At 51.8% G+C, this 103,463-nt stretch carries 95 protein-coding genes, 2 pseudogenes and 1 riboswitch; of the genes and pseudogenes, 84 read left to right on the top strand and 13 right to left on the bottom strand.

The genetic code is table 11. The features are described 5' to 3' along the window. Nucleotides 1-689: 689 nt before the first annotated feature. The 4 genes from ACTHRH_RS15595 to ACTHRH_RS15580 all read left to right on the top strand — a co-directional run bounded on the left by ACTHRH_RS15595 (nucleotide 690) and on the right by ACTHRH_RS15580 (nucleotide 5,811). Entirely contained in the window at nucleotides 690-1,598 is a 909-nt protein-coding gene (locus ACTHRH_RS15595; RefSeq protein ID WP_144933565.1) for a Gfo/Idh/MocA family protein, read from the top strand. A gap of 37 nt (nucleotides 1,599-1,635) precedes the next feature. Beyond that, nucleotides 1,636-3,330, top strand: a complete 1,695-nt coding sequence (locus tag ACTHRH_RS15590) for a hypothetical protein (RefSeq protein WP_379285397.1) — start codon at nucleotides 1,636-1,638, stop codon at nucleotides 3,328-3,330. 38 nt (nucleotides 3,331-3,368) lie between these two features. After that, nucleotides 3,369-4,625, top strand: a complete 1,257-nt coding sequence (locus tag ACTHRH_RS15585; protein WP_440416415.1) for a DegT/DnrJ/EryC1/StrS family aminotransferase — start codon at nucleotides 3,369-3,371, stop codon at nucleotides 4,623-4,625. Nucleotides 4,626-4,776: 151 nt separating this feature from the next. Further along, on the top strand, nucleotides 4,777-5,811 hold the full coding sequence (locus ACTHRH_RS15580; protein WP_379285395.1) for an alpha/beta hydrolase family protein: 1,035 nt from the start codon (nucleotides 4,777-4,779) through the stop codon (nucleotides 5,809-5,811). 12 nt (nucleotides 5,812-5,823) lie between these two features. Here the strand turns inward: ACTHRH_RS15580 and ACTHRH_RS15575 are convergent, their stop codons facing one another. Continuing rightward, nucleotides 5,824-7,218 (bottom strand): extracellular solute-binding protein, encoded by a 1,395-nt coding sequence (locus ACTHRH_RS15575; protein ID WP_440416413.1) that lies wholly within the window; start codon nucleotides 7,216-7,218, stop codon nucleotides 5,824-5,826. Between the two features lie 203 nt (nucleotides 7,219-7,421). On the opposite strand from ACTHRH_RS15575, the gene ACTHRH_RS15570 reads away from it, so the two are divergent. The 6 genes from ACTHRH_RS15570 to ACTHRH_RS15545 all read left to right on the top strand — a co-directional run bounded on the left by ACTHRH_RS15570 (nucleotide 7,422) and on the right by ACTHRH_RS15545 (nucleotide 13,851). Continuing rightward, nucleotides 7,422-8,621 carry a DegT/DnrJ/EryC1/StrS family aminotransferase gene (locus ACTHRH_RS15570; RefSeq protein WP_440416411.1) on the top strand — a complete coding sequence of 400 codons (1,200 nt, stop codon included), beginning with the start codon at nucleotides 7,422-7,424 and terminating at the stop codon, nucleotides 8,619-8,621. Nucleotides 8,622-8,736: 115 nt separating this feature from the next. Beyond that, nucleotides 8,737-9,600: a sugar phosphate isomerase/epimerase family protein gene (locus ACTHRH_RS15565; RefSeq protein ID WP_144933560.1), complete on the top strand. Its 864-nt coding sequence runs from the start codon at nucleotides 8,737-8,739 to the stop codon at nucleotides 9,598-9,600. Beyond that, on the top strand, nucleotides 9,597-10,631 hold the full coding sequence (locus ACTHRH_RS15560) for a Gfo/Idh/MocA family protein (RefSeq protein WP_144933559.1): 1,035 nt from the start codon (nucleotides 9,597-9,599) through the stop codon (nucleotides 10,629-10,631). Before ACTHRH_RS15565 ends, ACTHRH_RS15560 begins: the two co-directional genes overlap by 4 nt. Next, entirely contained in the window at nucleotides 10,628-11,929 is a 1,302-nt protein-coding gene (locus ACTHRH_RS15555; protein ID WP_144933558.1) for a neutral/alkaline non-lysosomal ceramidase N-terminal domain-containing protein, read from the top strand. The genes ACTHRH_RS15560 and ACTHRH_RS15555 overlap by 4 nt, the downstream gene beginning before the upstream one ends. A 157-nt stretch (nucleotides 11,930-12,086) precedes the next feature. Further along, entirely contained in the window at nucleotides 12,087-13,520 is a 1,434-nt protein-coding gene (locus ACTHRH_RS15550; RefSeq protein ID WP_440416408.1) for an extracellular solute-binding protein, read from the top strand. A 130-nt stretch (nucleotides 13,521-13,650) separates the two neighbouring features. Further along, a complete protein-coding gene (locus tag ACTHRH_RS15545) occupies nucleotides 13,651-13,851 on the top strand; it encodes a hypothetical protein (RefSeq protein WP_379285389.1) in 201 nt (66 codons plus the stop codon). A gap of 67 nt (nucleotides 13,852-13,918) precedes the next feature. Here the strand turns inward: ACTHRH_RS15545 and ACTHRH_RS15540 are convergent, their stop codons facing one another. Further along, the gene (locus ACTHRH_RS15540; protein WP_379285387.1) at nucleotides 13,919-15,667 is read right to left on the bottom strand and encodes an Rqc2 family fibronectin-binding protein; all 1,749 of its coding nucleotides are present in this window, start codon (nucleotides 15,665-15,667) and stop codon (nucleotides 13,919-13,921) included. A 765-nt stretch (nucleotides 15,668-16,432) separates the two neighbouring features. On the opposite strand from ACTHRH_RS15540, the gene ACTHRH_RS15535 reads away from it, so the two are divergent. From ACTHRH_RS15535 to spoVM, 18 genes are all read left to right on the top strand, one after another. After that, entirely contained in the window at nucleotides 16,433-19,210 is a 2,778-nt protein-coding gene (locus ACTHRH_RS15535; RefSeq protein ID WP_379285385.1) for a calcium-translocating P-type ATPase, SERCA-type, read from the top strand. Between the two features lie 435 nt (nucleotides 19,211-19,645). Further along, nucleotides 19,646-21,577, top strand: a complete 1,932-nt coding sequence (locus ACTHRH_RS15530) for a bifunctional homocysteine S-methyltransferase/methylenetetrahydrofolate reductase (protein WP_144933553.1) — start codon at nucleotides 19,646-19,648, stop codon at nucleotides 21,575-21,577. Nucleotides 21,578-21,600: 23 nt separating this feature from the next. After that, nucleotides 21,601-22,479 carry a YicC/YloC family endoribonuclease gene (locus ACTHRH_RS15525; protein WP_225312625.1) on the top strand — a complete coding sequence of 293 codons (879 nt, stop codon included), beginning with the start codon at nucleotides 21,601-21,603 and terminating at the stop codon, nucleotides 22,477-22,479. A 350-nt stretch (nucleotides 22,480-22,829) separates the two neighbouring features. Beyond that, nucleotides 22,830-23,090 (top strand): extracellular matrix/biofilm regulator RemA, encoded by a 261-nt coding sequence (gene remA / locus ACTHRH_RS15520; protein WP_023483007.1) that lies wholly within the window; start codon nucleotides 22,830-22,832, stop codon nucleotides 23,088-23,090. After that, nucleotides 23,080-23,721 carry a guanylate kinase gene (gene gmk, locus ACTHRH_RS15515; RefSeq protein WP_144933551.1) on the top strand — a complete coding sequence of 214 codons (642 nt, stop codon included), beginning with the start codon at nucleotides 23,080-23,082 and terminating at the stop codon, nucleotides 23,719-23,721. Before remA ends, gmk begins: the two co-directional genes overlap by 11 nt. Continuing rightward, nucleotides 23,722-23,931, top strand: coding sequence for a DNA-directed RNA polymerase subunit omega (gene rpoZ / locus ACTHRH_RS15510; protein ID WP_144933550.1), 210 nt, complete (start codon nucleotides 23,722-23,724; stop codon nucleotides 23,929-23,931). It begins immediately after the preceding gene. Nucleotides 23,932-24,296: 365 nt separating this feature from the next. After that, entirely contained in the window at nucleotides 24,297-25,508 is a 1,212-nt protein-coding gene (coaBC, locus tag ACTHRH_RS15505; RefSeq protein ID WP_440416418.1) for a bifunctional phosphopantothenoylcysteine decarboxylase/phosphopantothenate--cysteine ligase CoaBC, read from the top strand. After that, nucleotides 25,509-28,022, top strand: coding sequence for a primosomal protein N' (gene priA / locus ACTHRH_RS15500; protein ID WP_144933549.1), 2,514 nt, complete (start codon nucleotides 25,509-25,511; stop codon nucleotides 28,020-28,022). A 52-nt stretch (nucleotides 28,023-28,074) separates the two neighbouring features. Beyond that, nucleotides 28,075-28,551, top strand: coding sequence for a peptide deformylase (gene def / locus ACTHRH_RS15495; protein ID WP_440416402.1), 477 nt, complete (start codon nucleotides 28,075-28,077; stop codon nucleotides 28,549-28,551). 7 nt (nucleotides 28,552-28,558) lie between these two features. Then, on the top strand, nucleotides 28,559-29,506 hold the full coding sequence (fmt, locus tag ACTHRH_RS15490; RefSeq protein WP_144933547.1) for a methionyl-tRNA formyltransferase: 948 nt from the start codon (nucleotides 28,559-28,561) through the stop codon (nucleotides 29,504-29,506). A 21-nt stretch (nucleotides 29,507-29,527) separates the two neighbouring features. Then, on the top strand, nucleotides 29,528-30,904 hold the full coding sequence (gene rsmB, locus ACTHRH_RS15485; protein WP_440416400.1) for a 16S rRNA (cytosine(967)-C(5))-methyltransferase RsmB: 1,377 nt from the start codon (nucleotides 29,528-29,530) through the stop codon (nucleotides 30,902-30,904). Nucleotides 30,905-31,128: 224 nt separating this feature from the next. Continuing rightward, nucleotides 31,129-32,178 carry a 23S rRNA (adenine(2503)-C(2))-methyltransferase RlmN gene (gene rlmN, locus ACTHRH_RS15480; protein ID WP_440416398.1) on the top strand — a complete coding sequence of 350 codons (1,050 nt, stop codon included), beginning with the start codon at nucleotides 31,129-31,131 and terminating at the stop codon, nucleotides 32,176-32,178. A 6-nt stretch (nucleotides 32,179-32,184) separates the two neighbouring features. Next, entirely contained in the window at nucleotides 32,185-32,943 is a 759-nt protein-coding gene (locus ACTHRH_RS15475; protein WP_144933544.1) for a Stp1/IreP family PP2C-type Ser/Thr phosphatase, read from the top strand. 7 nt (nucleotides 32,944-32,950) lie between these two features. Further along, nucleotides 32,951-35,008 carry a Stk1 family PASTA domain-containing Ser/Thr kinase gene (gene pknB / locus ACTHRH_RS15470; protein ID WP_440416396.1) on the top strand — a complete coding sequence of 686 codons (2,058 nt, stop codon included), beginning with the start codon at nucleotides 32,951-32,953 and terminating at the stop codon, nucleotides 35,006-35,008. Nucleotides 35,009-35,010: 2 nt separating this feature from the next. After that, on the top strand, nucleotides 35,011-35,919 hold the full coding sequence (gene rsgA / locus ACTHRH_RS15465; protein ID WP_440416394.1) for a ribosome small subunit-dependent GTPase A: 909 nt from the start codon (nucleotides 35,011-35,013) through the stop codon (nucleotides 35,917-35,919). Continuing rightward, nucleotides 35,919-36,584: a ribulose-phosphate 3-epimerase gene (rpe, locus tag ACTHRH_RS15460; protein ID WP_144933541.1), complete on the top strand. Its 666-nt coding sequence runs from the start codon at nucleotides 35,919-35,921 to the stop codon at nucleotides 36,582-36,584. The genes rsgA and rpe overlap by 1 nt, the downstream gene beginning before the upstream one ends. 2 nt (nucleotides 36,585-36,586) lie before the next feature. Continuing rightward, a complete protein-coding gene (locus tag ACTHRH_RS15455) occupies nucleotides 36,587-36,859 on the top strand; it encodes a hypothetical protein (RefSeq protein ID WP_144933540.1) in 273 nt (90 codons plus the stop codon). Between the two features lie 399 nt (nucleotides 36,860-37,258). Continuing rightward, the gene (gene spoVM / locus ACTHRH_RS15450) at nucleotides 37,259-37,339 is read left to right on the top strand and encodes a stage V sporulation protein SpoVM (RefSeq protein WP_010269764.1); all 81 of its coding nucleotides are present in this window, start codon (nucleotides 37,259-37,261) and stop codon (nucleotides 37,337-37,339) included. 71 nt (nucleotides 37,340-37,410) lie between these two features. Here spoVM and rpmB read toward each other — a convergent pair whose 3' ends face one another. Continuing rightward, entirely contained in the window at nucleotides 37,411-37,599 is a 189-nt protein-coding gene (gene rpmB, locus ACTHRH_RS15445; RefSeq protein WP_144933539.1) for a 50S ribosomal protein L28, read from the bottom strand. Between the two features lie 193 nt (nucleotides 37,600-37,792). Between rpmB and ACTHRH_RS15440 the strand changes: the two genes are divergently transcribed. The 7 genes from ACTHRH_RS15440 (at nucleotide 37,793) to ilvN (ending at nucleotide 46,855) form a co-directional block, all read left to right on the top strand. After that, nucleotides 37,793-38,152: an Asp23/Gls24 family envelope stress response protein gene (locus ACTHRH_RS15440; RefSeq protein WP_144933538.1), complete on the top strand. Its 360-nt coding sequence runs from the start codon at nucleotides 37,793-37,795 to the stop codon at nucleotides 38,150-38,152. A 19-nt stretch (nucleotides 38,153-38,171) separates the two neighbouring features. Beyond that, a complete protein-coding gene (locus ACTHRH_RS15435; RefSeq protein WP_144933537.1) occupies nucleotides 38,172-39,908 on the top strand; it encodes a DAK2 domain-containing protein in 1,737 nt (578 codons plus the stop codon). Between the two features lie 37 nt (nucleotides 39,909-39,945). Beyond that, complete coding sequence (locus ACTHRH_RS15430) at nucleotides 39,946-40,803, top strand: DegV family protein (protein ID WP_379285368.1); 858 nt, start codon at nucleotides 39,946-39,948, stop codon at nucleotides 40,801-40,803. Between the two features lie 5 nt (nucleotides 40,804-40,808). Continuing rightward, the gene (gene recG, locus ACTHRH_RS15425; RefSeq protein WP_440416390.1) at nucleotides 40,809-42,860 is read left to right on the top strand and encodes an ATP-dependent DNA helicase RecG; all 2,052 of its coding nucleotides are present in this window, start codon (nucleotides 40,809-40,811) and stop codon (nucleotides 42,858-42,860) included. A gap of 334 nt (nucleotides 42,861-43,194) precedes the next feature. Next, nucleotides 43,195-43,482 carry a stage VI sporulation protein F gene (locus tag ACTHRH_RS15420; RefSeq protein WP_144933534.1) on the top strand — a complete coding sequence of 96 codons (288 nt, stop codon included), beginning with the start codon at nucleotides 43,195-43,197 and terminating at the stop codon, nucleotides 43,480-43,482. A 1,148-nt stretch (nucleotides 43,483-44,630) separates the two neighbouring features. Beyond that, nucleotides 44,631-46,376 carry a biosynthetic-type acetolactate synthase large subunit gene (gene ilvB, locus ACTHRH_RS15415; protein ID WP_144933533.1) on the top strand — a complete coding sequence of 582 codons (1,746 nt, stop codon included), beginning with the start codon at nucleotides 44,631-44,633 and terminating at the stop codon, nucleotides 46,374-46,376. Further along, nucleotides 46,373-46,855 (top strand): acetolactate synthase small subunit, encoded by a 483-nt coding sequence (gene ilvN / locus ACTHRH_RS15410; RefSeq protein ID WP_144933532.1) that lies wholly within the window; start codon nucleotides 46,373-46,375, stop codon nucleotides 46,853-46,855. The genes ilvB and ilvN overlap by 4 nt, the downstream gene beginning before the upstream one ends. A gap of 64 nt (nucleotides 46,856-46,919) precedes the next feature. Here the strand turns inward: ilvN and ACTHRH_RS15405 are convergent, their stop codons facing one another. Further along, nucleotides 46,920-47,159, bottom strand: a complete 240-nt coding sequence (locus ACTHRH_RS15405; RefSeq protein WP_144933531.1) for an indolepyruvate ferredoxin oxidoreductase subunit alpha — start codon at nucleotides 47,157-47,159, stop codon at nucleotides 46,920-46,922. Nucleotides 47,160-47,450: 291 nt separating this feature from the next. On the opposite strand from ACTHRH_RS15405, the gene ACTHRH_RS15400 reads away from it, so the two are divergent. The 6 genes from ACTHRH_RS15400 to ACTHRH_RS15375 all read left to right on the top strand — a co-directional run bounded on the left by ACTHRH_RS15400 (nucleotide 47,451) and on the right by ACTHRH_RS15375 (nucleotide 54,194). Then, nucleotides 47,451-49,169, top strand: a complete 1,719-nt coding sequence (locus ACTHRH_RS15400) for a putative bifunctional diguanylate cyclase/phosphodiesterase (RefSeq protein WP_440416387.1) — start codon at nucleotides 47,451-47,453, stop codon at nucleotides 49,167-49,169. 13 nt (nucleotides 49,170-49,182) lie between these two features. Next, a complete protein-coding gene (locus ACTHRH_RS15395) occupies nucleotides 49,183-49,422 on the top strand; it encodes a hypothetical protein (RefSeq protein ID WP_440416385.1) in 240 nt (79 codons plus the stop codon). An 83-nt stretch (nucleotides 49,423-49,505) separates the two neighbouring features. Beyond that, the gene (locus ACTHRH_RS15390) at nucleotides 49,506-50,549 is read left to right on the top strand and encodes a serine hydrolase domain-containing protein (protein WP_379285358.1); all 1,044 of its coding nucleotides are present in this window, start codon (nucleotides 49,506-49,508) and stop codon (nucleotides 50,547-50,549) included. Nucleotides 50,550-50,730: 181 nt separating this feature from the next. Then, complete coding sequence (locus tag ACTHRH_RS15385) at nucleotides 50,731-51,990, top strand: DNA polymerase IV (protein ID WP_440416382.1); 1,260 nt, start codon at nucleotides 50,731-50,733, stop codon at nucleotides 51,988-51,990. Then, nucleotides 51,987-52,457, top strand: coding sequence for a hypothetical protein (locus ACTHRH_RS15380; RefSeq protein ID WP_379285355.1), 471 nt, complete (start codon nucleotides 51,987-51,989; stop codon nucleotides 52,455-52,457). Before ACTHRH_RS15385 ends, ACTHRH_RS15380 begins: the two co-directional genes overlap by 4 nt. A 249-nt stretch (nucleotides 52,458-52,706) precedes the next feature. Next, nucleotides 52,707-54,194, top strand: coding sequence for an FAD-dependent oxidoreductase (locus ACTHRH_RS15375; protein WP_144933524.1), 1,488 nt, complete (start codon nucleotides 52,707-52,709; stop codon nucleotides 54,192-54,194). A 173-nt stretch (nucleotides 54,195-54,367) separates the two neighbouring features. Here ACTHRH_RS15375 and ACTHRH_RS15370 read toward each other — a convergent pair whose 3' ends face one another. Beyond that, complete coding sequence (locus ACTHRH_RS15370) at nucleotides 54,368-55,075, bottom strand: DNA alkylation repair protein (RefSeq protein WP_379285352.1); 708 nt, start codon at nucleotides 55,073-55,075, stop codon at nucleotides 54,368-54,370. A 221-nt stretch (nucleotides 55,076-55,296) separates the two neighbouring features. Here ACTHRH_RS15370 and ACTHRH_RS15365 point away from each other — a divergent pair, with 221 nt between their 5' ends. From ACTHRH_RS15365 to ACTHRH_RS15340, 6 genes are all read left to right on the top strand, one after another. Then, nucleotides 55,297-55,968, top strand: coding sequence for a hypothetical protein (locus ACTHRH_RS15365; RefSeq protein WP_379285350.1), 672 nt, complete (start codon nucleotides 55,297-55,299; stop codon nucleotides 55,966-55,968). Next, nucleotides 55,949-56,473 carry an accessory gene regulator ArgB-like protein gene (locus ACTHRH_RS15360; RefSeq protein ID WP_379285348.1) on the top strand — a complete coding sequence of 175 codons (525 nt, stop codon included), beginning with the start codon at nucleotides 55,949-55,951 and terminating at the stop codon, nucleotides 56,471-56,473. Before ACTHRH_RS15365 ends, ACTHRH_RS15360 begins: the two co-directional genes overlap by 20 nt. Then, nucleotides 56,470-56,595 carry a hypothetical protein gene (locus ACTHRH_RS15355; RefSeq protein WP_379285346.1) on the top strand — a complete coding sequence of 42 codons (126 nt, stop codon included), beginning with the start codon at nucleotides 56,470-56,472 and terminating at the stop codon, nucleotides 56,593-56,595. The genes ACTHRH_RS15360 and ACTHRH_RS15355 overlap by 4 nt, the downstream gene beginning before the upstream one ends. Before the next feature lie 22 nt (nucleotides 56,596-56,617). Beyond that, complete coding sequence (locus ACTHRH_RS15350) at nucleotides 56,618-56,950, top strand: LytTR family DNA-binding domain-containing protein (RefSeq protein WP_144933519.1); 333 nt, start codon at nucleotides 56,618-56,620, stop codon at nucleotides 56,948-56,950. 754 nt (nucleotides 56,951-57,704) lie between these two features. Continuing rightward, nucleotides 57,705-58,064: a hypothetical protein gene (locus tag ACTHRH_RS15345; protein WP_379285344.1), complete on the top strand. Its 360-nt coding sequence runs from the start codon at nucleotides 57,705-57,707 to the stop codon at nucleotides 58,062-58,064. 298 nt (nucleotides 58,065-58,362) lie between these two features. Further along, nucleotides 58,363-61,407 carry a YhgE/Pip family protein gene (locus ACTHRH_RS15340; RefSeq protein WP_379285342.1) on the top strand — a complete coding sequence of 1,015 codons (3,045 nt, stop codon included), beginning with the start codon at nucleotides 58,363-58,365 and terminating at the stop codon, nucleotides 61,405-61,407. A gap of 82 nt (nucleotides 61,408-61,489) precedes the next feature. Here the strand turns inward: ACTHRH_RS15340 and ACTHRH_RS15335 are convergent, their stop codons facing one another. Beyond that, a complete protein-coding gene (locus ACTHRH_RS15335; protein WP_144933252.1) occupies nucleotides 61,490-61,945 on the bottom strand; it encodes an Lrp/AsnC family transcriptional regulator in 456 nt (151 codons plus the stop codon). 162 nt (nucleotides 61,946-62,107) lie between these two features. On the opposite strand from ACTHRH_RS15335, the gene ACTHRH_RS15330 reads away from it, so the two are divergent. From ACTHRH_RS15330 to coaD, 6 genes are all read left to right on the top strand, one after another. Beyond that, a complete protein-coding gene (locus ACTHRH_RS15330; RefSeq protein ID WP_379285338.1) occupies nucleotides 62,108-62,986 on the top strand; it encodes a sulfite exporter TauE/SafE family protein in 879 nt (292 codons plus the stop codon). Then, nucleotides 62,979-63,365, top strand: a complete 387-nt coding sequence (locus tag ACTHRH_RS15325; protein ID WP_379285336.1) for a DUF1634 domain-containing protein — start codon at nucleotides 62,979-62,981, stop codon at nucleotides 63,363-63,365. The genes ACTHRH_RS15330 and ACTHRH_RS15325 overlap by 8 nt, the downstream gene beginning before the upstream one ends. A 239-nt stretch (nucleotides 63,366-63,604) precedes the next feature. Continuing rightward, nucleotides 63,605-63,946, top strand: a complete 342-nt coding sequence (locus ACTHRH_RS15320; protein WP_379285334.1) for a hypothetical protein — start codon at nucleotides 63,605-63,607, stop codon at nucleotides 63,944-63,946. Nucleotides 63,947-64,101: 155 nt separating this feature from the next. Beyond that, nucleotides 64,102-65,019 carry a class I SAM-dependent methyltransferase gene (locus ACTHRH_RS15315; protein WP_379285332.1) on the top strand — a complete coding sequence of 306 codons (918 nt, stop codon included), beginning with the start codon at nucleotides 64,102-64,104 and terminating at the stop codon, nucleotides 65,017-65,019. A gap of 273 nt (nucleotides 65,020-65,292) precedes the next feature. After that, nucleotides 65,293-65,898, top strand: coding sequence for a 16S rRNA (guanine(966)-N(2))-methyltransferase RsmD (gene rsmD, locus ACTHRH_RS15310; RefSeq protein ID WP_150959625.1), 606 nt, complete (start codon nucleotides 65,293-65,295; stop codon nucleotides 65,896-65,898). Continuing rightward, on the top strand, nucleotides 65,891-66,394 hold the full coding sequence (gene coaD / locus ACTHRH_RS15305) for a pantetheine-phosphate adenylyltransferase (protein ID WP_144933246.1): 504 nt from the start codon (nucleotides 65,891-65,893) through the stop codon (nucleotides 66,392-66,394). The genes rsmD and coaD overlap by 8 nt, the downstream gene beginning before the upstream one ends. Nucleotides 66,395-66,799: 405 nt before the next feature. On the opposite strand, the gene ACTHRH_RS15300 is transcribed toward coaD, so the two are convergent. Further along, a complete protein-coding gene (locus tag ACTHRH_RS15300) occupies nucleotides 66,800-68,050 on the bottom strand; it encodes a nucleoside recognition domain-containing protein (RefSeq protein WP_379285329.1) in 1,251 nt (416 codons plus the stop codon). Between the two features lie 97 nt (nucleotides 68,051-68,147). On the opposite strand from ACTHRH_RS15300, the gene ACTHRH_RS15295 reads away from it, so the two are divergent. Further along, nucleotides 68,148-69,338: a SepM family pheromone-processing serine protease gene (locus ACTHRH_RS15295; protein WP_440416375.1), complete on the top strand. Its 1,191-nt coding sequence runs from the start codon at nucleotides 68,148-68,150 to the stop codon at nucleotides 69,336-69,338. Here ACTHRH_RS15295 and ACTHRH_RS15290 read toward each other — a convergent pair. Further along, on the bottom strand, nucleotides 69,308-70,573 hold the full coding sequence (locus ACTHRH_RS15290) for a nucleotidyltransferase (protein WP_379285442.1): 1,266 nt from the start codon (nucleotides 70,571-70,573) through the stop codon (nucleotides 69,308-69,310). The genes ACTHRH_RS15295 and ACTHRH_RS15290 overlap by 31 nt on opposite strands. Before the next feature lie 268 nt (nucleotides 70,574-70,841). On the opposite strand from ACTHRH_RS15290, the gene ACTHRH_RS15285 reads away from it, so the two are divergent. The 16 genes from ACTHRH_RS15285 to ACTHRH_RS15210 all read left to right on the top strand — a co-directional run bounded on the left by ACTHRH_RS15285 (nucleotide 70,842) and on the right by ACTHRH_RS15210 (nucleotide 86,975). Continuing rightward, nucleotides 70,842-71,348: a YceD family protein gene (locus tag ACTHRH_RS15285; protein ID WP_379285325.1), complete on the top strand. Its 507-nt coding sequence runs from the start codon at nucleotides 70,842-70,844 to the stop codon at nucleotides 71,346-71,348. Nucleotides 71,349-71,508: 160 nt separating this feature from the next. Next, nucleotides 71,509-71,682, top strand: a complete 174-nt coding sequence (gene rpmF, locus ACTHRH_RS15280) for a 50S ribosomal protein L32 (RefSeq protein WP_144933243.1) — start codon at nucleotides 71,509-71,511, stop codon at nucleotides 71,680-71,682. A gap of 163 nt (nucleotides 71,683-71,845) precedes the next feature. After that, nucleotides 71,846-72,466, top strand: a complete 621-nt coding sequence (gene fapR, locus ACTHRH_RS15275) for a transcription factor FapR (RefSeq protein WP_255452996.1) — start codon at nucleotides 71,846-71,848, stop codon at nucleotides 72,464-72,466. Further along, nucleotides 72,450-73,439 (top strand): phosphate acyltransferase PlsX, encoded by a 990-nt coding sequence (gene plsX / locus ACTHRH_RS15270; protein ID WP_379285322.1) that lies wholly within the window; start codon nucleotides 72,450-72,452, stop codon nucleotides 73,437-73,439. The genes fapR and plsX overlap by 17 nt, the downstream gene beginning before the upstream one ends. 9 nt (nucleotides 73,440-73,448) lie before the next feature. Beyond that, on the top strand, nucleotides 73,449-74,435 hold the full coding sequence (locus ACTHRH_RS15265; protein WP_379285320.1) for a beta-ketoacyl-ACP synthase III: 987 nt from the start codon (nucleotides 73,449-73,451) through the stop codon (nucleotides 74,433-74,435). A gap of 108 nt (nucleotides 74,436-74,543) precedes the next feature. Then, on the top strand, nucleotides 74,544-75,476 hold the full coding sequence (fabD, locus tag ACTHRH_RS15260; protein WP_440416371.1) for an ACP S-malonyltransferase: 933 nt from the start codon (nucleotides 74,544-74,546) through the stop codon (nucleotides 75,474-75,476). A gap of 75 nt (nucleotides 75,477-75,551) precedes the next feature. After that, nucleotides 75,552-76,292 (top strand): 3-oxoacyl-[acyl-carrier-protein] reductase, encoded by a 741-nt coding sequence (fabG, locus tag ACTHRH_RS15255; RefSeq protein ID WP_144933239.1) that lies wholly within the window; start codon nucleotides 75,552-75,554, stop codon nucleotides 76,290-76,292. 238 nt (nucleotides 76,293-76,530) lie between these two features. Then, nucleotides 76,531-76,767: an acyl carrier protein gene (locus tag ACTHRH_RS15250; RefSeq protein WP_144933238.1), complete on the top strand. Its 237-nt coding sequence runs from the start codon at nucleotides 76,531-76,533 to the stop codon at nucleotides 76,765-76,767. A 96-nt stretch (nucleotides 76,768-76,863) separates the two neighbouring features. Next, nucleotides 76,864-78,102, top strand: a complete 1,239-nt coding sequence (fabF, locus tag ACTHRH_RS15245) for a beta-ketoacyl-ACP synthase II (RefSeq protein ID WP_379285315.1) — start codon at nucleotides 76,864-76,866, stop codon at nucleotides 78,100-78,102. A 22-nt stretch (nucleotides 78,103-78,124) separates the two neighbouring features. Next, a complete protein-coding gene (gene rnc / locus ACTHRH_RS15240) occupies nucleotides 78,125-78,823 on the top strand; it encodes a ribonuclease III (RefSeq protein ID WP_144933236.1) in 699 nt (232 codons plus the stop codon). Nucleotides 78,824-79,012: 189 nt separating this feature from the next. Continuing rightward, nucleotides 79,013-82,585 carry a chromosome segregation protein SMC gene (gene smc, locus ACTHRH_RS15235; RefSeq protein ID WP_440416368.1) on the top strand — a complete coding sequence of 1,191 codons (3,573 nt, stop codon included), beginning with the start codon at nucleotides 79,013-79,015 and terminating at the stop codon, nucleotides 82,583-82,585. 33 nt (nucleotides 82,586-82,618) lie between these two features. Next, a complete protein-coding gene (ftsY, locus tag ACTHRH_RS15230) occupies nucleotides 82,619-83,620 on the top strand; it encodes a signal recognition particle-docking protein FtsY (RefSeq protein WP_440416366.1) in 1,002 nt (333 codons plus the stop codon). A 212-nt stretch (nucleotides 83,621-83,832) separates the two neighbouring features. Beyond that, complete coding sequence (locus tag ACTHRH_RS15225; RefSeq protein ID WP_440416364.1) at nucleotides 83,833-84,198, top strand: SHOCT domain-containing protein; 366 nt, start codon at nucleotides 83,833-83,835, stop codon at nucleotides 84,196-84,198. A gap of 346 nt (nucleotides 84,199-84,544) precedes the next feature. After that, nucleotides 84,545-85,069 carry an adenylyl-sulfate kinase gene (gene cysC / locus ACTHRH_RS15220; RefSeq protein WP_379285308.1) on the top strand — a complete coding sequence of 175 codons (525 nt, stop codon included), beginning with the start codon at nucleotides 84,545-84,547 and terminating at the stop codon, nucleotides 85,067-85,069. A gap of 71 nt (nucleotides 85,070-85,140) precedes the next feature. Next, a complete protein-coding gene (locus ACTHRH_RS15215; RefSeq protein ID WP_379285306.1) occupies nucleotides 85,141-85,908 on the top strand; it encodes a hypothetical protein in 768 nt (255 codons plus the stop codon). Between the two features lie 138 nt (nucleotides 85,909-86,046). After that, nucleotides 86,047-86,214: riboswitch (cyclic di-AMP (ydaO/yuaA leader) on the top strand. Nucleotides 86,215-86,222: 8 nt separating this feature from the next. Then, a complete protein-coding gene (locus ACTHRH_RS15210) occupies nucleotides 86,223-86,975 on the top strand; it encodes a 3D domain-containing protein (RefSeq protein ID WP_440416361.1) in 753 nt (250 codons plus the stop codon). A gap of 96 nt (nucleotides 86,976-87,071) precedes the next feature. Here ACTHRH_RS15210 and ACTHRH_RS15205 read toward each other — a convergent pair whose 3' ends face one another. Next, nucleotides 87,072-88,205, bottom strand: a complete 1,134-nt coding sequence (locus ACTHRH_RS15205) for a polysaccharide deacetylase family protein (protein ID WP_440416359.1) — start codon at nucleotides 88,203-88,205, stop codon at nucleotides 87,072-87,074. A gap of 286 nt (nucleotides 88,206-88,491) precedes the next feature. Here ACTHRH_RS15205 and ACTHRH_RS15200 point away from each other — a divergent pair, with 286 nt between their 5' ends. The 12 genes from ACTHRH_RS15200 to ylqF all read left to right on the top strand — a co-directional run bounded on the left by ACTHRH_RS15200 (nucleotide 88,492) and on the right by ylqF (nucleotide 98,120). After that, nucleotides 88,492-88,842 (top strand): putative DNA-binding protein, encoded by a 351-nt coding sequence (locus ACTHRH_RS15200; RefSeq protein ID WP_440416357.1) that lies wholly within the window; start codon nucleotides 88,492-88,494, stop codon nucleotides 88,840-88,842. Between the two features lie 72 nt (nucleotides 88,843-88,914). Then, nucleotides 88,915-90,279, top strand: coding sequence for a signal recognition particle protein (gene ffh, locus ACTHRH_RS15195; protein WP_144933229.1), 1,365 nt, complete (start codon nucleotides 88,915-88,917; stop codon nucleotides 90,277-90,279). Between the two features lie 48 nt (nucleotides 90,280-90,327). Continuing rightward, nucleotides 90,328-90,600: a 30S ribosomal protein S16 gene (rpsP, locus tag ACTHRH_RS15190; RefSeq protein WP_144933227.1), complete on the top strand. Its 273-nt coding sequence runs from the start codon at nucleotides 90,328-90,330 to the stop codon at nucleotides 90,598-90,600. A 23-nt stretch (nucleotides 90,601-90,623) separates the two neighbouring features. Beyond that, complete coding sequence (locus tag ACTHRH_RS15185; RefSeq protein WP_144933225.1) at nucleotides 90,624-90,854, top strand: KH domain-containing protein; 231 nt, start codon at nucleotides 90,624-90,626, stop codon at nucleotides 90,852-90,854. An 80-nt stretch (nucleotides 90,855-90,934) separates the two neighbouring features. Beyond that, nucleotides 90,935-91,456 (top strand): ribosome maturation factor RimM, encoded by a 522-nt coding sequence (gene rimM / locus ACTHRH_RS15180; protein WP_440416354.1) that lies wholly within the window; start codon nucleotides 90,935-90,937, stop codon nucleotides 91,454-91,456. Between the two features lies 1 nt (nucleotide 91,457). Then, the gene (gene trmD, locus ACTHRH_RS15175; protein ID WP_440416352.1) at nucleotides 91,458-92,195 is read left to right on the top strand and encodes a tRNA (guanosine(37)-N1)-methyltransferase TrmD; all 738 of its coding nucleotides are present in this window, start codon (nucleotides 91,458-91,460) and stop codon (nucleotides 92,193-92,195) included. Nucleotides 92,196-92,653: 458 nt separating this feature from the next. After that, on the top strand, nucleotides 92,654-93,943 hold the full coding sequence (locus ACTHRH_RS15170; RefSeq protein ID WP_440416350.1) for an ABC transporter substrate-binding protein: 1,290 nt from the start codon (nucleotides 92,654-92,656) through the stop codon (nucleotides 93,941-93,943). A 64-nt stretch (nucleotides 93,944-94,007) separates the two neighbouring features. After that, nucleotides 94,008-94,859 (top strand): carbohydrate ABC transporter permease, encoded by an 852-nt coding sequence (locus ACTHRH_RS15165; protein ID WP_440416348.1) that lies wholly within the window; start codon nucleotides 94,008-94,010, stop codon nucleotides 94,857-94,859. A gap of 6 nt (nucleotides 94,860-94,865) precedes the next feature. Continuing rightward, nucleotides 94,866-95,711 (top strand): carbohydrate ABC transporter permease, encoded by an 846-nt coding sequence (locus ACTHRH_RS15160; protein WP_144933216.1) that lies wholly within the window; start codon nucleotides 94,866-94,868, stop codon nucleotides 95,709-95,711. 242 nt (nucleotides 95,712-95,953) lie between these two features. Further along, nucleotides 95,954-96,295 carry a 50S ribosomal protein L19 gene (gene rplS, locus ACTHRH_RS15155; RefSeq protein ID WP_144933215.1) on the top strand — a complete coding sequence of 114 codons (342 nt, stop codon included), beginning with the start codon at nucleotides 95,954-95,956 and terminating at the stop codon, nucleotides 96,293-96,295. Between the two features lie 345 nt (nucleotides 96,296-96,640). Further along, nucleotides 96,641-97,219: a signal peptidase I gene (gene lepB / locus ACTHRH_RS15150; RefSeq protein WP_379285285.1), complete on the top strand. Its 579-nt coding sequence runs from the start codon at nucleotides 96,641-96,643 to the stop codon at nucleotides 97,217-97,219. Between the two features lie 34 nt (nucleotides 97,220-97,253). Then, nucleotides 97,254-98,120: a ribosome biogenesis GTPase YlqF gene (gene ylqF, locus ACTHRH_RS15145; protein WP_440416345.1), complete on the top strand. Its 867-nt coding sequence runs from the start codon at nucleotides 97,254-97,256 to the stop codon at nucleotides 98,118-98,120. Between the two features lie 29 nt (nucleotides 98,121-98,149). Here the strand turns inward: ylqF and ACTHRH_RS15140 are convergent. The 4 genes and pseudogenes from ACTHRH_RS15140 to ACTHRH_RS15125 form a co-directional block, all read right to left on the bottom strand. Next, nucleotides 98,150-98,605, bottom strand: a pseudogene (locus tag ACTHRH_RS15140) (transposase family protein); the annotation flags it as partial. A gap of 27 nt (nucleotides 98,606-98,632) precedes the next feature. Then, a complete protein-coding gene (locus tag ACTHRH_RS15135) occupies nucleotides 98,633-99,250 on the bottom strand; it encodes an MFS transporter (protein WP_379285279.1) in 618 nt (205 codons plus the stop codon). A gap of 35 nt (nucleotides 99,251-99,285) precedes the next feature. After that, nucleotides 99,286-99,780, bottom strand: coding sequence for an MFS transporter (locus tag ACTHRH_RS15130; RefSeq protein WP_379285277.1), 495 nt, complete (start codon nucleotides 99,778-99,780; stop codon nucleotides 99,286-99,288). A gap of 1 nt (nucleotide 99,781) precedes the next feature. Continuing rightward, a complete protein-coding gene (locus ACTHRH_RS15125; protein ID WP_440416343.1) occupies nucleotides 99,782-100,321 on the bottom strand; it encodes a PadR family transcriptional regulator in 540 nt (179 codons plus the stop codon). 1,159 nt (nucleotides 100,322-101,480) lie between these two features. Here ACTHRH_RS15125 and ACTHRH_RS15120 point away from each other — a divergent pair. Then, nucleotides 101,481-102,092, top strand: coding sequence for a ribonuclease HII (locus ACTHRH_RS15120; protein WP_379285273.1), 612 nt, complete (start codon nucleotides 101,481-101,483; stop codon nucleotides 102,090-102,092). Between the two features lie 478 nt (nucleotides 102,093-102,570). Further along, nucleotides 102,571-103,463: pseudogene (locus tag ACTHRH_RS15115) on the top strand (hypothetical protein); the annotation flags it as partial.

Raw genomic sequence — 103,463 nt, 5'->3', positions numbered from 1 at the left:
TTAAACATAAAAAATATTTCTTATCCATCGTCCCGATGGATAACCCTACCAGCTTACACAAACTTCTTGACGCTACCGCGCGGTGCCTTATTCTAAAGCGATAATGCAGGTCTTTGGAGCAAATTTTGCGAAATGGCCCCATTTTGTGAAAAAGACCTGCACATTTGAGCGTCTTTCGCTCTTTTTTGGAAAAAAGGTCGGATTTTAATGCACTCTTGCTCGTCTTTGGACGTCCTTACCTTTCCGGATGCGATATGTGGATTTCCCTTGCCCATCATTTGCTCCAATGGGCAATGATGAAAGAGAAGAGCGAATGTGAGTAGAAAGTTATACTCTTCCTCGCTTTTTTTCGATAGCTTTCACGGTTTTGTAGGTTCAGGCCGCTTCAAGCAATCCGTGGCGCCGGGCTCCGCCGGTACATTCTGCAGCGTTGCCGGGAACCGAAGAAGCCGGTTTTGCAGCCAGTCCCCCCGATGGATTTATAGACGATTTTTTTGTATTGACATAGAGCGCGGTTAGGGTTATGGTTAACTCGAATACAGGTTATATACAGGATGTATGGATGCTTGCTGCGAGGATGAGAATCCTTCGAACGATTCAGGGCTGCCCCTTCAGGGACTCCTGAAAAACGGCCCCGTGTCCGAATGTATCCGATTTCAGAAAAATGATTAAAACGGGAGATGAGAGGGATGGACAACAACATTATGAAAATAGGAATGATCGGCTTGGATACTTCCCATGTGCCGGCTTTTGCAGAATTGTTAAATGATGCGAATCATGCCTATCATGTGCCTGGAGCTAAAGTAGTCGTAGCCTACCCGGGCGGATCGGAAGATTTCGAGCTCAGTATAAGCCGCGTAGAGGGATATACTGAAACTTTGCGTAATCAATACGGTGTGCAGATTGTGAATTCACCGGAAGAGGTGGCTGAATTAAGCGATGCGATTTTGCTGGAATCGGTGGATGGCCGGGTTCACAGGGAACAATTCGCCAGAATAGCGCCTTATGGAAAACCGGTTTTCATTGATAAGCCGTTCACTTTGTCTTCCCAGGATGCCGCCGAAATGTTCAAATTGGCCCGACAGCATAATATTCCGTTAATGAGCTGTTCTGCGCTGCGATATGCCGAAGGGCTTAGCGAAGTGCTAGCAGCTGAGGATAAAGGGGCGATTATCGGTATGGATGTCTATGGTCCCATGGCCATTCAGCCGACTCAGCCCGGATTGTTCTGGTATGGCATACATACGGTCGAGATGCTGTTTAGAACGCTTGGCAAAGGCTGTCTATCGGTAACGGCAACCAAGAATGAAGATCATGATCTTGTAGTAGGGGTGTGGAAGGATGGCAGAATCGCCACTCTTCGCGGGAATCGTAAAGGCAACAACCGTTTCGGCGCACTGATACATCGGGAGCAGGATACACAGTTTGTCGATGTTTATGCCCACCCGAAACCTTACTATGCCAGCATGCTGGAGCGAGTGATGAAGATGTTTGCCTCGGGAGTGCCGGATATTGATCCGGAGGAAACCGAGCAGATCATCCGGTTTATTGAAGCAGCGAATGAAAGCCGCGAAACAGGCAAAACCGTTCTTTTATAAATTAATTTGAATCCGGGGAAGAAGGAGAGCTGCTCATATGAAAATGGCAAGAGTAGGTATCCTGCTGGATAAGCAGGCCGCAGAGAGACGTTGGGCATTCGGACAGAACGTGTTTGAAGCCTATTTGGGAGAAGTGCTGTCCCATGCCGGAATTCCCTATCAATGGCTGGATGATCCGGCGACGATTGACCGGGCCGATGTGGATATTCTTCTTGTCGCTTTATGTGAAGAAGAGGAGAAGAAGGCGGCGACGCTGCTTCGGTTTGCGGAGGATGGAGGAGGCGTCATATCTTACGCCGGCCTTAACCGTTTGACGGGTAAGCTCGGATGTAAGGAACGCCGGGAGTGGTCTCCCGGATACGCACGTCTGCCTGGTGAAGGGGAAGACCTGCGGCCGCTTCGCTATCTCTATTCCAGGCCCTGGATTCTTACGAACGAGGCGGAAGGGGAAGCCTGGGGAAGTCTGCATGCCGAAAGGCCCGATGGGCCAGAAACCGCTCCGGCGCTTCTCAGGTTTAAAGCGGGCTCAGGCTTTATAGATCGGTGGTCGGTCAATATTCCCTATACAATCGTAGCGCTGCAGCAAGGGTCCGGTCCGGTATTCGAGGATGGAATTCCGGCGGAGGACGGAACCGGCAATGTGGATGAAGGAATTTTAAAAGCTGACGACAAGTGCGAAATGGATTGGGAGTATGATCGTCTCACAACGGAAACCGGGGCCCCTTATTTCGCCCATCCCTATGCCGATCTTTGGAGAGAAGTGCTGATTGGCCATTTATTGAGAAGGAGCGTCGAGATGGGGCTGACACTGCCCTTTCTGGGGTATTGGCCGGATGGCATCTCCCACGTCGCCATGATTTCTCATGACAGTGACATTAATCAGGATGAACATGCGGAAGCAACACTGGAAGTGCTGGAGGAGTGCGGCATCCGTTCAACCTGGTGTATGCTGGAGCCCGGTTACAGCAGCTCTATTTATGATCGGGTTAAAGAGGCCGGACATGAGCTTGCCTTCCATTACAATGCTCTCGATATTCAAGGGGGGCATTGGGGTGAAGAGGAATTTGACCGCCAGCTGGCCTGGCTCAAATCGGCTGCGGGGCTATCCGAAATTACATCCAACAAAAACCATTACACCCGCTTCGAGGGCTGGGGTGAGCTGTTCCGCTTCTGCGAGAAGAACGGGATTGCCGCTGAACAGACGAGAGGACCGAGCAAAAAGGGGAACATCGGCTTTTTGTTCGGAACCTGCCACCCGTACTTCCCTATTTCGTGGGCAGACGAACGAAACCGGCTGTACGATGTATTGGAGATCGGGTTTCTGACTCAAGACCTTGATCATCTAACGTTGGCGGATTCCAGCGTAGTGGTTCCGTTCCTGGAGCAGACAAAGAAGGTTCAGGGAGTGGCCCATTTCCTGTTCCACCAAATTCATATTATGCAGCAGCCCAAAGTGACCGATGCCGTGCGCAAGGTGGTTCGCGAAGCCAAGAGCAGGGGATTTGTCTTCTGGACCTGTAAGGAAATTAACGATTGGGAGCGGGCAAGGAGAAAGGTGTCTATCCGCGGAGTGAACGACCGGGGCGAAGTTATAGCGGACGGTGAAGCCTTGGACCGGCTGGTTGTCTGGATTCCCGTGACGGGTGAGGCGGAGACCGGCGCCGTGATCGAGAGCAAGTTTGGGGTTCCCTGCATGAAGCAGGTTCTGTCCCGATCCTGTGCATCCCGGTAAGGGCAAACTGATTGAACCTTGTAAAGGAGAATGACAAAATGAGCGATAAAGTGGCTACACGTGACAAACTTGCGGTATTGGGCGGAACTCCCGTAAAGACGACTCCCTTCGGAACGGGTAAGAGGTTCGGCTTGGAGGAAGTCAAGGAACTGATTGAGGCTATGGAGCAGAATACGCTTTTTTACCATTTCGGCAATAAAGTGAAGCAATTTCTCCATGATTTTAATGAATTGTATGGGGTCAAATACAGCGTAGCCGCATCCTCCGGAACGGCAGCCATTCATGTGGCTCTGGGAGCGGCTGGCGTAACGGTTGGCGATGAGGTGATTACCAGCCCGATTACCGACCAGGGAACGCTAATCGGCATTTTGTATCAGAACGCGATTCCGGTATTTGCCGACCTGGACCCGCATACCTATAACATGACTCCGGAGTCGATCGAAGCGCGGATTACGGAGCGCACCAAGGCGATTGTCGTCGTTCATCTTGCCGGTAACCCTTGTGATATGGATCCGATCATGGCTGTTGCCCGCAAGCATGGAATCAAGGTGATTGAGGATTGCGCACAGAGCTATATGTGCCGTTATAAAGGACGGCTGGCCGGAACCATCGGGGATTACGGCTGCTTCAGCACGAATGATTTCAAGCATATTTCCACCGGGGACGGAGGAATCGTGACGGTCAACTCGGGAGAGGAAGAGGATTATTACGTCACTCATGCTTTTGCGGATAAAAATTATAATCGTTTCGGAAATCTGTTTAACCGGGACCTCGCTTATCTGGCCCCTAACTACCGGATGACCGAGCTTCAGGGTGCTGTTGGAATTGCCCAGCTTAAGAAGCTGGAGTGGATTTGTAACAAGCGCAAGGAGTATGGCGACCGGATTACGGCCGGAATTCAAGGACTCCCGGGAATTTCCCCGCATCGTATAACCGAAGGCGGAGAATCCAGTTACTGGTTCTATATGCTTCGAATTAAGGAAGAGGAATTGACCTGTACTCGTGAAGAGTTCTGTGAGGCTCTGAAAGCCGAAGGAATTCCCAATACACCGGGCTATATTAAAACGGTTGTGTACCTGCAGAGCTTGTTCCAGGAACGGCATGCCTATCCGGGAAGCCATTATCCGTTTGACTTAACCGGAATAACGTATGAAAAGGGGCTGTGTCCGACAGCGGAACAGATTCTGGATACCGCCGTCCGGTTGAGCGTGGATGAATTCTATACCGATCAGGATGTGGAGGACATCATTGCGGGGATCCGCAAGGTCGCCCTTCATTATCAAAAAAGCAATTAGCGGTGATCCCCAACACTTGGGTTAAGCCTTCAGGTCCTCCTGGAGGCTTTTCCTATAAAAGAGAATTCTCATCCGGGAAACAGAAGTCCGGAACGGCACCTTTTCTTGTCATCTAGACGATCGCATAGCCTATTTACAAGGGGGATTTATTTTGAAGCATGGATACGAGCTTTCCGAATTGAATTCATCCGGCATTCCACATTTGCTGGATCAGATCGAGACGGCGGAACAATGGCAGCAGAAGCGCAGCCAAATTTATACCCGCTGGATGGAGGTGGTCGGAGGCCTGCCGAACAGAGAGGGCTTAGAGTATGAAATACGGTCCGAAAGTAAGGAGCCGGATCATATCCGGCTGCATCTTACCTATCGGACGGCAGATGGCGACCGGGTGCCGGCCTATCTGCTAATTCCGGGTCATCAGTCTTCTCCCAGCCCCGGCGCACGATATCCCGCCGTGTTAGCCCTGCATCCCACTGCGCCGGAAGGCAAGGACGATGTAGCGACCTTGAGCGGCAGGGAGGGAAGACGCTACGGGCTGGAGCTGGTTTCGCGGGGATACGTAGTTCTTGCGCCCGATACAATTACAGCAGGGGAACGGATCTATGCCGGAAGCCAGGCTTATCAAACAGCGCCATTCTATGAGCGGCATAACGAGTGGAGCGCGGTGGGCAAAATGATGCTGGACCATCAATATGGCCTGGATTTACTGACATCATTGGAATTCGTGGATGGGGAACGCATCGGGGCTATCGGCCATTCGCTCGGAGGCTACAATGCCTTTTTTCTCGCCGGGGTCGATAGACGGGTGAAGGCGGTCGTCAGCAGCTGCGGCTTCAGTACGTTCACCGGGGACGAGGAGACGCATCGCTGGGGACGGAGGGACTGGTTCTCCCACCTGCCGGTCATATCCGATGAGGTGGAGCGGGGCCAAGTGCCATTTGAATTTCACGAAATTGCCGCATTGGCCGCCCCGGTGCCGTTCTTCAATTGGAGTGCCCAGCAGGACCGAATCTTCCCTCACTGGAAGCCGATCCTGGAGGCGATGGGCGAGCTGGATCAGCTCTATACTTGGCTGGGGGCGAAGGAGCGGTTTGTCTCGTTAATGGGGAATTCCGGACATGATTTCCCGGACGAAATCCGCCTGCTGGCTTACCGCTTTCTGGACCGGTGGCTGCGGCAGAGCTAGTCTGCTGCAGCCCTACAGCTCGTGATCCCGGGTTTTGATCATTTCATACAGCCTTGCCGCGAAAGAGGAGGCGGATTCCATTCCCGCCCAGAACATCTCCATTTCGGCTTCGAGCTCTTCAATCAGGTTATAATCCGCGAACAGCTCGTGCAAAAAGTATGAGTGATTGATTTGGTCACCGGTCATATTCAAAGATTCCAGATAGGACTTGTCCCACAGCTTGCGATTAACCGGCTCGAAGACCGATAGAAATCCGGTGCTGCGGCCTACTTGCTCTTGAAGCTCGGCTGAATAAACGGTTTTCAAAAATTCGACGGCAAGCTCCTTGTCTCCGGCATCCGCCGGAATAAGCAGGGAGTTGGACACCAGAAGCGTAGACTTGCATTCTCCGAACGGCAGCGGTGCGACCAACGGCTCGAACGGGAGCGGAAGACTGCGCAGCCCGGCCAGTTCAATCGAGGTGGCCAGAATCATTGCCGCTTTCTGCATGGCGAAAGCCTCGGAATTCAACAGCCGGGAAAACTGGTACAGTGAAGCGGAACGGTTGCGGAACAGGATATCGTGCAGAAATTGGAGTGTCCGCAGGAGCCCTTCCTTAGTGGTTTCCTCGTTGAAGAATACCCCGTTTTGCATGGCAATGACCGGCCAACGGCTTATGGAGGAAGACAAAGAGAAGCCGTACTGATCGACAATTCCGTCTCCATCGGTATCCAGCGTCAGTTGTCGGGCTGTCCGCATGAAGTCTTCCCGGATCCAGTTCGCGGTGGGTGCGGGAACGCCGTAACGCTCGAACAATTGCGGGTTGTAGGCCAAATAAACCGTTGAGAAAGTGACGGGCGCGGCCGTCAGCCTGTCTCCCGTGCGGAACGCTTCAATCAGCTTCGGATAAATGGACGGCAGGCTGTCCTTCAGCACATCGCTCAGATCAAGGACCAGCTCCGGGTTTTCCAGCTCCGCCAATTGCCGGTTGGTGACAAAAAACAGATCGGGCTTCATTCCCAGCTCGCTGCTGGCACGAACCGACTCCCAGAAATCGGGGGTGGGGAAGTTCAACAGCTTGACTTCCACATTCGGGTAGCGTCTCTTGAATTCTTCTAGGACATAGGGCATGCAGTGCTCAATATAATGGGAAGGGGATGTGGCTAAAATTCGCAGAACCTTCTGCTTGCTCTCAGGAATTTTCAAGTCGGGCGCCACTATCGTACCCTGGCCGACGCGTTTGATAACCAGCCCTTCCTTGGCGAGCTGCTCCAGCGATTTGCGCACGGAAGTGCGGCTCATTCCGTAATATTTGCACAGCTCGTTCTCGGACATCAGATATTGTCCGGGTTTAATGAAGCCCGACCAAATCTGCTCCCGTAAAATATTGGCTAACTGCGAATAAAGAAATTCATTTTCTCTCCTCATCGCTCTGATCTTCCTTCTATTATAGAAATGGGTTTGGCTTCATTATAGCATGAGATGACATACAGGTTGGATAAGTTGATCATTTGGAGAAATGTTAGAAACGTTTCGACAAAAATACTGGAAATATGGATGTTATTGTGCTTTAATGTAGTTACATGTATCATACCTATATCTTATTATAATTCCTGAAGAGAGGGATTGGAATGGAAAAATTAGCGATCGATGGAGGAACTCCGGTCAGAACCAAGCCGTTTGCCGAATGGCCTATTTATGGCGAGCTGGAACAGCAGCTGCTGCTGGAGGTGCTTCACTCGGGCAAATGGGGGGGCACCGGCCGTATCAAGCTTCCCGAGCTGGAAGAGAAATTCGCGGCTTATCATGATGCCAAGCATGCGGTTACGGTAGTCAACGGAACCGTAGCGATAACCGTGGCGCTGCAGACGGCCGGGGTGCAGCCGGGAGATGAGGTCATCATGCCGCCGTACACTTTTATTGCAACCGCTTCCTCTGCATTGATGTTCGGAGCTATCCCGGTGTTTGTCGATGTCGATCCGGAGACCTTGCTGCTGGATCCCGATAAGGTGGAAACGGCGATTACGGACAAGACGAAAGCAATTATCGCGGTTCATATTGCAGGAGCTCCGGCGAACATGACCCGGCTGAAGGAGATCGCGCACAAGCATCGGTTGAAGCTGATCGAGGACGCTGCTCAGGCGGTGGGAGCGCGATGGGAAAATGTCGGGGTAGGAGCGATCGGCGATTTGGGAACCTTCAGTTTCCAATCCAGTAAAAATATCAATTCGGGCGAAGGCGGTATTATTCTGACCAATAGCGAGGAGCTTGCGGATATGGCCTGGTCCCTCTCTAATGTGGGGCGGGTTCGCGATGGCGCCTGGTATCAGCATGAGCATATCGGCTGGAACTTGCGGATGACCGAATTTCAGGCTGCGATCTTGCTGGGCCAGATGACGCGATTGGATGAACAAATTGCCCTCCGCGAGAAAAATGCCGCCCTGCTTACGGAGCTGCTTCAGGACATCGAAGGTGTGGAAGTGTTCAAGAGAGACCCGAGGATCACTACCCACGCGCATCATCTGTATATGTTCAAAATCGCTTCCGGCTTGACCGACCGCATCTCCAAAGAGGATGTGATCGCCAAGCTTAATGCGGAAGGAATTCCGGTAGCTGCCGGCTATGTTCCTTTAAACAAAAATAAAGCGGTGCTGGCGGAAATTGAAAAGTGGACCGGAGAGCGGCGCGAGTTCTCATGCCCGGTCAGCGAGAAAGCCAGCGAGAAGGAAGTGCTGTGGATAGTTCAGAATATGCTTCTCGGTGACGAACAGGATATTCAGGACATTGCCCATGGCGTCCGGAAGGTAATGCAGTCCTGCCTGTCTGTTTAGTCTTTATATGGCAAGGCGCTGACGGTCATGGTACTATTTGGTTAGAACAACGTGCGACTCTATACGATAGGTCACAGATACGATTTCTGGTCGCCGAGAATAAGGAGTGAGAGCAATGGTATTGAACCGTTTGGGAGTATTGACGGACGAAGTGTCGGCTAATTTCACCGAAGCTCTGGATTGGATAGCGGAGCAGAAGCTGGTTCATGTGGAGGTCCGGATGGTTGACGGGAAGAACGTTTCCCAATTGTCGGACGAGCAAGTGGCTACAGTTAAAGAGGAAGTGGAGAAACGCGGACTGTTCGTATCTGCGATCGCCTCTCCCCTTTTCAAATGTGCTCTGGACCCGGCCCGGCCCGTGGCATCCGGAGACACTTTCGGACAGCAGGAGGAAACAGTGGAGGCCCATTTCGCCAAGCTGGATCGGGCGATCGAGATTTGCCGGCTGCTGGGTACCGATAAAATCCGTATCTTCTCTTTCTGGCGGGAGGAGGAGCCTGCCCGTTACGAGCTGGAAATCGTAGACCACCTGCGCAAAGCGGCGGAAACTGCCGGCAAGGCAGGCATTATGCTGCTGCTGGAGAACGAACCGGCATGTAACGGAGGATTTGCCAGCGAGGTTGGAAGCATCGTGGCCAAGGTTAATTCCCCCAGCTTGAAGGTGCTATGGGATCCGGGGAATGAGGAATACGGCGGAAGGCCATCTTTCCCGGAAGGCTATAATGCGGTCAAGGACGGGCTTGCGCATGTTCATTTGAAGGATGCCTATATCACTCCGGAAGGCCAATCGAAGTGTGTTCCCATCGGATCGGGGAAGGTTCCTTTCCTGGAGCAGTTCCGTGCTCTGCAGCGGGATGGCTACGACGGGTTGTTTACTATCGAAACACACTATGTTCCCGAGGGAGGCACGGCCAAGGACGGCACGGCGATGACATTGGCAGCGCTTAAGAAGCTCTTGAAGGAGGCGGGTATCGATTGAAACGCTGGGGATTCGGACTGATCGGCTGCGGAAGTGTCGCCGATTTTCACATGAATGCCATACGCGAGATCGAACAAGCTGAACTGATTGCTATTTCGGATCGTAAGGAGCATCGGGCCAAGGAAGTGGCGGAGCGGGAAGGCTGCGATTGGACAACCGATTACAGACAGCTCCTCGATCATCCGGGGGTAGACATAGTCTGCTTGACGACAAGCAGCGGAACCCATGCATCCATCGGTAAGGAAGTGCTGATGGCGGGCAAGCATCTGATCGTGGAGAAGCCGATCGCGATGACGAGTCAACAGGCCGAAGAACTGGTCCGGCTGGCGGAGGACAAGGGGTTAATATTGTCAGTCATTTCCCAGAGGCGGTTCGAGCCTCAGCATCAATGGGTGAAGCAGGTAGTGGCCGAAGGGAAACTCGGTAAACTGCTCCTGGTACAAATTACGGCCCCTTATTACCGGACTCAGGAATATTACGATTCGGCGGATTGGCGGGGAACGATCTCGGAGGACGGCGGAGCGCTGATGAACCAAGGAATTCATTCCATAGACCTGATGCTTTGGATGGCGGGTGAAGTCAGCTCGGTCTACGGCCAGATAGCTACCCAGACGCACCGAATGGAAGCGGAAGACATGGGTCTCGCCATCATCAAATTCGCGAACGGGGCGTTCGGCACCATTATGGCATCCACCAGCATCAAACCTGGATTTCAGCCTGCCTTATCGTTGTACGGCGATCGGGGCTCGATCCAAATCGAAGGAACGTCCATCAAGCATTGGACCGTAGAAGGGGTGGATCAGCCGTCGGAGATAACGGAATCCGGCTCCGGCGGAGGGGTAGCCGATCCGAAAAGCATTTCGAACTTATACCATCGATTACAATTGACCGATGTCATTGAAGCGCTTGAGACGGGCCGCGAGGTGGCCGTTCCCGGGAAGGACGGCTTAAGAGCTGTGGAGCTGGTGGAAGCCATCTACAAATCCTCCCGGCTGGGCAAAGAAATTACCCGGGACAAGGACTGGATATGACCGGGAAGCTTCTGCTGGGAACAGCCAAGACGGACATCACTCCGCCCCATCCGGTTCCGCTATCCGGCTTTGCCCACCGTCAAGGGAACTTTGACGGTATTGCGCGGCGTTTATACCTGAGAGTTTGGGCTTTCCGTCAGACAGACGGGGAAGGCCGGCAGCGTCAATCCCTACTGGTCCAGGCCGATCTGATTTGGTGGGGTACGGAACGGATGGACGCGCTTTACCGCAAGCTGAAAGAACGCTGGGGGCTCGAACGCGAAGAGGTCATTCTTCATGCAAGTCATACCCATGGAGGGCCGCAAACGACCCGGCTCTTTGTTCCGGCGTTAGGTCCAATGGATTCGGACTATGTGGAATGGATGGAGGAGCAGTTGCTGGCTGGAATCGGGCAGGCCTATGCCGGCCTGGAGCCCGTTACGGCGGCAAAGGGCAGCGGAGCTTGCCGAATCGGGATCAATCGGCGTAAAGAAGTGGACGGCAGGATAGTTATGGCTCCCAATCCGCAAGGGCCTATCGATCCGGAGGTAACCGTAATCCGTTATACGACCGAGGACAATAAGGTTAAAGGCGTCATGTTCCACTATACTTGCCATTCAACGACAACAGGAGATAACCGGGTGACTTCCGAATTTCCGGGAGCCGCTATGGAAAATATCGAGAGAGAATTGGAGGACGGCGCCATAGCCTCCTTCCTGCAGGGCTGCTGCGGGGACATCCGTCCCGCACTGATCGAGGAAGACAGGTTCTACAGGGGAACCGAGGAGGATATAGGCAGGCTCGGCCGGCAGCTTAGCGATGAAGTCTTCCGGGTACTCGGAAGACCTATGAACCCGCTTAAGCAATATAGCCTTGCGAGCTTCGCCCATATCGTAGAACTACCGTTCAGGCGGCTGCCGGATGCCGAAGAACTGGCGGCCAAAGCGGCGGAGGGCGGAGTCTGGGGCGATTGGAGCCGGCTGCTCAGGGAGCATCCCGGACGGAATCAGCCGACAATCCCGCTATCGCTCCAGATTGTCAGGATCGCAGACGGACTTTCCTTCCTGACGATGAACGGGGAGATCGTTGTTGAATATGGTTTATTCATTAAGCAATTTTCCTCCGGGACAGTACTCCCTCTGGCCTACTGCAATGGAATGATCGGTTACATTCCAACAGCCATCCAGGTCGAAGAGGGAGGCTATGAGGGTGGGGAGTCCGCCGTTTATTTCGGATTGCCCTCCGCCTTCCACCCTTGCGTGGAGGGGCGGATCAAGGAAGCGGCAGCTAGTCTTGTCAACAAAGTGAAATATGTATAGAATAGAATATACGGATAATTCTGACGTGATCATAAACAGGGGGACGTGCAAATCCGCACTTCCTCCTGTTTTTACGATATTAAAGATATATACATAACCAAGAAGGTACGGTTTGACCTGCGAGCTGATTAGTAAGTTGAAATAGGAGCGGTTCATATTGCTACGAAGAAGAAATCTGTTTCAAGAGCGCTACGCCAAATTTGAAAACGAGCTGCGGAATGAGATCTTGACCGGATCGATCCCGCCGGGCGAATTCATTCTGCCTGAAAATACGCTAAGCCAGAAATACGGTCTAAGCAGGGTTTCCGTGCGAAAAGTACTGGCTGCTTTAGTGGAAGAGGGGCTAATCGAAAAAATTGCGGGCAAGGGGAACCGCGTCAAGCCGCCGTCGGATCAGGTGGAGCGAACCGTTATTCATTTATACTGGTTTTCCGGCTCTTACGAGATTCCGATTATCGAGCATTTGATCCGGCAATACGAATCCCTTCACCCTTTCATCCGAGTGGAGCTGACATTGCTGCCCCAATCGGAGTATACCTCCTCCCTTGTTCAAATGATTGACAAAGGCTTTCCCGTCGATTTGTTCGTTGTCTCCGACTTCCATTTCCGGCAGTTCCATCAACTTAATCGAACCGATTTGCTGGATCCTTATTTGCCGGAATCGCTTGATCCCGGGAGGGACAGCTATCCGATTCTGTTCGATATGTTCAAGGACGGCGGCGAGCAGAAGGTCGTTCCGCTGTTTTTCTCACCGGTCGTGCTCGCATACAACCAGAGAATGTTTGAAGAGGCCGGCCTCGATCCGCGGCAGGCCGTTGAAAGCTGGGATTCATTTCTGGAGACGGCCAAGCGCTGTACGCAAGATCTGAATTACGACGGTAAAACCGATCGATTCGGCTTCTGCTTCTCCACCAGCGCGAACCGTTGGCCGATTTTCATGCTGCAGAATGGCGGGAGCATCATGAAACCGGACCGGAGCCGTTCGGTCTTCTCTTCTCCTGCTACGGTGGAGGCGCTGAAATTTTGTGTGGATTTGATGTACAAGCACCATGTATCTCCCGTCTATCTGCACGGAAGCCGGAATAGCGCGGAGCATTTATTTCTGATGGACCGGGTCGCGATGGTGCTGACTACCTACTATTATATGAATGAGTTTCGTCAATCGGACTTTACGTGGAATGTTCTGCCGGTTCCGGCTGGAGGGAGGAAGGTTTCTCTGCTGCTCGGAAGCGGCGTAGGGATTAACCGGCACAGCGCCAACCCGACTTTGGTCCGCCGTTTTGTTGATTTCCTGGCATCCAAGGAGGCACAGACGACCGCCAAGCAGATGGGCTGTACGATTCCGATGCTGAGATCGGTGGCGGAGGACGACCAGTGGTTGACTGACGGGATTCATCCCCGGAATTATAACGTGTTCAGGGAAGTCCTTCCATACTCGGTCCCGATGAGCTCCTTGAACTTAAGTCAGCAAGAGATGGACGCCATCTGGCAAGATTTGAATTTGCTGTGGGCCAATATGGAATCGCCCGAGCAAGCGACCAAGCGAATAGAGCAATGGCTTAACGATCAACTGGAGAAGAAAACAATATAGCAGCGCTGGCCATGTGCCGGCGTTTTTTCATTTGACAGGGTTCATTCCATTGGGATACTGGATGTTTTAACAGCAAAATGCAAACATTAACGGACGGAAGCAGCAATTCAAAAACAAGGAGGGAAAAAGGATGCTCAGACAATACTTTACGGAGCTGGCCCTGAGAGAAGGAGAAACATTAAGCGATGGGCTTCAGCAGCTTGTCAATCAGGCGGAGGAGGAGCTGGGGTCGGAATATGTGGAAGTGGTTCAGGTTGTCAAGCATGATTCTGTCCACTATACCATTATCCTAAATTTGGATCTGGAGGAGACGGATTCCGAAGAAGAGTAACTGCCGGCATCCCCGGCCGGCCTTCAAGACGCCATGCTTGAAGGTCGGCGGGTTACCCTGTGCAGGCTTAGGGCTGCTGCCCGCTGGGAAGCTGCTTAATGAGAGCTTCATCCGGCGTAACAAACAAGGTCTTCTGCTGTTCATAAATGACAAAGCCCGGCTTGGCACCGTTCGGCTTACGGACATGCCGGATGAGTGTATAATCGACAGGTACCTGACTCGATTCCCTTGCCTGGCTGTAATAAGCAGCCAGCATTGCGGCTTCATGCAGCGTCGCCTCCCCGAAGGATTGTCCCCGGATGACGACGTGCGAACCGGGAATATCTTTCGTATGCAGCCATGTATCCGATGAATGCGCCAAGCGGTTGGTCAAATATTCGTTCTGAGTATTATTTTTGCCAACATAAATCGGTACGCCTTCGCTGGACAGGAATGAAGTCAGCACCGGCTTGCCGTTTTTTTTCTTCTTGCGGGCTTTGCGGGCGCGATCCCGAATGTAGCCTTGCTCCATGAGCTCCTCGCGGATTTCATCGATATCGGACAATCCGGCGTTATCCAGCTGCTGCAGCAAAGAGTCCAGATAGCGGATTTCCTCTCGGGTCCCGGCAATCTGTTCCTGGACGACCGTCAGGCTGTTCTTCATCTTCGTGTATCTTCTAAAATATTTCTGGGCATTCTCCGAAGGGGTAAGCATCGGATCGAGCTCGATGGTGACCGTGCCTTGCTCTTCGTCGTAATAGTTGACAACCTCGACCTTTTTGTCCCCTTTTTGAAACAGGTGCATGGAGGCCGTCAGCAGTTCTCCGAGAATCCGGTACCGGTCGGCCTCTTTAGCCTCCTCCAGCGTCTCCCGGAGCTTATCCAGCTTTTTGACGTTTTTCGTTTTTTCATTCTGCAGAAACCGTAATAAATCGGAAGCTCTCTGACGGACGTTATCCCGCTCCGCCTTGCTGCCATAGAAGCTCTCCAGGCATTGGCTGATGGAGCTGAATGTCTGCCGTTCCCCTTGAATATGAGTGAGCCGGGTGGCCGAGAAAAACAGCTTGCCGCTGGAATCCTCCGTTACGATGGAAGGCTCGTACTCATTCTTCTCAAAGCTCCTCATCAAGGAGTGGAACTCCGCCCACAGCGACTCGCCATCGAGACGGCTGCCTGCGCGGTAGACTATCTCTTTCGCCAGAAGCGGGCTGAGCCCACTATACGAACGGACCAGCAACTGCTCGGGCTTGTCAGTCTGCTCCTCTCCGTTAGCTTCCATCCGCTCCATGTTAAGGCGAAAGGAGGCTTCATTTTCCCTCAACGGGTTCGCTTTGTTCTGTGCGGGAGGGGCCGTATATTTGCTGCCGGGCAGGACAACCCGGTAACTGCTTATGGCCGGCGTGACATGATGGATGCCGTCCAGAATGACTTCAGCCGCCGAATCGAGCAGAATAATGTTGCTGTGGCGGCCCATGAGCTCCACCAGAATCGTTTTGGAGCTCAAATCTCCTAACTCGTTCCGATGCTTGATTTGGATGCGGATCACTCTTTCCAGATCGTCCTGAGTGATCGATTCGACCGTTCCGTTCTCGCAGTATTTGCGCATCAGCATGCAGAACATCGGGGCCTCCATCGGATTCGTAAATGGGGCCTCCGTCAGATGTACCCGGGGATAGGTCGGGTTGGCGGACAGCAGCAATTTATAATTATTGCCGTGCGACCGGATATGCAGCAGGATGTCATGTGCGGAAGGCTGATGGATTTTCCCGATCCGGCCTCCGACGCAGGCTTGCAGCTCGTGAACGATCGCGCGGACGACGATTCCGTCTAATGCCATAATTTATCACTCCATTAATATGTCGGACTGCACCTCTAATGATGCCACACTTATGCCCCCGAAGGAAAGGCCGGGAATCATTATATTGTTTTTGCCCCGGGCTTGCAAATTAAGATTACCTCTAATTGCTGCCAGACATTATATGCGGGAGCCCCGAATTTAAAAGCCTGCAATTCTGCTGGAATTTTGCAGGGTTTTGTACATTTCACTGCCACTGCCACTGAAAAGCCTGCAAATCTGCATGCTTTTGGCTGGTTAGCTCCATGTCCGCCGCAATGCCTGTAAAAATACATCTTTTTTCTCGTTCCAGGGGTGATTGGGTGATTTGAGACCGAAATTGATGTATTATCGCAGGCTTTTCTCACGAGTGGTATGAATCGACTCAAAATGGATGCATAATCGCAGGAATTCGTTTAATCGCGTCTAAACCTTCCTCTAAACGCGGTCGCTCTTCTTGCTTTGCTTCGGTAGGTTTATAAAGTACTTTGCGGGAGCCCCGTAAAAATCCCCCACAAAGTGACGCATGGCCTTCGAAGCGTATTCCGGGTACTTTGCGGGGAGCCCTGTAAAATCCCCCACAAAGTGACGCATGGCCTTCGAAGCGTATTCCGGGTACTTTGCGGGGAGCCCCGGAACTTATAAATTCTTACTAAGAAAGGACAAACAGGGATATTTTGCAGCTCGTCTGAATAGATTTACTCTAGAAGTCTGTCCGAGAGGATCTAGGAAGCTTTGCCAGGGCAAAACAGTAGGAGGGAAATTCGGATGAGTCAGAAAAAATGGTACCAGATGTCCGTGGACGAAACGCTGCAGCTGCTGGAGACCGATAGCGGGCAAGGGCTGACACAAGCCGAGGCGGAAAAACGCCGTGCGGCGGTCGGGGATAACGTATTGGCGGAAGGGAAGAAAATATCGCCGGTGACGTTATTCTTAAACCAGTTCAAAGATTTCATGGTTCTTGTGCTTATGGGGGCGACGCTAATCTCCGGATTGCTGGGGGAATACCTGGATGCCATCACGATCATTGCCATTATTTTGATGAATGGTGTGCTGGGGTTCATTCAGGAGTTCAGAGCGGAACGGTCCCTTCAGGCATTGAAGGAGCTTTCGGCGCCGACGGCCAAAGTCATCCGGGATGGAAACCTGCTGCATCTGGCGGCGGTTGAATTGGTTCCGGGCGACATTGTTCTGCTGGAAAGCGGTGACCGGGTTCCGGCCGATGTCCGTTGGCTGGCCGCCAATGGATTATATGTGGAAGAGTCGGCCTTGACAGGAGAATCCGTTCCGGTCAGCAAAATGGAGGAACGGCTCGTTGGCGAGGAGCTTCCGGTAGGGGATCAGCGTAATCTTGGCTTTAAGGGGACGCTTATTACCCGAGGCACGGCCAGGGGAGTCGTCATCCGGACCGGGATGGAGACCGAAATGGGCAAAATTGCCGACCTGATTCAGAATACAGAGGAGATGCAGACCCCTCTGCAGTATCGTCTGGAGCAGCTGGGGAAAATCCTTATTCTCGTCGCCCTTGGCTTGACCGTTATGGTGGTCGTTGCCGGGTTGACCCATGGCCAGCCTGCCTACGGAATGTTCCTGGCGGGAGTTACGCTCGCGGTGGCGGCAATTCCCGAAGGCCTGCCAGCCATAGTGACGATAGCGCTCGCTATGGGAGTGCAGAGGATGATCAAGCGCAAAGCGATCGTACGCAAGCTGCCCTCTGTAGAAACGTTGGGCTGCGCCTCGGTGATTTGCTCGGACAAAACAGGGACGCTAACCCAAAACAAGATGACCGTCACGCACATTTGGCTTGGCGGGCGGCTGCTGGAGGTGACCGGAGAGGGCTACGAGCCCAAGGGGGAAATCGTCTATGAGGGCAAGAAGCTGGATGCGGCCCGGGAACCGATGCTCGACCGCTTTCTTAAAGTGGCTGCCTACTGTAATAATGCCAGGCTGGTAGAGATTCGCCCGCAGGAAAGCAAGGGCAAAAAAGCGAAAGGCGAGGAAGCCGCCACTTGGAATATTAACGGGGATCCCACCGAAGGAGCGCTGGTTGTCCTGAGTGCCAAGGCCGGAATACTAAACTCGTCTGAGCCCGGGGAGACGGAGCGGATTAAGGAATTTCCCTTCGACTCCGAACGCAAACGGATGTCCGTCGTGGTCAGCGATTCAGGCGGCCGGGTGATCTACACCAAGGGTGCCCCGGATATGCTGATAGAGCGATGCAATTATGTGTTATGGGACAACAAGGTCATCCCGTTCACCAATACGATGAAGCAGAAGGTGCTTGCCGCCAACGAAGGAATGGCCAAGTCTGCGCTGCGGGTGCTGGGAATGGCATACCGGGAGCTTAAGTCCGCGGATTCTTGCCAGAGCGAAGAGGATGCCGAGAAGAATCTTGTTTTTATCGGGTTGGCGGGAATGATCGATCCGCCGCGCAAAGAAGTGCGTGAAGCGATTCATAAATGCAAGAAAGCCGGCATACGCACGGTAATGATTACGGGAGATCATCAAACGACGGCGGAGGCGATCGCCAAGCAATTGGGAATGCTTCCGGCCAACGGACTCGTTGTCAACGGGGCGCAGCTCAGCTCTATGTCGGACCAGCAGCTTGATAAGAGTGTGGAGCAGATCTACGTTTATGCAAGGGTATCTCCGGAGCATAAGCTGCGGATTGTCAAAGCGCTGCAGAAGAAAGGTCATGTCGTGGCCATGACCGGAGATGGCGTCAACGATGCCCCGGCCATCAAGGCGGCCGATATCGGCATATCCATGGGCATTACCGGCACGGATGTCTCCAAAGAAGCCTCTGCTCTTATTCTCAGCGACGACAATTTCGCCACCATCGTCGCCGCCATTGAAGAGGGACGGGGAATTTATGAGAATATCCGGAAATTTATCCGCTATTTGCTTGCATCTAATGTAGGGGAAATTTTGACGATGTTCCTGGCGATGATGGCAGGGCTGCCGCTGCCGCTCGTGCCGATCCAAATCTTGTGGGTCAATCTGGTTACGGATGGGCTCCCGGCTATGGCGCTCGGCGTCGATCAGGCCGAGAAGGATTTGATGCAGCAGAAGCCCCGTCCGGCCAGAGAAAATATATTTGCACGCCGGCTGGGATGGAAAATCATCAGCCGCGGAGTATTGATCGGTCTGTGTACGCTTGCGGCCTTCTGGCTGACGCTTCGCCAGAATCCCGGTGATCCCGGTCATCTGATGAAAGCGCAGACCGTTACATTTGCCACGCTGGTGATGGCTCAGCTCATTCATGTATTCGACTGCCGCAGCTCCCGCTCAATCTTTCATCGCAATCCGCTGCAGAACAAGTACCTGGTGCTGTCGGTCCTATCCTCCATCGTGCTGCTGCTCGGAGTCGTGTATATTGAAGCACTCCAGCCAATTTTCAAAACGGTCAGCCTGAACTTCGCCGATTGGGTGCTCGTGCTGATTATGGCCTCCATACCTACCTTCCTGATGGGACTCGGCAGCATTATGTCCGGTCGTTCCAATAAGAAGGGAGCGCGTTACACCTCGAGACCGATTACGAGATAATTACTTCACGGGAAGGCGCGGCAACGTTAGGATCGCGGGCAGGAAACGGGCAGAAGCGGCAATAACCGCTTTAATGCCGGGAGATCCATTCTTTTAGGCAGAAAAGGCTATGCATTCCCGATCTTTTACGATATGATAGTGGCACAACTATAAATTTCGGTGAATAACACGGTATCCAGCGGGATTTAGTCTTAATATTGAAGTAGTCAAGCCGGCCGGTCCGGCGGATAGCAGTCCCCGGTTGTCCGGACTGCAAGCCGCCGGTCCGTTCTGTTGTTTTGGCAGTGCCTTATCGGAGGGAGAACTTTGCACATAGACTGCTATAATCCGATGGAGCCGCCTCCATCGAGTTCCCCGATATCGGCTTCGCTATAATGAGTTCAATGCAGATAGAGAGAAACTGCTGGATAAGATGCATAATGGGTGGGATGAGGAATGAGGCCGAATTTAAAACAGGCTCTTCAGGAGCAGATCATAACCGGCGATGGGGCTATGGGGACATATCTGTATCAGCTTGGGTTTCCCATTGGTGTCTCCTACGAGGAGTTCAACCTGACCAAGCCGGAGGTTATTAAGGATGTGCACCGCAAGTATTACGAGGCCGGTGCCCGTTTGATAGAGACGAATACTTTCTCCGCGAATAGGGAAAATTTGTCTAAATACGGTTTGGAGCAAGAAGTGTCGGCGATCAACCGGGCAGGGGTTGCTCTGGCACGCCAGGCCGCCGGGACAGACGCATATGTCGTAGGGGCTGTCGGCCCGGTACGGGGAGGCAAGCGCAAAAGCCTGACCCGCGAGCAAATCGAAGCGGACCTTGTTGAACAATTGGAAGCTTTGCTGGAGGAAAATGTCGACGGCATTCTGCTCGAAACCTTCTACGAGTTGGAAGAAATCTTGCTGGCCCTGCAGTGGATTCGCCGCGCGAGCCAGATTCCGGTTATTTGTCAATTCGCCACCGAAGGCGGAGGCGTAACGAAGGACGGCGTACCTCTGCAAGAGGCCTTCGTCAAACTCAAGGAAGCCGGAGCCGATGTGGTCGGATTCAATTGCCACAGCGGGCCTATGGGCATTCTCCGCGCGCTGGATAAGCTGCGGCCGATAGAAGGACTGCCGTTCTCGGTGTTCCCCAATGCCGGATTGCCCGGGCTTGTGGACGGGCAGTTCACATACACCGCCACTCCGCAATATCTGGCCGACACAGCGCTCCGCTTCGCGGACCGCGGCGCGCGCATCATCGGAGGTTGCTGCGGCACGACTCCGGACCATATTGCCGCGATCGCCCAAGCGCTGGACGGTTACCGGCTGGGCCGGAACCAGGATGGAGCGTTGGAGACCGAAGGCACAGGGGCACGGCCTGAAGCGGTCGGGTTGAAGGTGGAGGCCAAGCCGGCAGCAGATCGGCTGAATCCGTCCGTCAGCGCAGGAGAACCGGGAGGGACGGAACCGACGATCGTCGATCTTGTTCGCGAGCGGCATACGATCATTGTGGAGCTGGATCCGCCCAGAGGACTGTCCATTGACAAATTTATGGAAGGAGCGGCGGCGCTTGCGGAAGCGGGGGTCGATTCGATCACGATGGCCGATAACTCGCTGGCCATGACCCGGATGAGCAACCTGTCTACCGGGTATTTGGTCAAGGAGAAGCTGGGCATCCGGCCGCTTGTTCATATAGCTTGCCGGGACCGCAACTCTATCGGAATGCAATCTCATTTGATGGGTCTGCATGCCATGGGGATGGATCATATTCTCTGTCTGACCGGCGATCCGGCCAAATTCGGGGACCTGCCGGGCTCAAGCTCCGTCTATGATCTCAATTCGTTCGGATTGATCCGGATGGCGAAGCAATTGAATGAAGGAATAGCCTACTCCGGCAAGGCTCTCAAGCATAAATCCAATTTCGTCATCGGCGCCGCATTCGACCCGAATGTGAAATATATCGAGAGAGCCGTGGCGCGGATGGAGAAGAAAATCGAGGCCGGAGCCGACTATTTCATGACGCAGCCGGTATATGAGCCCGAGATGATAGAAAGACTGTATGAAGCGACGAAGCACATCCGCGTTCCGATCTTTATCGGAATTATGCCGCTCGTCAGCGGAAGGAATGCCGAGTTTCTGCATAACGAGGTGCCGGGAATCCGGATTTCCGACGAGGTAAGGCAGCGGATGAAGGGGCTGGAACGGGAAGAAGGAAGAAGAGAAGGGGTCGAAATAGCCAAGGAGCTTATCGATACAGCGTTAAAGTATTTTAAAGGATTTTACTTCATGACGCCGATGCTTTACTATGAAATGACCGCGGAGCTGACAAGGTACGTCTGGAGCAAGACCAATCGTTCTCACCCCCTTGTACCGGCAAGTAAAATCAATTAAAATATGGTATGGATGTGATGCAGATGCTGCGCAGTATGACCGGATTCGGACAAGCTTTGCGTCAGGCGGGCGGGTACGGAATCCAGTTGGAGCTCAAGTCCGTCAACCATCGTTTTCTGGAAACTGTAGTCCGTATTCCCCGGCAGTGGAGCTATATGGAAGAGCGCTTGAAGAAGCTGATTCAGGGGAAGATTACTCGCGGCCGGCTGGAATTGTCCATTCTTATGGAGCGGGATTCCGCATCCGTTCAGAAGGCGGAGATCAACTGGCCTCTTGCAGATGCCTATTTGGCCGCATCGCGGCAATTGGCGGACAAATATTCGCTGGATGGGAAGCTCGCGATCCAGGACCTGCTGTCCATTCCCGATCTGCTGGCTTTCAAGGAAGACGCCGACGAAATTCATCTGGTCGAGGAGGCCATGACGGATGCTCTTCAGGAAGCGCTGGAGCAGCTTGCTGCTATGAGAGAAACAGAAGGGGCTCATTTGCATGCGGATATTAAAGAGCGATTACTGAGCTTAAGAAGACGGGTTGCGCTTCTTGAGGAATTGGCGCCTGCAGTCGTTGACGATTATCATCGCAAGTTAAAGCAGCGACTGAGCACTTTATTAGAGGATCGTTCGATAGATGAACAAAGATTGGCTTTGGAAGTGGCATTAATCGCGGATAAAGCCGATATTATGGAAGAAATCACCAGATTGAAGAGTCATTTCGATCATTTCGATCGTATAGGAGAAGGGTCGGAACCTGCCGGCCGCAAGCTGGATTTCTTACTGCAGGAAATGAACAGGGAAGCCAATACGATTGGCTCCAAAGCGAATTCGGCGGAAATTGCCGCACTCGTTGTAGAAATGAAGGCGGAAATGGAGAAAATCCGCGAGCAGGTTCAGAATTTAGAATAGAGATATGCTGCTTGTCACACTCGTTTAAATAGATATCCGGAAGGCATAGCGCTTATGGCGATTAGCATAATTGAAAAGCCGGCTCCCCCGGCAGAGGGAATAGCTTTATAAGAGGGTTATCATTGCCGGGTTTACTTGAAATATAAGAAAATATAAGTTTCACCTTATACCTGTTCTTATAATTCATCGGTAAACGCGCCTGTCCAAAGGACGGCGATAGCCGTTTATCCTTGCGGCGCAGGGGGCACGAACCGCTTTTTCAACGGTTGATATGCTTTGTTTTCTTGTTGACGAACCCAGACAGACGTTTGAGAAGGCGATGTCAGGGCAAAACTTTTGGGAGGAACAGAATGGCTATTAAACTTATTAATATCGGGTTCGGCAATATTGTTTCCGCCAACCGGATCATATCGATCGTCAGTCCGGAATCTGCACCCATTAAAAGAATAATACAGGAGGCGCGGGACCGTCATATGCTGATAGACGCTACTTATGGAAGGCGTACCCGGGCAGTTATTATTACGGATAGCGATCACGTCATCTTGTCTGCAGTTCAGCCGGAAACGGTGGCCCACCGACTCTCCAACAAGGAAGATGATCATGACGAATAAGGAATGTCAGTGGGGAGGCGAAGAAAGAGGGATTCTCATTGTTCTTTCCGGACCTTCCGGGGTAGGGAAGGGGACGGTTTGCTCTGCTCTTCGCTCCATGTCCAAAGACCTCGTTTATTCAGTTTCCGCTACCACGAGGCTTCCTCGGGAAGGCGAAATCGACGGGGTCAATTACTTTTTTAAGACCCGGGAGCAATTTCTGTCCATGATTGATAATGAGGAGCTTCTGGAGTGGGCGGAATATGTGGGCAATTATTATGGAACGCCTAAAGCATTTGTAGAACAGACTTTGGCATCCGGCAAAGATATCATTCTGGAGATTGAGGTGCAGGGAGCGCTTAAGGTGAAAGAGAAGTTCCCGGAAGGCGTCTTTATCTTCCTGCTTCCTCCTTCGATAGACGAACTGCAGAACCGCATTACAAACCGGGGCACCGAATCGGAGGAGACGATCCGTAAGCGGATGACGGCGGCAGTGGAGGAGATCAGCTTATCCGAGCATTATGATTACATCATTGTCAACGATAAGGTCGAAGCGGCCTGCAACCGTATCCGCTCAATTATGGTCGCCGAACACTGCAAGAAAGAGCGGTATCTTCCCAAAATAAAAAAATGGATCGAAGAGGTGCTGTAAATGCTATATCCATCTATCGATAAGCTGTTAACCAAAGTAGACAGTAAATATTCCCTGGTGGTGGCCGCGGCCAAGCGGGCCAGAATGCTGAGGGAGGGGGCCGTCTCGGAGCTGGAGAATCCCAAATCACACAAGCCGGTAGGAGTCGCCCTGGAAGAATTATATGCCGATTATATTTATTACGAGAAACTAGATCATAAGAACGAATAACGGCATCTTCTGCCTGCAATGCTTGAACAACCCTTCGAGGTTGTTATTTTTTTCTGCAAGCATGGGTGTGAGGTCGAAATTCTATAGAGTGACGGAGCTTAGAGGATGGTTTAAACGCCAACCCCGGTAGGGTGCGGACAGAATATGCTTCGGAGGCGGCACGTCACTTTTTGGGTGCTTATTTTAAAAAATTATAAGTTTCGCCATATACCTGTTCTTAAATTTCATCGGTAAACGCGCCTGTCCAAAGGACGGCGACGGCCGTTTATCCTTGCTGCCTGGAATGCCTAGATAATGTTTATGACGAAGGAAGCTTGTCTGGTTTGCCGGATTATAATGGACGTGGAGAAAGGATGAGAAGCATGATTTTGAAAGGGAAATCGATTCTGCTGGGCGTAAGCGGCGGGATTGCTGTCTACAAAGCGGTATCGCTGTGCAGCAAGCTCGCGCAGGCTGGGGCCGATGTCAGAGTGATCATGACCGAATCGGCTGTGAAGTTTGTAGCGCCGTTAACGTTTCAGACTCTTTCCAGGCATCATGTCATGACGGATACGTTCGAGGAGAAGGACCCGTCCGTTGTTTCCCATATCGATTTGGCCGATCATGCGGATTTGGTCGTTATCGCTCCCGCTACGGCCAATATATTAGCCAAGATGGCACTGGGCATCGGGGACGATATGTTAAGCACGACACTGTTGGCTACGACGGCCCCCATTCTTGCCGCCCCCGCGATGAATGTACATATGTACGAGCACCCGGCGGTGCTTAACAATATGGAAACCCTTCGAGAACGGGGGGTACGCTTTATCGAGCCCGGAGAAGGCCAGTTAGCATGCGGCTATGTGGGCAAAGGCCGTTTGGCGGAGCCGGAGCAGATTTATGAAGCGATCGTTGCTATGCTGCAGCCGGATCTTCCCCTGCAGGGCAAGAAGGTGCTGGTGACGGCCGGCGGGACAGTGGAGAGGCTGGATCCGGTTCGTTACCTGTCGAACGATTCCTCCGGCAAGATGGGCTATGCTGTTGCCGAAGAGGCCCGGGGGATGGGGGCGGAGGTCGTTCTGATCAGCGCACCTTCCTCTCTGCCCAGACCGGAAGGAGTGGAGTTCGTTCCGGTTGTTTCCGCATTGGATATGCTATCGGCTGTTATGGAAAGGCTGAATGACGTCGATATTGTTATCAAGGCGGCCGCTGTGGCCGATTATCGTCCGGCTGAAGCCTCCCCCGTCAAGATCAAGAAGAAAGACGAGGAAATGACCATCCGGCTGGTCAAAAATCCGGATATTCTGCAACAAATCGGAGAGCGGAAAACCAAGCAGTACGTCATCGGCTTCGCCGCGGAAACGAATGATCTGGAGGCGAACGGTCTGGACAAGCTGCGTCGCAAAAACTGCGATTTGATGGTGGCCAACGATGTCACTCTCGAAGGAGCCGGCTTCGGTACGGATACGAACATCGTTACTCTGCTGGACAAGGACGGGAATGTGGAGCGGCTGCCGATTCTGTCCAAGCGCGAGGTCGCCCGGCATCTGCTGAAGCTCGCGGCGGAACGCCTCCCATCTGCGGGAGGGAAGCGTTAAATGTATGCCAAGGTTATTGTCGATGTGCCCTCCCGGCAGACGAACCGCCCTTATGACTATTTCGTTCCCCCTGCGCTGATTCCGTGGGTGGAAGTAGGCAGCAGGGTAGGTGTTCCATTCGGCAATCGCACGGTTCAGGGCTTTGTCGTCGACTTGACGAAACGGCCCGACGTGGCCGCCGGCAAACTGAAGGATATTGCGGGTGTTCTGGATGCCCACCCTCCGCTGACTCCGGAGCTGGTGGAGCTGGGGCGCTGGATCAGCCGCACCTATCTATGCCATGAAATTACCGCGCTGCAAGCGATGATTCCGGGTGCACTGAAAGCGAAATACGAGCGGCTGGTACGGCTGGAACCGTATGAGGAGTCGGAGCTGGCTTTTCTTGTTCCACGGCAGCTCGAGTTGATCCGGTATTTGGAAGCGAAGGGCAGTGTGCCGCTGGATGACCTCATCCAACGCTATCCGGGAGAGGGAGAATGGATCAAGGAGCAGATACGCAAAGGCCGGTTCAGCGAGACGAATTCGATTCGCGACCGGGTCGGCCGGAAGAAGCTGCTTACAGTATATCCTCCCGAACCGCCGGAGCTGCTGGAGCAGTATGCGGGAGAGCTTCCGGCCAGGGCGGCCCGGCAGAAGGATGTGCTCGACTATCTGCGAAGCAACCCGCATCCGGTGCCGCTCGCGGAATTGACCAAGAAGCTCGGGGTCGGGGCCGGCACGGTCAAAGGATTGGCGGATAAAGGCTGGATCTCGATCCGGGAGGTGGAAGTATTCCGCGACCCCTATGCGGACAGGGACTTCCGGCGGACGGCCCCGCTGCCTCTCACACCGGAACAGGAGAAGGTGTTCGGCTCGATCTCGCGTTCCCTGACGAACTCTGTTCACCGGGTATTTCTGCTGCATGGGGTTACCGGAAGCGGCAAGACGGAAGTCTATTTGCAGTCCATTCAGCAGTGCCTTGACCTCGGCAGGGAAGCCATCGTGCTCGTTCCGGAGATTTCTCTGACTCCCCAGATGGTGGAGAGGTTCAAGGGAAGGTTTGGCGATCAGGTGGCCGTTCTGCACAGCCGTCTGTCACAAGGAGAAAGATATGATGAGTGGCGCAAAATTACGCTTGGTCAAGTGAAGGTGGCCATCGGTGCGCGCTCTGCGGTTTTTGCCCCTTTCACCAGACTTGGCTTGATCATTCTCGATGAGGAGCACGAATCGAGCTATAAGCAGGAAGACAGTCCCAAGTATCATGCACGGGAAGTGGCCATTCGTAGGGCCCGTTATTTCGGTGCGGCGGTGGTGCTGGGTTCCGCCACCCCTTCGCTCGAGAGCTATGCGAGAGCGGCGGAAGAGAAGCCGGATCATCCGGATGCGGATGAGGAAGCCCTGGCGGCCAGCCGCAAGTATCGTCTGCTGGTCATGAAGGACCGGGTGGAAGGACGCCCCCTGCCTCCGGTGCATATTGTAGATATGAGAAGCGAACTCAAGGACGGCAATCGTTCCATGTTCAGCCGGCCGTTATACAACGCTATCGAACAGCGGCTGCAGCGCAAGGAACAGACGGTTCTGCTGCTTAACCGCAGAGGTTATTCCACTTTCGTCATGTGCCGCACTTGCGGATATACGCTAAGCTGCCCTCATTGCGATATTTCATTGACCTATCACCAAAGCTCGCAGGCGGTTCGCTGCCATTACTGCGGCTATGCCGAGAGGCAGGCCCAAGTTTGCCCTAATTGCGCAAGCGAGCATATCCGTTACTTCGGGACCGGAACCCAGCGGGTGGAGGAAGAGCTCGCCAAGCTGTTCCCTGGAATCCGCGTCATCCGGATGGATATTGATACGACCAGCGAGAAGGGAGCCCATGAGAAATGGCTGACCCAATTTGCCAACCAGCAGGCGGATGTCCTACTGGGCACGCAGATGGTAGCCAAAGGCCTTGACTTCCCCAACGTGACATTGGTAGGAGTGATTGCGGCGGATACGATGCTCAATCTGCCGGATTTCCGTGCGGCGGAAAGAACCTTCCAGCTGATGACTCAAGTGGCGGGCAGGGCAGGCCGGCATCATCTGCCCGGAGAAGTGTTCGTGCAGACATACACTCCCGAGCACTACAGCGTTCAATGTGCCAGTCGGCATGACTTTCATTCCTTCGTGCACACCGAGCTGGAGATGAGAAAGCTGAGGGATTATCCTCCGTACTGCCGGATGATCCTGGTGACATTGTCGCATGAGCAGATTCCTCTGCTCGTCAGAACGGCGGAAACGTTCGCCGCCCGGGTGAAGGAGATGGCCTCTGCGGAAGCGGCCCGTACCGGAGTCCTGTCGGATATGGAAGTATTGGGGCCGGTAGCCTCTCCCATTTCCCGCATCAAAGATAGATATCGGTTTCAATGTCTGATAAAATATCGGAAAGATACGTCTGTTTCCGAACGCGTCCGCGAAGCGGTCTCCTCCTTCGACGATCTGGTCAGGCAGGAACGGCTGCAAATCAGCGTGGATGTCGACCCGTATTTACTAATGTAGCGGGCGGATGGGCGAACATGATGTTTGAACTTGAATAAAGGATGGTGCTCCTATGGCATTGCGCATCATAGTTAAAGATCCGGATCCGGTACTGAGGGAAAAAGCTAAGCCGGTTCCCAAAATAACCCCGAACATACACAAATTGCTGGACGATATGGCCGAGACGATGTATGACGCCCAAGGGGTCGGTCTGGCTGCTCCCCAGGTCGGAATATTGAAGAGAGTCATCGTCATGGATGTCGGGGACGAGAACGGCTTGATCGAGCTGATCAATCCGGAAATTATTGAGAGAGAAGGAGAGCAGTTCGGACCGGAAGGGTGCTTGAGTATTCCGGGGCTGACCGGCGATGTTCGCCGCTCCCAGAGAGTAAAGGTGAAGGGGCTCAATCGGAACGGAGAGGAATTCGAGCTGGAAGGAACCGATTTGCTGGCCCGCTGCATCCAGCATGAGGTCGACCATTTGAATGGGGTCCTGTTCACCGATCTGGCTGAAAAGACGTACCGCAGCGAATCGGAAGAGGGGGATTGAGGCTGACTTGAATATCGTATTTATGGGGACGCCGGATTTCGCCGTCCCTTCTTTAAAGATGCTGCTGGAAAATAATTATCCGGTCAAGGCGGTGGTCACCCAGCCGGACCGGCCGAAGGGCCGCAAACGGGTGCTGACCGCTCCTCCGGTTAAGGAAGTTGCCCTGGCCCATGGGCTTCCCGTGCTGCAGCCGGAGCGAATCCGCGCGGCAGAGGCGGTCGGGCAGATTCGTGATCTCGAGCCGGACCTGATTGTAACGGCGGCCTATGGACAAATTGTGCCCAAATCGCTGCTGGAGCTCCCGCGGCATGGTTGTATTAATGTGCATGCCTCCTTGCTGCCCAAGTATCGCGGGGGAGCGCCGATTCAGCATGCGATTCTGCGGGGAGAGAAGGTAACGGGAGTCACCATTATGTATATGGCGGAGGGCCTGGATACCGGGGATATGATCAGCCGGGTGGAGGTTCCGATAGAAGATGAGGACACCGCCGGTACGTTATTCGATAAGCTTAGTCTGGCCGGAGCCGATCTGCTGAAGCGCACGCTTCCCGATCTGCTGGCCGGGCGCATTCAGGCTGTGCCCCAGGATCATGGACAGGCGACTCTGGCCCCGAATATCCGCAGAGAGGATGAGCGGATCGATTGGAGCCGTCCCGCTGCGGAATTGTACAATCAAATTCGCGGCCTGAATCCGATGCCCGGAGCGTTCACAACCTGGAACGGAGAGGTGCTCAAGATCTGGGCCAGCCGCAAGCCTGCCTCTGATGTGCAGGAGAAGCAATCGGCGGCCGCACCCGGGACTATACTTCAGGCTCTTCCGGAAGGGATTGAGGTGGCTACCGGCCAGGGAAGCCTGTGGCTGACGGTCATTCAGCCCGCAGGCAAGAAGGCGATGGAAGTCGCTCAGGTGTTAAGGGGAACACAACTGCTACCCGGCACCGTTCTGGGCGAATGATAATAAAAGGAGGCGTCGCGGGTGAAACCAACCCATCCTGCCCATGCAAAGCCAACCGCCCGTGAGCTCGCTCTGGATATCCTTACACGCGTAGACCGGGAAAGGGCCTACAGCAATCTGCTGCTCAACCAGATGCTGCGCAAACATAAGCCGGACCGCCTGGAGGCTTCCTTTGCGACAGAGCTTGTCTACGGGACTATCCAGCACCGGTCTACGATTGATTACTTCCTCGGGCAATTTGTCAGCAAAGGGCTGGACAAGCTGGAGCCGTGGGTGCGGAATTTGTTGAGAGTCAGCTTCTATCAGCTGTATTATCTGGACCGTGTCCCATCGCATGCTATCGTTAACGAGGCGGTCAACCTAGCCAAGAAAAAAGGCCACAGAGGCATTTCCGGGATGGTTAACGGCGTATTGAGGAATGTTCTGCGCCAGGCGGACCGGCTTGTTCTCCCTGAGCTGGAGGACCCGGTTCGGCGGATTGCGCTTACGACCTCCCATCCCGAATGGATGGTGGCGCGCTGGGTGAAGCAGTATGGCGAAGAAACCGCCGAGAGGATATGTGAAGCCAACAATTCCGCTCCCAGCTCCAGCGTTCGCGTCCAGAGCCTGCGCAGCAGCCGGGACCAAATGGTGGAGCGGTTGAGGGAGGCTGGGGTGAAGGCTGAGCCATCGCGGCTGGCCGGCGACGGCATTGTAGTAGAGCAAGCCGGAAATATGGCCGATACCGAATGGTATAGAAGCGGCCAATTGACCATCCAGGACGAGAGCTCCATGCTCGTGGCGGATGCGGTGGCGCCTTCGCCGGGCATGAAGGTGCTGGATTGCTGCGCAGCCCCCGGCGGCAAAACGACCCATCTGGCGGAAAGAATGAACGACGATGGGGAAGTGATCGCCTGCGATGTTCATGAGCATAAAGAAAAGCTGATTCGTGAGCAGGCTGAGCGGCTGCAGCTTACCTGCATTCATACCGTCGTTACGGATGCGAGAAAGCTGAACGAACGTTTCCCGCCCGGCACATTCGACCGCATTCTGCTGGACGCTCCCTGCTCGGGACTGGGAGTGATCCGCCGCAAGCCGGATCTGAAATGGGCCAAAAGCGAGTCCGAGACCGATGCTGTAGCGCGGGTTCAGAAGGAGCTGCTGGAGGCGGTGCATCCGCTCTTGAAGCCGGGCGGAATTCTTGTCTACAGCACCTGCACGATCGAATATAATGAAAATGAAGGGCAGATCCGTTCCTTCCTGGAGCGTCATCCGGAATTTTCTGTGGCGGCATGGACGCCTTCCCAAGAGCCGTTGCACCTGCCGGAAAGCAGGTGGCGGGAAGGCATGCTGCAATTGCTTCCCCAAGATTATAACAGCGACGGTTTTTTTATTGCCCGACTGCAAAAAAAGGCCTGACCACTGCATACAAGTGTACCTGAATAAAGGTGCACTTGTTCTATCTCTATGTCTTGCGCCGTGTCATCCCCATTGCATTCCGACGGACGCAGTTCCGACTTTGATAAGGTGGTCCTTATCGCTGTAAGAACAGATCAGACAGCAAAAGTGTTTCCATCCCAACTTTTATGATAAAATAGACGGGATTAGCAACAATATTTGAAAAAACAGGTTGTGATCCTATAATGAAACCATTTGTATATGATTTAACATGGGAAGGCTGGCAGCAGTGGATGAAAGAGAACGGGCTTCCTTCCTTTCGCGCGGGTCAAATTTTTGACTGGCTGTATGTCAAGAGAGTAGTGTCCTTCGAGGCCATGACCAATCTTCCCAAATCCCTTCGGGAGAAGCTGGAAGAGGAATTCCAGTTTGTCACCTTGAAGGAGATTGCCCAGCAGAAATCCAAAGATGGCACGGTCAAGTTTCTGTTCGAGCTTGGGGATAAGCATGCTATCGAGACGGTTATTATGAAGCATAGTTACGGCAACAGTGTATGTGTGACCACGCAGGTAGGCTGCCGGATCGGATGTACCTTCTGTGCTTCCACCCTGGGCGGACTGAAGCGGAATCTCGCCCCGGGCGAGATCGTGGCGCAGATCGTCAAGGCGCAGCAGCTTCTGGATGCAGTCGGAGAAAGAGTGAGCAGCATCGTCATTATGGGAATCGGGGAACCGTTCGAAAATTATGATGCGATGATGACCTTCCTTCGCATCATGACCCATAATAAAGGCTTGAACATCGGACAGCGTCATATTACGGTATCGACCAGCGGCATTGTCCCCCATATTTACAGATTTGCCGATGAGGAGACACAAATCTGTCTCGCAATCTCTATCCACGCTCCGAATGATGCGCTGCGGTCCAAGCTAATGCCCGTCAATCGGCGGTATCCTTTCGCAGATTTGATCGAGGCCTGCAAATATTATGTGAACAAAACGGGCAGGAGGCTGACTTTCGAATATGCTCTGATGGGCGGGGTCAACGATCAGCCGGAGCATGCGGAGGAATTGGCACAGGTTCTGCAGGAAATCCCGCTTTGCCATGTCAATCTCATTCCCGTTAACCATGTCGTGGAGCGTAAATTTGTCCGCACGCCGCGGGAAGACATCTTTGCATTCCAGCGCATTCTGGAGAAGCATAAGATCAACACAACGATTCGCAGGGAGCAGGGAAGCGATATTGCTGCCGCTTGCGGACAGCTTCGCGCGAAGCATTTGGAGACCAGTAAGAGGTGATGAAGAATGAGGATAGCTAACCGAAGCGATGTCGGCCGGATTCGGATGGTGAATGAAGATCGCGCCGCGGTGATGGCCGATTGTAACGGTTATGCGCTGGCGGTTGTCGCTGATGGCATGGGCGGTCATAAAGCCGGCGATATCGCCAGTCAGTTGGCCATTGAGACCATTCAGGAATCTCTCGTCCGTACTCTGCAGCCGGGGTCGGGCCCCGAGGAATGCGGGCAAACGGTCAAAAAAGCCGTGCTTGAGGCCAATCGCACGATTTTCGAAGCGGCATCGCGAACGGTGGAATACAGCGGTATGGGAACGACAGCCATCGTTACGCTGGCCGACCGGGAGCGCCTGATTCTGGGGCATATCGGCGACAGCCGTGCGTATTTGCTGCAGGGCGGTCATTTCCGGCAATTGACCGAGGACCATTCGCTGGTCAACGTCCTGATCAGAACGGGCCAAATTACGGAGGAGGAAGCCGAGCGGCATCCGCGCAGAAATATTTTGATGAGGGCGCTTGGGACCGAGCTTGAGGTGGATGTGGACATTATTCAGACGGAATGGTCCGACGGAGATATTGTCCTGATCTGTACGGACGGATTGAGCGGAGCCGTGCCCAAGGAGGAGCTTGAACTCGTTCTGAAATCGGATGCCGATTTGGACGGGAAGGCTGACCGCTTAGTTCATAAGGCGCTGGAAGCCGGCGGAGACGATAATATTACCGTGGTTCTGATGGCCAACGACCCCAATCCTTCGGGGGAAGCGAGGTGATTGAGAAGTGACAGGTCAGATACTCGGTGGGAGATATGAAATCCTAGAGAGAGTGGGCGGGGGTGGAATGGCGCTCGTCTACAAAGCCCATGATCTGCTGCTCAATCGCCATGTAGCCGTTAAAGTTCTTCGCCAGCAGTATATTCACGATGAAGAGTTCATCCATCGCTTCGGCCGGGAAGCGCAGTCGGCAGCGGCCCTGTCTCATCCTAACATCGTCAGCATTTATGATGTCGGGCAGGATGAGGACGTCCACTACATCGTTATGGAATATGTGGAAGGGATGACGCTGAATGATCTGATTAAGCAGAAAGCTCCGCTTCAGGTTGAGGAAGCCGTTCACATCGCTTCCCAGATTTGCGATGCTCTGGACCATGCTCATGCGAATGAAATTATTCATAGAGATATTAAACCCCATAACATTCTGATGGGAAAGAACGGCCGGGTGAAGGTAACCGACTTCGGAATTGCCCGGGCAGGAACTTCGTCGAGTATTACCCAAACCGGGTCCGTCGTCGGATCAGTTCATTATTTCTCTCCTGAGCATGCCAAGGGGATTGCTGCCGGGGCGAAGTCCGATTTGTATTCGCTTGGCATAGTATTGTACCAGATGCTGACGGGGAAGCTTCCATTTCTCGCGGACAGTCCGATCAGCGTGGCGCTTAAGCATCTGCAGGAGAACGTGGAAGAGCCGCGCAAGGTGAATCCTCTCATCCCGCAAAGCGTGGAGAATATCATTCTGAAGGCGATGCGCAAAAAGCCGGAGCAGCGCTATCAATCGGCGGTGGAGATGCTGAGCGATCTCGAGACATGCCTGCTTCCGGAGCGGAGGAACGAACCGAAGCTGGACGATCCCGACATGGATGACGGTGACGATGACGAGAAGACCAAGGTAGTGCCGGCGATCCGTTCCGACCGTTTCGAAGAGGATTCCGAGCCGGAGGGCAAGAAGCGCAGAAGGGCTGCCCCCTGGATATGGACGATTGTCTTCCTGGTCGTGGTCGGGGGATTGCTGGCAGGGATTTACTATGTGAAGGCGCAGTTTGCCGTCAAGGAAGTTCTCGTACCGGATGTAGTAGGCGAGCACGTAGAAAAAGCCGAGGCAATGTTGGTAGAGGCCTCCCTCACTCCAAAGATTACTTACGAAAACAGCGATACGATAGAGAAGGACCATGTCATTGACCAGAGCCACAAAAATATGAAGCTGGTCGAAGGAAGTGAAGTCACGCTTACCGTAAGCCACGGGGTTGAATTGAAGACCTTGGACGATTACGTCGGCAAGAAGTGGAAGGACGTGCAGAAGACGCTGAAGGAGATGGGTATTGACGATTCGCAGATTGATGTAACCACCAGGTATGACGATCAGCCGGAGGACACCATTCTGGAGCAGTCCCCGAAGCCGGACGAGGAGTTTGACCCGGCCAAGGTAGAGATCAAGATCGTAGTCAGCTTGGGCAAGGAAAAGCACAAGATGCCTGATTTAACCGGAAAAACAGTAGAAGAGGCAGATGCCATTCTGCTCCAGAAGAACCTGAGCAGGGTGAAAGGGAAGGAAGGAATTACCGAGCAGCATACCTTCCTGCAGCCTAAGGGGAAAATATTCGATCAATGGCCCTACAAGCCTGGGCAGGAGGTCGAATCGGGAACGAACAACATTATTTATTATGTCAGCGCAGGCCCTCCGGAGGATGCGGGACAGATGCTCGTCACCCTGCCGGAGCTTAAGCCGGAAGAAGAGGGCAGTGCGTCGTCGTTCAGGATCGTTATTACCGATGCCCAATATGAGAATTACGAATACCGGACCTTCGATATAACGAAGCCGGAACTGCTGAATGTTCCGGTGATCGTGACCAAGGAGCGGAATGCGGTCATTAAGATGTTCCGCAACGACCAGCACTATGACACGAAGACGGTCACCTATAACGACTATCTGCAGCAGAAGGAAGGGATGAAGCTCAATCAGGCCAGCCCGACTCCTACTCCCGATCCTGCCGGCGATCAATCCGCTGCGGCGACACCGCAGCCGAACGAATCCGCCAATCCGCCGGAACAAGGAGGGCAATGAGGATGCCGCAAGGGATGATTGTCAAGGCGCTGAGCGGCTACTATTATGTGCTGCCGGACGGTCAGGCCCGCGAGGGCGACCGGATCCAATGCCGGGCAAGGGGGATCTTCAAGAAGAGGAATATAAGCCCTCTTGTCGGGGATCGGGTCGTGTACGGGCTGACGGAGAACGGGGAAGGAACGATAGACGAAATCCTCCCCCGTTCCACGGAATTGATCCGACCGCCGGTAGCCAATGTGGAACTGGCCATTCTTGTTTTCTCTGTGGCCGAGCCCGCCATCAGCTTGCCGCTATTGGATAAATTTCTGGTTCATACGGAAAGTGCCGGACTGGAGACGGTGCTTGTGTTCACCAAGCACGATTTGCTTGCGGCCGGCACGGTTCATTCCTATTCGGGCTTCGGCGATATTCGAAGCCTGTACGAATCGATCGGCTATCCGATCGTGACGACCAGCGCGCTGGCCGGGTCCGGCCTGGAGGAGATCCGCACCCGCCTGCAGGGGAGGATCAGCGTCTTCGCCGGGCAGTCGGGTGTGGGCAAGTCCTCGCTGCTTAATGCGCTCGAGCCGGAGCTTCGTCTGGAGACGAGTGAAATCAGCCACAGATTGGGAAGAGGCCGGCATACTACCCGCCACGTGGAGCTGATTGCACTGGAGCCGGATGGCTGGGTAGCGGATACTCCCGGCTTCAGCCAGCTTGATTTCATGAATGTGGAAGCGGAGCAATTGGCGGATTGCTTCCGGGAATTCCGCAGCTATTCCGAAGGCTGCCGGTTCCGGGGCTGCTTGCACCAGCATGAACCGGGCTGCAAAGTCCGCGAGGCGGTCGATGCTGATGAAATCGCTTCTACGCGATACAATCATTACCTGACTTTCCTTACGGAAATCAGGGACAAAAAACGGAGGTATTGATGTTGGGGAAGCTGCGAATTGCACCATCCATTCTCTCCGCCGATTTCGGCCGGCTGGCAGAGGATATCGACATAGTGGAAAAGGGAGGGGCAGACTGGATTCATGTGGATGTGATGGACGGGCACTTCGTTCCTAATCTGACGCTCGGTCCCCTCATTGTGGAAGCGATCCGTCCGGGCACCTCTCTGCCGTTGGACGTCCATCTGATGATCGAGAAGCCGGAGCGCTACATTTCCGCCTTCGCCAAAGCGGGGGCGGATTACATAACCGTCCATGCCGAAACCTGTCCGCACCTCCACCGCACTCTTCATATGATCAAGGAGGAAGGGGCCAAAGCGGGAATCGCGCTGAATCCGGCCACTCCGCTGTCTGTTCTGGACCATGTTCTGGAGGAAGCGGACCTTATATTGATTATGACGGTCAACCCCGGCTTCGGCGGACAGCGCTTTATTCATTCCATGCTGCCCAAAATCAGTGAATTACGCCGCAGGATTGAACGGACCGGACGGGAGATCGCCCTCGAAGTCGACGGGGGGATCAACGAGGAAACGGCGCCGCTAGTGACTGAAGCGGGAGCCGACGTGCTGGTGGCCGGCAGCGCGGTATTCGGGATGCCGGACCGCGCCGCGGCGATCCGCCGCATTCGTTCGGCAGGGGAGCGTTAACGATGCGAAAATTGCTGCTGTTTCTGCTCAGTCTGGCTGCCGGTTGCTTAATGTCGGTTTTTGTCTTTATGTCCGGGTTTTATAAGCATTTTTTCTCGCTCGGTGCTGTCCTGATCGGGATTTATGTCTTTAAATCCTATGAAACGAAGGGGCCGAAGATAGCCTTTATTTTGTTGACATTGGTATTTTCCTTCCTGCTGCCTCCTACCTACGTATTATTTGCTTATGCCAACGGATGGTATGTCCCGCCGCAATTTTTGGAAGGGGTACAGTGAAACAGCAGGAATCATGAGTCGAATAGCGGAATATACTGGGTTACAGAAGCCGGGTGGCTTTTGTAACCCCTTTTTATGCCCATTCGGAAGCTAAGCTGATGGCGGGCGAAGAGGAGTCTCTATTCGGATGGCTGTAAAAAGCATGAGTATGACCGGGGTCCCCGAAATTTGATTGACCGACGGGCTGTCGTCTATTGAATACCCGGCGAAGCCGTTATCCTCGCAGCGGGACACAAAAAAAACTGGAGCACTCAGGTTCGGCCAGGCACTTTTTGTCGTAGGCGGAATATAGTAATAGTAATGATTAGGCACAAGGAAGACGGGGATGGAAGCGGGCGGTGCCGTAAGAAGGATCGTTTCGAAGCCGTTTCGGTGACAAACTGGTTAGGAGGGGTAGGAATGAAATTTTATACGATCAAACTCCCGAAGTTTTTAGGAGGGTTTGTCAAAGCAATCCTGAATACTTTCAGCAAAAATTAATCATACCTTCTTTCGGGCGAAAAAAAAAGCACCTCGTAAAAAGGTGCTTTTTGTCTATTAGAGCTTATTGATTATACGCGGGTAACTTTGCCGGATTTCAACGCGCGCGTGCTGACATAGACACGCTTCGGCTTGCCGTCCACGAGGATTCTTACTTTCTGCACGTTAACTCCCCAGGTACGTTTGGTTTTGTTATTGGCATGGGATACATGATGTCCCGATTTCGGCGATTTACCAGTAATGAAGCATTTGCGAGCCATGATTCCACCTCCTCTGACGCCTTCAAACAACGTCCACAATCATCAATCTCGTTAGATGAACATACTACAATATGATAGCATAGCAGAAAGTTGTCAGTCAACGGCAGAAAAACGCCGATTTGCATTTATTTCTTGTATTTATTATAGTACAATGAGACTTAGTCCCTAATATTTTCGGAAAAGGGTGGTTCACATGCCAATTAAAGTAGCTAACGAATACGGCAGCATTAATGTAGATGATCAAGTAATTGCCGTCATAGCGGGTTCCGCTGCTCTGGACTGCTATGGTCTCGTCGGCATGGCTTCCCGCAAGCAGTTGAAGGATGGTATCTCCGAGCTGTTGGGCCAGGAGAATTTAAGTCGAGGCGTGGAAGTGAGACGGGATCAGGACGAACTGCAAATTGACTTGTACATTATTGTCAGCTATGGAACTAAAATATCGGAAGTCGCTCATAACGTCCAGAACCGGGTGAAGTATGTGCTGAACGATATTGTGGGGCTTCAGGTTAATCATATTAATATATTTGTACAGGGAGTTCGTGTAACCCGCTAGCCCAGGAAGGAGAATTTGTTTGAGTAAGCGCTTTAATTTTCTAGACGGTACGGATTTTATTCATATGATGAGGTCCGGAGCTGCGCGGCTGCAGAGCAATGTCAGCATGGTAAACGCACTCAATGTATTTCCTGTGCCGGACGGCGATACCGGCACCAATATGAATTTAACGATGTCATCGGGCATCGAAGAGCTGCAGAGAAGGAAGAGCGATCATGTCGGCAAGTCGGCCGAGGCCCTTTCCAAAGGCTTGCTGATGGGGGCGCGCGGGAATTCCGGCGTCATCCTCTCCCAGCTTTTTCGCGGATTCGGCAAGTCGGTTCACGATCTGGACACGGTTAACGCACAGCAGTTCGCCCAGGCTCTCCAGCAAGGGGTGGATACCGCTTATCAGGCGGTGGTCAAGCCTGTGGAAGGCACGGTCCTGACCGTAGCCCGTGAAGCAGCCAAACATGCCTTGTCTTATGCACGGAGGACCGATGATCTGGCAGATTTGATGCGAGAAGTGCTGAACAAGGCGGAGGAGACGCTGAACCGGACTCCGGACATGCTCCCGGTGCTTAAACAGGTGGGAGTTGTAGATGCCGGGGGCAAAGGTCTCGTTTTGATCTATGAGGGAATGCTTGCCGCTCTTACCGGGGATTTCGATTACGATGCGGAACCCGAAGCGAGGGACAAGGCTGTTCAGCCTGCAGGACAATCGCTGCACGAGGCGGCTAATGCCCAGTCGAAGCTGGCCACGGAAGACATTGAGTTTGGTTACTGTACCGAATTCATGGTCAATCTTGTGCCGGGGAAGGTTCCCGGGTATCAGTTTGAGGAGAGCAAATTCCGCCGGGATCTGGAGAAATTCGGGGATTCCCTGCTCGTTGTGGCCGATGACGATCTGGTCAAAATTCATATTCATGCCGAATATCCGGGAGAAGTAATGAATTACGCCATGAATTACGGCGATCTGACCCGGATTAAAATTGAGAATATGCGCGAACAGCATTCCCATCTCCTTCACGCTGACGAATCCGACACGACCTATGCTTCGCCTAAAGCCGAAGAAGAGGAGAGACCCGCGGAAGAAGAAGTGGAGGCGGAAGAGCTCCGTCCATACGGTTTCGTCGCCGTATCCGTTGGGCAAGGAATATCCGACATCTTCGAAAGCTTGGGGGCGGATGAGATTATTGCCGGCGGCCAGACGATGAATCCGAGTACGGAGGATATCGTTCAAGCTATCCGGAAGGTGCCGGCGGAGACGGTATTTATTCTGCCCAACAATTCCAATATTGTGATGGCTGCCCAGCAGGCCAGAGACCTGGTGGAGGACAAGCAAGTCGTTGTGATACCATCGAAGACGATTCCGCAGGGAATGGCTGCGATGCTGGCCTTCCAGGAAAGAGCCGATGCCGATTCGAACGCGGCGGCGATGGAAGATGCCTTGAGTCGGGTCCGCTCAGGCCAGGTAACCCATGCGGTGCGTAATTCCTCCATAGACGGAATGGAGATTAACGAAGGGGATTTCCTCGGTATTCTCGATGGCAGAATTGTCAGCTCCAAGCCCGATCTGCTGGAAACCTGCAAGCAGCTGTTGGACGAGATGCTTAGCGAGGATGGAGAAATCGTCACGCTGTTGGCCGGAGAAGAGGCAACGGACGATTTGACATCCGCCATTCAAGCTTACTTGGAGGAAGCCTACCCGGAGGTGGAGATTGAAATTCATTCCGGGGGACAGCCGCTCTATTTCTATTTATTTTCCGTAGAGTAATGAACGTTTGATATCGATAAATGGGAAGGTGAACGGATTGAGTAAAGTTCGCATCGTAACAGACAGCACCGCGGATATTCCCGTCGAGGAGCGGGAGAGACTCGGAATAGAAATGGTGCCTCTCAAAGTGCATTTCGGGAATGAAACCTATGTGGATGCGGTGACGATCCAATCGCAGCAGTTTTATGAATTGCTGGCCCAATCGAATACCCTGCCTACGACTTCCCAGCCTTCGCCCGTCGATTTTCTCGACATGTACAAGAAAATATTGGCAGAAGACCCCGAAGCGCAAATTATTTCCATTCATCTGTCTTCCGCAATGAGCGGAACCTACCAGTCTGCGGTTCTGGCCAAGTCTCTGCTGGAGGAGCAGGCGGATATTACGATTATCGATTCGAAGTCCGCGTCCTACGGGTTCGGTCTGCTTGCTGTGGCGGCGGCAGAAGCGGCTCAGGCCGGCAAGAGCAAGGAGGACTGCCTGGAGTTAATCCGCAAGACGCGGGAAGGCACTGGCTTGTTCTTCCTGGTCGATACGCTGGAATATTTGCAGAAGGGCGGCCGAATCGGGAAAGCGGCGGCATTCCTGGGATCACTGTTAAATATCAAGCCGATTCTGTCGATCGATGATGAAGGAGAGGTTACTTCCATCGAGAAGGCCAGAGGACAGAAGAAGGCGATGGCCCGGATTATCGAACTGCTGAAGGAAAACGGATTTGCCGGGAAGGACGTGCGGGCGATTATTGCTCATGCCAACTCCCTGCCGGCGGCCGAGGAGTTGAGCTCGCTCATTCAAAGCCACTTCCAAGTGAAGCATTTGTCCTATACGTCGATTGGACCGGTCATTGGCACGCATGCGGGTCCGGGGACGGTAGCGGTATTCATGCTGCCGGTGTAGCCGTTATGGATCTCAGGGAATTGGCTGTCCGTCAAGTACGCGGAGTAGGTCCCCGCAAAGCGGAAGACCTTAAGGCGCTTGGCATAGAGTCAGCATACGACCTTCTGGAATATTTTCCTTATCGCTATGAAGATTACCATATCCGGGATTTAGCCGGTGTCAAGGACGGCGAGAAGATTACGATTGAGGGAACGGTATATGGGGTTCCCCTGGTACAGATGTACGGCCGCAAGAAGTCCCGCCTGGCCTGTAAAGTGTTGGTCGATCAGGTGGTGATTACGGCGGTCTGGTTTAACAGGCATTTTATCAAGGATCAACTGACGTCCGGTACGAGGATTGTTCTCACCGGCAAGTGGGAGCAGGCCAGGCTGCAGATAACCGTTTCGGAGCACGAATTCCCAGATCGGGGCGGAGCTTCGCGAACAGGTACGCTGCAGCCTGTTTATTCGGTGGCCGGGCCAATCACCCAGAATTGGCTGCGCAAAGCTATCCGTCAAGTCTTAGCGGAATATGGGCAGTGGGTGGAGGAGATTTTGCCGGAGGAACTGGTTGCCCGCTATCGATTCATATCCCGGCGTGAGGCCTTCTCTCTTATCCACCAGCCGAAGGATTGGGAGGAGGGCAGGAAGGCGCGGAGACGAATCGTATATGAGGAATTGTTTCTTTTTCAGTTGAAAATGCAAGCTTTCCGTGCCTTGAACCGGGGTAAATCCGATGGGATGGCCCATCCGGTAGATTCCCAGGCGGTGAAGCAGTTCGTCCGCTCTCTGCCCTTCGTGCTTACCGATTCTCAGAAAACGGTAGTTGCCGAAATCCTGCACGACCTTAAACAACCCTATGCGATGAATCGGCTTCTTCAGGGAGATGTCGGCTCGGGTAAAACGGTAGTGGCGGCTGTCGCCCTGTTTGCCGTGGTGAAGGCGGGGGCTCAGGGTGCGCTGATGGTGCCGACGGAAATCCTGGCCGAGCAGCATAAGCGGTCGCTGGAGAAGATGTTCGCCTCATACGGCATCGAGGTTACGCTGCTTACAGGAAGCCTTACCGAGAAGCAGCGGCGGGAAGCACTGGCCTCCATACAGATGGGGCTGACCGACATTGTCGTCGGCACCCATGCGCTGATTCAGGAGGACGTTGTGTTTCGCCGTCTCGGATTGGTGATTACCGACGAGCAACACCGGTTCGGGGTCAACCAGCGGAGCATACTGCGCCGCAAGGGGCTTAACCCCGATGTTCTTACGATGACGGCAACTCCCATCCCGCGCACGCTGGCGATTACTGCCTTTGGCGATATGGATGTATCTACGCTCAAGGAGCTGCCCAAAGGCCGCAAGCCGATCAAAACCTACTCCGTACCCCACGATATGCTGGAGCGCGTGCTGCGCTTTATCCGGAAAGAAGCGGCCGCGGGCCGTCAGGCCTACGTCATCTGTCCATTAATCGAAGAATCGGACAAGCTAGACGTGCAGAATGCGATTGATGTTCACGCACAGCTTACTTATCATTTTCCCGATTTGTCGGTTGGACTTCTGCACGGCAGAATGTCCAACCAGGAGAAGGAACAGGTGATGGCTGAATTCAGCGATAACCGGATTCAGGTGCTGGTATCTACGACGGTCGTAGAGGTTGGGGTCGACGTCCCTAATGCCACTCTTATGGTGGTATACGATGCGGTCAGGTTCGGATTGTCCCAGCTTCACCAGCTCCGCGGCCGGGTCGGGCGGGGCGAGCATCAGTCTTATTGCATACTGATTGCCGATCCGAAGAACGAGGTCAGCCGGGAACGGCTCAAGGTCATGACGGAGACTAACGATGGTTTCGAAATCGCGCGCCGGGATTTGGAAATTAGAGGGCCGGGCGATTTCTTCGGAACGAAACAAAGCGGCCTGCCTGAATTTAAGGTGGCGGATCTGATGAGCGACTATGAAATTCTGGAGTATGCGCGAGAAGATGCGGCCAAGCTTGTCGCCCAGTCGGAGTTCTGGACGGCTGCGCGTTACTTGCCGCTTCGCGATTACTTGCAGCGGGAGCAGGTCTTTGGCGGCCGCCCGTTCGATTAGAAGGGCGGGTTCGATAGAAGGTACGGCTCCCTGCTCTAAATATAGGCCGAATCTGTTTTTTCGGCCGAAGCTAATATGCGTCAATTTTAACGGACACCAATGCACTTATTCGGGTCAAAACAAGCGAAATGAGCTTGGCCGGCCAAAGAATAAAGTTATTGGTGTCCGTTGTCGTTGCACGTTTGTTTATGGTAATGATATAAGGTCCATCTTCCTTAGCCGGTCGAAAAACGGGAGTGCGGGCGAAGAATGACGAAGAAGTTAGCGGGTAATAGGCACATTCGGCGGAAAACCGACATAGAATAGAGAATGACTTTTCTGTGGAGGGGAGAAGATGAGCTACCAGCAATATGGCATTGACCGGGAATTGGTGGAACGCGTCAAGATGAAGATGAAAAATCCGTTGGTCAAGGAGCGCGTTAAAGCCGTGCTCCATGGAGTTAATAAACATGATCTTCAAGACCGTGCGAAGGTCAGAGGGCTGCTGAGCCGGATTGCCAAGGTGTTAGGCGAAAATTTGTCCGAGAAACAATCCAGTCAAATTGTTAATTTTGTCCTGGCGCAGAAAATAGATCCCAACAACACCTTTCATTTAATCAAATTATGGGGGATGTTTCGTTAACCATCTTTGCGAAATGAATAGGATTGACGAATTAAGGGAATTTTCTTATAATAGCTTTATTCATTCATATTGACAGCTATGAAGAGGTTATAGTGTTAAAGGCTCTTATGTTGCCAGAGAGCGGTGGAACGGCTGAAACCACTGCCATAATCCTTTAGACGATGTCGCCTCGGAGCTTTCCTTCCGAAACGAAGTGCAGTAGGAAGGAACGATTGGCACCCGTTATCGTGCATCGGTAGAAGCTTAAACCGGGTTAACCTCCGGGAGCTTCGACCTGTCGAGTCCGGCATCGCAAGATGACGGTGAATTCGGGTGGTACCACGGAAGAGAGCCCCTTTCGTCCCGCTGCGCTTGAATAAGCGTGCGGACGGAAGGTTTTTTTTATTCATTTAGAATTTGTAATTCCGGGGGCTCCCTGCAATGTAGGGATTAAACCACTTTCGAAGTAAAGTCAGAAGGAGCGGCCGAAGGTTAGACGGCGGCCCTGTCAGTTGTCGGACGGAATAAGCTTAGATGGCCATATGTCACATTGTGAGGGGCTTTATTTCGATCCGGACAGAGGAATAGCAGAACAAGCTGTGAAGAGGATAAAGTCGCAGAGGCTCTTATGTACAGAGAGCGGCGGAGAAGCTGAGACCGCGCCATAATCCTTTACGACGATGTCACCTCGGAGCTTCATGCCCGAAGGTAGTAGGGCAAGACGGTTGGCACCCGTTACCGTGCCGGGTTGGAATCTTCATTCCTGTCGTGACGTCCGGCAGGGGCTGATTCCAACCCTTGGAGGCCGGAACTTGCGAAAGTGCCGGTAAATCCGGGTGGTACCACGGAAGCGAGCAATCCTTTCGTCCCGCAGCGCATTAGAGCGCGGGGACGGAAGGTTTTTTTATATATTTGGAAAGTCGGCAAGAGCGGCAGCTCTCAGAGGAAGATTTAGACGTATTAAAGCGGGAACAAATTCCTGCGATTATACGCCTATCTTGAATCGATCCCGAGCACTCCAGTGAAAAGTCTGCGATAATACAGCAATTTCCGTATCAAGCCACCCTTTCGCCTCTCGGCACAACGTCCCACATTTGACCGACAGGTCGTGTATGTTTGTGGGGGCATTTTATCGATAAAAAACAGTATGAATGAGGAGGATGAGTTTCATGAGTATCGTTTATTCCGAGGCAGGCTCGACAGCGGATCTCCGCAACCGGCTGCTGCAGCCCGACCGTATTTCCGGTTCTGAAATTTTGTTAAGGTCTTTATTGCTTGAAGGGGTCGAGTGCGTATTCGGCTATCCCGGGGGCAACGTTCTCTACATTTATGATGCCATGCACGGCAATCCGGATTTCAAGCATCTGCTGACGCGGCATGAGCAAGGAGCGATCCATGCGGCTGACGGTTATGCCCGTTCCACCGGCAAGGTGGGCGTCTGCATCGCCACTTCGGGCCCCGGGGCGACCAACCTGGTCACGGGAATCGCTACGGCCTATATGGACTCCGTTCCTCTGGTAGTTATAACGGGTAATGTTCCGAGTCCGCTGATCGGTTCGGATGCGTTTCAGGAGGCGGACATAACGGGTATTACGATGCCTATTACGAAGCACAGCTATTTCGTCCGGAACGTTGAGGACCTGGCCCGGACGGTCCGGGAAGCCTTCTACATTGCCAATACAGGACGGAAGGGACCGGTGCTCATTGATATTCCCAAGGACGTATCCGCCGCTCTTGCCGAATTTGTCTATCCCGAGACGGTCAGCATCCGCGGTTATCGGCCGGTTGCAGAAGCGGACGAGGCCCAGATCGATGCATTGCTGGATGCCATTGAACAGGCGGAGCGCCCGGTCATTCTCGCGGGCGGAGGGGTAGTATACGCCGACGCCTCCGCCGAGCTGCTGGAATTCGTCAGCCGGACGGAGATTCCGGTGACGACGACGCTCCTGGGCTTGGGAGGCTTCCCGAGCGGGCATGAGCTGTCGATGGGAATGCCCGGGATGCATGGGACTTACACCGCCAATATGGCAATGACGGAGGCCGATTTGATCATTTCGATCGGAGCCCGGTTCGACGACCGGGTAACGATGAAATTGGACGGGTTCGCACCACACGCAGCGATTGCCCATATCGATATTGATCCGGCTGAAATCGGCAAGAATGTAAAGACGCAGTATCCGGTGGTCGGCGACATTAAGGCCGTATTGAACCTAGCGAACCGGAAGGCGAAGCGGGCGGCAAGAGCGGAATCGTGGCTCCGCCGCATCCAGCAGATGAAGATCGAATATCCTCTCGTCTACAAAGATTCGGAGCAAGAACTGAAGCCTCAATATGTGATTCAAATGATTGGGGAAATGACCGGAGGAGAAGCGATTGTCACAACCGATGTTGGACAGCACCAAATGTGGGCCGCTCAATATTTCCCGTTTCGGAGAGCTCGCTCACTGATTACATCCGGAGGCCTTGGAACTATGGGATTTGGCCTGCCTTCGGCCATGGGGGCCCAGATCGGTAATCCGGATAAACTGGTCATCTCCATCAACGGAGATGGAGGAATGCAGATGTGTGCCCAGGAGCTGGCAGTCTGCGCGATTCATCAGATCCCTGTTAAAATTGTCGTTATTAACAATGGGGTGCTGGGAATGATCCGGCAATGGCAGGAAATCGTATATGAAGGCCGATTAAGCCATTGCGATCTGGCAGGAAGTCCGGACTTCGTCAAGCTGGCGGAAGCTTACGGGATCAAGGGACTGCGGGCGACAAGCAAGGAGGAAGCGCGGAGGGCATGGCAGGAAGCGATGGAAATCCCGGGGCCGGTGCTCATTGACTTTGTTGTCTCCCAGGAAGAATTCGTATTCCCGATGGTTCCTCAGGGCAAAGCCATTAACGAAATGATATTGGGGGGAGAACAGTGAACAAGCATACGGTATCCATTCTAGTCAATGATTTGCCAGGGGTACTGCAGCGCGTGGCCGGACTGTTCGGGCGCAGAGGTTTTAACATCGAGAGCATTACCGTAGGCACATCCGAAGAGCCCGGTTTGTCGCGGATGATTGTGGTGACCACAGGGGATGAACGGACGCTGGAGCAAATCAGGCAGCAGCTGCTGAAGCTGATTGACGTCCTGGAAGTAAGGCTGCTTAGCGCGAAGCCGATGGTGTCGCGGGAGCTCGCTCTTCTCAAAGTGAACGTGCAGCCGGCTGACCGTCCGGAGATCCTCGGGGTTGTCGAGACGTTCCGCGGTTCCGTTATCGACGTATCATCGGATACGATGGTTATCGAGATAGTGGGAGATGCGGACAAAGTCCAGGCGATGACGGAGCTAATGAGGCCATATGGCATTGTCGAGCTGACCTGTACCGGAGCGACCGCCATATCCAGAGGAACGCATTAACGGGTAAGATGACAAACTGCACAGACTTGTGAATCTGTGCAGTTTGTTTATGTGTACGATACTATTAATTATTTTGAAAAAATAGTCGGTTTTTCTCGATGAATTCCTTCTCGTCATCCGGTACATCATCTTCATGGAAAATAGCGGCTACTGGGCAAACGGCTTCACAAGCACCGCATTCGATACAGGTATCCGGATCAATGTAGTATTGATCTTCGCCTTCATGAATGCAGTCTACCGGACAGGATGTCACGCAGTCTGCGGCTTTTTCTCCGATACATGGAGAGGTGATAACGAAAGCCAATGTAATAACCTCCTCTTTTTAAAAAATGGTAAGTAGTATTAGCTATAAGAGAACCAGCGGTTAACTGGTAATCTCTGATTTTGCCTTACGTGTTTATTATCACTTTTTTTATATAACAAATCAACAGATTCATGGAGAAAGTATAAAGTCTTCGTAATATCCTTTAAAATCTATAAGAAAAAAGGGGGTATATTATTTTTTTGCATCGAAACCAATTAAAGCTTTGCTGCGTATATAAAGGGAGATGAAGGGAATGCCCGTTCCCTGAAGCAGGTTAGGGGGGAGGAACTCATGAACAGTCAAGAGAATCAGAAGGACTATCAATTTGAATTAAAAAGAACGGTCAAAGAGCTGCAGGATATTAAATATGCTCTGGATCAATCGTCTATTCTGGCGGTGACCGACCGGAAGGGCAAAATTATTTCGGTGAACGATCAATTTTGCCTGATTTCCAAGTACTCTAAAGAGGAACTGCTTGGACAAGACCATCGGATAGTTAATTCGGGGTATCACCCCAAGGAGTTCTTCACTAAGCTGTGGAGGACGATCCGCAGCGGTCGGGTATGGCATGGAGAAATTTGCAACCGGGCCAAGGATGGCAGCCTATACTGGGTAAAGACAACAATTGTTCCTCTGCTTGATGACAAAGGCATTCCCTATCAGTTTATCGCTATCCGAAACGAAATAAGTGAATTGAAGCATGCTCAAGAGACGATCCGGCATATGGCGTATCATGATTCGCTTACTAATCTGCCTAACCGAAGAATGTTTCAGGAGCGTCTGACCGAGGAGATCGATAAGGCTAAAGAACAGGACCAGAAATTGGCTCTCTTGTTTTTGGATATAGACCGGTTCAAAACCTTGAACGACAGCTTGGGGCATACCGTAGGAGACATGCTGTTAATCGAAGTCGCAGAGCGGCTGGAGACGCTGTCTTTTGTCCGTTCGCGGCTGTTTCGTTGGGGCGGGGATGAGTTCACTATTTTGCTTCCGGTGCACAATAATGATGAGGCGCTACAGAAGAGCGCCGATATTTTGAGGCTGTTTGAAGGGAGTTTTATTATTCAGGGCCACGAATTTTTCGTGACGGTCAGCCTCGGCGTCAGTTTCTATCCGGATCATGGCGATGATATGGACTCACTGGTGCGGCATGCGGACGTTGCTATGTACCGGGCGAAGGAGTATGGCGAAAGCATGGTGACCGTTTACCAGACTGCCATGAATAAGGACTACGCATCCCTGCTGCTGATGGAAACGAAGCTGCGCAAAGCTATCGAGTCCGAAGGCCTGGAGCTCCATTATCAGCCGAAGATGGACATGCTGCAGGAGAATATCTACAGCATGGAGGCTCTTGTACGCTGGACCGATCCCGAGCTCGGCTCCATTCCTCCCAGCCAGTTTATTCCTTTGGCGGAGGAGCGGGGACTAATCTCCATTCTGGGCTATTGGACACTGGAGGCAGCCTGTCGCCAGAACAAGCAATGGCAGGAAGCGGGATTTCCGCCGATGCGTGTGGCGGTGAACATTTCCGCAATCCATTTCCAGCAAGCCGGTTTTGCCCGAAAAGTGAAGGAAATTCTGGAGGAAACCGGGCTTGAGCCGAAGTATTTGGAGCTGGAAATTACGGAAAACATTATGCTGCGGAATACGAAGCATTCCCTGGATGTGCTCAAGGAGCTCAAGCAGCTCGGTATATCGATTTCCATTGATGATTTCGGGACAGGCTACTCCTCATTAGGGTATTTGCGCCGTTTCCCGATTGATACGCTGAAAATTGATCAATCCTTCATCCAGTCACTGGGAGAAGAGAATAATGCGGCGATCATCAAGGCGATCATCTATATGGCACACGCCTTGAATTTGCGGGTGATTGCGGAAGGCGTAGAGGAGGAGGAGCAGCTTAAGTTTCTAACCAGGCATCATTGTGACGAGGTTCAAGGATATTTGATCGGCAAGCCGCTACCCGCGGTCGAATTTGCCCGATACATGCAATTGAAGGTGACCTCCTGACTATAGAAGCAGGATGAAATATACAAGTGCGGAGTTTCCGATGCAGAGGAAACTCCGCCTTCTGTTTATGGGAGCAGCCCGTCGTAAAAAAGCATTTAAAAAGGAAAACCATTTGTTTTCAGCGGAAGCAATTTTTGATAAAATGAAAAATGTAATAATTTACCTGTCCAACGATAAAGCATCACAGAAAGCCAACCCCTCGTTAAAGAGCGGCAAGAACCGGCGACTGTGCAGGTCTTTGCAGGGATTTTGATTAAAATGAGCCACAAAGACATGCGAATGTGCAGGTAAATCCGGGACCCGTTGTCGGACAAACTCATAGGGGAGGAACAATGGATGACCATGACATTAACGGATATGGACCTGGCCAAATTTAATGCTCATATTGAAAGCCTGGTTGCCGAGGATCAATTCTCGGGGGCGGTATTGGTGGCAAAGCATGGGGAAACGGTTTACAAAAATGCTTTCGGCCTGGCGAACAAGGGATACGGCATTCCCAACCGAACGGATACCAAATTTAATCTCGGCTCGGTGAACAAGATGTTTACTGCCGTTGCCATCCTGAGGCTGGCTGAAGACGGCCTGCTGCATGTCCATGATTTGATTGGAAAATATTTGCCTCATTTTCCGCCGGAGCCGGCTAACAAAATTACGATCCACCATCTGCTGACGCATACGTCGGGAACCGGACTTTACTGGAATGATAAATATGAGGCCAGCTTCACGAAACTCAAAACCGTGGAGGATTACCTTCCGCTTTTTATCGAAGATCCTCTGTTGTTCGAACCGGGCACCCAATGGTTTTATAGTAATTCAGGGTATATCATTCTGGGTGCCATCATTGAGTCGGTTTCAGGGAAGGATTACTTTACATTTGTCAAAGAAAACGTTTATGGACCGGCCAATATGCCCGATACAGATTGTTATGATCTGGAGTACGATGTCCCCAATCTGGCTGCGGGTTATACTCGCGAAGGAACGAAGGAGGGGGAGCCTCGGCGCAATAACTGGTTCCTCCATGCCGTTAAGGGAGGCCCGGCCGGCGGGGGATATTCTACTGTGGAGGATTTGCTGCGGTTCGACATCGCCCTTCGCGGGAATAAGCTGCTGAGCCCGGAATGGACCGCTCTGGCCATAACAGACAAATTTCAGTCTTACGGACCGGATATGAAGAAGCACTATGGGTATGGCTTTATGGATATCCGGAAGCACGGAGAGCGGATCGTCGGTCATAACGGCGGATTTCCCGGTGTTAGCGCGCTTTTGAACATGTATATGCTTAGCGGTTATACATTGGTGATTTTATCCAACTACGATGCTCAGGGCACCATCGGAATCCACCGCAAATTCGAGGATTTGTTGTTTGGGAATAATGAATAGATGAGCCGGTCCACCCTAACGGAAAACGCTAACCAGAAATGGGATTAGCGTTTTTTTGGTTTTCCAGTTATTCTCATTGCATCACGAACATACATTCTGTATATAATAAGAATATATGTTCTTATTCGGAGGGTGCGTGAGAGGCGATCTCCGAATCGTGACTTTATAGGAGTGAAATGTCATGTATCAAGAGCGAACCATTATGTTAGTTGACGGACAGTCCTTCTATGCCTCGATTGAAAAAGCAGCCCGACCAGACTTAAAGGATAAGCCGGTAGCCGTAGGCGATCCCTCCAGAAAATCGGGTATCATATTGGCTGCCTGCCCGGTCGCCAAAGCACGCGGCGTGACGACAGCCGAAAGAGTGGGCGAGGCGCTTGCGAAATGTTCCGATTTGGTCGTCATACGGCCCCGAATGCAGACCTATATCACGGTGTCCCTGCTCATTACCGAGATTTTCGAATCATTTACAGATCAAGTCGAACCTTATTCGATCGATGAACAGTTTCTCGATGTTACGGGCTCTATCGGTTATTTCGGGGCTCCGGAGGAGATCGCCCGCCAGATACAAACGCGTGTTCTACTGTCGACAGGGGTCTGGACCCGTTGTGGAATCGGACCAACAAAAGTGTTGGCGAAGATGGCTGTTGATAATTTTGCCAAAAAGATGCCCGAAGGTATCTTCAAACTTGATTTCGACAATTTGGAATCAGTATTATGGCCACTGCCGGTACATCAAATGTTTATGGTTGCCTCCCGGATGACTCGCCATTTTACGCGCATGGGTCTCTACACGATTGGCGACATTGCGCGTCAGGAACTGGGTGTCTTTAAACGGCGCATGCGTCAAGAGATGGGCAAGCAAAGCGATATACAGGCGGAATATTATTGGCAAACGGCACGTGGAATAGACCCTAGCCCTGTCGTGGCGAGTATTCGCAATAAATTAAAATCGATTAGTCACGGCAAGACGCTCAGAAGTAGCCTTTATCGGAAGCTTGAAGATATTGAAGTAGTACTGCTCGAGTTGGTGGTGGAAGTCTGCCGCCGCAGCAGGAGACTGGGTTACATCGGGCGAGTTGTATCCGTGGGAGCCATGGAAACAGACGGCCAGAGGTCGGCATCGTTTAATAGACAGGTAACCCTTCCGCAGCCGACCTCCCTTTCGCATGAAGTCGCTGCTGCAGCTCTTGGAATTTTCCATAAACATTGGAGCGGCATGCCTGTTAGCCACCTGAATATTGCACTGACGGAGTTGACCGACGATAACGTCATTCAGCTCACTTTTTTCGAGGACCGGATCAAGGCATACAATCTGGAGAGAGCAACGGATGAAATCAAGGATAGATACGGCAGTGCTGCTATTATGCGGGTATCTTCATTATTACGGTCCGGAGTGGCCCGTGAGAGGGCGGAACAGATTGGAGGCCATTACAAATGAGCAAACTGGACGGCAATGAACGATGGAAGTCCAAAATGCTGCTCACTGAGCATCAAGAACAATACGAAAATCGCCGCGAAAAGAACTCCCGTAAACAACCTACAGAGGAGGAGTTCAAAATGATCCGGGACTACATCCTGCTGCCTTACATGTTAAGCATGGTGCAGAAGAGCATCGAAGATATAGAGAATCATTCCAACCTTTTAAAGCAGCTTTATTTGACAGCAGGCCGGGCACTCATGAATCAAATAAGTACGGATTTGTACAGTCTGCGCCGTGAGTTGTCCAAGCGCAATATTAAAATCATTAGTGATGAACAGGCAGATATGGTCATATATCACCGTTTTATTTGCAGAGGATACGAGGATCGCTTTGGAATGGTCCGGGATGTTATGCGTGCGGAAATTAGCATCCGCCTGTCAAAGTATATCAAGGAACTAGTTGGTCGAATGAATGCAGACCAATGAACTTTGGATATCCGGGCGTCATATAGGTTGGCGATTTGTTGTTCAGCCTTGGGAAAGGGTCTATGGGGATCGGATCGGTTTCCCGTCTGTTGTTTCCGCTCCCTTCTGCTAACGGAAGAGAGCGGCATTTTTTTCTCCAGGAATCTTTACTCGCCCAGGCCGGATCGTTCGCTGGAAATCAGGCGCCGGATTTGCTATCCTTTTGCATAGTTGTACCAAGAGAGAGTGAACAGGGAGAGGGGATTTGGAGTGAAACGTGTCGTGTGGCTGTTGTCGCTTGTCGTACTGCTTGTTGCCGGTTGTGAAGGAGAGAAGAAGCCTGGGGGCAAAGACCGGGGCTCGGACCCGGATATCGTGCTGATCGGTTCCGAAATAGAAGGGATGTATCTGGCCCGGGCGGCTGCGGATGAAGGGCTTAACGTGATGGTTCTCGATCCGCGGAAGCAGCCGGGCGGACAGCTGATTCAGGGAGAGATGCTGTATTTGGACGAGCCCTTCGATGATGCCGGCCAATCGCTGCTGCAAGGGCGCGTCAAGGAGCTCTTTGACCGTTATAAACAAGGGGAAATCCGCAAGAAAGAAGAGTTCGTGGACTATTTCCAATCGATTGCCGAAGGGATACCGATCGAATCGGGAATCCAGATTGTGAAAATCGATAGCGAGCCGGATGCCCATTCCAAGCAAACAATCAAATCGCTCACCTATCGGACTGCAGGAGGGGAAGAGAGGACGGTGTCTGCCAAGTATTGGGTGGAGAATACGGATTTCGGCGCCCTGTCCAGCCGATTGGAGACGACGCGGATTCCAGGAATCGAGACGGTGTTCGGCGGGGAAGCGACGGATTATATGGCCGCATCCATCATGATGAAATTCCGCCAGGTGGATTGGGAGAAGTTTGCCGGAGAAATAAATAGTCTGAGCCAGGATAAGAAGGAAGAAATTTACGGTTCGAACACCTATCTCACCGGTACGTTTGCTTACGGATTCGGAAATATTGGGAAAAGCTACTCATCCAGCCAGAAGGATGTGTTCCTGCGCGGATTAAACATCATTAATCAGCGGGATGGGGAAGCGCTGATTAACGCCCTTCTTGTTTTCAATGTGGATCCGTCCGATGATCGGCGGATTCAGGAGGCGCTGGAAGCCGGGAAGACCGAAACGGACCGGGTGGTCAAGCACCTGCGGCAGCAGCTGCCGGGATGGGAGAAGGCCGAGGTCAATGGCTATCCCGATTACCTCTATATTCGTGATTCGACCCGCTACGAAACGGAATATGTTCTGCAGGCGACGGATCTGTTGGGCGGAGCCATGTTTTGGGATAACGTAAGCATAGCGGGCTATCCGATTGATCTTCAGGGCAACCAGGCGAATCCATGGGGGACAAGCACGGGCAAGCCCGATAAATATGGGATGCCGCTGCGGGCATTCCAGTTAAAAGGCTATTCCAACGTGCTCACGGCCGGGAAGAATGTCGGGGCATCCGCAGTAGCTTATGGAAGCGCCCGAATCCAGCCGAATACTTCGCTGGCCGGGGAAGTGATCGGGATTATTCTCGGCCAGATCGACGGCAAGAGCGAACTGGCAGAGCTTTCGGAGAAGGACATGGAGAAGCTTCATCAATATATCAAGAAGAATTATGATATTACCTTAAGCGGAGTGCAGGCCAAAAATAAAATCGGCCGCTATTCGGAGGAGCAGCTCGAACTGATTAACAGAGGAAAATTGGCGGTGGAGTAACGGCCGCTGCAATCTTATGTAAAATAAGATTTGGAGGATCTTGCCGATGCCTCGGCTGGGGATGACACGCTCGCAGAACAGTCACCCTGGCCGGCAACCGGATGATCGAGCAATTTGATAAAGGCCGGCCGACCGTTTAAGGTTGGCTGGCCTTCCTTTGAGCAAAGTCCCGTTTAACAGATACAGGTTTTTTTCTTGACTCCGATCCTTCCCTTGGCTTTCACCTTTTCGATATAATCCGCAGCCAAAGGCACTTTACACGCGGTCTGTCCGACATCGACATGAACCTTCCCTATGTTCCCGGAGACCTCCAGAGCCTCTTCATGAAGCCCCACCACAAAGCTTCCGACGGCAATGACAAAGTTGTTCATCGTATATCGGACACGGTTCCTTTCCTGATGAATCGTCTTCTCCACCTGCTTTAATAGACGGCGGATTTCAGCGAAATCAAGCTGTTCGTCAGGAGTAACGGACAAGTAGGACGTATAGGTGCTCCAGCCGCAGGAGGCGACGGTTTCCTCCGTTGACGCCATCCATTCCCTGGCCAGATCCAGCGCATAATGGCTCTCGGCAGCCACGTTGGCCACCGTGCATTCGGCAAGCATATGCCAGTATGCTCGCTCTACCCAATTTTGCAGCTGTTCCCGGGTCATGGCTTTCGGATCGACGGAAAGCCCTGCGAGATACATAGCATCATGATTTCCGGTATCGTATAGGGCCAAGGCCAGAGCCTGATCTTTCTTCACCTGCTTGACCAACGGCTTTAAATCTCCTATTTTAACGCCGAAGAGAGGTTCCTTCGCCCCATGCCGGGAGAATGTCTTCTTGGTTTGCTCGGTTCCGAGAAGCTTGAGCTGATCCATAACTTCATCCAAAGTCATCTTTTTACCCGCTTTCTATCCATTCCATAGACGGTTTTTATAGGAAAATCGTCACTCCATAGCATAATAGGATTATACTACTAACCGAAATGTCGGAAAAGAGGCAGAAAAAGGCGGTTTTACACTGAAAGAACGGGAAAGGCTATTGTAGAAACATCTTCCATCTAGTATATTGGATATAGAAAAAAGTCGAACTTTGTCGGCAGCGGGAGTGTTTCGGATTGATGGACTTATGGCTGTACATCGGTTTCTCTATGCTAGAAAATTATGCCATGTTTTATCTGATTTTTAAACTGTTTAAAATTGATTTATTCCCTAAAGAAATGATTTTTGCGAGTCTCATCATGTCCTTCATTTCTTACGTGTTGAGAACAGTCTACGAGCTTCCGCAAGTGGATGTTGTCGTGCAAGTTCTTCTCATGTTTTCTTTTATATGGCTGCTCTTTAAAATTCATGTTTTTTATACCGCGATTTTGACGGGAATGGCGTATCAGGCCTATATGCTGATTCAAACGCTCTATTATTTCATTATGGATAATGCCGGATTGTTTGATGGCGACCTTCCTTATATTTTGAGCATCAGCACGTTCGTCTTGCAGGCGCTTTCTGCGGCCACGGCCATCGGAACAGGTTATTTCCTATCGGCAAAGCGCAAGGGCTTCGATTTCGTGCCGGACAAGCCCAATGGGAAAATTGCAGTTAAGACGTGGGAAAAGGTTTTATTAATACTGAACATTCCTTCCGTCCTGATCGTTCTGTTGACGATGTATTTTGCCAACTACCTATCGGGTTTGTTTTTTCTAGTGCCAACTGCCAATGCAGTCATTCTATATGGGTACTTATACGTTTCTTACAAAAAGGATAGAGGCGAAGATGAACACTTTAGCATATAGAATTGCCGTGGCGATCAAGAAGGCCGATCCGGACCGCACTCACTCCATTGAGGTCATGCAGTATTCGCTGGCTATTTTGCTTAATACCGGATTGATTGTCGCTGCTTCGTTGTTTATCGGATGGTCTACCGGCGAGTTGGCATCTACACTGCTGGTCCTGATCGGTTTAGGCGGTCTAAGAATGGCGTCGGGCGGCACCCACTTCAAGTCGGTGTGGGCCTGCAATATCGTCTCGGTGCTGCTGTGTGCCGGAATTCCGCATGTGCCCGTCTATCCGGAAACGCTGCTCTTCCTGATTAATCTCACGAATCTGACCGTTATGATCGCTTTTGCCCCGCGTCCGGATGCTAACGTCGCTATTCCCGCCAAGATGTACCCTTTATTAAAATGGACTTCCATAGGTTTGGTCAGCTCCAACTTCATTATTGGCTCGCATGTTATTGGATTGGCCTTTCTGGTTCAGTCCTTAACAGTTATACCATGGAGAAAGGGGGGAACGCTATGAGACAAATCGTAGCCCGGTGCGCGTCTTCCGTCCTGGCTTCTTGCGCAGTCGTATTTGCAGCAATCCTTAAACCGATGTTTCACAGCCCGCAAGCGCCTAAAGAGCTTATGAAAAAGCAGTAAAGGATAGTAAGGTGGGGAGTACATGCGTGTTCTGAAAAATGACGGTTCTTCTTGTGAAATCCAGGAGGAAGAAATATTGTATTTCTCCAATCATAAAAATACAATATACGTCCATACTAAAGAAGGCGAATTTGTCGTCCCCACCACTCTCTCCGATCTTTATGCCGCCTATCATTCGAGCGGTTTTGAGAGATTGGATCGCTCCAACGTCGTTAATCTCAAGAATGTGTCCGGTTACGATTCCGAGCGAAAGATCGTCAGCTTCGAGGGAGCCGGCACCTTCGCAACCGTTTCCGAATCGAATGAAAAGCGGATCAAAAGATATATGGAGGAAAACAAGAAGAGCTCGACCTGAAACAGGTCGGGCTCTTTTTTAACCACATTAAAAAGTATAAGTTTCGAGAGCTTATTTAGTTCCTTATTTAAAACCGAACGTTTTGGCGGATAGCTCTTCTTTCAATCAAGGGGCTGCCCCAAAATCCAGTTTGCGATTTTTCAGCACCGCTAGCACCGGAATTTTCCCCCTATTCTAAAGCGATAATGCACGTCTTTTTGGAGAAAAGTCGCCACATACCTGATTCTAAAGCGATAATGCAGGTCTTTGGAGCGATTTTTTGCGAAATGGCCCCATTTTTTGAAAAAGACCTGCACATTTGAGCGTCTTTCGCCTTCTTTTTGGAAAAGGGCACGATTTTAATGTATTTTTGCTCGTCTTTGCGATGTCTTTACCGACCCGGATGCGATGTTGGTTTTCCCTCAGGTCTCCTTTAAAACCGGGTTATTCGTCTTCGAAGAGGCTCCGTTAGGAGCTTTTTTTACCACAATAGAATTTATAAGTTATGCGTCCTGAATAACTTCAAATTCTATTTGGCGATAAAAACATCCTTTAAACGCGGTCGCTCATCCATGAAATACTCCGATAGGAGTTTTTCTCATTGGCGCTATTCGATCCTTTTCCGAAAGCAAAGGAAATATTATTGCATATTTTCCACAATATGTAAAGCTTTTTTTGGAGCGCGAAACGGTAAAGACGGGACGGTGGGCTCATGTTATGCTAGGACTAAAGTAAAAGATATCAGAAAGAAATTTCCCGAAGGGAGAGGGGTTAAGTGTCTGGTGGAAAGCATGTTCAGACGCCGGATAACGAGAGAGAGACCGCAGGGAACGTCGGGGAGGAAGACATCATGACCGATGTTGCCGAAGCCTCCAAGAAAACCATACAAGCATCTTGGAAAAATATAACGAATCATTTCCATGCCGTTAAGTCATATGATTGGGTGGAGGTCATCAGGAATCACTATAATCGTTCTCCAAGGCCATCGGCTTTGGAAACGCTGGACAGCAAAGAATTGGTGAATATTTACCGGCAAGCTGTGGCAGCCAACACGTCCAAGGAATTTATCGAATTGATTGTGGACACGCTGCGCGGAAGGAACGTAGACGTCGTTAAAGTGATGAACAGCCGGTAGCTTGGTACGAAGCCACCATCCCAATAAGGATAAGCGGCACGAAAACGAATGCCGCCCACGCGCCGCTTTTGCCGCGCTATTTTTTTTTTGCGAAATTTGTCTAAAAAACAGCTTTCGGTCCGATTATTCTCCTTTACCAGAGGGTTTTCTCCCTATTCGGCTCGTTGCGTTCTGGAAATCTATCAGGTACTATATTTTAATATTAACAGACGGGAGACTCGGCTCGTATGAACTTCGCGGATGGAGAGACGGAGCATTGTACGGCCAATAGAGAGAGAAAAATGGGAGATTGGACAATATGAAAAACATTTTTAAAATTTTCGGTACAGATTTAAGAAATATAGCAAGGAATCCGGCAGCTTTGATCGTCATAGCTGCTGTTGTCTTTTTACCGTCACTGTACGCCTGGTTTAACATTATTTCCTCGTGGGACCCTTACTCCAATACGAAGGACGTCCCCATTGCCGTTTCCAATATGGACCGCGGGACGACGCTGGAAGGCAAGGAACTGCGGGTTGGCGATGAAATTATTAAATCGCTGGAGGAAAATGATAAGCTGGGCTGGGTATTCGTAGACGAGCAAGAGGCGCTGCGCGGGGTGGAGCAAGGCGATTACTATGCCGGAATCGTCATCCCGGAAGATTTCTCGGAGAAGATTACATCCGTCTTGACGAGCAACCCGGAGAAGCCGGAATTGGATTATTATATTAATGAAAAAATAAATGCCATTGCGCCCAAGGTGACATCGGCCGGCGCATCCGGCATTGTCGAGAACGTCAGCAGCCACTTCGTCAAGGTGGCCAATGGCGCGATATTCAAAGCCTTTAACGAGATGGGTATAGAAATCGAACAAAATCTTCCTGCCATGGAGCGGATGAAGAAGCTGGTCTTCCAGCTCGAGGCCGATTTGCCGGAAATCGAGCGGATGATCCAGCTTGCGCAGACGGATCTGGACAAGGCCGAGCTTATCGTGGGCAAGGTGGATGAAGGGCTGGGCAAAGTTAAGGAGATAGGGCAGCATGCCGAGACGCTGGGCCAGCAATTCGAGCAATTGCTTTACGAAGGGGACAGTGTCATAAGGGGATATGCCCCGGCTATTCAGGCCGATCTGCAGACGCTTCAGGAGGTTGCCCACATGACGGGCGAGCTGACGGATGTGCTGATCGCTTCGGATATCAACGCGGATACCCTATTAAGCGGATTAGGGCAGGCCATGGAGCTTATCGATAAAGGTTCGGCCGGGTTGGAAAGGCTGACGGATGTGTTGAAATCGATCGATACTCTGGTGACGGAGGAAGGAAAGCTGCAGGAGGCTATCCAGGCGCTGATCACGGCCCATGACCGGCTGGGGCAATTAAAGAATGCCATGGCTGCCGCAGTCCGTGTGCTTGATCAGGGAGAAGAACCGGCACGGGAGCTGATTCAACGAATCCATGACCTTGCCGGGGAAGCAGATCGTCTGATCGGCCAGCTTATTCAGCTTCACGACAATCAAATTCTTCCCGCTCTGCAGGAAGCTGTCGAGAAGGCAAAGCAGGGAGCGCCGAAGCTTAAAGAAGGGCTTACTCAACTGCAGGGGAAGGTTCAGGCGGGCGAGCAGGCGGTGGAGAAGCTGCTGGATATGCCGTTCGATGCCGAACGTGCCAAACAAGATTTGGAGAAGGTCACCTCATGGGTCGATGCCGGCCTTACGGTAACAGGGCGATTAATCAACGGGCTGGAGCGGCTTGACGCATTGACGGGCAAAGACCTTCTGCAGCATCCCGTTACGGTGCTTAAGGAAGTCCAGAAGCGTCTGGAGAATACGAAAGAAAGACTGGATCAAGCGCTGCAATTGATCGAGAACGGACAGCAGCCCGCGAAGGAGCTGCTGGAGGATATCACAGGGCTGCTCAAGGAGACGGATCGCCTGCTTGGGGAGGTAATTCAAGCCTATGACCCCGTTGTCATTCCGGCATTGCAGGAGGCGTTGAACCGAGCGGCGGAGCTTGACAAGCAAGTAAGGGCGGAGATGGATAAGCTGCAGGAAGCAGCGCGGAAGACCGTCGCCCTGACGGACAAGATTCTGTCTGTAGATACCGGCAAGGTGAGAACGAAGCTGCTGGAAGGGATGGCCCGAATCGACCGCGGCCAGGCCGCTATAGGCCGTCTGATTGGTGCGTTGGATCAAGCCCAGACAGCCGTGAAGGATGGAGCGCTGCGCGATGCCGCAGAACGGCTGGAAGCCATACAGGGGCGCCTCCATACATTGAAGGAAGTGCTGGCCAAGGCTTATGAGGCGGTAGAGGAAGGCGGAGAGCCTGCAGCGGAGCTCGTTCAACGTGTCAACGAGCTGTCCAAGCAAATCGATCAATCGGTCGGGGAGCTGTTGGAGCTGTACGAGACCAAGCTCGCTCCGGCTTTCGATGAGGCGTCTGCGGCTGCACAGCAAACGGTGCGCAAGGCCAACAACGTTATTCACGAAGCCAATGAGGCACTGCCGGATATTGAGAACCTTCTGTTGAAGGCCGGTGAGGGAGTCGAATTGGGGCAGAAGGAAATTGCTCAAATTCGCGATAAGTTTCCCGCCGCCCAAACCAAGCTGAAGGAGATTGCCGACCGGATCCGCGATTTTGAGAAGAACGGGACACTCGATCAGATCATGGACCTGTTAAGCCTGGATGCCGACAAGGAGAGCGACTTCTTCTCCCATCCGATTAAGCTTGAGGAGCACAAGCTGTTCCCGATTCCTAACTATGGTTCGGCCATGTCACCGTTTTTCACTACCTTGTCATTATGGGTCGGCGCTCTGCTGCTCGTCTCGCTGTTAAGGGCCGATGTGGAGAACAAGCAGGACTATAAGAGCTACGAGGTTTATTTCGGCCGTTTCTTCACCTTCCTGACATTGGGGCTGGGGCAGTCGCTTATCGTTACGCTGGGGGATATCTTCCTGCTGAAAACCTATGTAGTCGACAAGGTCTGGTTTGTATTGTTCGGGCTGTTGATTAGCGCAGTATTCGTAATGATCGTCTATACGCTTGTTTCCGTATTCGGCAATGTGGGCAAAGCTTTGTCGATCATTCTGCTGGTGCTTCAACTGTCCGGTTCCGGGGGAACATTCCCGATCCAGATGGCACCGGAATTCTTCCAGAAAATTCATCCGTTCCTGCCCTTCACGCATGCTATCACCATAATGCGGGAGGCGGTGGGCGGATTGTTGTGGAGCGTCGCCGGGAAGCATGCGCTTATTCTATTCATTTATGTAGGAATCGCATTTCTAATGGGCGTCGCCCTGAAGAAAACATTTAACAAATCGAGCGACAAATTTTTGGAGAAAGCCAAAGAAAGCAAGCTGATTCTATAACGGATAAACGGCCGCCGTATCGTCGACAGAGATAATCTCGACGGAAATACGGCGGCCGTTCTTTATTGTCAGACCGATCAATTTAAATCAGCAGGCCTCCCCGCTCTTTATACCGTGCGATCAGAACCTCGCTCTGAACATCCACGATGCCTTCAATCGCCTGCAGCTTCTTGAGATATTGTTCCGCGTGTTCAGGATTGTCCAGCAGGGCATGAACATGCAGGTGAGGTTTGCCGCTCATCTGATACACGTTCGTAATTTCTTCCGCAGCGATCAATTCATCGGCCACCTGCTGCAGCTTGGGCCATTCCACTTCAATATTAAAGAACATGGACAGCATTTTCCCCGCTTTAAGAGGATTAACGATGATCGTAAAACGGTCAATGACCCCATCGTTGATTAATTCGTTGATCCGCTCCCGAACGGCCGCGCGGGTCAGGTTCACGAGACGCCCCAGCTCCGCGTTGCTCAAGCGCCCGTTTTCCGATAAATATTTCAAGATCAGGGTATCGGTTTTATCCAGGTTTTTAAATTGCATATCATCATTCCTTAAGGTTGAATTTAGCTTTTATTATAACATTTTGTGCTGAAGGAATGGCTATTTGCCTTTAGTTTAAGGTGTTTTAATCGTCTATTTTTTATTTACATTGTAAAATTTATTTTTTATATATTGATCGAATGTAAAGTATATGATATACATATGGGTATCCACTGCTTTGTTTCGGGAGGGGATAATGTGGCTTTAATAGCGATTCAGATTTTGGGGATATCCGTGCTGGCCGGGTTGGTGGGGTCGGTGCTGGGTTTGGGCGGCGGAATTATCGTTACCCCTGCGCTGACCCTGCTTTTCGGCGTGGATATCAAGCATGCGATTGGCGCGAGCATCATATCCGTCATTGCGACCTCCAGCGGATCGGCCATTGCGTATATTCGGGACCGCATAACAAATGTGAGAGTCGGAATGTTCTTGGAAGTAGCGACAACGATCGGAGCGATAACGGGAGCATTTATCGGCGGGCTAATGGCGCCCGGTATTTTGTATATCATTTTTGGACTGATTCTATTGTATTCCGTCCTGGCCATGATCAAGAAAACAAAAGACGAGCTGCCGGAAGAAGTCCCGCTTCATCCCATGGCGGGGAAATTGAAGCTGCAGGGAGAATACTACGACAAAGCTCTGCAGCAGACCGTTCCGTACAATGTAGGCAACGTCTACGGAGGGTTTGGCGTTATGTACGGCGCCGGTGTAATCTCCGGACTGCTGGGCATCGGCAGCGGAAGCTTCAAGGTGATGGCCATGGACGTATTCATGAAGCTGCCGTTGAAGGTATCCAGTGCGACGAGCAACTTCATGATGGGGGTTACGGGAGCGGCGAGCGCCGGCGTATTTTTCTTCCGGGGGGATATCGATCCCGTTATTTCCGAGCCTGTTGCCTTGGGGGTTCTAATGGAAGCGATGATCGGCACCAAGGTGATGCAGAAGCTGAAAAGCAAGACCATCCGCAAATTGTTCATTCCGATTCTCGCTTATGTGGCCATACAGATGATCGTGCAGGGAGTGGGGGGCAGCTATGACTGAAAAGCAGGGGCAAATAACTGGAAAGCCGCAGACAAGGGATCGCGCGGCGGAGGTGGAGCTGGCCGTCAGCCGTTGGCTGAGGGCGGGGGTGGCGATTAGCGGAGCCGTTATTCTGGCCGGCTTGATCTATTTTATCTTGAGGGGAGACAGCGGCTATCCGGAGGGAGCTTACCCGACCGCTTTATCCGATATCGTGACGGGGGTAGCGGCTTTGAAGCCTTTCGCCTTAATGATGGCGGGTTTGTTTCTGCTCATTCTGACTCCGGTATTGCGCGTGGCGATTTCATTATTTGTCTTTCTGGCGGAAAAGGACTATTTGTATGTGCTGTTGACCAGTTTTGTGCTGCTGACCCTTGTGATCAGTTTTTTCTTGCCGTAATTGAATGCAGGAAAATAAGCCCTCCGTTCCATCATCCGATGATGTCGCGGGGGGCTAGTTGTATTATGTGCACCTTCCGACCGATTAAAGTCTCCGGTGTCCTTTATCATTAAACCATTTAGGTTGATCGTGCGATGTAGTCCGATATTATTCTTGCTTAATGGTACCCGGTAAACTATAATAGGAACGTACGTTCTGTTAATGGGCGGAGAAGAAGAAGGGAAGGCAGGTGCAGCAGCGTGAATAATGCCGGGCGAACAGACTTCCATTTATGGTACAGATCGATGACGCTGACGCTGCCGGAAGAGGAAGAGGCGGAGCCATGTACGGGAAAGCCGGCTCTATCGGGAGAAGATAGGGCAAGCTGCCTGATTCGTGATCTTGTCCGGTTTTCCATGGAGCACAAGGCGCCGATACGATTGCTGATACAAGATCCGGATAGAATACGGCAAGTGGCAGGAAGGATCTATCGCTTGGGTCCTGAACAGATTATAGTGAAGACCTCTGCAGGTTACGAATCGATTATGCTGGAGCATGTTATTGAAGCAGGGATGAATATAGCATGCTTCTGCTCTGCTTGAGCCGCGCTTGGCCGGAGCAGCCAACTGCAAGCTTAAGCCCCTTGCGTAAAATTGCTATACCCGGAAATCTGTGCGTTTTTCAAAAAAATTACCAATATTCTATTTATTTCCTGTATAATGGTGGATAAATAAGCTCATGCCGAGGAGGAACGGGAATGGACAATTCCAGTATTAAACGAACCGCGCTGATGAGCGCCTACCTGCGAGCCCACCATGCGATTCATGCCGAACCTAAAATTTTTGACGATTTTATGGCCCCCCGTCTGCTGACGGAGGAGGACCTTGCCGCGTTCGATCACGGCATGGTCGCCGGTCTGTCCAAGATAGACCCCCGGCGGGCAGCTGAGAGTCCGGACCCGGCTATGGCCGTAGCATCGATGGTCCAGCTGTATTTTCCGACCTCGCTGTTTCTCAGCCGTTCAAGATATACGGAAGATCATCTGGAGGAAGCTATCCGGCAAGGAGTGACTCAATACGTTATTCTGGGAGCCGGGATGGATACCTTTGCGCTGCGAAATGCCGGACGCTATCCGCAAACGCAAATTTTCGAAATCGATCATCCGGCTACGCAGGATTTTAAGAGGAAACGGCTCGCCGAGCTGGAACTGGACATTCCATCCAACCTCCATTTCGTCCCGGTAGACTTTACGATTCATCCATTGGACAAGGAATTGGCGCATACCGTCTACGATCCCCAGGCGCCGACCTTCTTCAGTTGGCTTGGAGTTGTGCATTATTTGCCGCTCGACAAGGTGTTCGCGACATTCCGGACCATTTCGAAAATCAGTCCTGCGGGCAGCCGAATTATTTTTGATTATTGGGATAAGAAAGCCTTTAATTCTGAAACGGCAGCTCACCGCGTTAATTTAATGCTGGGCATGCTGCGTCAGGCAGGCGAGCCTATGGTTACAGGAATGGATCCTACCGCCTTGGCCTCGGAGTTGGAACCGGCCGGTTTGCGGATGGTGGAGCAATTAAGCCCGGCCGATATACAAGAAAGCTATTTTCAGAACCGTTCCGATGATTATTATGCTTATGAGCATGCGTATTTTGTAAAGGCGGAAGTTATTTGAATATAGGGTAAGTCGGAATCGGATTGGAAAAATAAATCGGGCGTCCCTTGCGGGACGCCCTTTTCATGGGAGAGGAGAAACCGGACGAAGAGCTTATGGGGAAACGTAAGCCTTCTCCGCGGTTGTCTACGACATTACTCTAATGTCGATATTGTCAGGATTGACCCTTTGCCGTGAAAATATACATCCGGGATAAAAATTTTTTTGTAAAACGCGGCAACAATATGTGATAATATAGCAACGAATGACATACGCAAAAAAAGGGGTCAACGGATGAGAGTCATTTCAGGAACAGCCAAAGGAAGGCCGCTGAAGGCAGTACCCGGCACCGGAACGAGACCTACGGCGGACAAGGTTAAAGAGGCCATATTCAGTATGATCGGCCCTTATTTCGACGGAGGACAGGTACTGGATTTGTTCGCGGGGACGGGCGGGCTTGGAATTGAGGCGCTCAGCCGGGGGATGGACCGGGCGATCTTCGTCGACCTGGAGAAGAAGAGCGTTGACGTAATTCGCGAGAACGTGCAGTCGGCGGGATTGGACAACCGTGCGGAAATTTACCGCAACGAGGCAACGCGGGCGCTCAAAGCGCTGGCCAAAAGGGAGATGCGTTTCGATCTTGTGCTGCTGGATCCTCCTTACCGGATGAAGAAGCTGGACGAGCTTGCGCGGATGCTGGAAGAGCTGGCACTCCTGAAGCCCGGAGCAACGGTGCTGATCGAATGCGATGCCTCCCGGCATTATGAGGCCCGAATCGGAGGCCTGTCCCAGGTTCGCCACTCCGTCTATGGAGATACGGCCATTTATGTTTATCGATATGTAAGCGAAATCCCGGAGAGCGGTTCGCACACGAATGAAGGAGTTGACCAGCATGAATAAACTGAACCAAGAGCATACGATTGCCGTCTGTCCGGGAAGCTTCGATCCCGTCACTTACGGTCATCTGGACGTTATTCAGAGAGCATCGCAGGTTTTTGAAAAAGTCATTGTGGCGGTATTGAAAAATTCCAGCAAAACGCCGTTGTTCAGTATTCAGGAACGTAAACAATTGCTGGAGCAGGTGACCGAACATCTGCCTAATGTGGAAGTGGACAGCTTTGACGACTTGCTTATAAATTATATGAGCGAGCGCAACGCCAGAGTCATTGTCAAAGGCCTGAGGGCAGTATCCGATTTTGAGTATGAGCTGCAAATGGCTGCTCTTAACCGGAAGATGAATTCCGATATCGAGACCTTTTTCATGATGGCCAGCAGCCAGTATTCGTACTTAAGCTCGAGTATTGTCAAGCAAATCGCCCAGTTTCACGGCCCCGTAAACGATCTCGTGCCCGAAGTGGTGGAGCAGGCCTTGAGACAGAAATTCGGGACGCGCTAGAAGTTGCGGCGAATGAAATCATTCATACCAATACGATGATTCTTTGAGAGGCTATGTATCCTTGTCTCGATGTGCCGAGGAAAGCCGACAGATCGTTATCGGCAGGCAAGAACCGGCATTAGTGCAGGTCTTTGCGAGGATTTCCATTAAATCAGCCAAAGACATGCAAATGTGCAGGTAAATTTAACTATTTTGCATATCTTCGGCTATTTCCGTTTATTGTACTGCAGTTTCGCTCGTCTTTCCGGGTATTTGTTACCGTTTCGCGGAAAGACATGCACTTTTGCCCGTCTTTTCGGTAGATGGTTGTTGTATTGGTAAACTGGTCATTCATCGACGCGGCCGGATGTTGCCGCACTAATGCTTCGAAAAGGACAGAAGGACCATCCTTTGAATGGCTTTTGGCTAGCCGGTTTTCTTACGATAAGCGCGATTAATCAGTGATATACATATGAGGAGCACAAAGATACCCGCAACAAAAACATACAGCTTGGCAAGCAGCGGCCATATTTTCAGCCCCTGGGTCCAGAAGGCGCCCGCGTCGGACAGAAGCGAACCGGCAGCGTTCGGCGGGCTGACCAATGTATCCGTCATAGCGAAGGTCCCGACGACCCCGAAAGTGGCGGTCAGCGGCTTCCAGAGAAGTACGGTCAGAATAAAGGCATAAGCTCCATGCAGAAGCCGGGCAAGGATAAATCGCGAATAGCGAATGCCGTTGTTGCCGGCCAGGCTGCGGGCCTGTGCATGCAGGGACAACCCGCTCCAGCCAAGAATCGCACCAATTACGGCTACGGTCATCAGCAGCGGAAACGATAGCCGGCTCATTCCGTACATCCCCAGGTGGGGCTCGAGGAAGGCCGACAGCAGGGTATTCACCGGCTCTGCTGAGACTATTGGGCCCAATGCCAGGACAAGGATGCGATGAAGCACGGAAAACAGGATGATGTAACCGCCGATCCCGAGCAGCTTCTGTGCGGCGGAGGTGACGGAATCTCCCAGGAGCTTGCCGAATGTCCGCCCGTCCTTCCGATGGGCGGAGCGCAAGGACCCGGCCGTACGGCGGAGCCACCCGTGATTACGGCCGGCGGTTTCGGTGCTTGAGCCGGAAGGGACGGAAGTTCTCCCGGATGAATCTGTCCAGCGCAGCGTAATGCCCATCGCCAATGCCGACAGATAGTGAACGACGGCGATCATGAAGCCGGCCTCCGGGCTTTGCAGAAAACCTACCCCCACGACGGCAATCATGATGACGGGGCTGCATAAATGGCTCACGGCTAACAGCCGCTGGGCTTCTGAGGCATTGAGCACACCTTCCCGTCTGAGCTGGCCGGTGACATCGGCTCCCGCCGGAAACCCGGCAGTCAGCCCCATGGCCAGAGCCCAGCCGCTTGCTCCGGGCAGCCGGAAGACAAGCTTCATCACCGGCTCCAGCAGCGTTCCCAAGGCATGGACGAGACCGAGGCCAATCATGATCTCGGACAGGATAAGAAATGGGAGCAGGCCGGGAAATACAAAGGTCCACCATATGGTCAATCCGTGCAAGGAAGATTTAAATATTTGATCCGGATAGATCACAATGAACATTACAAGAATAATAGCTAACGCTCCGAGTAGAATAGTGAACGACCGGCTGTCCGACGGAATCCATTTTCGCATTAAAATCACCTCCGTCCCGCGTTTCTGCTACATGTTTACGCCAAGCGGCGGGGAAATAGAACAAGCCTGCCTCGTATATGGAAAGGAGAGGATCGAGTTGGCGGATCATACTCAAGGGGGAGCATCCGGATGGAACCGGAATGACAAGCTGAGGCGGCGCGGGAATTCCGCGGTCCGCTGGTATTTGGCCCCGGTTTTGGTCGGGGTTATTGTTTTTTGCCTGCTTTATTTCATTCCGCTGCCATACTACATTTATAAACCGGGATCGGCGGAAAACGTCAGACCGATGATCGAAATCAAGCAGGGAGGCCAGCCGGAGAGCGGCTCCTTCATGCTGACGACCGTCGGGGTCAGCGATTCCAATCTGATCGGATACCTCTATGCCAAATGGAGCGATATTCATGAGCTTCGTCCCAAGGAAGAGGTTCACCGCAAGGGAGAGACCGACCGGGAATATAATAAGCGCCAGGAATATAATATGACGACTTCCCAAAGCAATGCTATCCAGGCTGCGTACAAGAAAGCGGGGGTTCCCTACCGGATAGAAAATACGGGAGTCATCGTGCTGCAGGTTCTTCAGAATATGCCGGCTTACAAAATACTGCAGGCGGGCGACCTCATTGAGGACGTGGACGGGCATAAGGCTGCAGCCGCTTCCGAATTGACCGCTTATTTGCAAAGCAAAGCCCCTGGAGAAGAAGTTCGTATCACCTTCCGGCGGGGAACGGAGACGAGGACGGAGACGCTGAAGCTGGCCGAGCTTCCGGCAGATGAAGGAACGCAGGACGGAAAGCCGAGAAGCGGCCTTGGCGTCACGATCGGTACCCTGCAGGAGGTTAAGCCCGAGGACGAGGCGAAGCAGGTTACAGTGAAGGCCGGAAACATCGGAGGCCCTTCGGCCGGACTGATGTTCTCGCTGGAAATCTATAATCAGTTTGTGGAAGAAGATATTACGAAAGGCTATCAGATTGCCGGGACGGGGGAAATCGATTCCGACGGGAACGTAGGAGTGATCGGGGGGATTCAGTTCAAGGTTGTGGCGGCCCATCGGCAAGGAGCGGATATTTTCTTTGCTCCGGAGGACCTGCTGCCCGGCCCCGGAGAAGCCTTCAAGCCGATTCTGAATGCGACGATCGCCCAGGAGCAGGCGGAGAAGCTCAAAACCGGCATGAAGATCGTGCCTGTGAAAACGATGGATGATGCTCTGGAGTATTTGAAATCATTGCCTCCCAAAGCGGAAGCATCGGGGAAAACCGCTTATTCGGAGCCTATGCGCAAAGGAGCCTGATAGTAGTCCCGCAGCAGCTCGGCGGAAGACGGCTGCGAATATCCGAGAGAGTAGGCGCCTGCGGCCTGAATGTCCATTTCCAGAAAAGGCGGGCGTTCTCCCGGGATTTTGACGAGGACGGGACAGGCCGCCTTCTTCTTCATTCTCTGGAGCAGCAAACGGCCCTTGGCGGAAAAGCCGAGCACCCGAATATATCCCGGCCCGCCGGCCAGCGATTCCCGGGTAAGCTGCGCTTTTCGGTGATTCAACAGAATCCGTACAAGCATTCTCTGAAGCTTCGTTCGCGTATACCGTTTCGTCTTCATCTGCTCGATGAGGGCCTCGAAGGCGGCTTCCCCGACCGTGGAAGCTTCGGACTTGTCCGGCCGCCAACCGGCCAGGCAGCGCTTGATGCGGTGCTCAAGTCCTTCGCTGACTTCATGGATCAGCCGGAGCTCGTCCGCGGAGCGGGTGACGATCTGGTTCAGCAGCGGCTGCATGTAGCGGCCCCAGCTAATCGGCGCCCGTCCGGCTTCCAGCTCCCGCAGCAGAATCTCCAGCGTATAGGAAGGAACATAGGAGCGGATTTTCTCCAGTCCGGCCTTCTGCCGGCCGCTGCCCAGCCATTGGCGAATGGCCGTTGCGCTGGCGATGTGTGCGTCGGAAGCGTTCCGGTCATGATAGCCGGCTTTGTGCCGTGCAATGGTGGCGGGGATGATCGGGCTGTTCAGCCTTCGTAAGGCGATCAAATAATGAAGCCCGAGCGTGTTATTGGGCTCGTTCAGACGTCCGCCCTCTTCACCGACCCAGTCCCGGATGGCGGCGCTGTAGGCGGCAGGATAATTCATTCCTTCCTCCAGCCGCCGGGCGAGCCGCTGTTGGAAGTCATCCTGCTCTATGTATAGACGTTCCGCCAGACCGGACAGCCAATCGATGCTGCCGCTTTCGCTGCCGAAGCATAGGGAATCCACTACGCCGCAATCGTTCAACACGCGCACGGCGCCGTAAGCGAACCATTCCGCGGCCTGGGAAGAATAGGCGACGGGCAGCTCCAGGACGACATCGGCGCCCATCCGCAAAGCCATCTCCGCCCGCGCCCATTTGTTCACCAGGGCCGGCTCGCCGCGCTGCAGCCAATGACCGCTCATGACGGCTATCGCCGCATCGGCCCCGGTAACGGCTTTGGACTGCTCGAAATGATATACATGTCCGTTGTGCAACGGGTTATACTCAACAATAAGACCGACAGTTTTCAGGAAGCTTCCTCCTTTCTGCAGTTGCTCATCACGGCAGGACCTGCTATGATCGGGTTAAGCGTCAGGCAGGCTGCGGCCCGGTCCGGATCATCCGTTCGAGGCCATCCCGGAGTCCTGCGGCAAACACTATAAACGATTTCGCCGCGCCAGCGTCATTTCGGCCGGGCCGGGAACCGCGATTACTGTATTTTAATATAGCATGGACAGAAAATGTTGACAAAAGATCGGCACTATCGCTATAATTAACTTTGTTTGTTTGGGGTGAATAATGATGCTGCTTCATCTGAAGGACTTGATCGCCAAAGAGAAGTCTGTGCAGATCAAAGAGTCCTTGGATCTGTCCGGCCTGCTGCAGGATCGCGAAGACTTGCGCAGCTTTGGAATGCTCAAGACGGACCTCGAAGCTAGAGGGGAATCCGGCATGGTCGTTGTCTCCGGAGAACTCGCTCTGGACCTGGAGATGGCTTGTTCCCGGTGTCTCGATCCGGTTCGGGAAACGCTGGTCATACCTTTCCGGGAATTGTTCGCGGGATCGGCCGAATTACTGCCGGAGAGCGAGCTGGAGGATGCCCACGTAGTGACCGAAGATAAAGTAGATTTAATCCCTTACTTGGAAGAGGCCGTTGTGCTTGCCCTTCCATATGCCCCGCTGTGCGGAGAAGAATGCCGGGGGCTGTGTCCCGTATGCGGGAGTAACCGGAATACCGAGCCTTGTCAATGCAAGGTGGAGAGAATCGATCCCCGGCTTGCCGGTCTGGCCGATTTTTTCAAATAGTAAAGAACTTATAAGTTCCGGGGTTATTTCAAGCAACAATGAGCAGATTCGTTAGATTGTGCCGTGATTCCTAACGGGCGAATCTAATATAGCCAGATAAACTTGAATTGCCGCGCCAAGGCGGCGATGGTTTATCCCACGTTAAAGGAGGTGGAAATCCATGGCAGTACCTCAGCGGAGAACATCCAAAACCCGTCGTGACAAGCGCCGGACTCACTTTAAATTAGTTGTTCCTGGCATGGTCAAATGCGAAAACTGCGGAGAGCTTAAGGTGGCTCATCGCGTATGCAAAGTTTGCGGAACATACAAAGGCAGAGAAATTATCAAACAATAATCGTTTGAAGTAGTGCTTCATCTTTTCGGGTGGGGTGCTATTTTTTTTGTTTTCGCGCTTCTCTTTTCATTTGGCCCAGAATTATATATACTACAGATTAGCACCAGGTAATAAAATGAAGTAATAACCGGATAGAAACCGGCCGGGTAACTCCGGATAATCATTGAGAAGAAGGCGGTGCGGCACCATAGAACGCATACCTAAACGGCTTCGCCAGCAGCAGCTGATGAAGGCGATTGAAGATAATCCCTTCGTTACGGACGAAGAACTGACCAAGCGGTTTGGGGTCAGCATCCAGACGATCCGGCTGGACCGGCTGGAGCTGGGGATCCCTGAATTAAGGGAGCGCATCAAACTGATGGCCGAACAATCGTATGATCAGGTCCGCTCGTTGCCGCTTCACGAAGTGATCGGAGAAATTATCGATTTGCAGTTGGATAAAAGCGGAATATCGATTTTTGAAATCAGGGAAGAGCATGTCTTCTCCCGGACCAAAATCGCCCGCGGCCATCATATATTCGCGCAGGCGAATTCTTTGGCTGTAGCGGTGATTAACGACGCTATCGCTTTGACGGCCTCCGCGGATATCCGGTTTATCCGTTCGGTGATGCTCGGGGAGAAATGCGTAGCCAAATGCTATGTCCGAACCGTGACGAGGGGGAAGGCGAAAGTAGAAGTGTTTACCTATGTCAATGACGAACTTGTGTTTCAAGGAAACTTCTTAATTTATCATTCGAAGAAAGAGCGCGGCGAAGGAGGCTATCTGAATGCGGATCGCGATTGATGCCATGGGCGGGGATCACGCTCCTCGGGCCACAGTGGAAGGGGCCTTAACGGCTGCCAGAGAATGGAACGACGTGGAGCTCGTTCTCGTCGGACATTCGGAGAAGCTGGAGCCCCTGTTGAAGGACAAGCCCGCCAACCTGTCCGTTCACCATGCGGAAGACGTCATCCTGGCGGATGATGAGCCCGTCAAGGCCGTCCGCAGGAAGAAAGACGCCTCCATGGTCGTCGCCGGCACCCTGGTCAAGCAGAAGCAGGCCGATGCCATGATCTCGGCAGGCAATACGGGAGCGTTGATGGCGACCGGCTTGCTCGTTGTCGGCCGGATCCGCGGGATTGAGCGGCCGGCGCTTGCTCCGATGATCCCGACCATGGATGGGACAGGGGTGCTGGCGCTCGACCTGGGCGCCAATATGGATTCCTCCGCGACCAACTTGCTCCAATACGCCATCATGGGCAGTGTATACCGGAGCAAGGTGCATGGACTGGCTAAGCCGCGGGTAGGTCTGTTGAATGTCGGAACGGAAGAAATGAAGGGCAACGAATTGACCAAGGCCGCCTATCCTTTGCTGGCCGAGGCGCCCATTCATTTTGTCGGCAATGTGGAAGCTCGCGATGTTCTGAATGGAAATTGCGACGTGCTGGTATGTGACGGCTTCGTAGGTAACATATTATTGAAAAGCCTGGAGGGAGCCGCAGGGGCGATTTTTTCCGCGATCAAGGAAGAATTCACCCGCAGCTTCACAACCAAGCTGGCTGCGGCGGTATTGAAGCCGGGCTTGACCCAATTTAAGAAGAAACTCGATTATACGGAGCATGGAGGCGCGCCATTGCTCGGAATTGACGGGCTGGTGCTGAAAAGCCACGGCTCTTCCGACGCCAACGCGATCAAGAACGCAGTCCGCCAGGCGAGAATGGCCCTGCAGAACGATCTGGTCGCTTCCATCTCCTCCGAAATTAGCAGCGGGAAGTGAGTGTATTAGATGAAGTTGACACCGGTTGGCATTATCGGGACGGGCAAATACGTTCCGGAGCGAGTACTTACCAATCAAGATTTGGAGAAGATGGTCGATACGAATGACGAGTGGATTTCCACCCGCACCGGAATTAAGGAAAGAAGGCTGGCGTCGGAGCATGAAGCTTCGTCGGATCTGGCCTTCCAAGCGGCCCAAGTGGCTCTGGAGCAAGCAGGGATAACGGCGGAACAATTAGACCTGATCCTTGTAGCCTCGATCACGCCGGATATGGCGTTCCCTTCGACGGCCTGTATACTCCAGGATCGCCTTGGCGCCAAGAAGGCCGCCGCTTTCGATTTGTCCGCCGCCTGCTCGGGATTTATCTACGGGCTTGCCAACGCCTCCAATTTTATTGCCATGGGCACTTATAAATATGCTCTCGTTGTCGGAGCAGAATGCTTGTCCAAAATTACGGATTATACCGACCGCAATACCTGCATCCTGTTCGGAGACGGCGCGGGAGCGGCTGTGCTAGGTCCGGTCGCTGAAGGAAGAGGCTTCCGTTCGTTCGAGCTTGGAGCCGACGGTTCGGGCGGAGAGCTGCTGAAAATTGCCGGAGGCGGCTCGCGCTGCCCAGCCAGCCCAGCCAGCCTGGAGCAGAAGCAGCACTATATCTATATGGCGGGTAAGGAAGTATTCAAATTTGCGGTCAAAATCATGGGCTCAGCCGCTGAAGAAGCATTGAACAAGGCCGGAATCAGCAAATCGGAAATTGATCTGCTGGTTCCGCATCAAGCGAACATTCGAATCATTCAGGCGGCCCTGAATCGCTTGGAGCTGCCCGAGGATAAATGCATGATCAATTTACAGAAGTATGGGAATGTATCGGCCGCATCGATACCGATCGCCCTCGCTGAAGCGGTGGAGGAAGGACGGGTCAAGGAAGGCGATTGCATCGTTCTCGTCGGTTTCGGCGGCGGATTGACCTGGGGGGCCTCGGTGCTTATCTGGTAATTCAAGGCGCCGAGAATCAGGAAGTTGGCTGCATAAGGGACCGTCCGGGAAACGGCGGGCGACCGCTTTTGCATGAGAACGTTATGAACTGTGGAAAGGGGACGGACGATGGGGAAATTAGCTTTTGTCTTTCCGGGGCAAGGAGCCCAATCCGTGGGGATGGGGCAGGATGTATATGAATCGAACCCGGACTCCAGGAAAATATTTGATGAAGCGGACGAGGTGCTCGGATTTGATCAGAAGAAGCTGATCTTCGAGGGGCCCGAAGCGGAGCTTAAGAAAACTTATCATACCCAACCCGCGCTGCTTACGACAAGCATTGCTTATTATGAAGCGTTACGCCAGGCTGCTCCCGCCCCGGATTATGTGGCGGGACACAGTCTTGGAGAATACAGCGCTCTGGTCGTGGCGGGGGTGCTGTCCTTCGCAGATGCGGTCCGGATCGTCCGGCTGCGCGGAGAATATATGGAATCCGCGGTGCCGGGAGGCCAAGGGGCTATGGCCGCTGTACTGGGTGCCGACCGCGCAGCGTTGGAGAGCTTGTGCGCCCGACTTTCCCGCGAAGCGGGGATAGTGGAGCCCGCGAATGTGAACTGCCCCGGCCAGATCGTTGTATCGGGGAGCAAGGAAGGCGTTCAGGCGGTCATCGAGCACGGGAAGGAAGCGGGGGCCAAGCGCGTTCTGCCGTTGGAGGTCAGCGGTCCGTTCCATTCCTCGCTGATGAAACCGGCGGCCGAGCGCCTTGCGGATACGCTGCGGAATGTTCCGATGAATCCGGCGGGGATTCCCGTCATCGCCAACGTAAGCGCCCAGCCTGTAACCGATCCGGAGGAGATCCGCCGCTTGCTCGTCGAGCAGGTATGCGCTCCTGTTCTCTGGGAGGATAGCATTCGCCGGCTTATCGACGAAGGGGTGGATACGTTCGTCGAATTGGGATCGGGAACCGTGCTGGCCGGCTTGATCAAGAAAATCGACCGGTCAGTCCGGGTTCTGTCCGTCAACAGCAAAGAGGCGGTTGACCAGGCTCTGGCCGAGCTGTAGTTAACACCCGTCTTTGCTGCAACACCTCAATAGGTAACTAATCGGATTACAATCTGTGAAACAGGAGGGAACTTGATGCTGACAGGAAAAATCGCCCTCGTCACCGGAGCTTCCAGAGGGATCGGCCGGGCCATTGCTCTTCATCTGGCTGAATCCGGGGCGGATGTGGTCGTTAATTATGCGGGCAGCGAGGGCGCTGCCGAAGAGGTGGTTAAGGAGATTACCGCTCTCGGCCGGCGCTCGATGAAAATCAAAGCCGACGTGAAGGATTCCGCCCAGGTCGAAGAAATGGTCAAGCAGGTAGTGGAGGAATTCGGCCGCCTGGATATTCTGGTGAATAATGCCGGAATAACTAGGGATAATCTAATTATGCGTATGAAAGAAGACGAGTTCGACGAAGTCATCGCCACCAATCTCAAGGGAGTGTTCAACTGCCTGAAGGCGGTGACCAGACCGATGATGAAGCAGCGGTCCGGACGGATCATCAACATCTCTTCCGTTGTCGGTTCATTGGGCAACCCGGGACAGGTTAACTACGCCGCGGCCAAGGCCGGTGTCATCGGCATGACCAAGACGGCGGCGAAGGAGCTGGCCTCCCGCGGTATTACAGTTAACGCAATAGCTCCCGGATTTATTGTGACGGATATGACCGACCAGCTGCAGGGAGAGACCCGGGACCAACTGCTGAGGCAGATTCCGCTTGCGAGGCTGGGACAGCCCGAGGAAATTGCCAAGGCGGTCCGTTTTCTGGCCTCCGATGATGCAGCCTACATGACCGGACAGACGCTTCATATCGACGGCGGAATGTACATGTAGCTCTGCCGGGACCGGTGTGCCTGCAACTTTCTCCCATCAGTCGGAAGTCAAGTCACGCTTTAGCGGTTACCGCCGGATTGCTTCCTTCTGTTGCTAGGAAATGAAAAGTCTGGGAGACGGCTGCGGCCGTTAAAAGAACCGCTCTGCCGAAAGTCTCATTTCTAGTAAAAGCTTGTTTACGATTCTATGGTAATTTGGTGCTAATTTTCGTATAATACCAAAGAGGAGGTGAGCCGGGATGTCCGATGTTTTGGATCGTGTAAAGCGAATTGTCGTTGATCGCCTTGGGGTGGAGGAATCCGAAGTTACCCCTGAAGCATCTTTTAAAGACGATTTAGGCGCTGATTCCTTAGATGTAGTGGAATTGGTTATGGAGCTGGAAGACGAGTTCGATATGGAGATTTCCGACGAGGATGCGGAGAAGATTACAACCGTGGGAGAAGTTATCGCCTACATAGAATCTAATAAGCAATAAGCCGGTAAGTCCCGTTTGGTCTAGTACAACGGGACTTATCCTGCCTTGCCGCTTCACAGGAAATCAGCCATAAATGTTAAGTATAGAGGTGAAACCATGGCACAGCGGGTGGTTGTAACAGGTTTGGGGATTATGACTTCACTCGGTCATGAGCTCGAAACATTTTGGGATCATTTGATGGCAGGTAAGTCCGGTGTTTCTCTGATCGAGAGCTTCGATGTTAGCGAGTATCCCACGCGCATTGCGGCATCTATTAAAGATTTCAGCCCGGAAGATTATATGGATAAAAGAGATGCGCGCCGCATGGACCGTTTCGTGCAATTTGCACTGGCGGCCAGCCAGAAGGCTTTGCAGGATGCGGATTTAAATATACGAGATCAGACCGATCCGGAACGGGTCGGGGTTATTGTCGGATCGGGAATCGGCGGTTTAACCACTTGGGAGGAGCAGCACAAGATTTTGCTGGAGAAAGGTCCCAAGAGAGTAAGCCCCTTCTTTATCCCGATGATGATTGCCAATATGGCTTCCGGACAAATATCGATGGCCACCGGGGCGAAGGGTCCCAATACGACGGCTGTGACGGCTTGTGCCACGGGAAGCCATTCGATTGGGGATTCGTTCAAGATCATTCAGCGCGGTGACGCGGATGTCATGATTTGCGGCGGCGCGGAAGCGACCATTTCGCCGACCGGCATGGCCGGATTCTGTGCTCTGCGGGCCATGTCAACGCGCAATGACGAGCCGGAGAAGGCAAGCCGGCCCTTCGATAAGGACCGGGATGGTTTTGTCATGGGCGAAGGATCGGGAATTCTCATTCTGGAATCTCTGGAGCATGCTCTGCGGCGCGGCGCGAAAATTTATGCCGAAGTGATCGGCTACGGAATGAGCGGAGACGCTCATCATATGACCGATCCGGATCCGAATGGAGCGGCGCGCTGTATGAAGAAGGCGCTGCAAGATGCCGGATTGACACCTGCAGATGTTGATTATATCAATACTCACGGCACTTCGACGCCGGTTGGTGACATTTCGGAGACGAAGGCCATCAAGGAAGCGTTCGGAGAGCATGCAAGCAAGCTGGCGGTCAGCTCGACCAAATCGATGACCGGGCACCTGTTGGGCGCGGCCGGGGGAGTAGAGGCGGTCATTTGCGGGCTGGCCATCAAGCACGGCATGCTTCCGCCGACGATTAATCTGGATAATCAGGATCCGGAGTGCGATCTCGATTACGTACCCAACACTCCACGCAAAGCCGACGTTAAAATAACGATGTCCAACTCGTTCGGGTTCGGAGGTCATAACGCAACGATTATTTTGAGGAAATACGAAGAATAACCTAACAAAGCAGGTGTTTTCGATGAATCGGGATTTAAAGCAGCTCCAGTCCGCCCTCGGCATCTGTTTTCATAATCCGTCTTTGCTGCGCCAAGCCTTTACCCATTCCTCTTATGTGAATGAGAACCGGGTCGCAGGGAGCAAGGATAATGAACGACTGGAATTTCTGGGGGATGCGGTACTGGAGTTGACGGTTTCGGAATACTTGTATGATACGTTTCCTCATCGGACCGAGGGAGAATTGACCAAGCTCAGAGCTTCTATCGTTTGCGAACCATCTTTGGTCCTGTTTGCCGAACAGCTCGATTTCGGCAGTTACGTGCTGCTCGGCAAAGGGGAAGAGCTGACAGGGGGAAGAACCCGGCCTGCTTTGCTTGCGGATGTCTTCGAATCTTTCGTCGGAGCCCTGTATCTGGATCAAGGCTTGGAAGCGGTCAAAGTGTTTCTTCGCCAGCATGTGTTCCCGAAGCTGTCCGGAGAAGGGAAGCCGCAAATTCTCGACTACAAAACCCAACTGCAGGAACATACACAGCAGCATAATATGGGGCTCCTGGAATATCGGATAGTCGAGGAACGGGGACCGGCGCATGAGAAGGAATTTATCGCGGAAGTGAAGATGGGCGACAAGCTGCTCGGCCAAGGGTGCGGTCGTTCCAAGAAAGAGGCGGAACAGCAAGCCGCCGCACAGGCCTTGCTCAGCTTGAATGTCAAGGTCAGATGAACCGCCGGCAAACCGGCATGCATCGGAGGAGAGCGAACAGGGACGGTCATGGCCGCCGCCTGCTTCGCTCTTTTTCCATGAGAAATGGATAAATCCGGCCATAAAAAATCAATATGACCTGTATTTGCTGAAGCAAGTTCCCCTCTTTTATTGCGACAGGTTATGATACAATAGCTTTGAGGTGAGACCATGTTATTAAAGCGGATTGAACTGGCGGGATTCAAATCGTTTGCCGACAAAACCGAATTGGAATTTGTACAAGGAATTACCGCCGTCGTGGGTCCGAACGGAAGCGGAAAGAGCAACATATCCGACGGAATCCGCTGGGTCTTGGGTGAACAGAGCGCCCGATCTCTTCGCGGAGGCAAGATGGAGGACGTGATTTTCGCCGGAAGCGATTCCCGTAAAGCGGTTAATTACGGGGAAGTATCCTTAACCTTGGACAATTCCGACAATGCTCTCGGGCTTGATTTCAGCGAGGTGACCGTCACCCGTCGGGTGCACCGAAGCGGGGAGAGCGAGTATCTCATCAATAAACAACCATGCCGCCTGAAAGATATTACCGAGCTTTTCATGGATACGGGAATCGGTAAGGAAGCTTATTCGATTATCGGGCAGGGGCGGATTGAAGAAATATTAAGCACGAAATCCGAGGACCGAAGAGGGATATTTGAGGAAGCGTCAGGGATTGTCAAGTACAAGACCCGTAAGAAGGACGCGGAAAAGAAGCTGGACGAAACCGAGCAGAACCTGCTTCGCATTCATGATCTGGTCTCCGAGCTGGAGGATCAGATCGGGCCTCTGCAGGAGCAGGCCGAGAAGGCTAAGCAGTATAAGCGGTTAAGGGAAGAGCTGAAGCAGAGCGAAATTTCCGTTTATGTGTATCAAATAGATAACATCCACCAGAGCTGGTCCGAGACACAGCAGAAGCTGGACGAGCTGCGGGCTCAGCAGATGGAATTGGCCGGGGTGGTTCACCAGCATGACGCCTTCCTGGAGAAGCACCGTTGGGAGACAGGGAGACTGGATCAGGAGCTGCAGGAGCTGCAGGCTAAGCTGCTGCAAATTAGCGAAGACTCCGAAAAGTGCGAGGGCCATGGAGAAGTATTAAAAGAGCGCAGGAAGAATACGATCGGCAATCGGGCGCAGTTGGAGCAGACGATCCGGCATCAAGCGGAGCGGCTCGCCGAAAAGCAGGAAGAGCTTAAGCAAACCAAGGATAAGATTGTTGAAATCTCCCAGCAGCTCGAGGATTGCCGTGACCGGTTGGCTTCGGAGGAAGAGAGGCTTCTGGGGGTTGAAGGAGGCATCAGCAGCGAAACCGAGGAAGAGTTGAAGGCGGAGCTGTTGGAGACGTTAAACCGTATGGCCCAGAGCCGTAACGAAATCCGCTATGCCGAGCAGCAGTTGGAAACTATACAGCGCCGGGCGGAACGGCTCGAGAACGAAAAGGCGAAATGGACGGAGGAGAGGGAGCGGCTCGTCGAACGCAAAGCGGAGCTTGAACAGAAGCTTGCCGCGGCCGGGGAGCAGCTTGCCGATATCCGCCAGCAATACAGTACGAAGCTCGAAAGCCTGAGGACGAAGACCAGTCTGCTGGAGCAGACTCAGGCGACCGTCCGTAAGTGGGAGCAGAAGCTTGACTCCATCGTGTCCCGGAGAGATACGATGAAAGAAATGCAGAACGACTATGACGGTTTTATGCATGGGGTCAAGGAAGTGCTGAAGGCGACCAAGCGGCCTGGCGGTTTGCGCGGGATTCATGGCGCCGTTGCGGAGTTGATCCAGGTTCCGGCGGAAGTGGAGCTTGCTGTAGAGACGGCGCTTGGCGGTGCGCTTCAACACATTGTCGTGGAGAACGAGGCTAACGGCCGCGAGGCCATCTCTTTCCTGAAACAAAGGCAGTTGGGAAGGGCAACCTTCCTGCCGCTGGACGTCATCCGCGGCAGAACAATCGGGGAATCGGACCGTAAATCCGTACAGAGTACCGATGGCTTCGTCGGCATTGCCGCCGATTTGATTCGTTATGACCCGAAGTATACGTCGATCGTAACCAGCTTGCTCGGCCATGTCATCATCGCCCAGACTTTGGAGCAGGCTAACCGGATCGCGGCCCGCTGTCAATACCGTTACCGGGTAGTGACGCTGGAAGGCGATATCGTTAACCCGGGAGGCTCGATGACGGGAGGCAGCCAGCATAAGAAATCGACAAGCTTACTCGGGCGGCAGCGCCAGATAGAGGAGCTGGAGAAGGAAATCGCCCAATCTCAAAGCCAACTGTCGCTGCTGGTGAGCAAATCCGGGCAATTGAAGGCGGAGCTGGCTTCCGAGAACGAGCAGTTGGAAGTTCTTCGCGAGCAGGGCGAGCAGAAGCGGATCGAAGAGCAGCAGTATGCCGCCGAGCTTGCTCCATTGACCAACGAAGCGAAGAAAATGGAGGAGCATTACACCCTCTATACACAGGACAAGCAGGCTTTGACCGAGGAGCGGGAGCAATTCGAGACTCGCAGAAGGGAAGCGGAGGAGCTGCTCGAGGAGCTTGCCCGGAGAGAGCAGGAACTGCAAGAGGCTATCCGGAAAGCCGAGCTTGCGCGTAAAGCGAGCGAATCGGCCAAGGAAGAGCTGCTGGGCCAATTAACCGAGCTTAAGGTACAGGCGGCTTCCCTGTCCCAGGAGAAGCAGTCTCTGGTGGAACAGTATCGGAGGCTGGAAGGAGATTTCAAGTTATCGCAGAGCGAGCAGGAACAGAACCAGCATCTGCTCCTGCAGATGGACAAGGATCTGAGCGAGATTGAAGACCAAAGCGTTAAGCAGGTGGAGCAGCTCAATCAGCTGAAGATTCAGAAGCAGGAGTGCCTGGAGACGATCGAGTTCAAACGGGCGGAACGGGCCGACTGGATTCAACAACTGGAGCAGGAGGAAAGCAAAACAAGAGAGCAGAGGAACGAACTGAAGCGGGTGGAGGAACAGCTTCATCAAACCGAGGTTCGGGCCAATCGGCTGGATGTGGAGCTTGACAATCTGCTCAAGAAGTTGTCCGAGGACTATGAAATCGGTTATGAGCTGGCCAAGGAACGTTATCCTCTTCCCGATAACATTGAAGAAGTTCAGAGTACGGTTAAAGAGCTGAAGCGGTCCATCTCGGGGCTCGGCGAGGTCAATCTGGGAGCGATCGAAGAATTCAGCCGGGTCAGTGAACGTTTCGAGTTTCTTAGCGAGCAGAAAGGGGACCTGATGGAAGCGAAGGCTACGCTCTACCAGGTCATCAAGGAGATGGACGAGGAAATGTCGCGCCGTTTCCGCAGTACGTTCGAAGCGATCCGTTCGCATTTCGTCGTTGTGTTCGCCAAGCTGTTCGGCGGAGGCCGGGCGGATCTCATCCTGTCGGAGCCGGGAAACCCGCTTGCGACCGGAATTGAAATCGTTGCCCAGCCCCCGGGCAAGAAGCTGCAGAATCTCCAGCTCTTGTCCGGCGGAGAGAGGGCGTTGACCGCCATTGCCCTGTTATTTGCTATATTGCGCGTAAAACCGGTTCCGTTCTGTGTTCTTGATGAGGTGGAGGCCGCGCTGGACGAAGCGAACGTATCCCGGTTTGCGGAATATTTGCGGGAATTCTCCAACGAAACCCAGTTTATCGTCGTCACACACCGGAAAGGAACGATGGAAGAAGCCGACGTTCTGTATGGAGTCACGATGGAAGAGGGCGGAGTTTCCAAGCTGGTTTCCGTTAAGCTGGAGGAAGATGAGGCCGTTTCGGCCTAAAGGTGAGTACAAGTCCGAATTGGAGGAAATTCAATGAGTTTTTTCAAGAAACTAAAAGAAAGCATTTCTAGCAAAACTGAAGCGGTGACCAATAAATTTAAGGAAGGCCTGGCCAAAACGAGGAACGCTTTCGTTGAGAAAGTGGAGGATTTAATTCTTCGCCGCAAGAAAATTGACGAAGAATTTTATGAAGAGCTGGAGGAAATTCTGATCGGTGCGGATGTGGGCGTCAATACGGTGATGGAGCTGATTGACGATCTGCGGGCGGAGGTTCGCAAGCAGAAGATCGAGGATGCCGCCGAGCTGAAGCCTATACTCTCGGAGAAATTGGTCAAGCTTCTTAAAGGGGACGAGAACAACTCGCTAAGAGTGTCAGACAATGGATTGACGGTCTACCTGTTTGTCGGCGTGAACGGTGTCGGCAAGACGACCACGATCGGCAAGCTGGCGCACCGCTTTAAGCAGCAGGGCAAGAAGGTGCTTCTCGCCGCCGGGGATACGTTCCGGGCAGGAGCGATTGAGCAGCTGGAGGTGTGGGGCCAGCGGGTCGGAGTCGATGTGATTAAGCAGCAAGCCGGCTCGGACCCGGCGGCAGTCATGTTCGATGCCGTCCAGGCGGCCAAAACGCGGGGAGTCGATATTCTGCTGTGCGACACGGCGGGCCGCTTGCAGAACAAAGTCAATTTAATGGAAGAGCTGAATAAAATTTACCGGGTCATCAGCCGGGAAGTGCCTGACGCTCCTCACGAAGTGCTGCTGGTGCTGGATGCCACGACCGGACAGAATGCGCTTAGCCAAGCGAAATTATTCGGGGATAAGACCGGCCTGACGGGCCTTGTGCTGACGAAGCTCGACGGTACGGCGAAGGGCGGAATTGTAGTGGCCATTCGTCAAGAAATGAACATTCCGGTTAAACTGGTCGGCCTCGGGGAAAAAATGGACGATCTGGAGCCGTTCGATTCCGAACAGTTCGTGCATGCCTTATTCGCCGGCTTAATCACGGAAGAAACTGTAGAGGAAGAAACCCAAGCTTGAACATGGACTTGGAAATCGCCGTTCCCAATAAGGGGCGGCGATTTTTTTTAGCCTATATCTTTCACCTACAGTATAGCTGTAGTTTTTCAGGTTGTTGAAAACATTGAATAGCCAAATGGCCTGATTATGAAGGGCCCGCCTTTGCAACCGGATTCTATATGTTCCGTATAATAAGGTAACCAAGTAATGGGAGACGGAAAGGGGGAGGCGAGATGTTCTACAGAGGCCGGGTTCGTCCAAGCAGGCCCGCATCTTTACTTGGCATGATTGTCGGAATTGTTTTCGTGATTATCGGATTTACGATGGTTATGCCTACGGGGGGAATATTTGGAGTGCTGTGGACGGTCATTGCGATAGCCATTACCGGGTACCACGGTTATAATTTGTTTTCCAGCCAGGGAGCCGCGGAATGGGAAGTGGATGTCAGACCGGACAGGCCGCTGAACCGCAGTATGGAGGAAGCAAGCGTTGATTTTGAAGAAAAGCTGAGGAAGCTGGAGAGATTGCGGAGAGAAGGGCTGATCACCGAAGAGGAGTTCAAGCAGAAGCGCGATGAGGTTATGCGCGATAAATGGTAAAGATGATTTGAAGGACCGTTGAAACGGTCCTATTTTTAAATAAATGTATAAGTTATACTTTACCTGTTCTTGTATTTCATTGGTGAACGCGCCTGTCCAAAGGACAGTGATAGCCGCTTATCCTTTCGCCAGGAATATTAGGATCTGCGTTTCATCCTCGATATGCTCCGTTAGGAGCTTTTTTTAATTCTGGGGCTCCCCGCTAAGTACCCGGAATAAGCTTCGAAGTGGTTTTTACAGGGCTCCATGGATGTCCGTTTCCATTTTGCTTGTCTTGTCATATTCTATCATATTCATGCACGGTAATCGCTGTAAAGCATAGAAGAGGCCATAAGGAGGAGATCTGATGTCCGCAGGGGTGACCGTATGGTTTACCGGACTATCGGGAGCGGGCAAAACTACGCTATGCGGGCTTGTAAAAGCCGGATTGATTGCTGCGGGTGCCCGGGTCGAGGTTCTGGATGGAGATGACGTGCGCAGGCATCTGGCTCCGGATTTAGGCTTTTCCAGAGAGGATCGGATGAAAAATATAGAGAGAGCGGCGTTCGTCGCCCGGCTTCTATCTCGAAACGGAGTGATTGTGCTGGCTTCTTTCATCACTCCTTATCAGTCTATGCGAAATTACTTGCGGCAAGAGCTTGACCCCTATATTGAAGTTTATGTCCGCTGTTCGTTGAAGGAATGCATCCGCAGAGATGTTAAAGGGCTTTACCGCAAGGCGCTGAGGGGGGAGGTGCCTCGATTTACCGGCATTTCGGATGAATATGAGGAGCCGGTAAATCCGGATGTCACAGTGGATACCGAACAATGCAGCAAGGAGGAAGGGGCACGGCTGATCCTGGATTTTTTGAGGAGACGGTCCTTTATATAACAGTTCTCTCCGGCATCGATATGTAATCGGAAATAAAGGCGGCAAGCCGCTTGGAACGGGAGGAGGACAGGATGGAAGAGAAGGAAAAGCCAATTTTGCTATACATGCATATTCCCAAAACAGCCGGGACGACCATGTATACTATTCTGCTAAACCAGTACAGGGCCGAGGAACTGTTAACCTTTTATTATCAATGGGATGATTATGTCCGGGCTGCAAGTCAATTGCCGGACATGATTAGGGGTTCCCATTCGCAGGTGAAATGTATATTTGGACATTTTTTTTTCGGTCTTCATGCCTATATTCCGAAGCCGGCGATTTATGCCACCATGCTCAGAGAACCGGTGGAGCAGGTGCTTTCCTTGTACTATTATATTAGAAGGGTCCCTGAGCATCCGCTGCATTCGCAAGTCGTTCAAATGAGCCTGGAGGATTATTTAACGAACAATAAGACCTATTTCGCCAGTTGGAATCCGCAAGCATCCCAGCTCGCCAACCCCTTTATACCCGATTTGGATAAGGCTATAACCCATCTGGACACTTTCTATGCGTTTGTTGGAATTACGGAAATGTTTAACGAAAGCCTGTTTCTGATGAATCGTTTATTCGATTGGAAGCAGTCTTCTTACCAATACTGGAACGTCACGGAGAAGAGACCGCAGCAGCAAAATATCCCGCCGGAGCTTATCCAATTGATTCGCGAAAAAACGAAATTGGACGGCGGGCTATATCATTATGCAAAGCTTCGGCTGGAGCAGAAGCTGGCGGCCTTGACTCCGGAGGAAATGAAGGAACTGCAAATTTTCAAGGAACAATTGGAGAATAGGAAAAAGACCTAATAATACCAATAGATCCATAAAATTCACATTTATAGATATGTGGAAAATATTTCACGGTATGCATAATTACGTGATGTGTAGCGCATACATTACCGTTTGCCAAATTCTGTGGATGTTCATTCCAATACGAGTATGGTAGCCTCCTTAATGCCAAAACTTATCGGTTATGAAAGATAAGTACGGGGGATGTTTTTTGCGGAAAAAGCTTATATCGTCTTCCGCTTGGGGTGAAGCGTCGACAGACGCGGGGTTGTATCCTCAATCCTAACCCGACAGCTAACCTCGTCGGCAGTACTTAAAGGAGAACCTTGTCTATGAATCGATTGATTTCCAAAGTCCCGTTCCGAATCATTGCCGTGATCACCGTTGCTATCAGTTTGGCTACGACCGTATCCGCCGCCTCCCTGAAATGGAACGAAACCGAAGCCCATGGAACGGATCCTCGGGAGATGAAGTTCGCACAGTGGGTTAAAGCGCCGCAGCCTGTTCCTGCGGGGCAGCAGGCGGATCAACCGCAGGGGGATGCTTTAGCGGCTGCAGCACCCGAAGCGCCGGCTCAGGAGGAAGCTCCGCCCGTTCAGCAGAGTTCGCCCGCTCCCGCTGTCCATGCCCAGCCTTTGGCCGCATCCACTCCTAAAGCCAAAGCGGACAAACCGAAGCAGGAGGAGAGCAAATCGGCTCCGGCGATGCGCGCTGTACCGGTGAAAGCAAACGTCATCGTTACTCCGACCGGGCAAACCTTAACATATAAGAAAGCAATTCCTGCGGTAGCGTCTGCCTATACGGCATCGGCCGAGGAAAACGGAGGCTACGCAGGACGTGATTATTTCGGAAATCCTCTGCAGGTCGGTAGTATTGCAGTGGATCCTGCCGTCATCCCGCTGGGGTCGAAGGTCTTTATTACCGGCTATTCCTATGACGGGCTTCCGGCAGGAGGAATGGTAGCTACAGCTACCGATATAGGCGGTGCGATCAAAGGAAACCGGGTGGATGTTTTCGTTCCCGATTCCCGGCAGCAGGCGATGAAATTCGGCAAACAAAATGTGCAAATCTACATTCTGGATTAAGTAAACAGCAGCCGGAGTCCCTCTTCTTCCGGCTGCTGTTTCTATAGCTCCTGTACATATCATTCAAACGATTGGTTAACCGATGGAAAACCCGCACTATTTGCTCTTGGACATGTTCAGCAGCTGGGGAATCGTAACAAGCTCATAACCGTCCGCCTGCAGCTTCTCGATAATTCCGGGAAGGGCCTCGATAGTTCCCGATAGGTTCTGGCCGTCGCCTCCTGCGGAATGCTGAAGGATAATGGCTCCCGCATGCGCATGATTGAGAATATTGGCGGAAACCTGCTTCGCGTCAAGCCCTTTCCAATCCAACGAATCTACATCCCAATTGACGATCAGAAATTGATTCTTAATCGCCCATTGAAGCTGTTCTTCATTTATCGCTCCGTAAGGAGGGCGTATATATTTCGGTTCATAGCCGATCAGACGGCTGAGAATGTTCTGGGTCCGATTGATTTGCTGTTCAAAGACGGTGACCGGCAGCTTGGGAAAATTCGGGTGATTGTAGGAGTGGTTTCCTATGACATGCCCTTCCTTAGCAATTCGTTTCACGACTGCCGGATTGGCCTCCGCCCGATAGCCGACCAGAAAGAAGGTGGCTTTGACATTGTACTTCTTTAGAACATCCAATACTTGCGGAGTGAATCTTTGGTCCGGTCCGTCGTCGAAGGTCAGAGCGACCTTCTTTCCTTTGGAAGAGCCCTTGAGCCGAAAGGAATCGGGATATTTAGCCCTTAACTCGGACAAGGTCAGTTGAGATGACGTGCCCGAGGATTGTCGGGTCGTTTTATTCCCGGCCGCGACCTCACCGGACTGCTTGGGCAAAGGCTTGGGCTTGCTTAATTTAGCTTTCTCCTTATGCTTGTCCGGCTCAGACGGTTGAGGAGCCTGCGCTGCAGGAACGGGAGGCTGCTCCCGGACAGACGGCGATGCTTTCGGTTCAGCCGGTGAACGGTTCTCCTTGCCGCCGGTTGAAGGCTTCGGCGGTTCTGTTGCGGGCGGAGCGGGATCTGCCGGTTTCTCCGGAACGGGAGAGGCTGCGGGCAGTTTAGGAAGAACGGCCTGCTCTTGTGTCCGTTCAGAGTTCTGTTCGACTTTGGACATGAGCGAATCCGTCGTATCCGGTCCGAATGGCTGCGAGCTGTTATCTTTTTCCCTGCCGATACCGCATCCGTAAACAACGATGAGCAGCAAGCTGAGTGCAATTAGATACAGATGGCGGCGTTTCATAGTTTCTTCCCTCCGATATTTTTCATATTCTATTATTTTGTTATGACCAGGGGGATTTATCCGTTAAATCATAAATTGGCAAAAGAATACAGCCGGAAGGATCGGTAAACCGAATTCCGCACGGAAACTGAGCTGAAGGATGCCGCCACGATCGACGGCTGCGGACGATTCAGGTATCGGATGCAGAATGGTATGGCTGTCAAGGTTATTCGCTTGACAACAATAAACGGGTCGGTTACAATAAGCAAAGTGTGTAAAGTGTTTTTCCTTGACGGGGGTGGAAGCCATGCCCGGGCATCCGATGCTGGAGAAGACAAACCGGATCAACCTGTTGTTTGATTTTTATTCGGAGCTTCTGACGGAGAAGCAGAGAACATTTCTGTCCTGTTATTTCCACGACGATTATTCGCTTGGAGAGATTGCTTCCGAATTTTCTATCAGCAGGCAAGCGGTATATGAGCATATCAAGCGAGCAGAGCTGATGCTGGAGGAGTACGAGCGGAAGCTGCGGCTTCTGGCGAAGCATGAGCAGCGGACAGATTGCCTGAACCGTCTGGAAGACCTTCTGGGCGAGGCGAGCCCCGATCTTCGGAGCAAGGCGGTACCTTTGTTGGAGAAGATGCGTCTTGTCGACTGATCATGTAATATTGGATGTTAAGAGTAGTTAAAAACATAGATTCGAGCGGTATAAGGTCAGGAGGTGGCGTAAATGGCATTTGAAGGGTTAACTACCAGGCTTCAGAATGTGTTCGGTAAGCTGAGAGGCAAGGGGAAGCTGTCGGAAGACGATGTGAATGAGGCACTGCGCGAGGTACGGCTGGCGCTTCTGGAGGCCGATGTCAACTTCAAGGTCGTTAAGGAGTTTATCGCCAAAATTAAGGAACGGGCCGTGGGACAAGAAGTGCTCAAGAGCTTTACGCCCGGAATGGTCGTTGTTGAAATCGTCAATAAAGAGCTGACCGAGCTGATGGGCGGAACCCAGAGCAAACTGGCCAAGGCGAATAAGCCGCCGACCGTCATCATGATGGCCGGACTGCAGGGGGCCGGGAAGACGACGACAACCGGGAAGCTGGCGAAGCTTCTGCAGAAGCAGAATCACCGTCCGCTGTTGGTAGCTTGTGATATTTATCGTCCCGCCGCCATTAAACAGCTTCAGGTATTGGGAGACCAGATCAAGGCTCCGGTATTTACGATGGGGGACCAGGTCAGCCCGGTGGAGATCGCCAAATCGGCGCTCGCTCATGCCAAGGAGAACGGCAACGACTACGTCCTGATCGATACGGCCGGACGACTGCACATCGATGAACAATTAATGGACGAGCTGAAGCAGATTGTGGCGGAGGTTCAGCCGCATGAGATTCTGCTGGTCGTTGACGCCATGACCGGCCAGGATGCGGTGAATGTAGCAGAGAGCTTCCACAAGCAGTTGGAATTGACCGGCGTTGTTCTGTCCAAGCTTGACGGGGATACCCGCGGCGGGGCGGCCATTTCCGTTAAAGCGGTAACGGGATGCCCGATCAAATTCGCCGCATTGGGCGAGAAGATCGATGCTCTGGAGCCTTTCCATCCGGACCGGATGGCCTCGAGGATTTTGGGAATGGGCGATATGCTCACACTGATCGAGAAGGCCCGGTCCAGCATTGATGAAGAGAAAGCGAAAGAAATGGAGAAGAAGCTCCGCAATGCGGAGTTTACCTTCGAAGATTTTCTGGAGCAGATGGAGCAGATGAAGAAGCTCGGACCTTTGGACCAGCTTCTTGAAATGATACCCGGAATGAACAAAATGAAGGGTATGAAGGATTTCAAGATCGATGATAAAAAAATGGCCCGCACACTCGCGATCGTCAAATCGATGACGACCGAAGAGAAGCGTAAACCGGAATTGCTTAATGCCAGCCGGCGCAAAAGAATTGCTCTCGGCAGCGGAAACTCCATTCAGGAGGTTAACCGGTTAATTAAGCAATTTGAAGATATGCGCAAGATGATGAAGCAATTTTCCGGCATGATGGGAGGTAAGGGCGGCAAAGGCTTGAAAGGGAAATTGGGTAAAGGCTTCAAGTTCCCCTTCGGTTGAATAACCGCCGGCGCAGCCCGGAAATCTTGTAAGGAGGTGAATTGATCCATGGCAGTTCGTATTCGTTTGAAGCGGATGGGTGCTCACAAAGCTCCTTTTTACCGTTTGGTTGTTTCCGACTCTCGCTCTCCTCGTGATGGCCGTTTTATCGAAGAGATCGGTACTTACAACCCTCTGACTCAACCTGCAGACGTTAAGATTGACGAAGAGAAAGCATTGAAATGGCTCCAGAACGGGGCACAAGCTTCCGATACCGTTCGCAGCTTGTTCAGCAAAGCTGGTATTATGACCAAATTCCACGAGCTTCGGCATCAAAAATAATTCCGTCTGTTCGGAGGGTTATCATGAGGGATCTGATATCCGTCATAGCTAAAGCACTGGTCGATCATCCGGAAGAAGTTCAAGTGAATGTGGTGGAACAAGAGCATGCGACCGTTTATGAGCTTACGGTTCATCCTTCCGATGTCGGCAAGGTGATCGGCAAGCAGGGGCGCATTGCCAAAGCGCTGCGGACCGTAGTAACATCGGCAGCGGTTAAAGAGAATAAGCGCGTTTCGGTGGAGATTGTCTCCTGACGGAAGCGAACGGATTAAAGGGGTAGGGTCACCTAGCCCTTTTCCCGTATCTTCTTAATCCAATATTACGGAGGTCATTCATGAGTGGAAAATTGTTTAACGTGGGAAAAATCGTTAATACACATGGCATTCGGGGAGAATTGAAAGTCGTCCCCCACACCGATTTTCCCGACATTCGTTTTCGCAAGGGAAGCCGATTGGTGCTCACCGATGCAGAGATGACAACACGGGTGCCTGTCATTGTCGAATCCGGGCGTCCTCAGAAAAATGTCTATCTCGTTAAATTTTCCGGTCTGGATGATATTAATCAAGTGGAGAAATATAAAGGTTGGATGCTCAAAGTAACGGAAGAGGATCTGGTTGATCTCGAAGAAGGCGAATATTATTATCATCAAATCATCGGATGCACGGTTCAGACGGAGGAAGGGGAAGTGTTGGGCACGATAGATGAAATCCTGTCTCCCGGAGCCAACGATGTGTGGGTGGTAAACCGTCCCCAAGGCAAACCGGTCCTGGTGCCCGTTATTGATGATGTCTTGATAAATGTCGATGTGGCCGGCAAGCGGGTCACGATCCGTGTGATGGAAGGTATGATGGATTAGAATGAATATAGATGTTCTGACGTTGTTTCCGGAAATGTTTGAGGGCGTATTCGGGTCAAGCATACTGGGCAAAGCCCGGGAGAAGGGGATTGTCTCCTTCCGGACGATCAATTTCCGCGATTATGCCAATAACAAGCATAATACGGTGGATGACTACCCCTACGGCGGCGGGGGAGGAATGGTGCTGAAGCCGGAGCCTATCTTTGCCGCTGTGGAAGAACGGATGGCCGGATTGCAATCCCAGCCGCGTATCATTCTGATGTGTCCCCAAGGGGAGACGTTCACCCAGCGTAAAGCGGAGGAGCTGGCGGCCGAAGAGCATCTTATTTTTATTTGCGGCCATTATGAGGGTTATGACGAAAGAATTCGCCGCTATTTGGTCACCGATGAGCTGTCCATAGGCGATTATGTGCTGACCGGCGGAGAGATTCCGGCCATGGCCGTCATTGATTGTGTGACTCGGCTTCTCCCAGGGGTGCTCGGGAATGAAAGCTCTGCCGTAACCGATTCTTTCAGTACGGGATTACTGGAATATCCTCATTACACGAGACCTGCCAAGTTTAGAGATTGGGAGGTTCCGGAAGTCCTGCTCTCCGGACATCACGGAAACATTGACAAGTGGCGGAGACAGCAGTCTCTGTACCGGACCTTTCTGCGCCGTCCTGAATTGCTGGACAACATTCCCCTTACCAAGGAGGAAAAAGGATGGATAAAGGAGTGGGAAGCGAGCCGCGAATAAGGCAGCCGCCCCGTACGGAAAGCTGCGAGGCTTGACTTCCAAGGAGCTTTCTGTCCCATCCGAATAGGGTCTTCGTTAAAAAAGTCCCATAAGCCGCAGGGGAAAAGAACCCCGGACGGCTGCATACCATGTACTTCCTCGGATTTACCGGAGGCAAGTAGATGGTTTTTTTGTATGGATTAGGATTTTTTTGGTGATGCATTTTCCGGTATAAGGAGGTCGCTTTTATGGTCCTAGTTCTTATATACTTAAAGAAAAGCAATTCTTAAATAAAGTTGGCAATAAAAATTAATATAAAGTCATTGCAGTATTTTAATTATTGGATATTATATAAGGAGGAGGTATTTTTCAAATATTTAAGATTCGGTGGAAATAAATTTCCATCCGATCAACTGGAACCAATAAGTAATCGGGTTTCAGAACAACTAGAACATGGCCTAAATAAAAAGGGGGAAACAGTGTTGTTATTAAAAAAGGGAAAATGGCTCGTAATGTTGCTTGCACTCGTCATGCTTGTTAGCGCTTGCGGTGGCGGAGGAGAAGGTTCTTCGAAACCGGGAGACGGGGACAAGGGAGCGGCAGCCGGTGAGAAAAAGATAACGTTTTGGACGATTTCGCTAAGCCCGACCTTCGATGACTACATCAATGGGGTTATCAAAGCATTCGAGGAACAAAATCCGGGAGTTAAGGTTGAATGGCAGGATATTCCATTCGATAATGTGGAGCAGAGAACACTTACTGCAGCCGCTTCCGGGCAGCTCGCAGATGTGTTGAACCTGAATACCGACTACTTGAAGAAGCTGTCTGCACTCGGCGCAGTAGCCAATATTGACGAGCTTCTGCCGGATGCGAAGAAAGATTTCTTCGAAGGAGTATGGACTTCAGGACAATTCGAAGGAGTAACGTATGCTCTGCCATGGTATCTCTCCAATGCCGTTATTCTTTATAACAAAGAACTGCTAGCCAAGGCCGGATTTGATCATCCTCCGGCAACGGAAGAGGAAGCATGGGAAATGTCTGCTGCCATTAAAGAAGTTACCGGGTTCTATGGACATTCCATTAAAGATATTCATTTATACCTGCCTAGATACGGTATCAACATCGTCAGTGACGATTTCAAATCGGCCGCCTTCAACAAACCGGAGACGGTAGAGATCTTCAAGAAATTTAAAGAAAGATATGACGCAGGATTAATTCCTGAAGAAATTTTGTTGGGACAAGCTAAGATTCCGGAATGGTACGCTCAGGAAAAATTAGCTTTCTGGCAAACCGGACCGCAATTGTTCCGTCAAATCAATGACTTGTCTCCGGAAGTATATAATAAATCCGCAGCGGCTACCAACCTGGTAGGCTCCACAGGACAATCCCACGTTGCCATTATGAATATTGCGGTTTCCGAGAAGAGCAAGCATAAGGAAGAAGCGGCCAAATTCGCTCAATTTATTACGAATGCCGAGAACCAACTGGCCTTCGCCAAAATTGTCGCTATTCTTCCTTCCGTTAAAGAAGCGGCTAAAGATCCGTTCTTTACTGAGGGAGAGAATTCCGAAGATCCTGCGGAAAGAGGCAGATTCCTTGCAGCGCAGCAGCTTGAAAAATCCGTTGATATGCTGGCGCCTGTAGAAAATGTAAGCCAGATTAACAAAACGATCAATGAAGAGTTCCATAGAGTATTGCTGGAAGGAAAAGATCCCGCTCAAGCAGTTGCGGATGCGGAGGCTGAAGTGAATCGTTTGTTAAACCAATAAGAGCAGTTTTGTTCATCTAGCTGTGCCAAGCACAGCTAGATGAATCTTTTCCGGAGGTGTCCTAATGTACAAAACAAGACATGCATGGTTTTTCTTAACCCCAACCTTATTATTGTTGTTCACCTTCAGCCTGCTTCCCGCTATTATGGCCTTTTTCTTGAGTTTTACCACTTATAATATTTTTCAGCCTACCCAATGGGTAGGGGTGGATAACTATATTGCCGCCTTCAAAGACCCTAATTTCTGGAATGCGATGACGAACACGTTTTACTATTGGATTTTAGTAACACCGGCTTTGATTATCTTTCCGATTTTTGTCGCAATCCTAGTGAACCAAGCATTGATCGGAATTAAAATATACCGGCTGGTTTTCTATTTCCCTGTTCTGGTCTCGGTAGTCGTTACCGCATTTCTGTGGCAATGGATGTTCCAAAGCGATGGTATCTTTAACTATATTTTGAGCCTGTTCGGGTTAGACCCTGTGAAATGGCTGATCAGCAAAAACATGGTTATGCCAAGTCTAGCTATTGTGACCATCTGGCAAGGGCTCGGATATTATATGCTGTTTTATTTAGCCGGTCTGCAATCCGTTTCCCAGGATTTGTACGAAGCGGCCGAATTGGACGGGGCGGGATTCTTTCGCAAGCATTTTTCCATTACTCTGCCTTTGCTGCGGCCGATTATTTTCTTCGTTGCGGTCATGTCTACAATGTCCGCCTTTAAGGAATTTACGCTGATGCTGACCATGACTGAGGGCGGCCCGCTCAAAGCCTCCACTACAGTCGTTTATATGGTGTTCGAGAAAGCGTTTGTCAACTTGGAAATGGGTTACGCCAGTGCGATCTCTTTCATCCTGTTTGCTGTCATCCTGATCTTGTCCATCATTAACAGAAGCTTGATAGAGAAGGAGGATTGATCCGTCATGGCCAAACCTAAAATTTCCAAACGCAGATTTATTCATACTCTGGTTTCATATTTTTTTCTCACTCTGCTGGCTATTATTACGATCGTTCCTTTCTTGTGGACACTTTCGACTTCGCTGAAAGGGCAGAACGAAACCATTTTTTCAATGCCGCCCAAGCTGATTCCCGAGAACTTTACCTTTGAGAATTACTTGACCGTGTGGAATTCCCTTCCCATCCCTCTATATTTATGGAACAGTATCGTTCTGGCATTCTTCGGGGTTCTGCTTCCGCTGATTTTCTGTTCCTTGGCCGCGTTTCCACTAGCCAGAATGAGGTTTAAAGGCAGGAACTTCATTTTTCTGTTGATTATCGCCACGATGATGATTCCTGGAGAAGTAACGATGATTCCGGTTTACCTCATTCTGAATAAGCTGAACCTGATTGGAAGCTTTGCGGGAGTCATTATACCAGGTGCGGTATCCGCCTTCGGAATTTTCCTGATGAGGCAGGCCTTTCTTGGGATTCCGAAAGAAATTGAAGAATCCGCAATTATGGACGGAGCCAGTGTATGGCGGATCTGGATGTCAGTCCTGATGCCAATGGTTCTGCCAATGATGGCCACTCTCGGGATATTGAGCTTCATTGGCTCCTGGAACAACTTCTTGTGGCCATATCTGGTTCTTGAAAATGAGAAGCTCTACCCGCTGACGATCGGACTTTATAAATTGAAAGGAACGTTCGTAACCAATACCCGTCTGGTTGCTGCCGGAACGATGGTTGCTTTGATTCCTATCCTGGCCGTATTCGTCTTCTTCCAAAGGTACTTTATTCAAGGAGCTTATTCCAGCGCGGTTAAAGGCTGAATAAGCGAGCGAGGGAAGACGGGGAAGTACTTTCTTTAAACGGGACAGCCTCGATTTCAGCTTCCGCACCGATTCTAATTCTATTTAACTGCAATACACTTCATTGTGTTGAATTCTGTGGTTGGATATGGTAGAATATCTTCTGTTGTGGTTTTCTTTATCAAGATGGTCCTCTACCGCGTAACGGCATTAATCAGAAAATAAGTTGCGGTATGAACATCTGTGTGGAAGGAGGAGTTTAGATGAATATTATTCAGGAAATTACGAAAGAGCAGCTGCGTACAGACATTCCAAGTTTCCGTCCTGGGGATACGCTGAAGGTATACGTTAAAGTTATCGAGGGTTCCCGCGAACGGATTCAGCTTTTTGAAGGTGTCGTTATTAAGAGACGCGGCGGCGGAATTAGCGAAACGTTCACAGTCCGCAAAATTTCGTATGGTGTCGGAGTGGAAAGAACCTTCCCTCTGCATACTCCGAAAATCGATAGAATCGAAGTGGCACGCCGAGGAAAAGTACGTCGCGCTAAGCTTTACTACCTGCGCAAACTTCGCGGAAAAGCCGCCAGAATTAAGGAAATTCGATAAGAACAGTAGAGGGGGCTTGCTATCAAGCCCCTTTTCGTTTACCATTTAGGAATCTTTAAGTTCCTTACAGCGTTAATATGAAGTACATAAAGATTCATATTGGCATGACAAGCTTCCGATAAGGATGGATTTGGAAGAAGCCTCTTGGAAAGGTTTGATAGGAGCTTTTGTTGACGAATACGCTTCGAAGGCCATGCGTCAATTAGTGGAGTTATTTTAACCACTTGGCTGTGGATGCATGCGGATCGTAATTAGGATTAGGGAAATACATGATTAATGTAACGGGGGCCGTCCAGACCCTCTCCTGAAAATCGGAATGAACTTACAGAAAGCGGGTGTCGGATCATGGAACAAGAACAAACCTCCGATCACCCTACTCCGGTAAAGAGTGAAATTTGGGAATGGGCAAAGGCGCTGATCATTGCTGCGGTTCTCGTGTTGTTGATCCGCTGGTTTATATTCACTCCGTTTATTGTGGAGGGCCCTTCCATGCAGCCCAATTTCGAAACCGGAGAGAGGCTGATCGTCAACAAAATCATCTACAGCATACGCAAGCCGCAGCGGGGCGAAGTGATTGTGTTTCACGCACCACAGGGCAGGGATTATATTAAGCGGGTGATTGCGCTGCCTGGAGAAACCGTCAAGATTGAAAACAACAAAATTTATGTCAATAATGAAGAGCTTGAGGAACCATATATTCAGGAAGCGGTTGCCAGAGAACTCCAGAATGGCGATTACTACAATTCGGATTTTGCGGAGATGACCGTTCCGGAAGGTCATATCTTCGTGATGGGCGACAACCGTCCGAACAGTCAGGACAGCCGCGCACCTATGGTAGGTCCGGTACCGTATGACAAGGTGGTTGGCCGGGCCGATGTTATCTTCTGGCCGCTCTCCAAAATCAGTGTAGTGAGTCATAAGTAAAGGCATGGCCGCGCGAAAAAAATGAGGTGATCCTGTGACCATTCAATGGTTTCCTGGACATATGACCAGAGCGAGACGGCAAATTCAGGACAAGCTGAAATTGATCGATCTCGCCATTGAACTGATGGATGCCCGAATCCCGATCTCGAGCCGCAACCCGATGATTGATGAAATTATCGGAAACAAGCCGAGGCTGATTCTGCTGAACAAAGCGGACTTGGCAGATCCGGCAGTAACGGCCGAATGGGTGCAAAGGCTGAAGCGGGACGGCGTGGACGCGCTTCCGATCGATTCCATTTCGGGCACGAACGTGAAAGAAATCATTCCCCGCTGCAAGCATCTGCTTAAGGATCGGCTGGAGGCCCAAATTCGCAAAGGAATGAAGCCGAGACCGATCCGTGCGCTGATCGTCGGTATCCCTAATGTCGGCAAATCAACTTTGATTAACCGGCTCGCTGGACGCAAGGCGGCGATTACCGGGGACCGCCCGGGGGTAACCAAGGGCCAGCAGTGGATTCGCATTGCAGGAGAATTGGAGCTGCTGGACACGCCCGGTATTCTGTGGCCGAAGTTCGAAGACCAGCAGGTCGGGGTCCGGCTGGCGGCGATAGGCTCCATCAAGGATGAAGTCATTCATCCGGAAGATGTCGCTTTTCACGTCATTCGTTATATGGTTCCGCATTACCCGCAGGCGCTTTGCGAACGGTACCAGCTGGAAAGCCTCCCGGGGGATCTAACGGAGCCGGAACCGGTGATCGAAGTGATGGAAATGATCGGCCGCCGCAGAGGATGCCTGCAGAGCGGAGGTACCGTCAACCTGGAGAAGGCATCGGCTCTGTTTCTCAGAGATTTGCGGGACGGCAAACTGGGGCGGATCAGTCTGGAGCATCCCGGCGAATAATGATGTATTTCCCGGTAGAAAGAGGCACAGCTCTTAAGCTGTGCCTCTTTCTTTTCAATAATGATATTCTCGTTTTTCGCACAGTTCTTGAAAATGTTTCTAACGGTTTTTTCATCTACACCAACCGATTCTGCGACTTCTGTAAAAGGCTTGAACAATGACTGTTCTTCAATGGATTTCAACAGTCTTTTAGTCATACTTCGCTTTTCTTCAACCGAGCTAAGGCGTTCCCAAAAGGTAGAACCACATTCGCGGCACTTATACCTTTTTCTGTTCAGTTGAAGGCCCACGCGCTTTAAACGAATGGGCAAATCCAATATGATTTGTATTCTGCTTCCATGTTTGTAAAGCTTCGTTCGGCGCCCGCAATGAGGACAAGACAAAGGGGGAGATTTCGTTTCAACGATTATCAGCATATCCTTTTCGTTTTCTTGAATGTCTTCCAGTACTATAAATTCAGATAAACCCAATATAAAATCTTTCATTTATACACCTCTCGGTGAAGACATTGCTTAAGATTTTATTTTAGTCAGAGGAAATAAGTATATCAGGAAAAGAACCCCCATTGCCGAATATGCCGTCACAAGCCCCAGCCCATCTGTTAATGTACCCGCGGCTACCGGTCCAGCCATCATACCAAATGAATAGGCTGTGTTATAAACAGCATAAGTCAGGCCTTGTGAAGCAGAACCTGTCTCTTGAGAAATATCTGCCAATTTAGGGAGTGCAGGAGTCAGAACCATTCCAAGAGCAATTCCCAACAGAACTAAAGTAACAACTTGCAACCAAATAAGAGTTGGCAAAGCGTTTAGTGGAAGGACAATGGCTGCCATTACAATCCCAATTCTTATGGTCTTGACATGCCCGATTTTAGTAGAAATAGATCCAATGAGTGGTGCGGCCAACCCATAACCAAGAGTTACCACAACGAACAAAAGCCCTATAACACCCGGTGAGATTTCCAAGTTTTCATTGAAGTGAATCGGCAATGTAGGCTCAATGCTTGCAAATACCGATGCGCCAACAACGGCAACCCCCGCAATGGTTAAAACATGGCGGTTCCGCAGTATTTGAAAGGGCGATGTAAAGCTCTCCGACCTTGTTTCAGAGACATTGCGGAGCAAAAGCATACATAGGATCGCTGTAATAAGTGCAATCCCTGTAGCTATAGAAAGTGGTATCCGCCAGCTTCATAAAGGCAGCCTCCAATTGGAGGGCCCAGCAGCACCCCTGCTGCTTGACCAGACATCGCCAAGCCCATAGCTCTGCCCCGCTCTTCTTTGGGGAAGACGTCTGCCAGCAATGCTAATCCGGCTGTCCATGGAATTGCCGCAGCCAATCCCTGCAGCAAACGTGCTAACACAAGCACCCAGAAACTTGTTGCGAAAGCATATATTAACGTTGTTGCAGCCAGTGCGATAAGGCCTGAAACCAGCAGCTTTTTTCTGCCCACTCTATCTGATAAAGCACCAAAAAGCGGGGTAGCCATAAATAATGCAAGGGCATAACTGGCGAATAACAAACCTATTTCTGATTGTGTGGCGCCTAAAGATTCAGCATGAACGGGTAAGAACGGCACAACTAAGCCATACATAAGCATATCTGCAAATATGGCCAGAATCACTACAACTAGAACAGATGATTTAAGGTTTCGGACCATTTTATTTCTCATCCCTAATAAGTCTTATTATTTCTTCTATAGACTTCAGCTGCAGCTCGCATTGCTCATACATATTGTTAAAAATAACATGGATATGATCCGGGATTTTCCCTAATGCTTTCTGTTTTAACTCATACCCGACTTTCATTTTATTGAAGATATTTATAATTTCCTCCTTTTGCTTCTCTAAGCTGTTTAAGATTTCTTCATTATCTAAATTTTCCATAAAGGTAAGCGCTGTATAAAAAGCTGCCGGGAAAACAACAGAAGAATAAGAGAATGAATTGATCAGTAGCTGGTTTAATTCGTCCTCGCCAATTTCCGTGATTCGAAAAATGGACCTGGTTCTTAGCCCCGTATTTTCGACTTTTTCCAAGACTACCTTTCCTTCTTCTTGCATCTTCTTCAATGCATGATAAATAGAAGCCGGTTTGACGTACGCCCAAATATCTGTCTGTGACGATTCCATCATTTGTTGAATTTCATATCCCGACATCGGACCATGTGCTTTGAGAAGCCCTAATACCATAGCTCGTGTCATATATTCATCCCCTCCGTTATGATACTAAGTGTTTAATACTAAATGTTTAGTATTTGTATAAAGGTATAGAACAAAACAAAAGGTTTTATAAAAGAGATAAGCGGGTTTCCACTAAATACTCCGAATGGATTGGGTTTGACCACATCCCCGTGACCTTTATTTCATTATAATAATGCGGAACATTGAAAGCCGATCAGTTGGCGGAGCGTCAAGCCCTGCGCCAGCCGGCCAGGTGGAAATGCCAAAACAGCGGCGGTATGGAATACCGATCATAGGGATTCTTCCAATCTTTTGCATAAAGAATCCATATCCTCCAGCCATGACCAATAATGCTTCATTTCCTGATGAATTCGCTGCAAATCCTCGGGCTTCGGCCCCAAGTCCGATATATACCGGCAAGTCGGTATAATATCGCGATACATGGTGTATCTGGAGGGGGATCGGGTATAGTGGCATGGGTTCGCTTCGGCCGCTATTTCAGACTTTTAAGCTGGATGAATCATCAATAAAAACCAGGCGTTCTTTTTTCGCGATCCTTCTTGCCGAGCCTTCTGACAGATATCCCCTTAAGTCAGGAAACGAACGATACGGTTATCGGGAATTCGATTGATCGGTACAGGTATGGGATAGATAGCGAGCCGACCCGGACGAAGCTGGAGCGACCTGAGAAAGTTCAAGGCTATGGGGATTAGAAGTACTCATCAGCCAAGTGCAACTGAGCCGAGGGGATAACGGTCAGAGGCATGGGAAAAGGGATATGAATCCTGCCCAAAGTACCTGAGTAAAAGGGACAGTGATCCTAGGTATGGGGAAAGAGAATTTGTCCCGGCAAGCAGGCACTGAGCGAAGGGGATAACGGTCAAGCAGGGATGATAGCAAGCAACGAGGAGACAGGCACTAAACGGAGGGGGAGCGATAAAGAGGGGGAAATAATGATCGATGTAACTATATTTTAGGTTAACCAGAGGGAAACCGTAAATCCGGAGTACGTAACGGGAGGATCATAAACGATGATTTAATCTTTGATTGAGACGTGGGGACAGGGGGGCGTAATGGCGTAATCCTTAAAGATAAATGAAGATTATATAGCCGGAGTTTTATCAAGGATGTAGCACATCAAAGGAGGGACAAGGTATAATGGTCGAGAGGAGGGGGATTCATGCTTGAGTACGAACAAGCGCTTTGGAATCAGCATTACCGGCTGATTGCCGGTGTGGATGAGGTAGGGAGAGGCTGCTTATTCGGCGATGTAGTGGCCGCTGCGGTTATCCTGCCTCCCGGTCGAATGATCGAAGAAATTAATGATTCCAAGAAGCTGACCGCTAGCAAAAGGGAACGGCTGTATGAAGAAATTATGGAGTGTGCCTTGGCTGTTGGCATAGGACAGGTAGATTCAGCGATGATCGACAAAATCAATATTAAGCAAGCGGCACGGTTGGCAATGAAGAAGGCGGTGGAACAGCTTGATGTTCAGCCGGATCATTTGTTAATCGATGCGGAGAAAATAGATTGCGATATTAAACAGCTGTCGATTATTCACGGGGACGCATTAAGCCAGTCCATAGCGGCCGCCTCCATTGTAGCCAAGGTCACCCGCGACAGGATGTGTCTTCACTGGGACACCGATTTTCCCGAATACGGAATTGCTATACATAAAGGATATGCCACCAAACAGCATCGGGAAGCCATCCTGGAATACGGTCCGTGTCCCATGCACCGTAAATCATTTCTCGGCAGGCTTCTAAACGTTCAGGAGCAATTTTTATTTTAATATCCCTATTTTACTTAGTTAGTAAATTGAAGTTAATAGAGTATTAAAATGGAACAGTTTCCTGATCGGCATAGAAAGCTGCCTCTAATCCCGTGATAATTCATCTTCCGGGGCTCCCCGCGAAGCATCTGGAATACGTTTCGAAGGTTAGGGCGTGACTTTGTTGGGGTTTTTAACAGGGCTTCCCGCAAAGTACTATTTAAACCTTTATCGAAGAAAAGCAAGAAGATCAACCGCGTTTAGAGAAAGGTTTTGACGCCGCCTCCGGTTGGAGAGCGGACGGAATATGCTTCGAAGGTTACGCATCACCGTTGTACGAAAAATTAATGCGTTAAATGCGACCGACAGGTCATGTATGTTTGTGGGGTATTTTTACAGGGCTCCGTTCAATATTACCGGATTTATGCCGATAACTATATTATGAATTGACATTGAAGCGAAATTGCTCCGGATTAAGGTCAGTAAGGGGGGGATAACGGTGAATATCGGCCATTTGCTGCGTCAGTGGATTGGTGAAGCCAGGGCTACTGAAGGCAAGGCACTGGAGCTGAAAGCCGGGCAAATTGTGAGAGGAACCGTGCTTCAGCTGCTTGCCGACCAAGAAGCGATGCTCATGATCGGCGGTGTCAAGCTGAGAGCCAGACTCGAGACTCCATTACAACAGGGGGAATCGACTTTCCTTCAAGTATTGGCTGAAACCAGAGCCGGCCAGATCCGACTGAAGCCTGTTCAGGGTGTCGGGACTCTTCTACCGGAAGCTCCCCTGTTGGAAATGTTAAAGGAATTTGGATTGAAGGATACCGTGTCCAATCGTCAGCTTCTCCTATGGATGCAGCAGTCATCCGTGCCGTTGACGAGAGAGAATGTATCGTCATTGTCAGCCATGATAGCGAGGATGCCTGCGGGAATGCCGGCGGAAGAGTGGAGCCAGGCGGCGATGCTGGCCGTTAAGCGGGGATTGCCGCTAACGGAGACTAATGTGACGGCCCTTCACCAGGCGCTGTTCGGCAAGCCGCCGCACGAAGGACTGCAGCAGTTGGCGGCCCAGCTTAAGCATAGTCTGGAAGGGCAGGACATCCTGCGTCCGGAGCTGCGCCAACTGCTGAACCAGGCGCTGCGCGCCACCGAGGGCGTCATCGCTCTGGGCGCTGCACGTCTGCCTGCGTCCGCTGCAGCGCCCGCCATTACTGCGCCGGTCACCGCAGCCCTCCCGGCCGCCTCCAATCCGGGTGCAGCCCCGGCTGGGGGCGAAGGAGCCGGCGCCGCGGCAGCAGTACCGGGCGGGCCGGCGCCCGCGCCTGCGCCAGCGCTGCAGCCCCCGGCTGCTGCCGGGCAGGCTGCCTCCGGCGCAGCGCCCGGCCAGGCCAGCGC

It is taken from the genome of Paenibacillus sp. SAFN-117, from assembly GCF_051966115.1.
In the GTDB taxonomy this organism is placed as follows: domain Bacteria; phylum Bacillota; class Bacilli; order Paenibacillales; family NBRC-103111; genus Paenibacillus_L; species Paenibacillus_L residui.
The sequence above is the reverse complement of the archived record's forward strand: the minus strand, read 5'-3'. Positions and strand labels throughout refer to the sequence as shown.

Bases quoted from the DNA above. Each gene is read 5' to 3' on its own strand.
- ACTHRH_RS15595 (WP_144933565.1), top strand. From the start codon at position 690: ATGGACAACAACATTATGAAAATAGGAATGATCGGCTTGGATACTTCC.
- ACTHRH_RS15590 (WP_379285397.1), top strand. From the start codon at position 1,636: ATGAAAATGGCAAGAGTAGGTATCCTGCTGGATAAGCAGGCCGCAGAG.
- ACTHRH_RS15585 (WP_440416415.1), top strand. From the start codon at position 3,369: ATGAGCGATAAAGTGGCTACACGTGACAAACTTGCGGTATTGGGCGGA.
- ACTHRH_RS15575 (WP_440416413.1), bottom strand. From the start codon at position 7,218: ATGAGGAGAGAAAATGAATTTCTTTATTCGCAGTTAGCCAATATTTTA.
- ACTHRH_RS15570 (WP_440416411.1), top strand. From the start codon at position 7,422: ATGGAAAAATTAGCGATCGATGGAGGAACTCCGGTCAGAACCAAGCCG.
- ACTHRH_RS15565 (WP_144933560.1), top strand. From the start codon at position 8,737: ATGGTATTGAACCGTTTGGGAGTATTGACGGACGAAGTGTCGGCTAAT.
- ACTHRH_RS15555 (WP_144933558.1), top strand. From the start codon at position 10,628: ATGACCGGGAAGCTTCTGCTGGGAACAGCCAAGACGGACATCACTCCG.
- ACTHRH_RS15545 (WP_379285389.1), top strand. From the start codon at position 13,651: ATGCTCAGACAATACTTTACGGAGCTGGCCCTGAGAGAAGGAGAAACA.
- ACTHRH_RS15540 (WP_379285387.1), bottom strand. From the start codon at position 15,667: ATGGCATTAGACGGAATCGTCGTCCGCGCGATCGTTCACGAGCTGCAA.
- ACTHRH_RS15535 (WP_379285385.1), top strand. From the start codon at position 16,433: ATGAGTCAGAAAAAATGGTACCAGATGTCCGTGGACGAAACGCTGCAG.
- ACTHRH_RS15530 (WP_144933553.1), top strand. From the start codon at position 19,646: ATGAGGCCGAATTTAAAACAGGCTCTTCAGGAGCAGATCATAACCGGC.
- ACTHRH_RS15525 (WP_225312625.1), top strand. From the start codon at position 21,601: ATGCTGCGCAGTATGACCGGATTCGGACAAGCTTTGCGTCAGGCGGGC.
- remA (WP_023483007.1), top strand. From the start codon at position 22,830: ATGGCTATTAAACTTATTAATATCGGGTTCGGCAATATTGTTTCCGCC.
- gmk (WP_144933551.1), top strand. From the start codon at position 23,080: ATGACGAATAAGGAATGTCAGTGGGGAGGCGAAGAAAGAGGGATTCTC.
- rpoZ (WP_144933550.1), top strand. From the start codon at position 23,722: ATGCTATATCCATCTATCGATAAGCTGTTAACCAAAGTAGACAGTAAA.
- priA (WP_144933549.1), top strand. From the start codon at position 25,509: ATGTATGCCAAGGTTATTGTCGATGTGCCCTCCCGGCAGACGAACCGC.
- def (WP_440416402.1), top strand. From the start codon at position 28,075: ATGGCATTGCGCATCATAGTTAAAGATCCGGATCCGGTACTGAGGGAA.
- rlmN (WP_440416398.1), top strand. From the start codon at position 31,129: ATGAAACCATTTGTATATGATTTAACATGGGAAGGCTGGCAGCAGTGG.
- ACTHRH_RS15475 (WP_144933544.1), top strand. From the start codon at position 32,185: ATGAGGATAGCTAACCGAAGCGATGTCGGCCGGATTCGGATGGTGAAT.
- rsgA (WP_440416394.1), top strand. From the start codon at position 35,011: ATGCCGCAAGGGATGATTGTCAAGGCGCTGAGCGGCTACTATTATGTG.
- rpe (WP_144933541.1), top strand. From the start codon at position 35,919: ATGTTGGGGAAGCTGCGAATTGCACCATCCATTCTCTCCGCCGATTTC.
- ACTHRH_RS15455 (WP_144933540.1), top strand. From the start codon at position 36,587: ATGCGAAAATTGCTGCTGTTTCTGCTCAGTCTGGCTGCCGGTTGCTTA.
- spoVM (WP_010269764.1), top strand. From the start codon at position 37,259: ATGAAATTTTATACGATCAAACTCCCGAAGTTTTTAGGAGGGTTTGTC.
- rpmB (WP_144933539.1), bottom strand. From the start codon at position 37,599: ATGGCTCGCAAATGCTTCATTACTGGTAAATCGCCGAAATCGGGACAT.
- ACTHRH_RS15440 (WP_144933538.1), top strand. From the start codon at position 37,793: ATGCCAATTAAAGTAGCTAACGAATACGGCAGCATTAATGTAGATGAT.
- recG (WP_440416390.1), top strand. From the start codon at position 40,809: ATGGATCTCAGGGAATTGGCTGTCCGTCAAGTACGCGGAGTAGGTCCC.
- ACTHRH_RS15420 (WP_144933534.1), top strand. From the start codon at position 43,195: ATGAGCTACCAGCAATATGGCATTGACCGGGAATTGGTGGAACGCGTC.
- ilvB (WP_144933533.1), top strand. From the start codon at position 44,631: ATGAGTATCGTTTATTCCGAGGCAGGCTCGACAGCGGATCTCCGCAAC.
- ACTHRH_RS15400 (WP_440416387.1), top strand. From the start codon at position 47,451: ATGAACAGTCAAGAGAATCAGAAGGACTATCAATTTGAATTAAAAAGA.
- ACTHRH_RS15395 (WP_440416385.1), top strand. From the start codon at position 49,183: ATGAAATATACAAGTGCGGAGTTTCCGATGCAGAGGAAACTCCGCCTT.
- ACTHRH_RS15390 (WP_379285358.1), top strand. From the start codon at position 49,506: ATGACCATGACATTAACGGATATGGACCTGGCCAAATTTAATGCTCAT.
- ACTHRH_RS15385 (WP_440416382.1), top strand. From the start codon at position 50,731: ATGTATCAAGAGCGAACCATTATGTTAGTTGACGGACAGTCCTTCTAT.
- ACTHRH_RS15380 (WP_379285355.1), top strand. From the start codon at position 51,987: ATGAGCAAACTGGACGGCAATGAACGATGGAAGTCCAAAATGCTGCTC.
- ACTHRH_RS15370 (WP_379285352.1), bottom strand. From the start codon at position 55,075: ATGACTTTGGATGAAGTTATGGATCAGCTCAAGCTTCTCGGAACCGAG.
- ACTHRH_RS15360 (WP_379285348.1), top strand. From the start codon at position 55,949: ATGAACACTTTAGCATATAGAATTGCCGTGGCGATCAAGAAGGCCGAT.
- ACTHRH_RS15355 (WP_379285346.1), top strand. From the start codon at position 56,470: ATGAGACAAATCGTAGCCCGGTGCGCGTCTTCCGTCCTGGCTTCTTGC.
- ACTHRH_RS15350 (WP_144933519.1), top strand. From the start codon at position 56,618: ATGCGTGTTCTGAAAAATGACGGTTCTTCTTGTGAAATCCAGGAGGAA.
- ACTHRH_RS15340 (WP_379285342.1), top strand. From the start codon at position 58,363: ATGAAAAACATTTTTAAAATTTTCGGTACAGATTTAAGAAATATAGCA.
- ACTHRH_RS15335 (WP_144933252.1), bottom strand. From the start codon at position 61,945: ATGCAATTTAAAAACCTGGATAAAACCGATACCCTGATCTTGAAATAT.
- ACTHRH_RS15330 (WP_379285338.1), top strand. From the start codon at position 62,108: ATGGGTATCCACTGCTTTGTTTCGGGAGGGGATAATGTGGCTTTAATA.
- ACTHRH_RS15325 (WP_379285336.1), top strand. From the start codon at position 62,979: ATGACTGAAAAGCAGGGGCAAATAACTGGAAAGCCGCAGACAAGGGAT.
- ACTHRH_RS15315 (WP_379285332.1), top strand. From the start codon at position 64,102: ATGGACAATTCCAGTATTAAACGAACCGCGCTGATGAGCGCCTACCTG.
- rsmD (WP_150959625.1), top strand. From the start codon at position 65,293: ATGAGAGTCATTTCAGGAACAGCCAAAGGAAGGCCGCTGAAGGCAGTA.
- coaD (WP_144933246.1), top strand. From the start codon at position 65,891: ATGAATAAACTGAACCAAGAGCATACGATTGCCGTCTGTCCGGGAAGC.
- ACTHRH_RS15300 (WP_379285329.1), bottom strand. From the start codon at position 68,050: ATGCGAAAATGGATTCCGTCGGACAGCCGGTCGTTCACTATTCTACTC.
- ACTHRH_RS15285 (WP_379285325.1), top strand. From the start codon at position 70,842: ATGATGCTGCTTCATCTGAAGGACTTGATCGCCAAAGAGAAGTCTGTG.
- rpmF (WP_144933243.1), top strand. From the start codon at position 71,509: ATGGCAGTACCTCAGCGGAGAACATCCAAAACCCGTCGTGACAAGCGC.
- plsX (WP_379285322.1), top strand. From the start codon at position 72,450: ATGCGGATCGCGATTGATGCCATGGGCGGGGATCACGCTCCTCGGGCC.
- ACTHRH_RS15265 (WP_379285320.1), top strand. From the start codon at position 73,449: ATGAAGTTGACACCGGTTGGCATTATCGGGACGGGCAAATACGTTCCG.
- fabD (WP_440416371.1), top strand. From the start codon at position 74,544: ATGGGGAAATTAGCTTTTGTCTTTCCGGGGCAAGGAGCCCAATCCGTG.
- fabG (WP_144933239.1), top strand. From the start codon at position 75,552: ATGCTGACAGGAAAAATCGCCCTCGTCACCGGAGCTTCCAGAGGGATC.
- ACTHRH_RS15250 (WP_144933238.1), top strand. From the start codon at position 76,531: ATGTCCGATGTTTTGGATCGTGTAAAGCGAATTGTCGTTGATCGCCTT.
- fabF (WP_379285315.1), top strand. From the start codon at position 76,864: ATGGCACAGCGGGTGGTTGTAACAGGTTTGGGGATTATGACTTCACTC.
- rnc (WP_144933236.1), top strand. From the start codon at position 78,125: ATGAATCGGGATTTAAAGCAGCTCCAGTCCGCCCTCGGCATCTGTTTT.
- smc (WP_440416368.1), top strand. From the start codon at position 79,013: ATGTTATTAAAGCGGATTGAACTGGCGGGATTCAAATCGTTTGCCGAC.
- ftsY (WP_440416366.1), top strand. From the start codon at position 82,619: ATGAGTTTTTTCAAGAAACTAAAAGAAAGCATTTCTAGCAAAACTGAA.
- ACTHRH_RS15225 (WP_440416364.1), top strand. From the start codon at position 83,833: ATGTTCTACAGAGGCCGGGTTCGTCCAAGCAGGCCCGCATCTTTACTT.
- cysC (WP_379285308.1), top strand. From the start codon at position 84,545: ATGTCCGCAGGGGTGACCGTATGGTTTACCGGACTATCGGGAGCGGGC.
- ACTHRH_RS15215 (WP_379285306.1), top strand. From the start codon at position 85,141: ATGGAAGAGAAGGAAAAGCCAATTTTGCTATACATGCATATTCCCAAA.
- ACTHRH_RS15210 (WP_440416361.1), top strand. From the start codon at position 86,223: ATGAATCGATTGATTTCCAAAGTCCCGTTCCGAATCATTGCCGTGATC.
- ACTHRH_RS15205 (WP_440416359.1), bottom strand. From the start codon at position 88,205: ATGAAACGCCGCCATCTGTATCTAATTGCACTCAGCTTGCTGCTCATC.
- ACTHRH_RS15200 (WP_440416357.1), top strand. From the start codon at position 88,492: ATGCCCGGGCATCCGATGCTGGAGAAGACAAACCGGATCAACCTGTTG.
- ffh (WP_144933229.1), top strand. From the start codon at position 88,915: ATGGCATTTGAAGGGTTAACTACCAGGCTTCAGAATGTGTTCGGTAAG.
- rpsP (WP_144933227.1), top strand. From the start codon at position 90,328: ATGGCAGTTCGTATTCGTTTGAAGCGGATGGGTGCTCACAAAGCTCCT.
- ACTHRH_RS15185 (WP_144933225.1), top strand. From the start codon at position 90,624: ATGAGGGATCTGATATCCGTCATAGCTAAAGCACTGGTCGATCATCCG.
- rimM (WP_440416354.1), top strand. From the start codon at position 90,935: ATGAGTGGAAAATTGTTTAACGTGGGAAAAATCGTTAATACACATGGC.
- trmD (WP_440416352.1), top strand. From the start codon at position 91,458: ATGAATATAGATGTTCTGACGTTGTTTCCGGAAATGTTTGAGGGCGTA.
- ACTHRH_RS15165 (WP_440416348.1), top strand. From the start codon at position 94,008: ATGTACAAAACAAGACATGCATGGTTTTTCTTAACCCCAACCTTATTA.
- ACTHRH_RS15160 (WP_144933216.1), top strand. From the start codon at position 94,866: ATGGCCAAACCTAAAATTTCCAAACGCAGATTTATTCATACTCTGGTT.
- rplS (WP_144933215.1), top strand. From the start codon at position 95,954: ATGAATATTATTCAGGAAATTACGAAAGAGCAGCTGCGTACAGACATT.
- lepB (WP_379285285.1), top strand. From the start codon at position 96,641: ATGGAACAAGAACAAACCTCCGATCACCCTACTCCGGTAAAGAGTGAA.
- ACTHRH_RS15135 (WP_379285279.1), bottom strand. From the start codon at position 99,250: ATGCTTTTGCTCCGCAATGTCTCTGAAACAAGGTCGGAGAGCTTTACA.
- ACTHRH_RS15130 (WP_379285277.1), bottom strand. From the start codon at position 99,780: ATGGTCCGAAACCTTAAATCATCTGTTCTAGTTGTAGTGATTCTGGCC.
- ACTHRH_RS15125 (WP_440416343.1), bottom strand. From the start codon at position 100,321: ATGACACGAGCTATGGTATTAGGGCTTCTCAAAGCACATGGTCCGATG.
- ACTHRH_RS15120 (WP_379285273.1), top strand. From the start codon at position 101,481: ATGCTTGAGTACGAACAAGCGCTTTGGAATCAGCATTACCGGCTGATT.